The sequence below is a fragment of the Streptomyces amritsarensis genome (assembly GCF_001953875.1).
GTDB classification, from domain to species: domain Bacteria; phylum Actinomycetota; class Actinomycetes; order Streptomycetales; family Streptomycetaceae; genus Streptomyces; species Streptomyces amritsarensis.
This window is the reverse complement of record NZ_MQUR01000019.1, coordinates 1-91,748: the sequence shown is the minus strand read 5'-3', so window position 1 is coordinate 91,748 and position 91,748 is coordinate 1. Positions and strand designations below refer to the sequence as shown.

86 protein-coding genes, 8 tRNA genes, 1 other RNA gene and 1 pseudogene are annotated in these 91,748 nt (G+C 72.1%); 46 read left to right on the top strand and 50 right to left on the bottom strand.

The window, feature by feature from the left end:
- Positions 1 to 45: 45 nt before the first annotated feature.
- The 6 genes from AVW11_RS11625 to purS form a co-directional block, all read right to left on the bottom strand.
- The gene (locus AVW11_RS11625; RefSeq protein ID WP_076043940.1) at positions 46 to 855 is read right to left on the bottom strand and encodes an META domain-containing protein; all 810 of its coding nucleotides are present in this window, start codon (positions 853 to 855) and stop codon (positions 46 to 48) included.
- Between the two features lie 53 nt (positions 856 to 908).
- Entirely contained in the window at positions 909 to 1,691 is a 783-nt protein-coding gene (locus AVW11_RS11620) for a maleylpyruvate isomerase family mycothiol-dependent enzyme (protein WP_076043944.1), read from the bottom strand.
- Between the two features lie 17 nt (positions 1,692 to 1,708).
- On the bottom strand, positions 1,709 to 2,974 hold the full coding sequence (locus AVW11_RS38015) for a hypothetical protein (protein ID WP_076043939.1): 1,266 nt from the start codon (positions 2,972 to 2,974) through the stop codon (positions 1,709 to 1,711).
- A 137-nt stretch (positions 2,975 to 3,111) separates the two neighbouring features.
- Entirely contained in the window at positions 3,112 to 5,361 is a 2,250-nt protein-coding gene (purL, locus tag AVW11_RS11610) for a phosphoribosylformylglycinamidine synthase subunit PurL (protein ID WP_030839690.1), read from the bottom strand.
- Positions 5,358 to 6,038: a phosphoribosylformylglycinamidine synthase subunit PurQ gene (gene purQ, locus AVW11_RS11605; protein ID WP_030839688.1), complete on the bottom strand. Its 681-nt coding sequence runs from the start codon at positions 6,036 to 6,038 to the stop codon at positions 5,358 to 5,360. Before purQ ends, purL begins: the two co-directional genes overlap by 4 nt.
- A gap of 2 nt (positions 6,039 to 6,040) precedes the next feature.
- Positions 6,041 to 6,292: a phosphoribosylformylglycinamidine synthase subunit PurS gene (gene purS, locus AVW11_RS11600; RefSeq protein WP_008740952.1), complete on the bottom strand. Its 252-nt coding sequence runs from the start codon at positions 6,290 to 6,292 to the stop codon at positions 6,041 to 6,043.
- Positions 6,293 to 6,613: 321 nt separating this feature from the next.
- Here purS and AVW11_RS11595 point away from each other — a divergent pair, with 321 nt between their 5' ends.
- The 8 genes from AVW11_RS11595 (at position 6,614) to AVW11_RS11560 (ending at position 11,053) form a co-directional block, all read left to right on the top strand.
- Entirely contained in the window at positions 6,614 to 6,931 is a 318-nt protein-coding gene (locus tag AVW11_RS11595) for a histone-like nucleoid-structuring protein Lsr2 (protein ID WP_030839686.1), read from the top strand.
- Between the two features lie 88 nt (positions 6,932 to 7,019).
- Positions 7,020 to 7,091: transfer RNA gene (locus AVW11_RS11590), tRNA-Gly, on the top strand.
- Positions 7,092 to 7,163: 72 nt separating this feature from the next.
- Positions 7,164 to 7,236 (top strand) — tRNA-Gly (locus AVW11_RS11585).
- Positions 7,237 to 7,381: 145 nt separating this feature from the next.
- Positions 7,382 to 8,329, top strand: a complete 948-nt coding sequence (locus tag AVW11_RS11580; RefSeq protein WP_076043938.1) for an ABC transporter ATP-binding protein — start codon at positions 7,382 to 7,384, stop codon at positions 8,327 to 8,329.
- Positions 8,326 to 9,090, top strand: coding sequence for an ABC transporter permease (locus AVW11_RS11575; protein ID WP_076043937.1), 765 nt, complete (start codon positions 8,326 to 8,328; stop codon positions 9,088 to 9,090). The genes AVW11_RS11580 and AVW11_RS11575 overlap by 4 nt, the downstream gene beginning before the upstream one ends.
- 21 nt (positions 9,091 to 9,111) lie before the next feature.
- A complete protein-coding gene (locus tag AVW11_RS11570) occupies positions 9,112 to 10,350 on the top strand; it encodes a sensor histidine kinase (protein WP_076043936.1) in 1,239 nt (412 codons plus the stop codon).
- On the top strand, positions 10,347 to 10,958 hold the full coding sequence (locus tag AVW11_RS11565; protein WP_030839677.1) for a response regulator transcription factor: 612 nt from the start codon (positions 10,347 to 10,349) through the stop codon (positions 10,956 to 10,958). The genes AVW11_RS11570 and AVW11_RS11565 overlap by 4 nt, the downstream gene beginning before the upstream one ends.
- A 22-nt stretch (positions 10,959 to 10,980) precedes the next feature.
- A tRNA-Gly gene (locus tag AVW11_RS11560) sits at positions 10,981 to 11,053 on the top strand.
- 46 nt (positions 11,054 to 11,099) lie between these two features.
- On the opposite strand, the gene AVW11_RS11555 is transcribed toward AVW11_RS11560, so the two are convergent.
- The 6 genes from AVW11_RS11555 to ffs form a co-directional block, all read right to left on the bottom strand.
- Complete coding sequence (locus AVW11_RS11555) at positions 11,100 to 12,005, bottom strand: phosphoribosylaminoimidazolesuccinocarboxamide synthase (protein ID WP_030839675.1); 906 nt, start codon at positions 12,003 to 12,005, stop codon at positions 11,100 to 11,102.
- A 96-nt stretch (positions 12,006 to 12,101) separates the two neighbouring features.
- Positions 12,102 to 13,589, bottom strand: coding sequence for a N,N-dimethylformamidase beta subunit family domain-containing protein (locus tag AVW11_RS11550; protein WP_030839672.1), 1,488 nt, complete (start codon positions 13,587 to 13,589; stop codon positions 12,102 to 12,104).
- Positions 13,590 to 13,829: 240 nt separating this feature from the next.
- Positions 13,830 to 15,647 (bottom strand): M48 family metalloprotease, encoded by a 1,818-nt coding sequence (locus AVW11_RS11545; RefSeq protein WP_076043943.1) that lies wholly within the window; start codon positions 15,645 to 15,647, stop codon positions 13,830 to 13,832.
- 307 nt (positions 15,648 to 15,954) lie between these two features.
- Positions 15,955 to 17,208 (bottom strand): phosphoribosylamine--glycine ligase, encoded by a 1,254-nt coding sequence (gene purD, locus AVW11_RS11540; protein WP_076043935.1) that lies wholly within the window; start codon positions 17,206 to 17,208, stop codon positions 15,955 to 15,957.
- Positions 17,209 to 17,268: 60 nt separating this feature from the next.
- Entirely contained in the window at positions 17,269 to 19,503 is a 2,235-nt protein-coding gene (locus AVW11_RS11535) for a DNA polymerase III subunit gamma and tau (protein WP_076043934.1), read from the bottom strand.
- A 64-nt stretch (positions 19,504 to 19,567) separates the two neighbouring features.
- An RNA gene (gene ffs / locus AVW11_RS11530) (signal recognition particle sRNA small type) lies at positions 19,568 to 19,666 on the bottom strand.
- Between the two features lie 129 nt (positions 19,667 to 19,795).
- On the opposite strand from ffs, the gene AVW11_RS11525 reads away from it, so the two are divergent.
- Both AVW11_RS11525 and AVW11_RS11520 read left to right on the top strand, forming a co-directional pair.
- A tRNA-Ser gene (locus AVW11_RS11525) sits at positions 19,796 to 19,880 on the top strand.
- 199 nt (positions 19,881 to 20,079) lie between these two features.
- Entirely contained in the window at positions 20,080 to 21,039 is a 960-nt protein-coding gene (locus AVW11_RS11520; RefSeq protein WP_076043933.1) for a phosphorothioated DNA-binding restriction endonuclease, read from the top strand.
- On the opposite strand, the gene AVW11_RS11515 is transcribed toward AVW11_RS11520, so the two are convergent.
- The gene (locus AVW11_RS11515; protein ID WP_225884853.1) at positions 21,014 to 21,373 is read right to left on the bottom strand and encodes a PIN domain-containing protein; all 360 of its coding nucleotides are present in this window, start codon (positions 21,371 to 21,373) and stop codon (positions 21,014 to 21,016) included. The two genes, AVW11_RS11520 and AVW11_RS11515, sit on opposite strands and share 26 nt — an antisense overlap.
- A gap of 64 nt (positions 21,374 to 21,437) precedes the next feature.
- Positions 21,438 to 21,656: a hypothetical protein gene (locus AVW11_RS11510; protein WP_240528160.1), complete on the bottom strand. Its 219-nt coding sequence runs from the start codon at positions 21,654 to 21,656 to the stop codon at positions 21,438 to 21,440.
- Positions 21,657 to 22,171: 515 nt separating this feature from the next.
- Here AVW11_RS11510 and AVW11_RS11505 point away from each other — a divergent pair.
- Positions 22,172 to 24,616 (top strand): helicase C-terminal domain-containing protein, encoded by a 2,445-nt coding sequence (locus AVW11_RS11505; RefSeq protein WP_076043932.1) that lies wholly within the window; start codon positions 22,172 to 22,174, stop codon positions 24,614 to 24,616.
- Between the two features lie 37 nt (positions 24,617 to 24,653).
- Here AVW11_RS11505 and AVW11_RS11500 read toward each other — a convergent pair whose 3' ends face one another.
- Complete coding sequence (locus AVW11_RS11500) at positions 24,654 to 25,466, bottom strand: VOC family protein (protein WP_030839649.1); 813 nt, start codon at positions 25,464 to 25,466, stop codon at positions 24,654 to 24,656.
- Between the two features lie 103 nt (positions 25,467 to 25,569).
- Between AVW11_RS11500 and AVW11_RS11495 the strand changes: the two genes are divergently transcribed.
- Entirely contained in the window at positions 25,570 to 26,181 is a 612-nt protein-coding gene (locus AVW11_RS11495; protein WP_060180122.1) for an HhH-GPD-type base excision DNA repair protein, read from the top strand.
- Between the two features lie 119 nt (positions 26,182 to 26,300).
- Positions 26,301 to 26,774: a cupin domain-containing protein gene (locus tag AVW11_RS11490; RefSeq protein ID WP_060180123.1), complete on the top strand. Its 474-nt coding sequence runs from the start codon at positions 26,301 to 26,303 to the stop codon at positions 26,772 to 26,774.
- Here the strand turns inward: AVW11_RS11490 and opcA are convergent.
- Together opcA and AVW11_RS11480 are read right to left on the bottom strand one after the other, a co-directional pair.
- Positions 26,723 to 27,655: a glucose-6-phosphate dehydrogenase assembly protein OpcA gene (gene opcA / locus AVW11_RS11485; protein ID WP_030839643.1), complete on the bottom strand. Its 933-nt coding sequence runs from the start codon at positions 27,653 to 27,655 to the stop codon at positions 26,723 to 26,725. The two genes, AVW11_RS11490 and opcA, sit on opposite strands and share 52 nt — an antisense overlap.
- A gap of 20 nt (positions 27,656 to 27,675) precedes the next feature.
- On the bottom strand, positions 27,676 to 29,310 hold the full coding sequence (locus AVW11_RS11480) for a helicase HerA-like domain-containing protein (RefSeq protein WP_076043931.1): 1,635 nt from the start codon (positions 29,308 to 29,310) through the stop codon (positions 27,676 to 27,678).
- An 88-nt stretch (positions 29,311 to 29,398) separates the two neighbouring features.
- On the opposite strand from AVW11_RS11480, the gene AVW11_RS11475 reads away from it, so the two are divergent.
- Positions 29,399 to 29,695 (top strand): type II toxin-antitoxin system VapB family antitoxin, encoded by a 297-nt coding sequence (locus AVW11_RS11475; RefSeq protein WP_008740979.1) that lies wholly within the window; start codon positions 29,399 to 29,401, stop codon positions 29,693 to 29,695.
- A 92-nt stretch (positions 29,696 to 29,787) separates the two neighbouring features.
- Entirely contained in the window at positions 29,788 to 30,471 is a 684-nt protein-coding gene (locus AVW11_RS11470; RefSeq protein WP_076043930.1) for a LytR C-terminal domain-containing protein, read from the top strand.
- A gap of 97 nt (positions 30,472 to 30,568) precedes the next feature.
- Here AVW11_RS11470 and upp read toward each other — a convergent pair whose 3' ends face one another.
- Positions 30,569 to 31,204 (bottom strand): uracil phosphoribosyltransferase, encoded by a 636-nt coding sequence (gene upp / locus AVW11_RS11465; RefSeq protein ID WP_030647077.1) that lies wholly within the window; start codon positions 31,202 to 31,204, stop codon positions 30,569 to 30,571.
- Positions 31,205 to 31,366: 162 nt separating this feature from the next.
- Here upp and AVW11_RS11460 point away from each other — a divergent pair, with 162 nt between their 5' ends.
- The 10 genes from AVW11_RS11460 to AVW11_RS11420 all read left to right on the top strand — a co-directional run bounded on the left by AVW11_RS11460 (position 31,367) and on the right by AVW11_RS11420 (position 38,347).
- Positions 31,367 to 32,320 carry a universal stress protein gene (locus AVW11_RS11460; protein WP_063898585.1) on the top strand — a complete coding sequence of 318 codons (954 nt, stop codon included), beginning with the start codon at positions 31,367 to 31,369 and terminating at the stop codon, positions 32,318 to 32,320.
- 84 nt (positions 32,321 to 32,404) lie between these two features.
- A complete protein-coding gene (locus AVW11_RS11455) occupies positions 32,405 to 32,584 on the top strand; it encodes a hypothetical protein (RefSeq protein WP_030647083.1) in 180 nt (59 codons plus the stop codon).
- Between the two features lie 293 nt (positions 32,585 to 32,877).
- Entirely contained in the window at positions 32,878 to 33,426 is a 549-nt protein-coding gene (locus AVW11_RS11450) for a tRNA adenosine deaminase-associated protein (protein ID WP_030839634.1), read from the top strand.
- A gap of 59 nt (positions 33,427 to 33,485) precedes the next feature.
- Complete coding sequence (tadA, locus tag AVW11_RS11445) at positions 33,486 to 33,914, top strand: tRNA adenosine(34) deaminase TadA (RefSeq protein ID WP_060180151.1); 429 nt, start codon at positions 33,486 to 33,488, stop codon at positions 33,912 to 33,914.
- A gap of 222 nt (positions 33,915 to 34,136) precedes the next feature.
- Positions 34,137 to 34,221: transfer RNA gene (locus AVW11_RS11440), tRNA-Ser, on the top strand.
- Positions 34,222 to 34,352: 131 nt separating this feature from the next.
- A complete protein-coding gene (locus AVW11_RS11435; protein ID WP_030839628.1) occupies positions 34,353 to 34,682 on the top strand; it encodes a hypothetical protein in 330 nt (109 codons plus the stop codon).
- 367 nt (positions 34,683 to 35,049) lie between these two features.
- Positions 35,050 to 35,211, top strand: a complete 162-nt coding sequence (locus tag AVW11_RS37680) for a hypothetical protein (protein ID WP_167344740.1) — start codon at positions 35,050 to 35,052, stop codon at positions 35,209 to 35,211.
- Between the two features lie 197 nt (positions 35,212 to 35,408).
- On the top strand, positions 35,409 to 36,308 hold the full coding sequence (locus tag AVW11_RS11430; protein ID WP_030839623.1) for an RNA polymerase sigma factor SigF: 900 nt from the start codon (positions 35,409 to 35,411) through the stop codon (positions 36,306 to 36,308).
- A gap of 230 nt (positions 36,309 to 36,538) precedes the next feature.
- A complete protein-coding gene (locus tag AVW11_RS11425; protein WP_030027569.1) occupies positions 36,539 to 37,381 on the top strand; it encodes an RNA polymerase sigma factor SigF in 843 nt (280 codons plus the stop codon).
- Positions 37,382 to 37,564: 183 nt separating this feature from the next.
- Complete coding sequence (locus AVW11_RS11420) at positions 37,565 to 38,347, top strand: hypothetical protein (protein WP_076043928.1); 783 nt, start codon at positions 37,565 to 37,567, stop codon at positions 38,345 to 38,347.
- Between the two features lie 15 nt (positions 38,348 to 38,362).
- Here the strand turns inward: AVW11_RS11420 and AVW11_RS11415 are convergent, their stop codons facing one another.
- The gene (locus tag AVW11_RS11415; protein ID WP_030839620.1) at positions 38,363 to 38,602 is read right to left on the bottom strand and encodes a hypothetical protein; all 240 of its coding nucleotides are present in this window, start codon (positions 38,600 to 38,602) and stop codon (positions 38,363 to 38,365) included.
- Positions 38,603 to 38,705: 103 nt separating this feature from the next.
- Here AVW11_RS11415 and AVW11_RS11410 point away from each other — a divergent pair, with 103 nt between their 5' ends.
- Together AVW11_RS11410 and AVW11_RS11405 are read left to right on the top strand one after the other, a co-directional pair.
- Positions 38,706 to 39,152, top strand: a complete 447-nt coding sequence (locus tag AVW11_RS11410) for a MarR family winged helix-turn-helix transcriptional regulator (protein WP_051699449.1) — start codon at positions 38,706 to 38,708, stop codon at positions 39,150 to 39,152.
- Between the two features lie 61 nt (positions 39,153 to 39,213).
- On the top strand, positions 39,214 to 40,806 hold the full coding sequence (locus AVW11_RS11405) for an MDR family MFS transporter (protein ID WP_476755984.1): 1,593 nt from the start codon (positions 39,214 to 39,216) through the stop codon (positions 40,804 to 40,806).
- A 210-nt stretch (positions 40,807 to 41,016) separates the two neighbouring features.
- Here the strand turns inward: AVW11_RS11405 and AVW11_RS11400 are convergent, their stop codons facing one another.
- The 9 genes from AVW11_RS11400 to AVW11_RS11360 all read right to left on the bottom strand — a co-directional run bounded on the left by AVW11_RS11400 (position 41,017) and on the right by AVW11_RS11360 (position 50,454).
- Positions 41,017 to 41,676, bottom strand: a complete 660-nt coding sequence (locus AVW11_RS11400; protein ID WP_076043926.1) for a TetR/AcrR family transcriptional regulator — start codon at positions 41,674 to 41,676, stop codon at positions 41,017 to 41,019.
- 195 nt (positions 41,677 to 41,871) lie between these two features.
- Positions 41,872 to 44,085, bottom strand: coding sequence for an ArnT family glycosyltransferase (locus AVW11_RS11395; protein WP_076043925.1), 2,214 nt, complete (start codon positions 44,083 to 44,085; stop codon positions 41,872 to 41,874).
- Positions 44,082 to 45,362, bottom strand: coding sequence for a bifunctional glycosyltransferase family 2/GtrA family protein (locus AVW11_RS11390; protein ID WP_076043924.1), 1,281 nt, complete (start codon positions 45,360 to 45,362; stop codon positions 44,082 to 44,084). Before AVW11_RS11390 ends, AVW11_RS11395 begins: the two co-directional genes overlap by 4 nt.
- Before the next feature lie 25 nt (positions 45,363 to 45,387).
- Complete coding sequence (locus AVW11_RS11385) at positions 45,388 to 46,941, bottom strand: sensor histidine kinase (protein WP_076043923.1); 1,554 nt, start codon at positions 46,939 to 46,941, stop codon at positions 45,388 to 45,390.
- On the bottom strand, positions 46,941 to 47,708 hold the full coding sequence (locus tag AVW11_RS11380; protein WP_030839606.1) for a response regulator transcription factor: 768 nt from the start codon (positions 47,706 to 47,708) through the stop codon (positions 46,941 to 46,943). Before AVW11_RS11380 ends, AVW11_RS11385 begins: the two co-directional genes overlap by 1 nt.
- A 102-nt stretch (positions 47,709 to 47,810) precedes the next feature.
- The gene (locus AVW11_RS11375; protein WP_076043922.1) at positions 47,811 to 48,692 is read right to left on the bottom strand and encodes an amidohydrolase family protein; all 882 of its coding nucleotides are present in this window, start codon (positions 48,690 to 48,692) and stop codon (positions 47,811 to 47,813) included.
- Positions 48,676 to 49,014 (bottom strand): antibiotic biosynthesis monooxygenase family protein, encoded by a 339-nt coding sequence (locus tag AVW11_RS11370; protein WP_030839600.1) that lies wholly within the window; start codon positions 49,012 to 49,014, stop codon positions 48,676 to 48,678. The genes AVW11_RS11375 and AVW11_RS11370 overlap by 17 nt, the downstream gene beginning before the upstream one ends.
- Before the next feature lie 115 nt (positions 49,015 to 49,129).
- Positions 49,130 to 50,023 carry a DUF2797 domain-containing protein gene (locus tag AVW11_RS11365; RefSeq protein WP_076043921.1) on the bottom strand — a complete coding sequence of 298 codons (894 nt, stop codon included), beginning with the start codon at positions 50,021 to 50,023 and terminating at the stop codon, positions 49,130 to 49,132.
- The gene (locus AVW11_RS11360; RefSeq protein WP_030839594.1) at positions 50,020 to 50,454 is read right to left on the bottom strand and encodes an Lrp/AsnC family transcriptional regulator; all 435 of its coding nucleotides are present in this window, start codon (positions 50,452 to 50,454) and stop codon (positions 50,020 to 50,022) included. Before AVW11_RS11360 ends, AVW11_RS11365 begins: the two co-directional genes overlap by 4 nt.
- Before the next feature lie 107 nt (positions 50,455 to 50,561).
- Between AVW11_RS11360 and AVW11_RS11355 the strand changes: the two genes are divergently transcribed.
- Positions 50,562 to 51,473: an SMP-30/gluconolactonase/LRE family protein gene (locus AVW11_RS11355; protein ID WP_060180132.1), complete on the top strand. Its 912-nt coding sequence runs from the start codon at positions 50,562 to 50,564 to the stop codon at positions 51,471 to 51,473.
- Positions 51,474 to 51,495: 22 nt separating this feature from the next.
- Here the strand turns inward: AVW11_RS11355 and AVW11_RS11350 are convergent, their stop codons facing one another.
- From AVW11_RS11350 to AVW11_RS11340, 3 genes are all read right to left on the bottom strand, one after another.
- Positions 51,496 to 51,861, bottom strand: a complete 366-nt coding sequence (locus AVW11_RS11350) for a PH domain-containing protein (protein WP_030839590.1) — start codon at positions 51,859 to 51,861, stop codon at positions 51,496 to 51,498.
- Between the two features lie 203 nt (positions 51,862 to 52,064).
- Positions 52,065 to 52,137, bottom strand: a tRNA-Arg gene (locus AVW11_RS11345).
- A 247-nt stretch (positions 52,138 to 52,384) separates the two neighbouring features.
- Positions 52,385 to 52,475: transfer RNA gene (locus AVW11_RS11340), tRNA-Ser, on the bottom strand.
- A 186-nt stretch (positions 52,476 to 52,661) separates the two neighbouring features.
- Here AVW11_RS11340 and AVW11_RS11335 point away from each other — a divergent pair.
- The 3 genes from AVW11_RS11335 to AVW11_RS11325 all read left to right on the top strand — a co-directional run bounded on the left by AVW11_RS11335 (position 52,662) and on the right by AVW11_RS11325 (position 57,144).
- Positions 52,662 to 53,087: an SSI family serine proteinase inhibitor gene (locus AVW11_RS11335; RefSeq protein ID WP_030839588.1), complete on the top strand. Its 426-nt coding sequence runs from the start codon at positions 52,662 to 52,664 to the stop codon at positions 53,085 to 53,087.
- Positions 53,088 to 53,207: 120 nt separating this feature from the next.
- On the top strand, positions 53,208 to 56,555 hold the full coding sequence (locus AVW11_RS11330; protein ID WP_076043920.1) for a PAS domain-containing protein: 3,348 nt from the start codon (positions 53,208 to 53,210) through the stop codon (positions 56,553 to 56,555).
- Positions 56,556 to 56,568: 13 nt separating this feature from the next.
- Entirely contained in the window at positions 56,569 to 57,144 is a 576-nt protein-coding gene (locus tag AVW11_RS11325) for an antibiotic biosynthesis monooxygenase (protein WP_030839585.1), read from the top strand.
- Between the two features lie 21 nt (positions 57,145 to 57,165).
- Here the strand turns inward: AVW11_RS11325 and AVW11_RS11320 are convergent, their stop codons facing one another.
- The 9 genes from AVW11_RS11320 to AVW11_RS11280 form a co-directional block, all read right to left on the bottom strand.
- A complete protein-coding gene (locus AVW11_RS11320; protein ID WP_060180135.1) occupies positions 57,166 to 58,815 on the bottom strand; it encodes a long-chain fatty acid--CoA ligase in 1,650 nt (549 codons plus the stop codon).
- A gap of 152 nt (positions 58,816 to 58,967) precedes the next feature.
- Positions 58,968 to 59,501 carry a SigE family RNA polymerase sigma factor gene (locus AVW11_RS11315; protein WP_076043919.1) on the bottom strand — a complete coding sequence of 178 codons (534 nt, stop codon included), beginning with the start codon at positions 59,499 to 59,501 and terminating at the stop codon, positions 58,968 to 58,970.
- A gap of 136 nt (positions 59,502 to 59,637) precedes the next feature.
- Complete coding sequence (locus AVW11_RS11310; RefSeq protein WP_076043918.1) at positions 59,638 to 60,804, bottom strand: lipid-transfer protein; 1,167 nt, start codon at positions 60,802 to 60,804, stop codon at positions 59,638 to 59,640.
- Positions 60,801 to 61,184: a MaoC family dehydratase gene (locus AVW11_RS11305; RefSeq protein WP_030839575.1), complete on the bottom strand. Its 384-nt coding sequence runs from the start codon at positions 61,182 to 61,184 to the stop codon at positions 60,801 to 60,803. Before AVW11_RS11305 ends, AVW11_RS11310 begins: the two co-directional genes overlap by 4 nt.
- Complete coding sequence (locus AVW11_RS11300; protein ID WP_076043917.1) at positions 61,181 to 62,212, bottom strand: acyl-CoA dehydrogenase family protein; 1,032 nt, start codon at positions 62,210 to 62,212, stop codon at positions 61,181 to 61,183. Before AVW11_RS11300 ends, AVW11_RS11305 begins: the two co-directional genes overlap by 4 nt.
- Positions 62,212 to 63,159, bottom strand: coding sequence for a bifunctional MaoC family dehydratase N-terminal/OB-fold nucleic acid binding domain-containing protein (locus AVW11_RS11295; RefSeq protein WP_076043916.1), 948 nt, complete (start codon positions 63,157 to 63,159; stop codon positions 62,212 to 62,214). Before AVW11_RS11295 ends, AVW11_RS11300 begins: the two co-directional genes overlap by 1 nt.
- Positions 63,156 to 64,307 carry an acyl-CoA dehydrogenase family protein gene (locus AVW11_RS11290; protein WP_076043915.1) on the bottom strand — a complete coding sequence of 384 codons (1,152 nt, stop codon included), beginning with the start codon at positions 64,305 to 64,307 and terminating at the stop codon, positions 63,156 to 63,158. The genes AVW11_RS11295 and AVW11_RS11290 overlap by 4 nt, the downstream gene beginning before the upstream one ends.
- Before the next feature lie 174 nt (positions 64,308 to 64,481).
- Positions 64,482 to 64,793, bottom strand: a complete 312-nt coding sequence (locus AVW11_RS11285; protein ID WP_060180140.1) for a hypothetical protein — start codon at positions 64,791 to 64,793, stop codon at positions 64,482 to 64,484.
- A 604-nt stretch (positions 64,794 to 65,397) separates the two neighbouring features.
- Entirely contained in the window at positions 65,398 to 65,823 is a 426-nt protein-coding gene (locus AVW11_RS11280) for a DUF6344 domain-containing protein (RefSeq protein WP_076043914.1), read from the bottom strand.
- 473 nt (positions 65,824 to 66,296) lie between these two features.
- On the opposite strand from AVW11_RS11280, the gene AVW11_RS11275 reads away from it, so the two are divergent.
- On the top strand, positions 66,297 to 66,725 hold the full coding sequence (locus AVW11_RS11275; RefSeq protein WP_143568832.1) for an SCO4225 family membrane protein: 429 nt from the start codon (positions 66,297 to 66,299) through the stop codon (positions 66,723 to 66,725).
- 43 nt (positions 66,726 to 66,768) lie between these two features.
- Here AVW11_RS11275 and AVW11_RS11270 read toward each other — a convergent pair.
- The 6 genes from AVW11_RS11270 to AVW11_RS11245 all read right to left on the bottom strand — a co-directional run bounded on the left by AVW11_RS11270 (position 66,769) and on the right by AVW11_RS11245 (position 72,334).
- Positions 66,769 to 66,858: transfer RNA gene (locus AVW11_RS11270), tRNA-Ser, on the bottom strand.
- 50 nt (positions 66,859 to 66,908) lie between these two features.
- Positions 66,909 to 67,865, bottom strand: coding sequence for a trypsin-like serine peptidase (locus AVW11_RS11265; protein WP_030839544.1), 957 nt, complete (start codon positions 67,863 to 67,865; stop codon positions 66,909 to 66,911).
- A 207-nt stretch (positions 67,866 to 68,072) separates the two neighbouring features.
- Positions 68,073 to 69,119, bottom strand: coding sequence for a YeiH family protein (locus AVW11_RS11260; protein ID WP_076043912.1), 1,047 nt, complete (start codon positions 69,117 to 69,119; stop codon positions 68,073 to 68,075).
- Complete coding sequence (locus tag AVW11_RS11255; protein ID WP_060180143.1) at positions 69,119 to 69,667, bottom strand: cysteine dioxygenase family protein; 549 nt, start codon at positions 69,665 to 69,667, stop codon at positions 69,119 to 69,121. The genes AVW11_RS11260 and AVW11_RS11255 overlap by 1 nt, the downstream gene beginning before the upstream one ends.
- A 79-nt stretch (positions 69,668 to 69,746) precedes the next feature.
- A complete protein-coding gene (locus AVW11_RS11250; protein ID WP_076043911.1) occupies positions 69,747 to 70,652 on the bottom strand; it encodes a LysR family transcriptional regulator in 906 nt (301 codons plus the stop codon).
- 89 nt (positions 70,653 to 70,741) lie between these two features.
- Entirely contained in the window at positions 70,742 to 72,334 is a 1,593-nt protein-coding gene (locus AVW11_RS11245) for a S1C family serine protease (RefSeq protein ID WP_060180144.1), read from the bottom strand.
- 237 nt (positions 72,335 to 72,571) lie between these two features.
- Here AVW11_RS11245 and AVW11_RS11240 point away from each other — a divergent pair, with 237 nt between their 5' ends.
- The 3 genes and pseudogenes from AVW11_RS11240 to AVW11_RS11230 all read left to right on the top strand — a co-directional run bounded on the left by AVW11_RS11240 (position 72,572) and on the right by AVW11_RS11230 (position 75,239).
- Positions 72,572 to 73,360: a glycerophosphodiester phosphodiesterase gene (locus AVW11_RS11240; RefSeq protein WP_173675338.1), complete on the top strand. Its 789-nt coding sequence runs from the start codon at positions 72,572 to 72,574 to the stop codon at positions 73,358 to 73,360.
- A gap of 85 nt (positions 73,361 to 73,445) precedes the next feature.
- Positions 73,446 to 74,047, top strand: a pseudogene (locus tag AVW11_RS11235) (ATP-binding protein).
- 217 nt (positions 74,048 to 74,264) lie between these two features.
- Positions 74,265 to 75,239 carry a DUF5926 family protein gene (locus AVW11_RS11230; RefSeq protein WP_030839517.1) on the top strand — a complete coding sequence of 325 codons (975 nt, stop codon included), beginning with the start codon at positions 74,265 to 74,267 and terminating at the stop codon, positions 75,237 to 75,239.
- Positions 75,240 to 75,421: 182 nt separating this feature from the next.
- Here the strand turns inward: AVW11_RS11230 and AVW11_RS11225 are convergent, their stop codons facing one another.
- Both AVW11_RS11225 and AVW11_RS11220 read right to left on the bottom strand, forming a co-directional pair.
- Positions 75,422 to 75,994 carry a hypothetical protein gene (locus tag AVW11_RS11225; protein ID WP_076043910.1) on the bottom strand — a complete coding sequence of 191 codons (573 nt, stop codon included), beginning with the start codon at positions 75,992 to 75,994 and terminating at the stop codon, positions 75,422 to 75,424.
- Positions 75,995 to 76,103: 109 nt separating this feature from the next.
- Positions 76,104 to 76,862 carry a bifunctional DNA primase/polymerase gene (locus AVW11_RS11220; protein ID WP_076043909.1) on the bottom strand — a complete coding sequence of 253 codons (759 nt, stop codon included), beginning with the start codon at positions 76,860 to 76,862 and terminating at the stop codon, positions 76,104 to 76,106.
- Positions 76,863 to 77,259: 397 nt separating this feature from the next.
- Between AVW11_RS11220 and AVW11_RS11215 the strand changes: the two genes are divergently transcribed.
- On the top strand, positions 77,260 to 78,813 hold the full coding sequence (locus tag AVW11_RS11215; protein ID WP_076043908.1) for a PP2C family protein-serine/threonine phosphatase: 1,554 nt from the start codon (positions 77,260 to 77,262) through the stop codon (positions 78,811 to 78,813).
- Positions 78,814 to 78,931: 118 nt separating this feature from the next.
- Entirely contained in the window at positions 78,932 to 80,398 is a 1,467-nt protein-coding gene (locus tag AVW11_RS11210; RefSeq protein ID WP_076043907.1) for an aminopeptidase P family protein, read from the top strand.
- A gap of 89 nt (positions 80,399 to 80,487) precedes the next feature.
- Here AVW11_RS11210 and AVW11_RS11205 read toward each other — a convergent pair whose 3' ends face one another.
- Positions 80,488 to 80,931 (bottom strand): ATP-binding protein, encoded by a 444-nt coding sequence (locus AVW11_RS11205; protein WP_030839502.1) that lies wholly within the window; start codon positions 80,929 to 80,931, stop codon positions 80,488 to 80,490.
- Positions 80,932 to 81,069: 138 nt separating this feature from the next.
- Here AVW11_RS11205 and AVW11_RS11200 point away from each other — a divergent pair, with 138 nt between their 5' ends.
- The 9 genes from AVW11_RS11200 to AVW11_RS11160 all read left to right on the top strand — a co-directional run bounded on the left by AVW11_RS11200 (position 81,070) and on the right by AVW11_RS11160 (position 90,835).
- Complete coding sequence (locus AVW11_RS11200; RefSeq protein ID WP_076043906.1) at positions 81,070 to 81,879, top strand: hypothetical protein; 810 nt, start codon at positions 81,070 to 81,072, stop codon at positions 81,877 to 81,879.
- Between the two features lie 109 nt (positions 81,880 to 81,988).
- Complete coding sequence (locus AVW11_RS11195) at positions 81,989 to 82,729, top strand: YcnI family copper-binding membrane protein (protein WP_076043905.1); 741 nt, start codon at positions 81,989 to 81,991, stop codon at positions 82,727 to 82,729.
- Between the two features lie 121 nt (positions 82,730 to 82,850).
- Positions 82,851 to 83,507, top strand: a complete 657-nt coding sequence (locus tag AVW11_RS11190; RefSeq protein WP_030839492.1) for an SCO family protein — start codon at positions 82,851 to 82,853, stop codon at positions 83,505 to 83,507.
- The gene (locus tag AVW11_RS11185; protein ID WP_076043904.1) at positions 83,504 to 83,983 is read left to right on the top strand and encodes a copper chaperone PCu(A)C; all 480 of its coding nucleotides are present in this window, start codon (positions 83,504 to 83,506) and stop codon (positions 83,981 to 83,983) included. The genes AVW11_RS11190 and AVW11_RS11185 overlap by 4 nt, the downstream gene beginning before the upstream one ends.
- A gap of 21 nt (positions 83,984 to 84,004) precedes the next feature.
- The gene (locus AVW11_RS11180; protein WP_076043903.1) at positions 84,005 to 85,963 is read left to right on the top strand and encodes a copper resistance CopC/CopD family protein; all 1,959 of its coding nucleotides are present in this window, start codon (positions 84,005 to 84,007) and stop codon (positions 85,961 to 85,963) included.
- Entirely contained in the window at positions 85,960 to 87,246 is a 1,287-nt protein-coding gene (efeB, locus tag AVW11_RS11175; protein WP_420856373.1) for an iron uptake transporter deferrochelatase/peroxidase subunit, read from the top strand. The genes AVW11_RS11180 and efeB overlap by 4 nt, the downstream gene beginning before the upstream one ends.
- Before the next feature lie 42 nt (positions 87,247 to 87,288).
- Positions 87,289 to 88,224: a prephenate dehydratase gene (gene pheA, locus AVW11_RS11170; protein ID WP_030839482.1), complete on the top strand. Its 936-nt coding sequence runs from the start codon at positions 87,289 to 87,291 to the stop codon at positions 88,222 to 88,224.
- Between the two features lie 524 nt (positions 88,225 to 88,748).
- Positions 88,749 to 90,026 (top strand): serine--tRNA ligase, encoded by a 1,278-nt coding sequence (serS, locus tag AVW11_RS11165; protein WP_030839480.1) that lies wholly within the window; start codon positions 88,749 to 88,751, stop codon positions 90,024 to 90,026.
- A complete protein-coding gene (locus AVW11_RS11160) occupies positions 90,023 to 90,835 on the top strand; it encodes an HAD family hydrolase (protein ID WP_060177187.1) in 813 nt (270 codons plus the stop codon). Before serS ends, AVW11_RS11160 begins: the two co-directional genes overlap by 4 nt.
- A 176-nt stretch (positions 90,836 to 91,011) precedes the next feature.
- On the opposite strand, the gene AVW11_RS11155 is transcribed toward AVW11_RS11160, so the two are convergent.
- On the bottom strand, positions 91,012 to 91,662 hold the full coding sequence (locus AVW11_RS11155) for a rhomboid-like protein (protein WP_076043901.1): 651 nt from the start codon (positions 91,660 to 91,662) through the stop codon (positions 91,012 to 91,014).
- Positions 91,663 to 91,748: the final 86 nt, after the last annotated feature.

Below are 91,748 nucleotides of genomic sequence, written 5' to 3'. Positions count from 1 at the left end.
CCCGTGGTCCGGCCGCCCGCCCCGGCGGCCCGTGGTCCGGCCGCGCTATTCGACGACGGACGCCGCCTCGGCGATCAGGCCGTCGCCGTCCGCGGCGGTGAGGGTCAGCAGGCGGCCCTCGATCCGGGTGAGGAGCGGGCCGCTCGCGAACAGCGCGGTCAGCTTCGCCTCGACCTCGCCCGCCGGGCCGTCGCACGCCATCCGCGTGGTGGTGAGCGGCCCGAAGGTGAGCTTGTCGCCGTCGCGGGTGACCTGGGCGCTGAACCGGTTGCAGCCGAGGGTCCCGCTCACGGACAGGTCGGCGGCGATGGTGAACCGCGCCGTGCCGGCTGCCCCGGCGGGCAGCGAGGACACCGACCCGCCGCTGACCAGGGACTGCACGGTCCACTCGACCGCGGTGAGCGGCGCGTCCGGGACCACCGGCTCCGAGGTCATGGCGATCGTGCTCCCGTCGGCGGTCTTCAGGGTGAGCCGGTCGGGGCCCCGGTCGATGGTCAGCCGCCCGGTGAACAGCTTGGCGAAGGCCGTCTCGAACTCCATGTCCGCGCAGGCCATGGTGGTCGTGGCGCCCGGGGTCACGGTCACGGCGGAGGTGCCGGCGAAGGAGACGGCGGCGGTGAAGCCGTTGCAGCCGTAGTTGCCCTTGGCCTCCTTCTCGCCGAGGTCGAGGCGGGCCGCCGCGGGGGCGTGCAGGGTGCGGCCGCCCGTGGTCAGGGACTCGACGGCCCAGCGGCCGACGGGGTCGGGGAGGACCGCGCCCGCGCCGTGCTCCTCGGCCCGGCCGCAGCCGGCCGCGGCCAGCGCGAGGACGAGGGCCAGCCCCGCGGGGACGGTGACGTGCCGGAGGATTCGCATGCCCCTGAGACGGACGGGATCTCCGGTCGGTTCCACCACGGCGGCGCCCCCGCTCAGCTCATCAGCGGCAGCAGCGCCGACAGGTCGGCCCGTTCACCGCCGGCCCGCACGAGCGCCGCGTCCAGCGCCTCGGCCCATGCCGTACGGCCGGTCGCGAGCCGGATCCAGGTCAGCGGGTCGCTCTCCACGACGTTCGGCGGGGTGCCGCGGGTGTGCCGCGGCCCCTCGATGCACTGGACCACGGCGAACGGCGGGATCCGCACCTCGACCGAACCGCCCGGGGCCTTCAGGGCGAGGGAGTCGGCGAGCAGCCGCGTGCAGGCGGCCAGTGCCTGCCGCTCGATCGGGATGTCCAGTCCGGCGGCCCGGTTCAGGTCGTCGGTGTGGACCACCAGCTCCACGGTCCGGGTGACCAGGAAGTCGGCCAGGGTCATGTCGCCGATCCACAGCTGGAGGACGCGCCCGCCGGGGTTCGCCGCGAGCGCCTCGGCCATGGCTGCGGCCGCCCGCTCGTACAGCTCGGGCAGGGGGGCGCCGGTGAGGGCCTCCCGGGCGGCCTCGGAGATCTTCCCGGCGAGGGAGGCGGTGGCGAAGGGCCATTCGGTCGCGGTCAGCTCGGGGACCGCGGCGGGCGGCCGGGCGAGGCCGGCGGCCAGCGAGTCCGCGATCCACGCGACGTGCGCGGCGAGGTCGGCGACGGTCCAGTCCCCGAGCCCGCTGGGACGTTCCAGCTGCTCGGGGCGCAACTCCCGTACGGCTCGTCCGACATGACCGAACTGTGCGGTCACGGCCGCTCTGATCCTGGCGTCGTCGTACTTGCGGGTCCTGGGTGCCATGCCGGGAGTCTGCCCGATCAGTCGCCGCCGCCGCAGCCGCCACCGCAGCTGCTGGAGCAACTGCTGGAGCAGCTGGATCCGCAGCCGCCGGAGGAGCCGCAGGAACTGCCCGAGCCGCTGGACCGCTGCGCCGCGCGCTGCTTGCGCTTCTCCTCCTGGGCCCGCCGCCTGAGGGTGAATGAGGTGCCGGCCGGCCGCCACGACCGCAGGCGGTGCCGGCGGAAGGGCAGCAGGGGCACCGCGCGGACGGCGTCCGTGATCGTGCTGTCGCCCCGGTAGACGGCGTAGCGCAGGACCACCTCGGACCCCTCGCAGGGCACCCCGTACAGAAGCGCCTCGTAGGGCTCGGCGTGCCGGTCGATGTCGTGGTGATCCCTCCGCAGCCGGCTCTCCGCGCCCCCGAGGAGCGTTTCGGCACTGTGGCGGTAGCCGTCCTCGAAGCGGTCGCGGAACGCGATCAGCGGTGGGGCGGTCGTGGTGTCGGCGTCGGCGACCAGCCAGAAGTTCCCGAGCCACTGCTCGCGGACGCCCACGCGGATCACCGGCTGGGGCCCCTCGTGCAGCCGCCGGGCGGCGCGCCGCGCCGTGAGGCCGCGGCCGAGCAGCGGGACGCCGGGGGCGAGCAGCACCATGGCCAGGACCTGCTGGCCGATCGCGTCGTACGGCTCCCCGGCAGCCGCGCCGAGGTCGCGTACGAGCCCCCACACCAGCAGCGCGGCCCCGGCCAGGCACAGTCCCGCCCCGGCGGCGGCGAGCGCCCGTCCGCGCCGGCGGTGGCCGCTCGGCAGGTGCTCGGGGATCGCCGCACGGGCGTCCCCGACGGCGGTGCGGAACAGCTCCCGCCGGCGCCTGCGCGAGCGGATCCGCAGCGCGGACCCGGCGAACGCCCAGGCGCACAGGACCAGCATCAGCGCCCCGCCGACCCGGCCGGGGCCGTCGGCGGGATCGAGGGCGTACAGGTTGCGCACGGCGTCCGCGGCGATCACGGGCGTGGAGACGAGCGTGGCGGCCGGCAGGAACCGGTACCAGGCGGGGAGGGACACCAGGAGGACGGCCGGGGCGTATCCGGCCCAGGTGGTGCCGTGTGCCGGGGTACCGGGGTCGTTCCAGGCGACGAGGACGATCGCGAGGACCACCAGCGGCGCGAGGATCCAGCCGACGGCGATCGGGGCGAAGACGGCCGCAACGCCTGCGTCGAGCCAGCGCTGGGCGTCCTTGACGTGCCAGTGAGGGGCGCCGCCGTCGGGTATCGCGGCGTCCGGCAGGTGCTTGACGATGCTCACGCGGTCAGTATGCGGAGCCCTCGTGGGTGCGGATACGGCGCTCGTGCCACGGAATCGCAACGGCCTCTCGAGCGGTGACGGGGCCGGGCCCCGCACGGAAAATCCGTACGGGGCCCGGCCCTGTTGTCTGGCGTCGATCAGGCCAGCAGGGCCGGGATCGTCGCCTCGTGGGCCTCGCGGAGCTCGGCCAGGGGCAGGCTGAACTCGCCCTGGACCTCGATCTCGTCGCCGTCCACCACGCCGATGCGGGCGACCGGCAGGCCGCGCGCACCGCACATGTCGGTGAAGCGGAGCTCCTCGCTGCGCGGGACGGCCACGATGGCGCGGCCCGCGGACTCGGAGAAGAGGAACGTGAAGGCGTCCAGACCCTCGGGGACCACGACGCGCGCGCCGTTGCCGCCCTTGAGGCAGGACTCGGTGAGCGCCTGGATGACACCGCCGTCGGACAGGTCGTGCGCGGCGTCGATCATGCCGTCGCGCGAGGCGGAGATCAGGATCTCGGCGAGCAGCTTCTCGCGGCCCAGGTCCACCTTCGGCGGCAGGCCGCCCAGGTGGTCGTGGACGACCTGGGACCAGGCCGAGCCGCCGAACTCGGCGGCGGTGTCACCGAGCAGGTACAGCAGCTGGCCGGCCTCCGCGAACGCCATCGGGGTGCGGCGGTTGACGTCGTCGATCACGCCGAGCACGGCCACGACGGGGGTCGGGTGGATCGCGACGTCGCCGGTCTGGTTGTAGAGCGAGACGTTGCCGCCGGTCACCGGGGTGCCCAGCTCCAGGCAGCCGTCCGCGAGACCGCGGGTGGCCTCGGCGAACTGCCACATGACGCCCGGGTCCTCCGGGGAGCCGAAGTTCAGGCAGTCGGAGATCGCCAGCGGCTTGGCGCCGGTCGCGGCGACGTTGCGGTACGCCTCGGCCAGGGCCAGCTGCGCGCCCGTGTACGGGTCGAGCTTGGCGTAGCGGCCGTTGCCGTCGGTGGCCATGGCCACGCCGAGGTTGGACTCCTCGTCGATGCGGACCATGCCCGCGTCCTCGGGCTGCGACAGCACGGTGTTGCCCTGCACGAAGCGGTCGTACTGGTCGGTGACCCAGGACTTCGAGGCCTGGTTCGGGGAGGAGACCAGGGCCAGGACCTGCGCGCGCAGCTCCTCGGAGGTCTGCGGGCGGGGCAGCTTGCCAGCGTCGTCCGCCTGGAGGGCGTCCTGCCACTCGGGGCGGGCGTAGGGGCGGTTGTAGACCGGGCCCTCGTGGGCGACGGTGCCCGGGGGCACGTCCACGATCTGCTCACCGTGCCAGAAGATCTCCAGGCGCTCGCCGTCGGTCACCTCACCGATGACGGTGGCGATGACGTCCCACTTCTCGCAGATCTCCATGAAGCGGTCGACGTGCTGCGGCTCCACGATCGCGCACATGCGCTCCTGCGACTCGCTCATGAGGATTTCCTCGGGCGAGAGCGTCGCGTCGCGCAGCGGGACGGTGTCGAGCTCGACGCGCATGCCGCCGGAGCCGGCGGAGGCCAGCTCGGAGGTGGCGCAGGACAGGCCGGCGCCGCCGAGGTCCTGGATGCCCGCGACCAGCTTCTCCTTGAAGATCTCCAGGGTGCACTCGATGAGGAGCTTCTCCTGGAAGGGGTCGCCGACCTGGACGGCGGGGCGCTTGGTCGGCTTGGAGTCGTCGAACGTCTCCGAGGCCAGCACGGACACGCCGCCGATGCCGTCGCCGCCGGTGCGGGCACCGTAGAGGATGACCTTGTTGCCGGGGCCGGAGGCCTGCGCGAGGTGGATGTCCTCGTGCTTCATGACGCCGATGCAGCCGGCGTTGACCAGCGGGTTGCCCTGGTAGCAGGCGTCGAAGACGACCTCGCCGCCGATGTTGGGCAGGCCCAGGCAGTTGCCGTAGCCGCCGATGCCCGCGACGACGCCCGGCAGGACGCGCTTGGTGTCGGGGTGGTCGGCCGCGCCGAAGCGCAGCGGGTCGACGACGGCGACCGGGCGGGCGCCCATGGCGAGGATGTCGCGGACGATGCCGCCGATGCCGGTGGCCGCGCCCTGGTAGGGCTCGATGTAGCTCGGGTGGTTGTGCGACTCGACCTTGAAGGTGACCGCGTAGCCCTGGCCGACGTCGACGACGCCGGCGTTCTCGCCGATGCCGACGAGCATGGCGTCGTTCTGGGGGGCCTTCTCGCCGAACTGCTTCAGGTGGACCTTGCTGCTCTTGTACGAGCAGTGCTCGGACCACATGACCGAGTACATGGCGAGCTCGGCTCCGGTGGGGCGGCGGCCGAGGATCTCCCGGATCCGGGCGTACTCGTCCTCCTTGAGGCCGAGCTCCTTCCAGGGCTGGGAGGCGTCCGGGGTTTCGGTGGCGTTCTTGACGGTGTCGAGGCTCATGCGCTGACCAGCTTCTTCAGGACCGACGTGAAGAACGGGAGGCCGTCGGTGCCGCCGGTCCCGATCAGCGGCTCGACCGCGTGCTCGGGGTGCGGCATCAGGCCGACGACGTTGCCCTCGGCGTTGGTGATGCCGGCGATGTCGCGGAGCGACCCGTTCGGGTTCACGTCCAGGTACCGGAAGGCCACTCGGCCCTCGGCCTCCAGTTCGTCGAGCGTGCGCTCGTCGGCGACGTACCGGCCGTCCATGTTCTTGAGCGGTACGGAGATCTCCTGGCCGGCGGTGTAGTCGCCGGTCCACGAGGTCCCCGCGTTCTCCACCCGCAGCTTCTGGTCGCGGCAGATGAAGTGCAGGTGGTTGTTGCGGAGCATCGCCCCCGGCAGCAGGTGGGCCTCGGTGAGGACCTGGAAGCCGTTGCAGATGCCGAGGACCGGCATGCCGGCCCTGGCCTGCTCGGTGATGGTCTCCATCACCGGCGAGAAGCGGGAGATGGCCCCGGCGCGCAGGTAGTCCCCGTAGGAGAAGCCGCCCGCGAGGACGACCGCGTCGACCTGGTGCAGGTCCTTGTCGCGGTGCCAGAGCGAGACCGGCTCGGCCCCGGCGAGGCGGACGGCGCGCAGCGAGTCACGGTCGTCGAGCGTTCCGGGGAACGTGACGACTCCGATGCGAGTGGTCACCGTCAGGCCTCGACCTTCACGGTGAAGTCTTCGATGACGGTGTTGGCGAGGAACGTTTCGGCCATCTTGTGGATGCGGTCGAGGGCGGCCTGGTCGACCGGTCCCTCCACTTCCAGTTCGAAGCGCTTCCCCTGACGGACGTCGGCGATGCCCTCGAAGCCCAGGCGCGGCAGTGCACGCTGCACCGCCTGGCCCTGGGGGTCGAGGATCTCCGGCTTGAGCATGACGTCGACTACGACGCGTGCCACTGGCACTCCCGATGAGGTGGTTGGTGCAAGGCGGTTCCCTCAGCGTACCCGGCCAAAATTTCTACGCGGGTAGATATCCGACGGCCGTGATCACCGCGCCGTTTCGGCTTCACCAACGCTTCGCAAAATCCCCAGGAAAACCACGTACCCGGCATTGCGGCGGGACACGCGGAGGGAATTAACTGAGCTTCGCAATGCAATGGGAATCGAGGTACAAAGGAATCAACCGGGATTCCGGTCGAAAGTTGCATTGCCCCAAAACATCCGAACAGGCGACATCGCCGCACGTCATGCAGGTGGCGGCGTCGCACGAAGGGACCGATATCCGTGGCGCAGCGCGTAGTGGTGACGCTCTCCGACGACATCGACGGGGGAGAAGCGACGGAAACGGTCATGTTCGCCCTGGACGGTAAGTCGTACGAGATCGACCTCAATGCGGCCAACGCAAAGAAACTGCGGAAGGGCCTCGCGCCCTTCGTCGCCGCCGGCCGCCGCCAGTCGCGCTCCGGGAAGACCTTCAAGCACACCTCGGTCGCCCCCGATCCGGCGGTCGTCCGGGCGTGGGCCCGGTCCCACCAGCACGACGTGCCGCCGCGGGGCCGCATCCCGAAGAAGATCTACGAGGCCTACAACGCGGCCCACTGAGGGCCGATTTGCCATCCACCCCCTCCCTTCGGCTAAGGTGTGGATCACGCCGAGGGGCGAGGCCGCAGGTCAGAGCCTCCGAGGTCGTGCGGGTGTAGTTCAGTAGCAGAACATCCCTCTTCCAGAGGGAAGGCGCAGTGTGCGATTCCTGTCACCCGCTCTGCATGACTTTCCGACCACTCCGGTGGATCGGGTAGAGTGATGCACGTACTGCTCCGGCAGTGCACTGCTTGCGGACGTAGCTCAGTTGGTAGAGCACCACCTTGCCAAGGTGGATGTCGCGCGTTCGAGTCGCGTCGTCCGCTCTGTAAGCAGAAGGCCCCGATCATTGCGATCGGGGCCTTCTGCGTATTCCGTCCGCCCCCGTCGCCGGGGCCCTCTGACAAATGTCATCCGCGGCCATGACAGCGCGCACTGCCGACCCGCTCCGGCCGCAGCGACGCTTGAGCCATGACGGACACCGTGATCGAAGCCCGGGACCTGCGCCGCGGCTACACCGGAGGATTCGAGGCCGTACGCGGCATCTCCCTCTCCGTGGCGCGCGGCGAGATCTTCGCCCTGCTCGGCACCAACGGCGCAGGCAAGACCTCCACCGTCGAGCTGCTGGAGGGACTGGCCGCCCCGAGCGGCGGCCAGGTCCGCGTCTTCGGCCTCGACCCCCTCACCCGGCGGGCCGAGGTCCGGCCGCGCACCGGGGTCATGCTCCAGGAAGGCGGCTTCCCCTCGGACCTGTCCGTCACCGAGACGGTGCGGATGTGGGGCGGGGTCACCACCGGCGCCTGCCCGGCGGCCGAGGTGCTGGAGCTGGTCGGCCTGGCCGCGCGGTCCTCCGTACGCGTGAAACAGCTGTCCGGCGGCGAGCGGCGGCGCCTGGACCTGGCGCTGGCCCTGCTCGGCCGGCCCGAGGTGCTCTTCCTCGACGAGCCCACCACCGGCATGGACCCCGAAGGGCGCCGGGACACCTGGGCCCTGGTGCGCGAACTGCGCGGGCAGGGCACCACGGTGCTGCTGACCACGCACTACCTGGAAGAGGCCGAGGAACTCGCCGACCGGCTCGCGATCCTCCACGAGGGCGAGCTGGTGCTCTGCGGCACTCCGGCCGAGGTGACCGCCACCCGGCCGGCCCGCATCCGCTTCACCCTGCCCGCCGGGGTGCCCGCGGCCCGGCTCCCGCTGGGACTGCGGGCCGCCGCCTTCGGGCAGCGCGTGGAGATCCGCACCGCACGCCTCCAGCAGGACCTGGGCGAACTGCTCGGCTGGGCCCGGGAGAGCGGCGTGGAACTGAGCGGGCTCGACGCCCGGTCCGCCTCCCTGGAGGAGGCCTTCCTGGAGATCGCCCAGAACCGCCGGAGCGCCGGCGGCCGCACCGACGACGACACGATGGCGGGGACCCGATGACCACCCTCACCCCGAACGCCCGCCGGATCACCGCGCTCGGCCGCTTCGAGCTCACCCTGCTGGTGCGCAACCGGGCCGCACTCGGCGTCGCGCTCATGATGCCGCTGCTGATGGTGTTCGTCCTGCGCTCCTCCCTCAGCGGCGTCGAAGGAGCCGCGGCCGTCGGCGAGGCCACCCTGACCGGCGGGATCGGGATGGTGCTGCTCCTCGTCGTCCACATGAACCTGGTCTCCGCCTACGTCGCCCGGCGCGAGGAACTCGTCCTCAAGCGGCTGCGCACCGGTGAGGCCCGGGACCTGGAGATCCTGGCCGGGACGGCGCTGCCCGCCGCCTGCCTGGCCCTCGGCCAGATCGCCGTCCTCGCGGTCGCCGGGGCGCTCGCCCTGGACGTGCGCATGCCGCAGAACCCGCTGCTCCTCGCGGCGGCCGTCCTGGCCGGCCTCCTCCTGCTCGCCGCGCTGTCCGCGGTGACCAGCTCCTTCACCCGCACCGTGGAGACGGCCGGCCTCACCACGCTGCCGCTGTTCCTGGCGACCGTGCTCGGCTCCGGGCTGTTCGCGCCGACGGACTCGCTGCCCGACCTCGCGGCCTCGCTCTGCGAACTGCTGCCGCTGAGCGGGGTGATGACCCTCGTACGGGCCGGCTGGAGCGGCGGCGCCGAGGGCGCGGACCTGCTGGGCGCCGGGTTGAACGCGCTGGCCTGGATCGTGATCAGCGTGTTTGCTGTCCAGCGGTGGTTCCGCTGGGAACCGCGGCGCTAGGACGAGTCGGGGGACAGGGCCGTGTCGAAGCTGACCGGGTGGTGGAAGGACCGCAGCACCGCGGGGAAGGTCGAGCTGTACACCAGGGGGTCGTTCTACCTCTTCGCGTTCCTGGAGATCATCTCCTTCGGGCTGACCCCGCTGGCCGCCGCGGCCGCCGAGCGGACCTCGTTCGTGGTGCCCCTCTCGCTCTTCCTGATGATGTGCGCGCACGCGGTCCTGTGCGGGGTGCTCACCTCACGGGCGCTGCACTGGGTGGTGGGGCGCCGCGAACGCCCCACCCGGCTCGCGGTGGCCACCGCCCTGGTGACGGCGGCGTGCATCCTGGCCGTCCTCACCCTGCGCACCACCGGGGGGTCCGAGGCCACCGTGGCACCGACCATGGTGGCGGGGCTGGCCTGGTTCACCTCCGGATCGCTCGTCCTGTGCCTGAAGTCGGTCCGGCGGACGTGGTACGTCGCGGCGGCGGCCGCCGTCGCCACCGGGCTGGCCGCCCTGGGCCTCGGGATGCCGGCGGGGAAGGCGCTCGGGTACGCCGTCGGCGTGCTGCTGGGAGGCCTGTTCTTCGGCGCCACCTGCGGGTTCTCGGGCTGGCTGCTGAGGACCGTCTACGAGCTGGACCGCTCCCGCGAGGTCCAGGCACGGCTGGCGGTGGCCGAGGAACGGCTGCGCTTCGGCCGCGACCTGCACGACGTGATGGGCCGCAACCTGGCCGTGATCGCCCTCAAGAGCGAGCTGGCCGTCCAGCTGGCCCGGCGCGAACGCCCCGAGGCGGTCGAGCAGATGATCGAGGTCCAGCGGATCGCCCGGGAGTCCCAGCGGGAGGTGCGGGACGTGGTGCGCGGCTACCGGGAGGCGGACCTCGCGGTCGAGCTGGAAGGCGCGCGCGGGGTGCTCAGCGCCGCCGGAATGGACTGCCGGGTCGACTTCCGGCCGGACCGGGAGCTGCCCTCCGAGGTCCAGTCGGCGCTCGGCTGGGTGGTCCGCGAGGCCACGACGAACGTGCTGCGGCACGGGGACGCCCAGCGCTGCCGGATCCGGCTGACGGCTCCGGAGAGCGGCCCCGTGACGCTGGTGGTGGAGAACGACGGCGCGCCGGCGGCCCCTGCCGGGCCGCCCGGCTCGGGACTGGCCGGGCTGCGGGAACGGCTCGCCGTGCTGGAAGGGACGCTGGAGGCGGGGCTGGTCGGCGACGGCCGGTTCCGGCTCCGCGCGCAGATACCGGGCGGACGGCTCGAGGGACTGGAGGTGCGGGCGTGAGCCCCGTACGCGTACTGCTCGCCGACGACGAGCACTTGATCCGCGGGGCGCTGGCCGCGCTCCTGGCACTGGAGGACGACCTGCTGGTCGTCGCCGAGGCGGCGTCCGGCCCCGAGGCCCTGGCGATGGCGCGGGCGCACCGGCCGGACGTGGCGGTGCTGGACCTGCAGATGCCGGGGGCGGACGGTGTGAGTGTCGCCACATCCCTGCGGGCCGAACTCCCCGGCTGCCGGACGATGATCGTGACCAGTCACGGCCGCCCCGGCCACCTCAAGCGCGCCCTGGCCGCGGGGGTGCGGGCCTTCGCCCCGAAGACGGTCTCGGCGCAGCGGCTGGCCGAGCTGATCCGGACCGTGCACGCCGGAGGCCGTTACGTGGACCCGGAGTTGGCGGCCGACGCGATCAGCGCCGGGGACTCCCCGCTGACCGTCCGGGAGGCCGAAGTGCTGGAGCTGGCGGGGGACGGGGCGCCGATCGCGGAGATCGCGGAGCGGGCCTCGCTCTCCCAGGGAACCGTCCGCAACTACCTATCCTCGGCGGCCACGAAGCTCGGCGCCGAGAACCGGCACACGGCAGTGCGTCTCGCACGGGAGCGAGGTTGGGTATAGTAGGTCTCGCCTTACGGCGCTTGCGGACATAGCTCAGTTGGTAGAGCACCACCTTGCCAAGGTGGATGTCGCGCGTTCGAGTCGCGTTGTCCGCTCTGCAAGGAAGAAGCCCCGGTCCTCGGACCGGGGCTTCTTCGTTTCCTAGGACCAGTCCAGGCCGGTCAGGCGCTCGTACGCCTCGATGTACTTCGCGCGGGTCTGCGCGACGACCTGCGTCGGCAGCGCCGGCGGCGGCAGTTCGCCCTTCGGGTCCCAGCCGGAGGCCGCGGAGGCCAGCCAGTCACGGACGTACTGCTTGTCGAAGGACGGCTGCGAACGGCCCGGCTGCCACTGGTCGGCCGGCCAGAAGCGGGAGGAGTCCGGGGTCAGCACCTCGTCCGCGGCGACCAGGGTGCGGTCCTTCGGGTCGAAGCCGAACTCGAACTTGGTGTCGGCCAGGATGATCCCTCGCTCGCGGGCGATGTCCCGGGCGCGGCTGTACACGGCGAGGGTGGTCTGGCGCAGCAGCGCGGCCGTCTCGACGCCGGTGGTGCGCGCGACCTCCTCGTAGGAGACGTTCTCGTCGTGCTCGCCGACCTCGGCCTTGGCGGCCGGGGTGAAGATCGGGCCGGGCAGCTCGGAGCCGTCCACGAGGCCTTCGGGCAGGCCCAGTCCGCAGACCGTGCGGGTCTGCTTGTACTCGGCGAGGCCCGAGCCGGTGAGGTAGCCGCGGGCCACGCACTCCACCGGGACCATGTCGAGGTTCTTGCAGATCAGCGTGCGGCCGGCCCAGTCGGCGGGGGCGCCGGCGGGCAGGTCGGTGGAGATGACGTGGTTCGGGACGAGGTCCGCGAGCTGGTCGAACCACCACAGGGAGAGCTGGGTCAGGACGCGGCCCTTGTCCGGGATCTCGGTGGGCAGCACCCAGTCGAAGGCGGACAGGCGGTCGCTGGCGACCATGACGAGGCGGCCGTCCTCGTCCTGGTAGAGGTCGCGCACCTTGCCGGTGTGGAGGTGGACGAGGCCCGGAACCTGAACCGGCTCGGGCTTTTCGACGAATCCGGACACGGGGTCTCCCTGTGGTTCTGTATGAAGCGCACCCCGATTCTCGCGCACCGGGCCGCCCTTCCGGGGACAGGGGTGGGTCGGCCGGGCGCGGCCGTGTCAGTCGTCCTTGCAGATCCGGTCGAGGAGATTGGCCGTCGCCCGCTGCACGCGCTCGTCGACGTGGCCGGGCCGGTCGAGGGCCGGGGACCAGGCGAACGTCCCGGAGGCGAAGACCAGCGCCCCGCTGGGCGCCCGGTAGAGCGAGGTCTCCTGGTGGCGGCGCTGCCCCTCGCTGTCGAGGTACGGGGAGTGCGCGAGCAGGATCCGGTCCCGGTGCTCGGGGAGCTGGGTGCGCGGGAAGTACCGGTCGGCCTCGCCCGCTACCAGGCCGGGCAGTTCGTCGTTCTCGCCGGCGCCGGTGGAGTCCCACAGCCAGTGCGTGGCGTTGCGGACGATCATCGGCGCGGGTTCGGGGACCCGGCCCGCGTACTGGATGCCGAGCAGCTGCTGCTCGGGGCGGTCGACCTCGCGCCAGAGGCTGGGGCGGCCCGGTCCGCGGCGTTTTCGGCAGGTGAGCAGCCGGTCGGCGACCCCGGAGGGCGAGGGCCCGAGCTCGACCTGCCAGTACATGGTGTTGGCGGAGAGGAAGACGAGTGAGGTCCCGTGGTTGCGGGCCCGCTCGACGGTGCGGCGCATGGGGGCCGACCAGTACTCGTCGTGGCCGGGGAAGACCAGGCCGCGGTACCGGGTCGGGTCGACGCGGCCGGCGTGCAGGTCGCGGGTGTCGGCATAGGCGATGTCGTAGCCGTAGCGCTCGGCCCAGCGGATGAAGTCGTAGGCGTGGCCGACGTGCAGGGGCAGGCCGGCGCCCGCGTAGGGCCGGTCGAAGGAGACGGTGACGGCCGCGTCCTGCTCGCCGAGGAGCCGGCCCGCCTCGTCCCATGCGTGGTAGAGGCTGGCGCCCGTCCGGCCGTCCTCCGGGTAGAGGTTGTAGGCCTGCCAGGTGATGTCGGGGAGCAGGAGCAGCAGGTCGGCGGGGTGGTCGTCGCGGACCGTGAAGGGGATGTGGGAGCGGTAGCCGTCGGCTGTGGTCAGGACGGCGACATACGCGCCGACGCTCCAGTAGGACGGGACCTGCAGGCGCCAGGAGAGCCACCAGTGGTGGCAGGAGACCGTGCGGTCGGCGGCGAGGGGGGCGGGCTGGACGATGCCCGAGAGGCGGGGGCTGGTGGTGATCTTCGAGGCGCCGTCGCCGCCGTAGTGGCCGATCCGGTAGACGTCGACGGAGAACTGCTGGGGCGGGTCGACGGTGATGTGGAAGTCGATGGCCTCGCCCGGGGCGACGGCGCCGGTCGAGGCGAAGCCCTTGATCTGGCGGTGCACGTCGTCGGCCGTGCGGGGGCCGCCGTTGCCGCGGGCCCGGGGGATCTGGCCGGTGCCGGCGGCCGCGGCGGCCGGGTCCACGTACCAGGGGACGACCTGGCCGGTGTCGTCGAAGTAGAGCTCGCTGCCCCGGAACCAGGGCAGGGGGCCCTGTCCGAAGGGGTCGTTCACCGCGTGCGCGAGCGCACCCGACTCCCAACGCCGGATCTGGTCCGTACCCATGACCGCTCCCCTCCCTCGCTCCCCCGGCCGGCGTGCATCGACTCGGTGCGCGGCGCCCCTTGCGCCGGTTCGGCGCTTCTCCCGGACATCCGCTTCGGGAGCATCCAGCCGCGACCGGTCCCAGCACATCACATAACGCACGCAGTCCGTCACCGTTCGTCGCGAATTGACGCGACCGGAACAATGGAGTCCGCTTGTGTGTGCGATCCGTCGCCCCTCCGGGGGCGGGGCGGAGATGGCTCAGACGAGGCGGACCGGCTTCTCCGTGCGGACGCCGAGGGCCGACAGCCAGTCCCGCAGCGGCTCCGGGTCGCCGTCCTCCACCAGGCAGAGCACGCGGGGGGCCAGATCCGCCCGGCGGTCGCCGCCGACCAGCAGGACCGGTCCGTCGAGCCAGTCCATCCCGGGTGTGGCCCCGGCCGAGTCCACGGCCGCGCAGCACACCATCGCCGTCACGTGGTCGGCCAGCAGGTCCCGGCCGCTGCGCGGCGGCTGGAGCGGGAACAGCGGTACGGCGTCGGCGCCGCGCGCCTTCCCGGCGCCGCCGGCCGTGCCCGCGGCCCGCTCCTCGCGGGCCAGATCGGCGCTGAGCCGACCGGCCAGGGCCTCGCCGAGCGCTCCCTCTCCCGCGGCGCCCGTGAGACAGCCCAGCACCCGCTCCAGCGTGGGCCCGGCGAAGCCGTCCCCGGCGGGGTGGGCCGCGTCGGGGGCTGCGATCGTCGCGGACCCCGCCGCACCGGAGGGGCCGGACGGGCCGGGTGAGGCCGAGGCGCCGGCAGCGGGGGCCACCGAGGCGGCGGGGGTGGCGGTACCGGCGCCGGCTCCGGCCGGGCTCGCGGAGCCGGCGGCGGACGCGGGGGCTCCGGCCGTCCCGGTCGCGCCGGTCGGGCCGCTCGGGCCGGCGGGCAGCCCCGCCGGACCGGCGAGCGCGTCCAGGGCCGCGTGCAGTCGGGCCGCCTCCGCACGCCACTTGCGGTCCACGACCTCTTCCGGATACGCCGCCCACTCCACCGGCGACCAGTCCGGACCGGCCTCGGCCGGGCCTCCGTGGAAGAGCCGCGCGGCCAGCAGCGAGGTCGCCTCGTCGATCACGCCGGGCTGCTCCAGCAGGTCACAGGCGGGCCGCTCACCGAGCCGCGAGGTGAAGCCCTCGGCCAGCCGGTCCCGACGCGACAGCTCGGTCAGGGCGGAGACCACCCCCGCGTCCAGGTGCGCGGGCCAGCGGCCCATCCGCCAGGCGGGCAGGGCCACCCGGGTCAGCAGCCGGTCCCAGCCCGCGTAGGCGAGGCCGACCTGCTCCTGGGCCACGATGCGCAGCCCGTAGTCCACACCCTGTGCACGGTCCGACGCGGCGGCGGCCACCCCGCGCTCCATCTCGGCGGCGTCCGTCCGGCACAGCCTCAGCAGCAGCCGGGCCGGCGCCGCGATCCAGCCGAGGCCGCGGCGGCTGCCCACGTCCACGGCCGCGTCCAGGCCCCGTACGAAGCCTCGCGCGTCGGCTATGTCCGGGTGGGCGGAAGGGCCCGTACCGGCGACGACCGGCGCGAGCACCGCCCGCAGCTCCGCGACCCGCATCCACCACAGGAACGGCGAGCCGATGACCAGCACCGGGGCCGCACCGGGCGCGGACTGGGGGCCGCCGGCTATGCCGCGGCGGCGGTGGGCCGCATGGGTGCGGTCCTCCAGCCAGCTGTCGCAGTCGGGCGTGAGGGCTATCGCGGAGGGCGGCGGAACGTCCATCCGGTCGGCCAGGTCCCGCACCAGCCGGTAGAGATCGGGGGCGGCCGCCTCGGACAGCGGCACCGTCGGCGTCACCGCCGGGCTCGCCCGCAGCACCACCGCGGCGAAGATCCCGGCGAGGAGCAGCACCAGCGCCGCGACCGCGCAGACCACGAGCGTCACGGTGCCCCAGGGCTCCCCGGCCAGCCGGCCCGTCGCCCGGGCGGCCACCAGCACCACCGCGAGGGCGGCGGGCAGCAGCGCGACGGCCAGAGCCCGGCTGCGCACGCGCAGCACGGCCAGTGCGCGGGACCGCGCGGACGGAACGCCCGCTTCCATGATCGAACCGATTCCGGACACGGCCGGTCTCACCCCCTCTGCCCTGCGGCTGCGTTGCTCACTCCCCCACTGTGACACCCGCCACTGACATCGCAAGGTCGGTGGGCCAAGTGCCGGAATGCTTGCGCCGCACCCTAGTTGGGGCACGCCCGGTCGTCAGGCAGACGAGGCGACGATCACCCGATGGAATGGCTTTGGGTAAAGGTGGATGCGTTCGAACGAGGCCGGATGCAGTCGCACGCGAACACACCCGCGGGCCCGGGCGCGGGATCTGCGCACCGGGCCCGCGGGTTCGCGGAGCCGCTGGTCAGCCGAGCCCGGCCGCCTTGGCGGCGATGTCCGTACGGTGCTGCGAGCCGTCCAGCCGGATGCGCGCGACCGCCGTATACGCCTTCTCGCGCGCCTGCGCCAGATCGGAACCGGTCGCCGTCACCGACAGCACGCGACCACCCGCGCTGACGACGGCGTCGCCCTCGCGCCGGGTCCCGGCGTGCAGCACGTAGGCGTCGGGCGCGTCCTCGGCGGCCACCTCGGCCAGGCCCTCGATCGGGTCCCCGGTGCGGGGGGTGTCGGGGTAGTTGTGGGAGGCGATGACGACCGTGACGGCGGCGTCGTCGCGCCACACGAGCGGCGGCTCGTCGGCGAGGGTGCCGTTGGCGGCGTTCAGCAGCACGCTCGCGAGCGGGGTGAGCAGCCGGGCGAGGACCACCTGGGTCTCGGGGTCGCCGAACCGGGCGTTGAACTCGATGACCCGGGTCCCGCGGCCGGTGATCGCGAGGCCGGCGTAGAGCAGCCCCGAGAAGGGGGTGCCGCGGCGGCGCAGCTCGTCGACGGTCGGCTGGAGCACGAGCTCCATGACCTCGTCGACCAGCTTGGGGTCGGCCCAGGGCAGCGGGGAGTACGCGCCCATGCCGCCCGTGTTGGGGCCCTGGTCGCCGTCCAGCGCGCGCTTGAAGTCCTGCGCGGGCTGCAGCGGGACCACGGTGACGCCGTCGGTGATGGCGAAGAGGGAGACCTCGGGGCCGTCGAGGTACTCCTCGATGACCACGCGGTCGCAGGCGAGCGCGTGCGCGCGGGCGGCCTCGATGTCCTCGGTGACCACGACGCCCTTGCCGGCCGCCAGACCGTCGTCCTTGACGACGTAGGGGGCGCCGAAGGCGTCGAGGGCCGCGTCCACCTCCTCCGGGGTGGTGCAGACGTAGCTGCGCGCGGTCGGGACCCCGGCCGCCGCCATCACGTCCTTGGCGAAGGCCTTGGAGCCTTCGAGCTGAGCCGCCTCGGCGGACGGGCCGAAGACGGGGATGCCGGCCGCGCGCACGGCGTCGCCGACCCCGGCGACCAGCGGGGCCTCCGGGCCGACGACGACCAGGTCGGCGCCGAGCTCGGTCGCGAGAGCGGCGACGGCCGCGCCGTCGAGGGCGTCGACCGGGCGGAGCTCGGCCACCTCGGCGATGCCGGCGTTGCCGGGAGCGCAGTACAGCGCGGAGACGTCGGGGTCGAGGGACAGAGAGCGGCACAGGGCGTGTTCGCGGGCGCCGCCGCCGATGACGAGGACCTTCACGCTGCTCAGCCTAGCCCGGACGGCGGCGCCGCCTTCGTGCGGCCACCCAACTGGGACGGCCTACTCGTTTGTGTATTCCTCCACAACGGTGGCTCCGAGCTCGCGCACGATCAGGTCGTGTCCGGTCAGCGCGCTCTCGACGAGGTCGGGGTCGTCGTCCTCCGCGAAGTCGTCCTCGGGCGCGACCGGCGGGGGCGCCTGCTGTACGGGGGGCTGCGGCGCGGAGGCCGACTGCTGCGGCTGCTGGGGTTGCCGGGAGGGCTGCTGCTGCGGCGCGGCCGGGGCCTGCGGGGCGGGGGCGTGCTGCTGCTGCGGGGGCGGCGGGCTGTAGGCCGGGGCGGGCCCGGAGGGCGCGCCGTACGAGGTGCCGTAGGCCGCGCCGGGGGCCGACGCCGGGGCCGGGGAGCCGCCGCCCACGACGGCCTCGATCTTCCAGTTGACCTGGAACTGCTCGGCCAGGACCGCCTTGAGCACGTCCTCGCTGCCGCTGCTGGCGAAGTTGTCGCGGGCTCCGGCGTTGGGGAAGCCCAGCTGGAGGGTGGTTCCGTCGAAGCCGGTGACCTGGGCGTTCTGGCTGAGCAGGATCCAGGTGAAGCGACGGCGGTTCTTGACGGCCTCCAGGACGCCCGGCCACATCGCCTGGACCTGTCCGGCGCCGGCGGCCATGCCCGGGGAGGGGGCGGGTGCGGCGGCGGCCGCGGCAGCCGGGGCGGCAGGAGCCGGAGCGGGGGTGGCCGGAACGTGCGCGGGTGCGGGCGCGCCCTGGCCGGGAGCGGCCGCGCTGGGCCAGGCGCCGGGTGCGGGGGCCCCCGCGGCGGCGGGCCGGGCGGCCGGGGCACCGCTGCCGGGCTGCGCGGCCCCGGGCCACGCACCCGGCACGGGCGCGGGCTGGACGGGAGCGGCGGCGGGCGGGGCCTGCACGGGCGCGGCTTCCGGCTGCACGGGAGCGGTGACCGGCGCGGGGGCCTGCACGGGAGCGGTGACCGGGGCGACCGGAGCCGGAGCGGGAGCGGGCGTACGGGCTGCGGCGGCCCGCGCGGCGGCGGGACCCCCGCCCGGACCGGCGGGGGCCATGGCGTGCGCCTCGGGCCCGGGCACGTAGCCCATGGCGGGCGGCCCGGCGGCGAAAGCTGCGGCCCCGGTGCGCTCCAGGCGGTCCAGCCGGGCCTGGAAGGACCGCTCGTCGTCGAAGGCGGCGGGGAGCAGCACGCGGGCGCAGATCAGCTCCAGCTGGAGCCGCGGCGAGGTCGCGCCCCGCATCTCGGTGAGGCCGGCGTTGACCAGGTCGGCGGCGCGCGAGAGCTCGGCGGCGCCGAACACGGACGCCTGGGCCTGCATCCGCTCCACGACATCGGCGGGGGCGTCGATCAACCCCTTCTCCCCGGCGTCGGGCACGGCGGCGAGGATGACCAGGTCGCGCAGCCGTTCCAGCAGGTCGGCGACGAACCGGCGGGGGTCGTTCCCGCCCTCGACGACCCGGTCGACGACCTCGAAGGCGGCTGCGCCGTCCCCGGACGCGAAGGCGTCGACGACGGAGTCGAGGAGCGAGCCCTCGGTGTAGCCGAGGAGCGAGGTGGCCATGGCATACGTCACACCCTCCTCGCCGGCGCCGGCGAGGAGCTGGTCCATGACGGACATCGAGTCACGCACGGAGCCGGCGCCGGCGCGCACGACGAGCGGCAGCACGCCGTCCTCCACCCGGGCGCCCTCGCTGCCGCAGACCTCGCCGAGGTAGTCCCGCAGGGTGCCCGGCGGGACCAGGCGGAAGGGGTAGTGGTGCGTCCGGGACCGGATGGTCCCGATGACCTTCTCCGGTTCGGTGGTGGCGAAGATGAACTTGAGGTGCTCCGGCGGCTCCTCGACCACCTTCAGCAGGGCGTTGAAGCCCGCCGAGGTGACCATGTGGGCCTCGTCGATGATGTAGATCTTGTAGCGGCTGGACGCGGGGCCGAAGAAGGCCTTCTCGCGCAGGTCGCGGGCGTCGTCCACACCACCGTGCGAGGCGGCGTCGATCTCGATGACGTCGATGGAGCCCGGCCCGTTCCTGGCGAGGTCGCGGCAGGACTGGCACTCCCCGCACGGCGTCGGAGTGGGACCCTGCTCACAGTTCAGGCACCGGGCGAGGATGCGCGCGCTGGTGGTCTTTCCACACCCGCGCGGCCCGCTGAACAGGTACGCGTGATTGACCCGGTTGTTCCGCAGGGCCTGCATCAGGGGTGCAGTGACATGCTCCTGACCGATGACCTCGGCGAACGACTCGGGGCGGTAGCGGCGGTACAGCGCAAGGGACGACACGTCTACGAGGTTATCCGGGCCCACCGACAACAGCGGCCCTCCGGCGCCACGAAGGGCCCCGGGAACGCAAAGCGCCCCCCACGCACCCGCCAGAGCCCACTTACCCTTGCTGCCTTCCGGCCCTGGGGGAGTTGGGTGAGATAGCGCCACGTGAGGGGCTGGGCCCCACCCTAGCGGATCCGCACCCCCGGAATCGACCCCGCCCCCGCCTCCACCCCCGAGCCGGCCCGCGGGATCCCCTGCGAACGATCACGTTCGCGAGCACCCCTCCGCGTCTTGTATTGTTTGCGGCGGAGGATTCGCCTAGAGGCCTAGGGCGCACGCTTGGAAAGCGTGTTGGGGGCAACCCCTCACGAGTTCGAATCTCGTATCCTCCGCAGCCGCCTGAACAGGCGAAACGAAGAGCCGGACCGCTGATCGCGGTCCGGCTCTTCTGCATGCCCTGGTCTCAGTTCCGGTTTCATTTACTTCGGGCAATTACCTACAAATCTCTGTGGCGTCCTCGGCAGGCCGTCAGGCACATGCCCGTGACGGGGCCAGGCTGACGTTCCGTGGGGCCAACTACGATCGCCGGTCATGGACTGGCTGGAGCGGACCGCGACGTTGAGGCAGTGGACCAAGGGCGGGGCGCGCGCCCCCCACAAGCCGCTGCTCTTCCTGTACGCCCTCAGCCGGTTCCAGCAGGATGCCGACGGCGAGCTGGTCTACAGCGCGGTGGAGGAGGACCTGAAGCGGCTGCTGGCCGAGTACGGTCCGCCGAACAGGACGACGCCCGCCTACCCGTTCCACCACCTGGTCAGCGACGGGGTGTGGGAAGTGCGCACCGACCGCGGACCCGGCAGTCCCGGAAGCGCGGTTCGGGAGCTGCGGGCGGCCGGCGCTGCGGGGCGGTTGGCACCGGAGCTACGGGCAGCCCTGCGGCGGGAGCCGTCGCTGCTGGGCCGGATGGCGCGGGTACTGCTCGACCAGCATTTCCCGCCCTCTCTGCACGGCGAGCTGTGCGAAGCGACCGGACTGGAGCTGGAGCCAGCAGAGACGGGCTGGTCGTCGCCAGCGCGGCGGCGGAGGGACCGGCGGATGCGGGAGCTGGTACTTACGGCTTACGAGTACCAGTGCGCCTTCTGCGGCTACGACGGACGGCTCGGGGCGGTGCCGGTCGGACTGGAGGCCGCACACGTGCGCTGGTGGGCATTCGGCGGACCGGACGACGTCGACAACGGTCTATGTCTGTGCTCGCTGCACCACAAGCTCTTCGACAAAGGCGTCCTCGGCGTCGGCGACGGCGACCGCATCCTCGTATCGCAGCACTTCGTCGGCCGCAGCCCCACGGCCCAAGAGCAGGTCATAGCCCTCGCGGGCCGCCCGCTCATCGGCCCACAACCGGGCGTCCGTCCCGTGGCGACGCACCACCGCTCCTGGCACACCAGCCAGGTCTTCCACGGCAACCCGCGTCCCGGCGCGCCTCTACCTCGAACTCGATCTCGCGGGGGCTCGCACAACCGCCCGCAGGTCAGCCCTCGTACTCCCACGGGTTGAGCAGGAGCGCACCCGTCCGCGCCAGGTGCTTGACGTTCCGGCTCACCAGGGTCCACCCGTTCGCAAGGGCGGTGGCGGCGATCAGCGCATCCGGCGGATCGACGCCGGTTCCGGCGCTCTTCAGCTTCCGATGAAGAGCGAGGTACGCGAGGGCCTCCTGTTCTCCGACGGCCGCGATCCGGTCGCTGTAGTCCATGCGAATGCCGTCGAGCGCCCGCGCGAAAGCGGCACGCCGTACCAGGTCCGGTGTCGCAGCGATGCCGGCCTCGATCTCGGCGATCGTGATGACACTCAGGTAGAGGCCGGTGGTCGGGACGGAACGGGCCCAGGCCACAACAGCCGAGCCGGCTTCGGCCGGGTGGTGATCTCGGAGACCACGTTGGTGTCGAGCAGATGGATCACTCGCCGTCCGCCGCATCGTCGTAGGAACGGTGCCCGAACTCCAGGCCCTCGAACGGCGCCGACTCAAGCCGATCAAGAAACCCGTCGCTGCCGAGAGCGGCCCAGCGGTGAAGCATCTCCGGAAGGGCGTCGATGTCCGTGTCGGCGAGTTCGGCGTCGAAGTGCCCGAGCTGCTGCTCGGGCAAGGACTCCCGGATCTCCCGAATCGTCCGCAACGGATGTGGATCTTCAGACCGACGGGGCGGGAGCGGAAGGTTCGGGGCAGTACTCATGATCGGCTCCTCCACGAAGCGGTCCGCGGGCCCATACCTGGGACAAGCCTAGGGTGGTGGGCCGTCGAGCAGGCCGGATCCGGGCGAACCCCAACCAGCCTGGTCTCAGTTCGTCTCATTCACCTCCATCCGGACCCGTCCAGGCGTAGCCACCCCAAAGGCTCCGTCGCAGATCAGGACGCCTACGGCCCCCGCCGTACCCCCGTACGAACATGTGGAAAGCGTGTTGGGGGCAACCCCTCACGAGTTCGAATCTCGTATCCTCCGCAGCCGTCCACCAGTCGCGACGCATTTCGGGATGCGGGCTGCCCCCGCTCTCGCCGCGCCGCGGATGCCGGCGCCCACCAACGGGGGAGTCCTGTCCCGTACGGCAGCTGCGGATCATAGGGGTACGACATCCTTTCAACCGCGCGGCGAGTCCCCCGCTGCCATGGTCCTGATCTCGCGAGGTGCCCGGCATGAAGACCCCATCGACGCTGGCGACTTGGCTGGGCGGCCTCGACGGCTGTCGTCTGGCACGGGTGCTCGAGACGCGGAGGGACGCGGCGTCCACTCCGCAGCCGCGTTCGGTGGGGGAACTGGCCGACCGGCTTCAGCGCCCGGGATCGGTGGCCCTTGCCCTGACGCGGCTCGCGCTACCGCATCTCCAGGTCGCCGAAGCGCTCGCCTCGCTGCGTGCGCCCGCGGCGCGCGATGACCTGGCCGAACTGCTGGCAGCGGCCGACGACGCCACCATCCGCGATCTGGAGGCCGTACTGGAGGCTCTGGCCGATCATGCTCTGGTCTGGCCGGACGGCGCGGGGAAGCTCCGTATGGCCGGAGCGCTGCGGCAGGCCTGGGACGCGCCCCTGGGGCTGGATGCCCCGCTGGAGGAGCTACTCACGGGCACGACCTCCGACGAGCTGCGCGCAATGCTGGCGGCACTGGGCGTCAAACCGCCGGGCAGCAAGGCGCAGCGGCTGGCCGCGCTGGTGGAATACCACAGCGACCCGGAGCGGATCCTTTCCGTGATCGACAAGGCCCCTGCGGTGACCCGGAAGCTGCTCGAAGGCCGAAGCGGGGCTGGGCCCGGCAGCCCCGGCAGTCCGGGGCGGTTCATCATGTTCGGGAGTCCGGGCCCCGAGCTCGAACCGGGCGCGCGATGGGCACTGGATCGGGGACTCCTCGTCCAGGACCGCCGCCGCTACGGCCCGGCCCGTATGCCCGCCGAGGTGGCGCTCGCGCTGCGCGGGCCCGACTGGCACGCGCCGTTCCATCCCGTCCCGCCTTCCGTGGGCTTGGCTCCCGTCTCCCCGAAGGAGGTCGACCACGAGGCGTCGGCCGCCGCCTCGGCGTTCGCCGCCGGCGCCGCCTCGGTCCTGTCGGCCTGCTCGACGACCGCGCCGGCCCGGCTGAAGTCCGGCGGGATCGGTGCGCGTGAACTGGCACGGATCGGCAAGGCCGCCCAGGCCGACGACGCCGTCGTACGCCTCACCCTGGAGGCCGCGTACGCCGCCGGCCTGCTGGCCCGGGACGGCGATCGTGTGGCACCCACCGAGGCGTACGACGCCTGGGCGGAACAGGAACCCCCGGAGCAGTTCGCCGCACTGCTCCAGGCATGGCGGAACCTGCCGCTCACCCCCACCCGGGCGCGCGACGAGGACAACAAGGCGCTCCCCGCCCTCGCCGGAGCACCGCCCTGCAACGGCTGTGTGCAGGCCCGCCACGGGCTGCTGGACGCGGCGGAGCGGCTCCCGGCAGGGCAGGGTGTGCGGGGCGCGTCGGATCTGGGGCCGCTGATCGCCTGGTACCGCCCTCTCGCCGACTCGTCGCCGGACGGACCGCCGTTCGCCACCGTGATCCGCGAGGCCGAACTCCTGGGCGTGCTCGCACGCGGTGCTCTTTCCGCCATCGGTATCCACCTGTGGACCGGCGACGCGGAGGGGCTGGACACCGAGTGCCGGCGGCTGCTGCCCTCGGCCACCTCGACGGCCCGGATCGGCGCCGACCTCACCGCCGTCGTCACCGGCACCCCGTCCACGCAGCTGGCCTCGCTCCTGGACTCCGTCGCCGACCGGGAGACCAGCGGCACGGCATCGGTCTGGCGGTTCAGCGCCGGCAGCGTCCGCCGGGCGCTGGACGCCGGCCTGGTTCCCGAGGACATCACGGCAGACCTGGCCGCCGTCGCCACCGGGCCGCTGCCCCAGCCGCTGTCGTACCTGATCACCGACACCGCACGCGGTCACGGGCGCGTGCGCATCGCCCCTGCCGCCTGCGTCCTCCACGGCCAGGAGCCCGCGCTCCTGGCCGAACTCGCCGCCCACCGCAGGCTGGCCGAGCTCGGACTCCGGCAGCTGGCACCGACGGTGCTGATCAGCCGCAGCCCGCTCGACAGGACCCTCGCCGCGCTCCGGGCCGAGGGATACGCCCCCGTCGCCGAGACGACCGAGGGCACTGTACGGATCGAAAGGGCCCTGCCTCGGCGGGCGACCGCTGCCGTTCCGGCTCCGCGCGGCTCCCGAGCGAGGGGTGGCGGCCGGACCGCTGCCACGAGCACGGCGAGGGAAACCCCCTCCCTCGACCCGAGTACGTTGGCGACCCGGCTGCTGGCCGCTCCGGTCACGGCTCCCGAACCAGCACCGTTCGATGGTGGAGCGCCCTTCGCCACGGACACCGAGGAGATCGTCGCAGGGTGGGCGAAGCGCCTGCCGTACAGCGACATCCGCCAGCTCGCCCACGCCATCGACGCAGGTCAGGCCATCACCGTCGAGTACGTCGCCACCTCGGGCAGCCGGACCGTTCGCACCCTCAGCAGCCTGGACCTGGATCCGCCCTATCTCGAAGCGTGGTGCCACCTTCGGGACGCCGAGCGCGTTTTCACGCTTTCCCGCATCCACAGCGTCATGAGCGCCGCCCTCGAATGACGCCGTCGGCGCGGCGCGGCAGGGCCCGTGGCCGGGGTCAGCCGAAGCTCGGCATCTCGCCGACCGTCGTCGACATGTCGATCACCGCGAAGGCCGCGCCCTGCGGGTCGGAGACCGCCGCGAACCGGCCGAACGGGCTGTCCATCGGGCCGAAGTGCAGCTTCCCGCCGTGCTTCTGGGTCTTCGACACCGCCTCGTCGCAGTCCGGGACCCCGAAGTAGACCTGGATGTACGACGGCACCTCCGGCGGGAAGTCGTCGTCCATCTTCATCCGGCCGAGCACCGGCCGCCCCGGGTCGCCGGCGCTGAAGACCTTGAAGTCCATGCCGGCCATCTCGGGGTCGTCCCCCGGGTCCATCCGCTCGGTGCTGTACGGGAAGACCTTCGGCAGGAAGGCGTCGGGCTTGGCCGGCTCCCGGGTGAAGACCTCCGCCCAGGCGTAGGAGCCCGCCTCGCCCATCTTCTCGAAGCCCTTGTGCTCGCCCGGCTGCCAGACGCCGAAGACGGCACCGCTCGGCTCCTTCGCGATGAGCATCGTGCCGAACGGTCCGACCTGCATCGGGCCCATCAGGACCTCGCCACCGTGCTCGGTCACCTTCCCTGCCGTGGCCGCCGCGTCGGGGGAGGCGAAGTACAGACACCACTGCGAGGGTGCGTCGACCCCGGGCATCGGCGGTACGACGGCCGCGACGGCCCTGCCGTCCGAGTAGGCCTGCGTGTAGTTGCCGTACTCGGTGCTGGACTCGCCGAAGGTCCAGCCCAGCACGTCGCCGTAGAAGGTCTTGGCGCCCTCCACGTCCCTGAACATCGCGTCCACCCAGCACGGCGCGCCTTCGGGGAACTCAAGCATGATCGATCGACTCCTCGGATCGTTCCTCGCTGTCGTCGTACTCACGCTAGGCGCGCGGTGTGCCGACCGCGCGGGGAGCGCGCCCGCGCGGGACGCTGGAGCCATGGACAAGGACATCACCATCCGGCTGGCACAGCAGCCCGACGCCGACGCGCTGCTCGGCCGGAGCCCGCTCGCCGCGCTCGTCGGCATGCTGCTGGACCAGCAGGTGCCGATGGAGTGGGCGTTCTCGGGGCCCTGGACGATCGCCCGGCGGATGGACTCCGACGACCTCGACGCGCACGCCATCGCCGCGTACGACCCGGAGGCCTTCGCCGCCCTGCTCTCGCAGAAGCCCGCCGTGCACCGGTACCCGGGGTCCATGGCGACGCGGATCCAGCAGCTGTGCGCGTACCTGGTGGAGCACTACGACGGGAACGCCGAGGCCGTCTGGGCCGACGCCGCGACGGGGCAGGAACTGCTGGGGCGCCTCAAGGCGCTGCCCGGTTTCGGGGAGCAGAAGGCCCAGATCTTCCTCGCCCTGCTGGGCAAGCGGTTCGGGGTGCGGCCGACGGGCTGGCGGGAGGCCGCGGGCGGCTACGGCCAGGCGAACGTCTACCGTTCGGCGGCCGACATCACCGGGCCGGAATCCCTGGCCAAGGTGCGGGCGCACAAGCAGGAGATGAAGGCCGCCGCGAAGGCCGCCAAGGCTGCGAAGGCCGCGGGCGGCTCCTGACCCGTTTCGACCCTTGCCGCTCCGTCCCGGTCAGGTGGCGGAACAGGCTTGGAACGACGGCCCGTACGCGGTCCTGATAGCCCCCTGCCGCCGGTCGATCATGACCGTAGATTGAGCCCATGACACAGATCGCGACCCGCGCCGCCACCGCCGAGACCGTCCAGGACGCCCCCGGCAGCCTCATCACCCTGCTGACCGACACCGCCGAGCTCACCTGCAACACCGCCACCTTCGAGGAGGGCGCGGCGGGCGCCCCGGTGCATTTCCACACCAAGGCCACCGAGTTCTTCCACGTCACCGCGGGACGCCTCGACGTCCTCGTCGGCGACGAGATCCAGACCCTGGACGCCGGCGACTTCCTCGCCGTCCCGCCGGGCGTGAAGCACGCCTTCGCCCCGGCCGCCGGCCACACGGCGAGCGTCTTCGTCGGCTTCACCCCCGGCATGGGCCGCTTCGACTACTACCGGCTCCTCGGCCGGGTCCACGCGGGCGAGGCCTCCGTGCAGGACATCAAGGACAGCTCGGCGACCTACGACAACCACTACGCCGAGAGCCCCGCCTGGAGCGGCCGGCGCCGCAGCGCGGAGCCGTAGACCACGTCCGCGTCGAGGCGGCGCAGTTCCTCCGCGATCAGTTCGGCGCCGCTGCGGATCTTCAGAGCCACCCTGCGGTCGGGGCTCCCCGGCAGGGTCAGGGTGGCCAGCGCGCCCGCGGGCCGGTCCACGCGGACGTCCCCGCCCGGGGTGCGCAGCACCACGCCCGTGATGACCGGGCCGCCGGTCGCGACCCGCTCCACCGGGACCCCGAGGCGGTCCTCCAGCCAGCGCGCCAGCAGCTCGGCGCTCGCGTTGTCGGGCTCGCTCTCGACCGCCGCACCGGTCACCGCCAGCGGCTTCTGGTCGAGGGCCGCGGCCAGCAGGGCCCGCCACGGCGTGAGCCGGGTCCAGGCCAGGTCGGTGTCGCCGGGCTGGTAGCCGGCGGCCCGCTCGTCGAGGACGCCCACCGGGTCGACAGCGGCGGCCGCGTCCGTGATCCGTCGCTGCGCGAGCGCGCCCAGCGGATCGCGCGCCAGGTCGGCGGGGGCGTCCGCCGGCCACCACGCCACCACCGGCGCGTCCGGCACCAGCAGCGGCAGGACCACCGATCCGGCCTGCTCGGTCAGCGCCCCGTGCAGGCGCAGCAGCACCAGCTCCCCCGCTCCGGCGTCCGACCCGACCCGCAGCTCGGCGTCCACCCGGCTCGCGCGGAGCTTGTGCGGGCCGCGCGAGACCCGCTTGATGACCACGATGATGCGGCACGGGTGCTCGCGTGAGGCCTCGGAAGCCGCGCGTACGGCGTCGTAGGCGTTCTCCTCGTCGGTGACGACGACGAGCGTCAGGACCAGCCCCATGGTGGGGCTGCCTATCGCCCGGCGTGCTGCGAGCAGGGCCCGGTTGACCTTGCTGGACGTGGTGTCGGTGAGTTCGGTCCGCATGCCCCGAGTCTGTCACCGCGTCATCTGCGCCTGCGCGCCGTCCCGAAGACGGAGCGCGAGATCTCCCGGCCCAGCTGCGTGCCGATCGACCGGGCCAGCGAACGGAACAGCCCGCTGCCCACCACCTGCTCGGCCAGCGAGGGCTCCGCCTTCTGGGCGCCGCGCCCGGCCGCCCGCGCGGCCTGCTTCCGCGCCGCCTCGGCCTGCTCCTGGGCCGCCTCGGCCTGCTCCTCGGCCTCGGCCGCCGCCGCGGCGGCCTCCGCCTGCGCCTCCGCGGCGGCCTGCTCGGCGCTGATCTTCTCGTACGCCGACTCGCGGTCGACCGGCTCCGCGTAGCGCGACCAGAGCGGCGAGGCCTGCACGGCCCGCTCCAGGTCCGCGGCCGCGATCGGCCCCATCAGCGACTGCGGGGCGCGCAGCCTGGTCGCCGCGACCGGTGTGGGGGCGCCGTTCTCGCCGAGCACGGTGACCACGGCCTCGCCGGTCCCCAGGCCCGTGAGCAGCTTCTCCAGGTCGTAGGGGGAGTGCGGGAAGGTCCTCACGGTCGCCCTGAGCGCCTTGGCGTCGTCGGGGGTGTAGGCGCGCAGGGCGTGCTGCACGCGGTTGCCGAGCTGGGCGAGCACGTCGCCCGGCACGTCCTTGGGGGTCTGCGTCACGAAGAAGACGCCGACGCCCTTGGAGCGGATCAGCCGGACGGTCTGGGTGACCGACTGCAGGAAGGCCTTCGAAGCCCCGCTGAAGAGCAGGTGGGCCTCGTCGAAGAAGAAGACGAGCTTGGGCCTCTCCAGGTCGCCGACCTCCGGCAGGTCGTTGTAGAGGTCGGCCAGCAGCCACATCAGGAAGGTGGAGAAGAGCTGCGGCTTGTCCTGGACCGCGGGGAGTTCCAGTACGGAGACCACTCCGCGGCCGTCGGCGGCCGTGCGCAGGAACTCGCTCGTGTCGAACTCGGGCTCGCCGAAGAACTCCGCGGCCCCCTGCGCCTCGAAGGCGGTCAGCGCCCGCAGGATCACCCCTGCCGTCGCCGTGGAGAGTCCGCCGATGCCCTTGAGCTCGGCCCTCCCCCGGTCGGAGACGAGGAAGGCGACGACCGCGCGCAGGTCCTTGAGGTCGATCAGCTCCAGGCCCTTGGTGTCGGCGTAGTGGAAGATCAGGCCGAGGGACTGCTCCTGGGTCTGGTTGAGCTGGAGCACCTTCGACATCAGCACCGGGCCGAAGGCGGTGACGGTCGAACGGACCGGGATGCCGGGCCCGATGCCGCCCAGCGCGTAGAACTCGCCCGGGAATCCGGTGGGCTCCCAGCTCTGGGCCACGTCCCCGGCCCGCTCGGCGATCCGCGCCCCGGGCGTACCGGGCGCGGTGATCCCGCAGACGTCGCCCTTGATGTCCGCGAGGAAGACGGGGACCCCGTTCGCCGACAGCTGCTCGGCGATGAGCTGGAGCGTCTTGGTCTTGCCGGTGCCGGTGGCGCCGGCGACCAGCCCGTGCCGGTTGAGCATGGACAGGGGGATGCGGATCTGACGGTCGGGCAGGCATGCGCCGTCCCAGAGGAGGGCCCCCAGATCGAGTGCGGGTCCGGTGAATTCGTACCCCGCGGCGATCTGCCCGGCCGGGCCGGTCGGGTCCGCAGTGGCGGCGGCGTCGGTGCTCTCGCTCATGGATCACTCCCCAATTGGCAGTGTTCGCCACTTTTGCACCGCCGCTACGAGGCTGCGCCCGCAGGCACGGGCCCGGTAGGCTTTCCGTGTGATCTTCAAGCGCATCGGAAGCGGGCGGCCGTACCCCGACCACGGCAGGGAAACCACCCGGCAGTGGGCGGACGTCGCGCCGCGCCCGGTCCGGCTCGACCAGCTCGTGACGACCAAGGGCCAGCTGGACCTCGAAACGCTGCTCGCCGAGGACTCGACCTTCTACGGCGACCTCTTCGCCCATGTCGTGAAGTGGCAGGGCGACCTCTATCTGGAGGACGGCCTGCACCGCGCCGTGCGCGCGGCCCTGCAGCAGCGCCAGGTGCTGCACGCCCGCGTCCTCGAGATGGACTGACGCTTCGCGTAGATTGCGCCTTTCGGGTCACCATTGACCTATCAGCAGATCATTTAGTAGGCATCGCCACCGGGTCGCACTACGCTGCGCCCATGAGCATGCTCACTCCCCCCGGCATGGGCGGTAAGTACCGCGTCACGGGGACCGCCTACCCCCGCATGAGCCGTAAGCGGAGCCGACGTCGGATCGTCCTCGCCGTGCTCGGCTCGGTCCTCGCGCTTGCCCTGGTCGGCTACGGGGCACTGCAGCTCATCGGCGTGTTCCGGGGCGATGGCCCCAAGCGGAACACAGCTGCCGGTGCCAAGGACTGCCCGACGAAGTCACCCGGGTCCGCCGCCAAGGGCGGTGCTCCCGCGGCCCCCGCCGCCGCCACGGCGTCCGCCCCCGCCAAACCGGCGGTCGTGCTCCCCCAGCCCGGCACGATCACGGTCAACGTCTACAACGCGACCCCGCGCGCGGGCCTGGCCAAGGCCGTCGGCGACGAACTCGCCAAACGCGGGTTCCTCATCGGCACCGTCGGCAACGCCCCGGCCGACTTCGACAAGAAGGTCCCCGGCACCGGGATACTGCTGGGCTCCCCGACGACCGACAAGGCCGTCTTCGCCGTACTGGGCACCCAGCTCCCCGGGACCACCCAGCAGACCGACACCCGTGAGACCGCGGACGTCGACCTGATCCTGGGCGACGCCTTCAAGGAGCTCAGCACGAAGGAGGACGCGGACAAGGCGCTGGCCCTCCTGGCCAACCCCGCGCCCGCGCCCGCCAAGAACTGCTGAGCCCGCGAAGGAGCCGACGCTGCGGCGGCTCCGGCGGCCCCGGGGAACCGGAGGCGGCCGGACCGCTGGACGGGCCGGCCGCCGGGCCGCCCCGGGACTACTCCGCCGAGCCGTACATGCGGTCGCCGGCGTCGCCCAGGCCCGGCACGATGTAGCCGTGCTCGTTGAGCCGCTCGTCCACCGCGGCCGTCACGACCGTCACCGGCGTGCCCGCCAGGTCGCGCTCCATGACCTCGACGCCCTCGGGCGCGGCCAGCAGCACCACGGCCGTGACGTCGTCGGCGCCGCGCTTGATCAGTTCCTGGATCGCCGCGACCAGCGTGCCGCCGGTGGCGAGCATCGGGTCCACGACGTAGACCTGGCGTCCGGAGAGGTCCTCCGGCATGCGGGTCGCGTACGTGGAGGCCTCGAGCGTCTCCTCGTTGCGGACCATGCCCATGAAGCCCACCTCGGCGGTCGGCAGCAGCCGCACCATGCCGTCGAGCATGCCGAGGCCGGCCCGCAGGATCGGGACGATCAGCGGCCGCGGCGCGGAGAGCTTCACGCCCGTGGTCGGGGCGACCGGCGTCTCGATGTCGGCCTGCTCGGTGCGCACGTCACGGGTGGCCTCGTACGCGAGCAGGGTCACCAGCTCGTCGGCCAGCCGCCGGAAAGTGGCGGAATCGGTGCGCTTGTCGCGCAGGGTGGTGAGTTTGTGCGCCACCAAGGGGTGATCGACGACCTGCAAACGCACAACATCCTCCAAAACTCAGCCTGCGACCAGCAAAAACGGCCGCACGACGCGACCTGCACCCAAAAGGCTACGCGCTGAAACAGCCCGTTCGCGTCCCCGGCGGCGGCCACGCCCCCACGACCTGCGGATGCGACCCGCCCGGACGCCCAGCACGCTGGACTGGTGAGCAACGCACCGGTGATCGCAGCCGTCGACGGGTCCGAGCACAGCCTCAAAGCCCTCCAATGGGCGCGGGGCGCCGCCCTGCGGCACGGTACCGGTCTCCTCGTCGCCCATGTACTGCCCGATCACGCCCAGCTCTACGCGGGCCGCCGGGCGTCGCTGCACGACGCCTCCGAGCCGAAGGAGTACCCCGACCCCGTCCACGACTGGGTACGGAGCATGATCGGCGAAGGGCCGGCCCTGCCCGACGGGGTCCGGTACGAGTCGCTGGAGGGCTCCGTCCCCGAAGCACTGCGGGTGATCGGGTCGGGAGCCCTGATGCTCGTGATGGGCTCACGGGGCCGCGGCGGCTTCGCCAGCCTGCTGCTCGGATCGAGCAGCAGGGCGGTGGCCTCGACCGCGCCGTGCCCCGTGGTGGTGGTCCCGCACGCCGAGCGCCACGCCGAGCGCGCCCCGGGGACGACCGCCCCGCAGCAGTCCGCCGGACGCGTCGTCCTCGGGCTGCACGCCGCCGAGACGCCCGACGACGTACTGTCCTTCGCCTTCGCGGAGGCGGCCGTGCGGGGGACCACCGTCCAGGTGGTCTCCGCGTACGCCGTCCCGCCCGCGCCGGCCCTGGTGATCGACCGGCCCTTCGAGGTGATCCCGCCGGAGGGCCTCGCCGACGAGGGGGACGGCGTACCGGCCGAGCGGGAGATGCTCCGCTCCCAGACACGGCGGCTGGAGCCGCTGCGCGCACGCTACCCGGACGTCCCCGTCGAGCAGGCCGCCGTCCCCGGCGACCCGGCGGGCCGGCTGGTCGACGCCTCCCGGTCCGCGGCCCTGGTGGTGGTCGGCCGCCACCACCCCAGGCGCACCGCCATGTCCCTGCAGATCGGCTCGGTGGCCCATGCCGTACTGCACCACGCGCACGGCCCGGTGGCGATCGTCCCGACCCTGGAGGACGACGTCTGACCTGCAGGGGGGTGGCATCAAACGCCCTGTCCGGGGGAAGGTGGGTGCAGGGGGAAACGACCGACCAGCCCAGGGTGGTGGCCGATGCCCGACACGCAGCCGAGCGACGACACTCCGGAGACCGCGGCCCAGCGCCGAGCACGCCGCGCGCAGTTCCTGCGTGACCTGATGGAGGCCCGCGCCCTGCGCGATCGCGTACAGCCCCGCCGCGCCCGCGCGGCCCGTATGCGCCAGCAGATGCGGATGCGCACATTCCGCTGGTGACCCGGAGGCGATCCGGTCGTGATCCGGGGTGTCGCCCGCGCGACACGAGCGACCCGCCGGGCAACCGGCGCGGCCTCCGCCACCCCGTGACGGCCCGGCGCCACGGCCCCGCACCGGCCCCGCCGGGACACGGCGCGGCACGACGCAAGCGCGGAAGACCTCTCGCAACGCCGCTGTTTCTGCCACGATGCCGATTGGGCGGGGCAGGGCGGCGAGCAGCACGGCCGTTCCGCTCCAACCTCCGGCCGGGGGGACCTCCAACCGGCACGCCTAAGACCAGTGGGAGAGTCACGGTGTATTTCGCCGCACTGCTCGCGCGCACCGAAGACGGGTGGGAAGCGAGCGACATGGAACTCGACGACGTCGAGTCCCTCAGTGATCTGATCGATCTCGCCCGTTCCGCCGCTGTCGACGACGACACGGTGGTCGCCCTCATCGAGCAGGAGGACGCCTGGTTCGGCGTCGTCCGCGTGGACGGCGAGGAGGACCCGCGGTATTTCGTGTCGAACGCCGCCGCGGCCGCCCGCAGCTCCTACGGCTCGATGCTGACCAAAGAGCTGCTGGGCAGCGATGAGGAGGACGACGAACTCGACGAGCTGGACCTGGACGGCACCGAGGACGGCGAGGAGGAATCCATCGCCGCGTTCACGGACGAGGACGCCGACGAGGACGGGGAGCGCGGGGCCGGCTCCGAGCCGGTACCGGCCGGTCCGCTCGGCGACCCCCGGCTGCTGGACGACCTCGGCGTGACCAACAAGCAACTGATGACCCTGGACGGGGACGCGCTCTCGGAGATCGCCGACTCCCTCGGCGCCACCGAGGTCCTGGAGGCCGTCCGCTAGTGCTCACCACGAACACCACCGATCCCGTCGATCCCGTACGGGACCCGTGGCGGGCCTCCATGCGCCTGGCGCTCCAGGAGGCCGCCCGGGCGGTGCCGGCCGGCGATGTGCCGGTCGGCGCCGTCGTACTGGGCCCGGACGGCGAAATCCTCGCCACCGGGTACAACGAGCGCGAGGCGAGCGGCGACCCCACGGCGCACGCCGAGGTCCTGGCGCTGCGCAGGGCCGCCGCCGCACTCGGGGAATGGCGGCTTCCGGGGTGCACCCTCGTGGTCACCCTGGAGCCGTGCGTGATGTGCGCGGGCGCGCTCGTGCAGTCACGGGTCGCCCGCGTCGTCTACGGCGCGGACGACGAGAAGGCCGGCGCCGCCGGCTCGCTGTGGGACCTCGTACGGGACCGCAGGCTCAACCACCGGCCGGAGGTGGTGCGCGGGGTGCTCGCCGACGAGTGCGCGCGGCAGCTGACGGACTTCTTCCGCGACCTGTGAACCGTGCCGGACCGGACCCGGCAGCGCCCCGAACGCCCGCCGCACCGACTCCGGCAGGCCCCCGAACGCCCGCCGCACCGGCCCCGGCAGGACCTCCCGGCCCTCCCGGACCCTTGCCGCACCGGCTCCGAGCGGCCTGCGAGCAGTCTGCGCGCCCCCGCCGGGACACCCCCGGGCATACCGATTTCAGCGGATGGGGTTCCTTAGGCTAGGATCCATCTCGGTAGTGTGTCCGAGTGGCCGAAGGAGCTCGCCTCGAAAGCGAGTATGGGGCAACCCATCGGGGGTTCAAATCCCTCCACTACCGCTTCGATCGAGAGCCCCGCCCCGCAAGGGTCGGGGCTCTCGGCGTATCCCGGGGGTATCCCGGGGTGTGTTCCGAGGTGTTCCCGGTCGTCGGCGGGGACGTTCCCGATCGGCTCTCCGGAGGACAGCGGCGTGACCGCCCGCCCCCTCGGCCGTTGTCACGGCATGACCAAGACCCAGCGCATCCTCGCCGCCTTCGCCCTCGCGGGGGCCGCCGCGGGCCTCGCCGCACCCGCCGCCTCAGCGGACACGGCCCCGATCTCCCCGCTGACCCTCCCGGACGTGCCGATCCCGTCGCCCGGGACGCCCGCGGGGGCCCAGCCCGCCTCCGTCCAGGAGGTCGTGGGGAAGGTCGGCGACGGCGCGAACGGGCTCAACGCGCTGGCGGACCTGCCCAACCAGCTGGCGCCCGTCATCGCCCCCGTACAGCCCCTCACGGACCTGGCCGGCGCCATCCAGTAGGCGCGGCCGCGCGGACGGGAACGCTGCGAAGGCCCCGACCTGGATCGGGACCTTCGACGCGTGGGACGGGGGAAGCGGCATCGGGGGGACAAGCCGCTTCCCCCGACGAGGACGGGCCCGCCGGCCCGGGCCGCAGTCAGGGGGAAGCTCGCGGCCCGGACCCCGCAGTGAGGCCCTGTCCCTCACCCACCGGTTTCCTGCCAGAACCGGTGGGCTCCCCTCCATCGTGCGCCCCCTACGACCGCCGGCGCCCCGGCAAAAGGCCTGGAGCAGCGGGCCCTTGGTCCTTAAAGGACAGGTGAGTGCCCTATCCCGACCGGTTAGACTCACCCGACTTGCAAGGACCGGTTGGGGAGGCCGCCCGCACGTGGACACCAAGAAGCTCATCACGGGTGCCCTCACCGTATTCGCCCTCTTCGTGATCATCACCCAGCCGAAGCGAGCCGCCGAAATCGTGGAAATAGGCTTCCAGGGGATATCGGATGCCGCCTCCGGCATCGGCGAGTTCATAACCGAACTGGTGCGCTGACCCATACGCCGAAGCGGTTCCCGGACTTCCGGCCCCCCACTCGACGGGTGGGGGGCTTTTGCGTACCCACCGCCGGGCATAATGCCCGGATATGCCCAACTTGCCCTCAACACGGCGATATACGGTGCTTGCACACAGTGCACATCTCTTGTGATGCTATGACCGCTTTTGACGGATGAGTTGACTGAAGGGGTGGCGTGACCGTGCCGGCCAGTACTGCGCCTCAAGTGCCGCCCCAGCAGGACCCCCAGGTGCCACCCCAGCAGGAACCCCGGAACGGGACCCGCCAGGGGCAGCCGCCCGAGGAGCCCCCGGCGGCCCCGAGACCCCCGAGCCGGGGCGCGGACACCCGCGCCCTCACCCAGGTCCTGTTCGGCCAGCTGAAGGGCCTCCAGCCGGGCACGAGCGAGCACACCCGGGTGCGCGGGGCCCTGATCGAGGCGAACCTCCCGCTGGTCCGGTACGCGGCCGCCCGCTTCCGCAGCCGCAACGAGCCGATGGAGGACGTCGTCCAGGTCGGGACGATCGGACTGATCAACGCCATCGACCGGTTCGACCCGGACCGCGGGGTACAGTTCCCGACCTTCGCGATGCCGACGGTCGTGGGCGAGATCAAGCGGTACTTCCGCGACAACGTGCGCACCGTCCACGTGCCGCGCCGCCTCCACGAGCTGTGGGTGCAGGTCAACGCCGCGACCGAGGACCTCACCACCCTCCACGGCCGCACCCCGACCACCGCCGAGATCGCCGAGCGCCTGCGCATCTCCGAGGACGAGGTGCTGTCCTGCATCGAGGCCGGCCGCAGCTACCACGCGACCTCGCTGGAGGCCGCCCAGGAGGGCGACGGCATGCCCGGCCTGCTGGACCGCCTCGGCTACGAGGACCCGGAGCTGGCCGGGGTCGAGCACCGCGACCTCGTCCGCCACCTCCTCGTACAACTGCCCGAGCGCGAGCAGCGGATCCTGCTCCTGCGGTACTACAACAACCTGACGCAGTCACAGATCAGTGCGGAGCTCGGCGTCTCCCAGATGCATGTCTCGCGCCTCCTCGCCCGGAGCTTCGCCCGTCTGAGATCCGCAAACAGGATCGAGGCGTAACCGGAACGGGTGTAGATCATTCACGCGTTTCCCGACAGAACGGGCTGATCACGTTCTGCCCCTTTCTGTCGTCGGAGATATATGTCGACATGGCGCTACAGCGTGTTGCCGACATGTGACATTCTGCGTGAACCGCGTTTGCCGCGGCCCCGCCTCCGGTATTCAGGTGGAAGCTGCGTTCCTCTGACGGGCGCGCCGTACGCGACCGTCCGCGACCTCAAGGGGGTGGCATGTCCGTAGACCAGGGCAGCTCCAAGGTGCTCACGCTCGTAAAGCCCGTGACGCCGCCGGCAGTGTCCGAACGCTCGGAAGCCATCGACACCCGCACCCTCTCCCGCTCGCTCTTCCAGCGACTTGCCACCCTGGACGCGGACAGCCCGGAACGGGCCTACGTACGCGACACCCTGATCGAGCTGAACCTGCCCCTCGTGCGGTACGCCGCCGCCCGCTTCCGCAGCCGCAACGAGCCGATGGAGGACATCGTCCAGGTCGGCACCATCGGGCTGATCAAGGCGATCGACCGCTTCGACTGCGAACGCGGCGTGGAGTTCCCGACGTTCGCCATGCCGACCGTCGTGGGCGAGATCAAACGATTCTTTAGGGACACCTCCTGGTCCGTGCGCGTCCCGCGCCGGCTCCAGGAGCTGCGCCTGGCGCTGACCAAGGCCAGCGACGAGCTCGCCCAGAAGCTGGACCGCTCGCCGACCGTGCCGGAACTCGCCGCCGTGCTCGGCGTCTCCGAGGAGGACGTCGTCGACGGCCTCGCCGTCGGGAACGCCTACACGGCCTCCTCGCTCGACTCGCCCTCCCCGGAGGACGAGGGCGGCGAGGGCTCGCTCGCGGACCGCCTCGGCTACGAGGACACCGCGCTGGAGGGCGTCGAGTACCGCGAGTCCCTGAAGCCGCTGCTCGCCAAACTCCCGCCCCGGGAGCGGCAGATCATCATGCTGCGCTTCTTCGCGAACATGACGCAGTCGCAGATCGGCGAGGAGGTCGGCATCTCCCAGATGCACGTCTCCCGGCTGCTGACGCGCACGCTCGCGCAGCTGCGCGTGGGCCTCATCGGGGACTGACGCGCACACACCCGGCAACCCGCAACCCACAGGCCGGTCGGCCGGTTTCACCGGCTGACCGGCCGTGGCCGGACGGTCGGACGGCTTCGCGGATCGCTCAGCGGGACGGGCCCCAGGGACGACCTCGGGGACGATCCGGGCCGACCGCTTCCTATTTGACGAAGCGTCAGGAACACTGGCGCGATGCGAAAGGGACCGCGGGCGGCCACCGCCCTGCTCGCCCTGTGCTGCACGGCCGCCGCCGGCCTCGCCGGCTGCGGCGGTCCGGCGCGCGAGGGCTTCTCCGCCGTGGGCGCCGCGGCCCCGGGCCCCGAACGGGGCCCGGGGGAGAACGTCGCCCCGCGGGGCGAGGTGGAATTCCAGCAGCTCGGCGACCCGTCCGCGACGGGCGGATCCGCCGAGTCCTCCGGTACGCCGAACGCTCCCGCGGGATCGGGAACCGCGGGCGGCCCCGCACCGGCCGGAGCCGCGAGCACCACCCCCGGCGGCTCCGCGAGCGCCCCCGGCAGCCCCGCCGGCCCGGGCCGTGCCCCCACGCCACCCGGCGCTCCCGGCACGCCGACGAACCCGCCGGGCCCCGGCGGTCCCACGGGCCCGACGAGCCCCACCGGACCTCCGGGAAAGCCCGGCACGACACCCCCGGCGCCACCCCCGGCCACCCCGGCGCAGCTGACGCTGTCCGCCCCGGCCCGGTCCGCCGCGGCCGACCGCTGGTGCGAGCGGGTCACGGTGACCTTCACCAACACCGGCACCACCGCGGCCCGTTCGGGCACGGTCAGCTTCGCGACCCACATCATCGGCGCCCTCGGCATCGACTGGGCCACGATCACCACGACCCAGCCGCTGCCCGCGCCCATCGCGGGCGGAGCCTCCAGGACGCAGACCTACACGGTGTGCGTGGAAGCCTGGCGGGTACCGCTGGGCATGCACGTGGACACCCGGAAGGTCGCCGCGACCTGGAACTGACCCGCCCCGGCGGTGTCAGCGCAGGACGACCCAGGCGGCCGCACCGATCACGAGCACGAGCGCGAGGACCAGCCCCGCCTTCACAGCCGGGCCGGACGACTTGGACGCCTCCTGCTCGGCGCGGCGCTGCTGGCGCGAGCCCGGGCCGGCCTGCCGGGCCGGTGCGGCCTCCTCGACGAAGGCCCGGAACATCTGGGTGCTGCCCGCCGGGTCGTAGTTGCCCTCGGGGACCTGTGAGTTGTGGTTCTCAGCCATGGAGCAGGACCCTAGCCGGTTTTCCGATTCCTTTACCGCCCCACCCCCCGGATTCATTTGCCTGTAGCAACCACCTGCTTCTATGGTTGCCTCAAGCAACAAGATGGGGAGCCGCCCGGTGCCGACACAGACAACGCCGACCACTCCGCACGAGGAGCTGGCCCGCCGGCTGACCGGCATCGGTGCCGTCAAGCGCGAACTCGCCCGCAACCTGCCCCCGGACTGCCCGCCCGGCGCCGCCGCCGTGCTCACCGTGCTCGACCGGCACGGGGAGATGCGGCTGAGCCGGCTGGCCGACCTCATGGCCGTCGACATCTCGGTCACCAGCCGGCACGTCACCCACATCACCGCCCGCGGTTGGATCGAGCGCGAACCGGACCCGGGCGACGGACGCTGCCGCATCCTGCGGCTCACCCCGGCCGGACGGGCCCTGCTCGCCGAGATCGGCGCCCGGTACACGGCCGCGCTGGAGAGAGCCCTCCACGACTGGTCCGCCCAGGACATCGAGGTACTGAACACCCTGCTGGCCCGACTCCGATCGAGCTTCTAGAGGAAGGAAAGACATGGCCCCGTCGGAGACGACCACCGACCCCGTGTCCACGTCCGTGGACATGACCCATCCCCAGATCATGAAGGCGCTGTCCGGGCTCATGCTCGGCATGTTCGTGGCGATCCTGTCCTCCACGATCGTCTCCAACGCCCTGCCCCAGATCATCAGCGACCTCGGCGGCACCCAGTCCTCGTACACCTGGGTGGTCACCGCCGCGCTGCTGTCCATGACGGCGGCCACCCCGCTGTGGGGCAAGCTGTCCGACCTCTTCAGCAAGAAGCTGCTGGTCCAGATATCCCTGGTGATCTACGTCCTCGGCTCCGTGGTCGCGGGCATGTCCCAGAACACCGGCACGCTCATCGCCTGCCGCGTGGTCCAGGGCATCGGCGTCGGCGGCCTCTCGGCCCTCGCCCAGATCGTGATGGCCGCCATGATCTCCCCCCGCGAGCGCGGCCGGTACAGCGGCTACCTCGGCGCGGTCTTCGCCGTGGCCACCGTCGGCGGCCCGCTGCTGGGCGGCGTGATCACCGACACCGACTGGCTGGGCTGGCGCTGGTGCTTCTACGTCGGCGCGCCCTTCGCGATCATCGCGCTGATCGTCCTCCAGAAGACGCTGCGGCTGCCGGTCGTACGGCGCGACGTCAAGGTCGACTGGCTGGGCGCCTTCCTGATCAGCGCCGCCGTCTCGCTGCTGCTGATCTGGGTCACCCAGGCCGGCGACTCCTACGAGTGGATCTCCTGGCAGACCTGGGCGATGACGGGCGGCTCGGTGGTCCTGGGACTGCTCTTCGTCCTCGTCGAGTCCCGCGCGAGCGATCCGATCATCCCGCTGCGGCTGTTCCGCAACAAGACCATCACCCTCGCCTCCACCGCGTCGCTGTTCGTCGGCATCGCGATGTTCTCGGGCACCGTGTTTTTCAGCCAGTTCTTCCAGTTGGCCCGTGGCGAGTCCCCCACGATGTCCGGAATCCTCACGATTCCGATGATCGCCGGCCTCTTCGTCTCCTCCACCGTTTCCGGTCAGGTGATCACCAAGACCGGTAGGTGGAAGGCCTGGCTCGTCTCCGGCGGTGTGCTGCTGACGGCCGGAATGGGCCTGCTCGGCACCCTGCGCCACGACACCCCGTACTGGCACATCGCGGTCTACATGGCGGTGACGGGCCTCGGTCTCGGCATGATGATGCAGAACCTGGTCCTCGCCACCCAGAACCAGGTGGCCCCCGAGGACCTGGGCGCGGCCAGCTCGGTCGTCACCTTCTTCCGCTCCCTCGGCGGCGCCATGGGCGTCTCCGCGCTCGGCGCGGTCATGGCCCACCGGGTCACGCACTACGTCCAGGACGGGCTCACCGCCCTCGGCCCGAAAGCGGCGGCCATGGGCCACAGCGGCACCGCCGGCGGCGGGATCCCCGACCTCGACAAGCTGCCCGCGCCCATCCGCGAGGTCATCGAGTCCGCGTACGGGCACGGCGTCGGCGACGTCTTCCTCTACGCCGCCCCGTTCGCGCTCCTCGGACTGGTCCTGGTGGTGTTCATCAAGGAGGTCGCCCTGAAGTCGAAGCCCTCGGTGCACACCCCCGCGGCGGCATCGGACGCTGCCCCGCCCGCCGGGACCGCCAAGATCGGCGACATCGCGGACGCCGCCGTCAAGGCCTGAGATCCCCGCACCCCTGAGCGCCGCCCGGTCGTCCGGGCGGCGCTCAGACCGTGTGCGGGCCGCGGGACGGCGCTCAGGCCGCGCGCTCAGGCTTCGTGCTCAGGCCGCCCGCTCACGCCCCGCGCGCAGGCCGCGCTCGGGCGGTGCTCGCACCGTGGTTGGACGGTGTTCGCACCGCGCTTGGACGGTGTTCGCACCGCGCTCGGCTGGTCAGGCAGCGGCGGCCTTGGCCTCGATGCCCGCGATCAGGACGTCGAGCGCCAGGCAGAAGTCGTCCTCGGGAGTCCGCCGGACCGCGCCCCCGCAGCCGTTCAGGAACTGCCGGACGGCCAGGTGCGCGCCGGTCCGGGCGGCGCCCACCAGGCCGGTGTCGTCCATCAGCCGCTGGAGGGCGGCGTCGAAGGCCCGCGCGTGCGGGCCGATGTTGGGGTAGGCCGCGCTGAGCGGAGCCACCCAAGGGTGGTCCGCCAGCATCCGCCGGTAGCCCCGGGCCAGTTCCCGCAGCCCGCCCGGCCAGCCCGCCCTGTCGGCCCCGGGCTGGGCGGCGCGGGTGGGCGGGGCGGGCGGGGCGGGCGGGGCGGGCTGCGGGGCCGACTCGCCCAAGGCCCGGTCCAGGGCCAGTTCGAGCAGATCGTGCTTGGTGTCCACGTACCAGTACAGGGACATCGCGGTGACGCCGAGTCCGGCGGCCAGCCGCCGCATCGAGAACCGGGCGAGCCCGTCGGCGTCGAGCAGCCGGACGGTGGCGGTGGTGATCCGGTCCCGGTCGAGCCCGGAAGGTGCCTCGGTGCGACGTCTGCCGGGCGGGGCGGGCCTGGCCACCAGCCACACGCTGGTCCGGGTCTCGCCCGGATCGGCCGCGGTCACCATGCAGGCGCCTCCTCGCGACGGCTGGACCAGCCCGGAATGCCCGGTCCGCCCCTTGATGCTAGGGGGTGGGCCGGGCGTTGCGAGCCGATCGGTCGGAGACCCTCTGGGGTGTCCGACCGATCGGGTCCGGTGCTGCGAGACCGGGGCGCGGCGCGAGGTCGGAACGTTACGCGGGGCCAGGCTGTGACGCGGGGGTCAGGCCGTCGGGGTCGTCAGGTCGTAGAAGGTGGCTCCGCCGACCGCGGACTCCTTGAACGTGGCCTTGACCCAGTTCTCGATCTCCGTGCTGGTGCCACCGCCCGGGCCTCCGGGCCCACCGCCGCCGCGGCGTCCGCCGTCCTCGCCGCCACCCGCGGTGGTGCCGGCCTGCCCGATGAACCAGTGGATCTTCCCGTCCCTCACGTACTCCTTGAACTGCGCCAGGGTCGGCGAGGGGTCGCTGCCGTTGAAGCCGCCGATCGGCATGACGGGCACGCCGGAAGCGAGCTGGTAACTCGCGGCGTTCTGGGAGCCGATGGCCGCCGCCGCCCAGGTGTAGGCGTCGGCGTCGGCCGTAAGGGCCGCCTTGGCCTCGGCTCCGACCCGGGCGCCGTTGAGCAGGCCGCCGGCGCCGCCCGGGCCCCCCGCCATGCCGCCGGGAAAGCCCCCCGGCCCCTCGGCCCCTCGGCCGTCCACGCCAGGCATGCCGGCCTGGCCCCGTCCCTGGCCCTGTCCCTGGCCCTGGCCCGGCGGCAGGACGCCCGGCGGCAGGGCGCCACCGAACTGCTGCCCGCCGCCCGGCCGCGTACCGGCGCTGTCTCGGCCGCCCGGGCCGCCGCCCGGGCCGCCGCCCGGGGCGCCGTTCTGGCCGCCCGGCCGCATCTCGCCGAAGCCGCCCGGGCCGCCGGCCATCCCACCGGGGCCGCCCCGGCCTCCCGCCACCGCCGGACCGGCGGTCACGATGGAGCCGGTGTGGCCGGTGCTCACGGTGGTCATGCAGTACGCGAACGGCCCGGCCAGGGCCGCCGCCACTCCGAGCCCCGCGGTGGCCCGCAGCATGCGCCGGCCGGCCCGCCCCGCGAACGGCAGCGCGACCGCGGCGAGCAGCCCGCCCACCAGCACCGCCCAGCGCAGCCACGGCAGGTAGCCGGTGGCACGGCCGAGCAGGACGTACGACCAGATCCCCGTCAGGGCAAGCGTGCCGGAGAGGGTGACGGCGGCCGGCGTGCTGCCGCGTTCCTCCCACAGCACGGCGGTGCCCATGCCGACCAGCGCGGCCACGAAAGGCGCCAGCGCCACGGTGTAGTACTCATGGAAGATGCCCTGCATGTAGCTGAAGACCACCGCGGTGATCAGCAGCGAGCCGCCCCAGGCCAGGAAGGCGGCGCGCGCCATGCCGTCCACCGAGTCGGTGGCACGGCGGGCCCGCCAGGTGATCACCAGGCCGGCCACGAGCAGCACCAGGGCCGCCGGCAGCAGCCAGGAGATCTGCCCGCCGATGTTGCCCGCGAAGAGCCGGTCGATCCCGCTCTCTCCCCACCGTCCGCCGCCGGCGCCGCCGGGGCCACCCGCTCCGCCGCCGACGCTCCCGGTCTCATTGCCGTTGATCCTGCCGAGGCCGTTGTAGCCGAGGGTCAGCTCCAGGAAGGAGTTGTTCTGCGAGCCGCCGATGTACGGGCGGGAGGAGGCGGGCCACAGTTCGACGACGGCGACCCACCAGCCGCCCGCCACCACCATGGCGCCGCCTGCGAGCAGCAGCTGGCCGAGCCTGCGGCGCAGCCCGGTGGGCGCGCAGACGGCGTACAGCACGGCGAGCGGCGGAAGGATGACGAAGGCCTGCAAGGTCTTGGTCAGGAAGGCGAAGCCGACCGCGACCCCGGCCCAGACCAGCCAGCGGGTGTGCGCTCCTTCGAGGGCCCGCAGCAGGCAGTACACGGTGACGGTGAGCAGCAGGGTCAGCAGCGCGTCGGGGTTGTTGAAGCGGAACATCAGCGCTGCGACGGGTGTCAGCGCGAAGGCGGCGCCGCTCAGCAGCGCGGCTCCCGGCCCGAACTGGCGGCGTACGGCGGCGTACAGCACGCCGGTGGTCGCCACCCCCATCAGGGCCTGCGGGACGAGGATCTGCCAGGAGCCCAGTCCGAACAGCCGGACCGAGAGCATCATCGGCCACAGGGCGGCCGGGGGCTTGTCGACGGTGATGGAGTTGCCCGCGTCGGAGGAGCCGAAGAAGAAGGCCTTCCAGCTCTCGCTGCCGGCCTGTACCGCGGCCGAGTAGAAGGAGTTCGCGTAGCCGGAGGCGTCCAAGTTCCACAGGAGCAGGGCGGCGGTGGCGATCAGCAGCCCGGCGAGGGCGGGCCGTTCCCAGCGGGGCCTGGCGGTATCGGAGCCGGCCACGGCGGCCGGGAAGAGCGGGAGTGCAGCCGTGGTCATCGGCCCTCCTTGGATGTGGATGTGCGGGCATGGGTGCCGCGTCGCTCGGGGAAGACCCAGGCGCGCAGGAGCAGGAAGCGCAGCACGGTGGCTGCGAGGTTCGCGGTGATCAGGACGGCCAGCTCGGTCGCGTGCGCGGGATGCGGGGTGGCCGCCGCGAGGGCGGCGAGGGACCCGCTGGTGAGGGCCAGCCCGATACCGAAGACCACCAGTCCCTGGGCCTGGTGGCGTACGGCGCGCTCCCTGCCGCGGACGCCGAAGGTGAGCCGGCGGTTGGCCGCCGTGTTGGCCACGGCGGAGAGCAGCAGGGCTGTGCCGTTGGCGAGTTGGGGGCCGGACCCGCTCCGGAGGGCGGAGTACAGCGCCAGGTAGAGCAGGGTGGAGAGGACCCCGACGGTGCAGAATCCGATGAGCTGGCGGGCCAGTCCGCCGTCCACCCCGGGAACCGCGGTGCGGTCGCGCGGATCGTCGCCGAAGGGGCGGGCGAGCCGGTCGAGCGGGAGCGCTCCGACGGCCAGCGCCCGGCCCACGCGCCAGACACCCTTGAGGTCCTCGGTGGCGGTCCTGACGATGTGCACGGTGGAGTCGGGGTCGTCGACCCAGTCCACGGGCACTTCGTGGATCCGCAGCCCGGCCCGTTCGGCGAGCACGAGCAGTTCGGTGTCGAAGAACCAGCCCGTGTCCTCCACCAGCGGCAGCAGTCGCTCGGCGACCTCGCGCCGGATGGCCTTGAAGCCGCACTGGGCGTCGCTGAACCGGGCGGCGAGGGAGGACCGCAGCAGGAGGTTGTAGGCGCGGGAGACGAACTCCCGCTTGGCTCCCCGTACGACCCGCGAGGAGCGGGCCAGGCGGGTGCCGATGGCGAGGTCGGAGTGGCCGGAGATCAGGGGGGCGACCAGCGGCAGCAGCGCGTTCAGGTCGGTGGAGAGGTCCACGTCCATGTAGGCGAGGACGGGGGCGTCGGACCCGGACCAGACCGTTCGCAGGGCCCTGCCCCGGCCCTTCTCCTCCAGGCGGGTGCTGCGGACGCCGTCCAGAGCCGCGGCGAGCCCGGCTGCGACCTCGGGGGTGCGGTCGGTGCTCGCGTTGTCGGCGACCGTGATCCGGAAGGGGTAGGGGAAGGTCCGGGTGAGGTGCTCGTGCAGGCGGCGCACGCACGGCCCGAGGTCCTTCTCCTCGTTGAAGACCGGGATCACCACGTCGAGGACGGGCTCGCCGGGCACGGGCGCGAGGGGCGCCCGTGCCGGAAGGGCTCCGGGAGAGGTGTCGGTTGGCATGCTCCGACACTCGCGGAGCCGCCTGTCACCTCAGTGTGGTGAGCCTGTGGCCCGTCTGTGAGTCCGGCACCGGTGCTCCGGCGGCCCCCACGAGGGGCAGGACGACCTCGAAGCAGGTCCGCCCCGGCGCACTCTGCACGCCGACGCTCCCGCCGTGGGCCGTCACCACGGCCTGGACGATGGCCAGCCCGAGGCCGGTGGAACCGGCGGCCCGGGAGCGGGAGGCGTCCCCGCGTGCGAAGCGCTCGAAGACGCGGGGGAGAAGGTCGGGTGGGATGCCGGGCCCGTCGTCCTCGATGCGCAGCCGGACGGCGGATGTTTCACGTGAAACATGGGCGGTGACGGTCGTGCCGGGCGGTGTGTGGGTACGGGCGTTGGCGAGCAGGTTCACCAGGACCTGCTGGATGCGGGCCGCGTCGGCGCGTACGGGCGCGGGCTCCTCGGGCAGGTTCAGGCGCCAGTGGTGGTCGGGACCGGCGGCCCGGGCGTCGCTGACGGCGTCGATGACGAGAGGGGCGAGATCGGTTTCGCTGTCGGCGGTGGACAGCGGGCGGCCCGCGTCGAGCCGGGCCAGCAGGAGCAGGTCCTCGACCAGGCCGGTCATCCGGGTGGCCTCGGACTCGATCCGGCCCAGGGCGTGCCGGGTGTCGGGGCCGGGCTCCTCACGGCCGCGGCGCGTGAGTTCGGCGTAGCCGCGGATGGAGGCAAGTGGCGTACGCAGCTCGTGGCTGGCGTCGGCGACGAACTGCCGTACCCGCATCTCGCTCTGCTGGCGCGCGGTGAGGGCGGAGGAGACGTGGCCGAGCATGCGGTTGAGGGCGGCACCGACCTGGCCCACCTCGGTGCGGGGGTCGGCCTCGGCGTCCGGGACCCGTTCGTGGAGCGCCGGCTCGCCCTTGTGGAGGGGGAGTTCGGAGACCCGGGTGGCGGTGGCGGCGACCCGGCGCAGCGGGCGCAGGGCTACCCCGACCAGGGCCTGCCCGGCGAGCGAGGCGGCGATCAGCCCGGCCAGGGTGACGCAGACCTCGACCCCCACCAGGGTGCGGACGGTGGAGTCGACCTCGCCGAGCGGGAAGGCCAGCACGACGGTCCGGTCCGGTGAGGCGAGCACCCGGTAGGTGCCCAGGCCCGGCAGCTCCGCGCCCACGGCGCGGCCGGACGAGCCCTGCGCGGCCTCCTCGGCGGCCCGGGCGAGGGCCGTGCTCTGGGCTTCGGTGAGGGACGGCGGCACCTGGTCGGGCGACCATGCCTCGCCGCGGGTGTTGCGGGCGCTGCCCACGACCGCGCCGTTGTGGTCCAGCCGGATCCCCACGGCGTCCAGCGGGCTGCCGGGGGCCATGACGAAGCCCGCACCGCTCTCCCGGGCCGCCTTCCCGCCGGGTGCCCGGGCGGCCATCCTCATGGACGTGTCCAGCTGCTCGTCGAGCTGGGTGACCAGGTACGAGCGCAGCGCGAGGGTGGTGACGGTGCCGATGGCCGCTCCCACGACGGCGATCAGGGCCACCGCCGAGACGACGAGCCGGGTCCGCAGCGACCAGGGCCGGCGCCCGCCCGGTCGCCGGCTCCTGCGCCGTGCCACTACTCGGCCGGCTTGATCAGATAGCCGGCGCCGCGCCGGGTGTGGATCATCGACGGCAGCCCGAGGCCGCTCTCCAACTTGCGCCGCAGGTAGGAGATGTAGAGCTCGACCACGTTGGCCTGGCCGCCGAAGTCGTAGGACCAGACCCGGTCCAGGATCTGCGCCTTGCTCAGCACGCGCCGCGGGTTGCGCATCAGGTAGCGCAGCAGCTCGAACTCGGTGGCGGTCAGGTGGACGTCCCGGCCGCCGCGCACCACCTCGTGGCTGTCCTCGTCGAGGCGCAGATCACCGACGGTCAGGACCGAGCCGCCGCGCGCCGCCTGTGCCGCGCCCGAACGCCGCACCAGGCCGCGCAGCCGGGCCACGACCTCCTCCAGGCTGAAGGGCTTGGTGACGTAGTCGTCGCCGCCCGCGGTGAGGCCGGCGATCCGGTCCTCCACGGAGTCCTTGGCGGTCAGGAACAGGACGGGGACCTGGGGGATCTCCCGGCGCAGCTGCCCGAGGACGGTGAGACCGTCCATGTCGGGAAGCATGACGTCGAGAACGACCACGTCCGGGCGGAAGCCGCGCGCGGCCCGCAACGCCCCCGCGCCGTCGCCGGCGCTGCGGACCTCGCAGCCTTCATAGCGCAGCGCCATGGACAGCAGCTCGGAGAGCGAGGCCTCGTCGTCGACGACGAGTACCCGGCAGGGCCCGCCGTCGGGCCGCACCAGGGCCGTGTGGTTGCCGGTGGACGTGGACGCTTGGGAGGTGGTCGTCGCAGTCATACGGACACGCTCCCCGGCCCCTCTGAGAGCGTTCTTGCCCCAACCTGTGAATTTCCTGAGAAAGGACCCCGGCCCGTCGGCCCCCCGGGGGAAGGCAGGGTGTCAGCCGTCGAGGCGGAACAGCCGGGCGCCGTTGTCGTGGCAGACCGCCCGCAGCCAGTCGTCGCCCAGGCCCAGCCGCTCGAGGGCGGCGAGCTGGTGCTCGTACGGGTAGGGGATGTTCGGGAAGTCGGTGCCCAGCAGGATCCGGTCGCCGAGGTCCGCGAGCCGGCCGAGGTCCGCGGGCGGAAAGGGGCTGAACCGCTCGGAGAAGTCGGTGAAGGCCATGGTCGTGTCGAGGCGCACCGCCGGGTGGCGGTCGGCGAGGTCGAGGAAGTCCGCGTACTCGGGCATGCCCATGTGGGCGATGACCAGCGGCAGCCGCGGATGGCGGGCCAGCAGACGGGCGACCGGGTCGGGTCCCGTGTGCTTGCCGGGGACGGGGCCGGAGCCGCAGTGGATCACGGTGGGGATGCCGGCCTCGGCCAACAGCCCCCAGACGGCATCGAGCACGTCGTCGTTCGGGTCGTACCCGCCGACCTGGAGGTGTGCCTTGAAGATCCGGGCACCCGACTCCACGGCTTGGCGGACGTACGCGTCAACGCCCTCCTCCGGGAAGAAGGTCGCGGTGTGCAGGCAGTCGGGGGTGCGGGCCGCGAAGTCGGCGGACCAGGCGTTGAGCCAGGCGGCCATCTCCGGTTTGTGCGGATAGAGCATGGAGGTGAAGGCCCGGACGCCGAACTCCCTCAGGAGCGCGACGCGCTGCTCCTCCTCGTGGCGGTAGGTGATGGGCCACTCGACGCCGGTCAGCGGGCCGACCGCGTCGAAGTAGTCCCACACCTTGTCCAGGACCCGCTCAGGCATGAAGTGGGTGTGGACGTCGACCAGTCCGGGCAGCCCAAGCCGCTCCCGGAAGGCGCGGACCGCATCAGGCGTTGCGGACAAAGCCGTGGCTCCGCTCGACGGTCGCAACGTGCAGGGTGTAGCTCTCGTACCACTCGGCGCGGCCCTTCCTCATGGCCGCCTGGTGCTCCAGGTTCTCGCGCCACGCCGTGAGGGACTCGTGGTCCCGGAAGTAGGCGACGGTGATGCCCAGGCCTTCGGGATTGCGCGCGGACTCGTAGCCGAGGTAGCCGGGGATCGCCTGGACGATCTCCTCCATCCGGTCGTTGAGTTCATCGAGGCCGGTGTCGTCCGCGGTGCGGACGCTGCTGAAAACGGCCATGACATAGGGCGGTTCGAAGGCCGCCACCGGCTGAGTGGTCATGCCCACCACCCTCGGCGGAGCGACCCCGGCGTGTCCACCCGGATCGGCCCCGGACGGGCAAAGGGATCCAAGACTTGACCATGGCGCCGGTCTCGTGGATCCCCGTCCGAGGATGTCAGAACAGTCCGTCCTGCTCCATGGGAGCAGCGGCCGCCGCCGGGATCTGCGCGACCGGCACGGAGGTCACCGCTCCCTCGCCCGGGGTGGCGAGTTCCCAGCCGGCCAGCAGCCGGGTGTCGACCACGAGCCCGTCCTCGAAGTGCAGGTCGGGCCCGGCGGCGCCGACCAGCCGCCCCACGACGGCCCGGTCGGCCGCCATCTCCGCGACCACCCGGTCCGGGGCCGGGAGCCCCTGCCAGAGGTCCATGCCGAACACCTTCGCGTGGTCGGTGACTTCGCACCCCATCCGCTCCAGGGACTCCGGCCACCCGGCCAGCGCCGCCGCCCGGCCGTGCAGTTCGGCGACCTCCCGCGCCCGCTCCGGAGCGCCGGGCAGATGGGCCCGTACGGCGCGCTTGCGCGTGTACGCGATCCGGTCGGGCACCCCGAGCGCCGCCCGCAGCAGCTCCTCGGTGCGCCGGGTGGCCATCAGCGGTCCGCGTCCCAGCCAGGTCCACGACACCGCCCCCTGCTCCAGCAGCCGGGCCGGGCCGCGCTCCTCTGCGGTGATCCCGACCTTGACCATGCCCGGCCCGAACCAGGCCAGATAGACCCGGTAGGTCCGCGGATCGGCGGCGTTGGTATCGGCCGCCACGGAGAACGACCGGTCGAGGCGGGCGCATTCGGGGCACTGCGCACTGCCTCCGCGGCCGGGGATGGCGGCGGAGGCCGGGCAGGGGGTCCGCTTCCCGGCCCTCCACACGCCCAGGCAGTGCCGCTCCCCGCGTGCGACGAAGGCCAGCCGCTGCCCGTACGCCGGCGCACTCACGCGCTCGCCGCGCCCCTGGCCGTACCACCCGATGACCGGGGCGGAGCCCTTCCACCGGATCCCGGTGCACCACCAGGTCACAGCGGGAGCGGCCGCTCGAAGAAGGTCTCCAGGACGACGGTCGCGTGCGTCCCGCTGACGCCGTCGATGGCGTAGAGGCGGCGCAGGACGTCCTGCAGCTGCTCGGTCGAGGCCGTGCGCACCTTCACCAGTACCGACGCGCTGCCCGCGATGATGTGCGCCTCCTGGATCTCCGGGATGGCGGCGAAGTCGTCTCCGGATTCGCCCATCCACGCGTTGGAGTCGACCATCACGTAGGCGAGGACTCCGCTGCCGACCGCGGCGGGGTCGACGTCGATGGTGGTCCTCCGGATCACCCCGCGCTCGCGCAGTTTGCGTACGCGCTCGTGGGTGGCCCCGGCCGAGAGCCCGACGGCTGTGCCGAGAGCCGCGTAGGACTGGCCGGCGTCCTGCTGCAGGCGCAGGACGAGCGTCCGGTCGATGTCGTCCACGCAATCTCCCTCTCTTGGGCCTGACAAGCCTTGCGAAGACGGTACCTGATCCTGCAATGCCACCCTCAGACCGAACAAAATTCGGCAACCTGCACTCAGGGGGAACCATGTCTGGCATAGCCGACCTCACCTTGTATGAAATCCTGGACGAACGCTTCAAGACCGGCCGCTGCGCCAACGGCGACGCCCGGCTGGAGCGGCTCCACGACGACTGCCGCTGGGCGGAAGGCCCGCTGTATCTGCCGGCCTGGCGGCAGCTGCTGTGGAGCGACATCCCCAACGACCGGATGCTGCGCTGGGACGAGGCGACCGGCGCGGTCTCCGTCTTCCGCTCGCCCGCCGGGCACTCCAACGGCAACACCCTCGACCGCGAGGGCCGCCTGATCTCCTGCGAACAGGGCAACCGGCGCGTGACCCGCACCGAACCCGACGGCAGCATCACCGTCATCGCCGACCGCTTCGACGGCAAGCGGCTCAACAGCCCGAACGACGCTGTGGTCCACTCGGACGGGTCCGTCTGGTTCTCCGACCCGGACTTCGGCATCACCAACGACTACGAGGGCCACCGCGCACCCAGCGAGATCGGAGCCTGCAACCTCTACCGGGCCGATCCCTCCACCGGCGAGGTACGGATGGTCGCCGACGGCTTCCTCGGCCCCAACGGCCTCGTCTTCTCCCCCGACGAGAGCGAGCTGTACGCGGCGGACACCAGGGCCGGCCACATCCGCACCTTCAAGGTCACCGAGACCGGCTCCCTCACCGGCGACCGCGTCTTCACGACCTGCCCCGGCATCGACAACCTCCGCTTCGACGACGAGGGCCGGCTGTGGGCGGCAGCGATGGAGGACGGCGTCCACTGCTACGCCGCGGACGGCACCCTCATCGGCCGCCTGCGCGTCCCCGAGCCCGTCTCCAACATCGCCTTCGGCGGCCCCAAGAACAACCGCCTCTTCATCACCGCCACCACCTCCCTCTACTCGCTGGTGATGTCGGTGACCGGCCTCCCCCGGGTCCTCTGAGACCGGCCGGGCGGACGTCCGGCTAGCGGGCGACGAACTGCGTCAGGATCGCCTGCACCTCGTAGATGTCCACACCCTTGGTGAAGGTCTTCTCGATCGGCGTCGAGCTGCCGGATATCCAGATCTTCAGCTCGGCGTCCAGATCGAAGTGGCCGGCGGTCTCCACGGAGAAGTGCGTGATGCTCCGGTAGGGGACGGAGTGGTACTCCACCTTCTTGCCCGTGAGCCCCTGCTTGTCGACGAGCACCAGTCGCCGGTCGGTGAACAGGATCGTGTCCCGGATCAACAGGAAGGCGGCGTGCACCTGCTCCCCCTGACCGAGCAGCCGTGCATAGTCCCGCTGCGCCGACACGGGGTCGACGGTGTGCGCATTCCCGAACAGTCCCATGGTTGCCCCCGTTTTCCAGCTTCGGACGATCTTCAAGAACCGTACCGACGCCGCCGGGTAGCCGGCGTCCCCCGCCAGAGCCATCCCATCCCCGACATCTCCCGGGGGACCCCCTCCCCATCAAGGAGGAGGACATCCCACCGGGGACAACCGGGACATACGACAGAGGCCCCGGACTTCCGTCCGGGGCCTCTGCCCTGCTGTGCACTCGGCAGGATTCGAACCTGCAACCTTCTGATCCGTAGTCAGATGCTCTATCCGTTAAGCTACGAGTGCTTGGGCTTCCCGGGGTTTTCCGCCCCGTTGGCCTTGCGAGAACAACAATACATGGACCTCGCCGGGACGCGAAATCCATTAGCCAAACCCAGTCTGAACTGCGGAAACGCTCCGGATGAAGATCGTCCACATGAGTCGGCGTACGGGGCGGGCAAGGCTCGGAGCACAGCGGAACACCCCAGCAGGCGTACGGCTCCCGGAACGCATCGAAGCCCCGGTCCTGACGGACCGGGGCTTCGATGAACTGCGGAGGCGGAGGGATTTGAACCCTCGATGGGTGGTAAGACCCAAACCGCATTAGCAGTGCGGCGCCATAGACCGGACTAGGCGACGCCTCCAGCACACCCCCGCGTACGAAGGTGCGTGCAGATGATGACACAGGCGCGGGGCCGCTCACCAATCCGCTCCCACGGTACTAGGCGGGACGGGCCGAGGGCAAAGCCTTAAAGGCCCCGCCGCACGCAACATCGGCGCGCCCGCGTCGTTGGTCAGGCGTATGACGTACGGACGACCTGGAGTGCCCCATGCTGCGTCTCGCCGCCTTCGCCGTCACCTCGGCCCTGGCCACCGCGGCCGCCGGGCCGCTGCCCCCACTGCCCCTGGGACAGCTGCTGGCCGCGCCCGACCGGCTGACCATGACCATGGCCGACACCGGAAACCGTCAGCTGGACCGCGAGTACACGCTCGAATGCGGACCCGTCGGCGGCGACCACCCGGAGGCCGAGGGCGCCTGCGCGCGGCTGGACGAGCTCGCCGAAGAGGGGCGCAACCCCTTCGCCCCCGTCCCCCCGGACCAGATCTGCACCAAGCAGTACGGCGGCCCGGCCACCGCCCGTGTCACCGGAACCTGGAACGGACGCAAGGTGAACGCCACCTTCCGCCGGACGGACGGATGCGAAATCAAGCGCTGGGACGAGTTGGAACCTCTGCTTCCGAGTGGGCGTTCCTGACCTGGGAGGATGACCGGAAAGGGTGTTGCCGGACGCACATCGGCCACCCCGCCGCGGGCCTGTGGCCTTAGACTCCTCCCGTGACTTGCCGGTAGTCGTTGGTCAGGGAGGAAGCTCGTCGTGAGCAGCAGGCCATCCCGAGGCGCTGCTCGCCTCGCAGCAATACTCGACGCCCTTCCGGACGCGCTGTTGCTCGTCAACGCCAACGGCACGGTCGTCAACGCCAATTCGATCGCGCTCGAGGTCATGGAGAGCCCCGGCACCGGACTGGTCGGCCGGGGCGTCCTCGACCTCCTGCCCGAGTTCGACTCCAAGCTGATCCCCGGCTCCATGCGCCGCCCCGGCGAGGACGAGGGCGGCCGCACCAAGCCCAAGCGGATGGTCGCCCGCCGTACCGACGGCTCCGAGTTCCCCGTCGAGGTCACCAGCGCCCACCTCGACGGCCGCGACGCCTACCGCGAGCCGCAACCCGCCTACACCGGTGACGAGCTGCTGATGCTCGTGGTCCGGGACCTCTCCCAGACCGTGGACACCGAGGCCGAGCTGGCCCGCTCCCAGCGGCAGACCGAGATGATCCTGCGCGCCGCCGCCGAAGGCGTCGTGGGCACCGACACCGACGGCCGCGTCGTGCTCGTCAACCCGGCGGCCGCCCAGATCCTCGGCTACCGCGCCACCGACCTCGGCAACCGCGAACTGCACGGCCTGGTCCAGCACTCCCGCGCCGACGGCTCGCCCTTCCCCTTCGAGGAATCCCCGCTCGCCGACACCCTGCGCAGCGGCCGCAAGCACCGCGTGCGCGGGCAGGTGCTCTGGAACAAGGCCGGGCAGCCGGTCGCCGTCGACCTGACCACCTCTCCCGTACGGGACGGGGAGCAGCTCGTGGGCGCCGTCATGACCTTCACGGACCGCCGGCCCTACGACGCCCTGGCCGCGCGGCACGCGCAGCTCATCGCCGTCCTCGGGGACTCCCTGCGCGGACCGCTGGACGAGCTGCGCGGCGAGCTGGCGACGCTGGCCGCCGACGACGCCGGACAGCTGTGGCCCGAGGCCAACCAGCTCCTGCACCACCTGGCCGCCGGGTACTCGCGGATGACCACCCTGGTGGACAACGTGCTCGGCTTCCAGCGCCTGGACTCCGGCCGCGACAAGCTGTCCAAGAAGAAGGTCCTGATCAACGGCGTGGTCACGGCCGGCGTCGACGGCGCGGTCGAGTTGATCGGGCCGGGTCGTGCGCAGTTCGCCGTCCACGCGCCGACCATCGAGGCCGAGGTGGACGGCGAGCGGATCTCGACCGCCCTCGCGCACCTCGTCGCGGACGTCGCCGGCGTGGACGCCACCGGCAAGACCCGCCAGGGCAGCGGGTACAGCGACTCGACGATCGTGGTGGCCGCCGCCCAGCGCGGCGACGTCGTACGGATCGAGGTGCGCGGCCCCTACGAGGGCGGCAACCCGGTCCACGAGCCGATCGTCCGCGGCATCGTGGCCGCCCACGGCGGTGTGCTGCAGACCGTGGAGGTGCCGGGCGCCCCCGGCGGGGCCTACGTGCTGGAACTCCCGCTCGGCGCAGGTGCCGGGACGGTGACCCTGCCCGAGCCGCCGGAGGCGCCCCCGGCGGGCACCGGACCGGACGGCGCGGCAACGGCCGCCGGCGCCGCCCCCGGCAAGGTCTCCGGCGGCCGACGGGGCCGGCGCGGCGTGGACGCCTTCCTGGAGGACGAGACCCCGGGCCCCGAAGCCGCGCAGGCCGGCCAGGGCGGGAGCGCGCTGGCGCTGCCCTCGGGTCGGCGGCGGGCGGGCGAGGCCACGCCGCAGGCGGGTCCTGAGCTGGCGCAGTCCCCGGTGAACCCCGCGGGCCTCGGCACCGGGCGCAGGCGCGGCCGGGCCGGTGACGGCAGCGGTGACAGCGGCGCCCTCGAGGGCCAGGGCGGCCCCGGCCGGCCCGTCCAGCCGCAGGGCACCGCCATGCCCGCGCTCCCGCCCGTGCCCGCGGTACCCCCGGTGCCGGTGACCGAGCACCCCGCCGGCCGGCGGCGGGCACTGGGTCCGGCCGGTCCGGCGCAGCCCGGCGGTCCCGTCCCCGCGACGGGGCTCGGCCCGACACCCGCTCCGGCACGGCCCATCGCTCCGGAGGGCGGCTTCGCGCTGCCCGCCGGCCCGACCCCGGCTGCCCCCCCGGCGCCGGTACCCGCGGAAGCCGGCCCCGCCGCCGCTGTCTCCGAGGGCGAGGCCGGATCCGACGCCGCGGCACCGGCCGGCCGCCGTGGCCGCCGGGCGCTGGGCGCCCCCGGAGCCCCGCCCGAGGCGCCAACCTCACCGTCCGACGCTCCCGCCGAGAGCCCGACCGGGCGGCGGCGTGCGCTGGCCGGCGCCCCCGCGTGGCCGGTTCCGTCGGCCGGTGTCGCTGCCGCTGCCGGGGACGACGGGGCCTCCGGCCAGGTCGCGGTCCCCGGAGCGCGCCGTCCTCAGGACACCCCGCCGCAGGGGCAGGCCGCACAGCCGATCAGCGTGCGCGCCTTGGGCACCCTCGGCCAGGGCATCTCCGTCGATCCCTCCGGGGCGGCCCCCGCCGCCGGTTCCGGCTCCGGCCGGCGTCGCCGGCTCGCCGAGCCCAGCCCGCAGGGCCGGGCCTTCGCCATAGGCGCCCCCGAGGCGGGTGCCGACGAGGGCCCCGAGCCCCTGGACGGCCCGGGCGGTGCGGTCGAGGTGGTCAACCGGCCCGTACCGCAGCCCGTGGACGACGAACTCCCGCCGGAGCCGCTGGACAACCCGCGCCGGCTCCTGGTGTGGCCGGCGCCCGACGTGCAGACGCAACAGGCGCTCAGCGACCGCGGCTACCGCCCGGTGGTCGTGCACTCCCGTGAGGAGGTGGACGCGCAGATCGCCGCCTTCCCGGCCGCGCTGTTCGTCGACCCGCTGACCGGACCGATCACCCGGACCGCCCTGCAGTCGCTGCGGCAGGCCGCCGTGGCCGCGGAGGTGCCCGTACTGGTCACGGCCGGGCTGGGCCACGCCACGCGCGAGGCGGCGTACGGCGCGGATCCGGCCGTACTGCTCAAGGCGCTGGCTCCGCGCGACAGCGAGCAGCACCCCTCCCGGGTGCTGCTGATCGAGGAGCACGACGAGATCGCGACCGCGCTGACCGCGGCCCTGGAGCGGCGCGGCATGCAGGTCGCCCGGGCGGGCGCGGACACCGACGCCGTGGAGCTGGCGACGCGTATGCGGCCCAACCTGGTGGTCATGGACCTGATGCAGGTGCGCCGTCGGCGGGCCGGGATCGTGGACTGGCTGCGGGCCAACGGGCAGCTGAACCGCACCCCGCTGGTCGTCTACACGGCGACCGGCATCGATCCGGCCGAACTGCCGCGTCTGGCCTCGGGCGAGAGCGTGCTCTTCCTCGCCGAACGGGCCACCACGGCGGACGTCCAGGGCCGCATCGTGGACCTGCTGGCCAAGATCGGCACCAACTAGCGATCCTGGCCCGATGGCCATCACCGACACGACCGAGCACACCGTCCCCGCCGACAACGGGGAGGTGAACCTGCTCATCGCCCGGCAGGTCGAGCCCGGGCACGAGGAGACGTTCGAGGCCTGGGCCCACGGGATCCTGGAGACGGCCGCCGGTTTTCCGGACCACCTGGGCTACGGGCTCTTCCGCCCGGCGACCGAGGGCGGGCCGTGGTTCTTGGTCCACCGCTTCCGCAACCAGGCCGCCTTCCAGCGCTGGCAGGACTCCCCGGAGCGGGCCCAGTGGTTCTCCAACTGCCTGGGCCACCACCACACGGAGATAGCCCGGCGGGAACTGCACGGCATGGAGACGTGGTTCGCCAAGCCGGGTACGACCCGGCCCGCGCCGCCGCGGTGGAAGATGGCGATCAGCTCGGGGCTGGCCATCTTCCCGATCTCGCTCGCGGGCAACGCGCTGCTCGGGCCGTACCTGGTGGATCTGCACACCGTGCTGCGCACGGCCGCCTTCGCGGTCGTCTTCAGCACGCTGATGACCTACGTGGCCATGCCCGCAGTCAGCAGGCTGCTGCGGCCATGGCTCACGCGTGGTTAGACCCCAGCGGGGCCGCCCGGGTCAGGCGATCTTGGTGACCTCCAGTGCGCCCTCCGCGTACTGCTGGCGGATCACCTTCTTGTCGAACTTGCCGACGCTGGTCTTCGGTACGGCGTCGATGATCGTCCAGCGCTCCGGCAGCTGCCACTTGGCGATCGACTTCGAGAGGAACTCGCGCAGCCCCGCGTAGTCCACGGTCGCGCCGTCCTTGAGGACGACGGTGGCCAGCGGCCGCTCGCCCCACTTCTCGTCGGGTACGGCGACCACCGCGGCCTCGGCGACCTCGGGGTGCGCCATGAGCGCGTTCTCCAGCTCGACACTGGAGATCCACTCGCCGCCGGACTTGATGACGTCCTTGGCCCGGTCGGTCAGGGTGAGGTAGCCGTCGGGGCTGATCACGCCGACGTCCCCGGTCTTGAGCCACCCGTCGGCGCTGAACTTGTCCTCGGGCTGGAAGGGTTCGCCGGACGCGCCGCCGTAGTAGGCGTTCGCGATCCAGTTGCCGCGCACCTCGAGCTCGCCGGCGGACTTCCCGTCCCAGGGCAGCAGGTCGCCGGCGGGGCCGACGAGTCGGGCCTCGACACCTGCGGGGAAGCGGCCCTGCGTGATCCGGTAGGGCCATTCCTCCTCGGCGCTCAGACCGGCCGGCGGGTGCGCCATCGTGCCCAGCGGGGAGGTCTCGGTCATGCCCCAGGCATGGCAGACGCGGACCCCGAGCTTGTCGTAGGCCTCCATCAGCGAGGGCGGACAGGCGGCGCCGCCGATGGTGACCTGCTTCATCGAGCTCAGGTCACGCGGGTTGGCGGTGACCTCGGCCAGCAGCCCCTGCCAGATGGTGGGGACGGCCGCGGCGTGCGAGGGCTTCTCCCGCTCGATCATCTCGGCGAGCGGGGCCGGCTGCAGGAAGCGGTCCGGCATCAGCATGTTGATGCCGGTCATGAAGGTGGCGTGCGGCAGGCCCCAGGCGTTCACGTGGAACTGCGGAACGACCACGAGGGTGGTGTCCTTGTCGGTCAGCCCCATCGACTCGGCCATGTTGACCTGCATGGAGTGCAGGTAGAGCGAGCGGTGGGAGTAGACGACGCCCTTCGGGTCCCCGGTCGTGCCGGAGGTGTAGCACATGGCGGCTGCCTGGCGCTCGTCCAGCTCGGGCCAGTCGTAGCTGTCGGAGCGGCCCTCGAGGAGCTCCTCGTACTCGTGCACGCGCACGTTCAGGCCGTCGAGCGCGGAGCGGTCGCCGATGCCGGACACGACGACGTGCTCGATGGTCGGCAGGTGCGGCAGCAGCGGCGCGAGCAGCGGCAGCAGCGTGCCGTTGGCCAGGACCACCCGGTCGGCGGCGTGGTTGACGATGAAGACCAGCTGCTCCGGAGGAAGTCGCAGGTTGAGCGTGTGGAGGACCGCGCCCATGGAGGGGATCGCGAAGTACGCCTCGACGTGCTCGGCGTTGTTCCACATGAGGGTGGCGACCCGCTCGTCCTGCTGCACTCCGAGCTCGTCGCGCAGGGCGCCGGCGAGGCGGGTGGCTCGGAGGCCGATCTCGGCGAAACTGCGCCGGTGCGGCTCGGCCTCCCCGGTCCAGGTCGTGACCTGGGACTTCCCGTGGATCGTCATCCCGTGGCGGAGTATGCGGGTGACGAGGAGCGGTACGTCCTGCATGGTGCTGAGCAAAGCGTCCTCCCGGTGAGCGCTGCGGCGCTGCGGCGGCTACGGATGCAGCCGATTCTGCGCACGTACCGGTCGGTCTGTCACTACCCGAGGGTAGAACCCGCTTCGTGTTTCACGTGAAACAATCTCTGGTTTCACGTGAAACACCGCCCGCCTCAGCGGACGAGGGTGAGCTCCGGGTCCTCACGGAGCTTGCCCAGTGCGCGGGAGACGGCGCTCTTGACCGTGCCGACCGAGACTCCCAGCAGCTCGGCGGTCTGCACCTCGCTCAAGTCCTCGTAGTAGCGCAGGACGACCATGGCCCGCTGGCGGTCGGGCAGTCGGGTGACCGCACGCCACATCGCGTCGCGCAGCGCCTGAGCCTCGGCGGGGTCGGAGGAGGGGGGTCCCTCGGTCTCCGGGAGTTCATCGCATACGAACTCGTCGACCTTGCGCTTGCGCCACTGGGAGGTCCGCGTATTGACGAGGGTCCGCCGGACGTAGCCGTCCAGGGCGCGGTGGTCCTCGATGCGGTCCCAGGCCACGTAGGTCTTCGCGAGGGCTGTCTGGAGCAGGTCCTCCGCGTCGCACGGATTGGCGGTGAGGGAGCGCGCGGTGCGCATCAGGACCGTGCCGCGGGTACGGACGTACGCCGAGAACGACGGGTACGGCGTCGGGGTCGAGGCGAGCGTGCACACAGGCGGGGTCATGTCTCCACGCTAGGAGCGCCCGCCATCGCTGGAATCGCCCGCAGGTGCCGATGGGGGATCCATCTCAGGTTGTAGGAGTAGGGCTGCCCCCACCCCCTGAAGGTGGAGGGGGCGGGGACCGGCAGGGACCGGGGTCTCAGCCGTCGGCGCCGAGGATCAGCCCGGACGTCGGCACGCCGGTGCCAGCCGTGACGAGTGCGTGCGAGGCCCCCGCCACCTGGTTGACAGAAGTGCCGCGCAGCTGGCGGACGGCTTCGGCGATGCCGTTCATGCCGTGCAGGTACGCCTCCCCGAGCTGGCCGCCGTGGGTGTTGAGCGGGAGGGCGTCCGCGGCAACGAAGTCGGCGGCCTCGCCCGGCTTGCAGAAGCCGAACTCTTCCAGCTGCATCAGTACGAAGGGCGTGAAGTGGTCGTAGAGAATGCCGACGTCGATGTCGGAGGGCCGCAGCCCGCTGGTGCGCCACAGCTGGCGCGCGACCACGTCCATCTCCGGCAGAGCGGTCAGGTCGTCGCGGTAGAAGGAGGTCATGCCCTCCTGGCGGCGTCCGGCGCCCTGCGCCGCCGCGGTGATCACTGCCGGCGGGTGCCGCAGGGCGCGGGCCCGGTCGGCGGTGGTGACGACGAGGGCCTGGCCGCCGTCGGTCTCCTGGCAGCAGTCGAGCAGCCTCAGCGGCTCGACGATCCAGCGCGAGGCGGCGTGGTCGGCGAGGGTGATCGGCTTCCCGTGGAAGTAGGCGGCCGGGTTGTTCGCGGCGTGCCGGCGGTCGGTGACCGCGACGTGCCCGAAGGCTTCGGGGGTGAGGTTGTAGGTGTGCAGGTAGCGCTGGGCGGCGATGGCCACCCAGGAGGCGGGGGTCAGCAGTCCCCAGGGCAGCGACCAGCCCAGTGCCGCGCCCTCCGCCGAGGGCTCGCGCTGCTGGACTCCGGAACCGAACCGGCGTCCGGAGCGCTCGTTGAACGCGCGGTAGCAGACGACGACCTCCGCGACGCCGGTGGCGACGGCGAGGGCGGCCTGCTGGACGGTGGCGCAGGCCGCGCCCCCGCCGTAGTGGATCCGGGAGAAGAAGGACAGCTCTCCGATGCCCGCCGCCTGCGCGACGGTGATCTCGGGGCTGGTGTCCATCGAGAAGGTGACCATGCCGTCGACGTCGGCGGGGGTGAGCCCGGCGTCGTCGAGGGCCGTGTGGACGGCTTCGACGGCGAGCTTGAGTTCGCTGCGACCGGAGTTCTTGGAGAACTCGGTGGCACCGATGCCGACGATGGCGGCACGGCCGCCGAGCTGGTCGCGGGTGCGGACGCTCATGCCGACACCTCCGCGGTGACCGTCCCGGTCACGTGGTGGCCGATGCCGTTGGCTCCGACGACCCGGATCTCGACGGTGGTGCCGAGCACTGCCGTGACGGTGCCCGTGAGGGTCATCGTGTCCCCCGGGTAGTTGGGGGCGCCGAGGCGGATGGCGACCTTGCGCAGCACGGATCGCGGCCCGAGGTGGTCGGTGACGTAGCGGCCGACCAGACCGTTGGTGGTCAGGATGTTCATGAAGATGTCCGGGGAGCCCTTCTCCCGCGCCAGCGCCGCGTCGTGGTGCACGTCCTGGTAGTCGCGGGAGGCGATCGCGCCCGCGACGATAAGGGTTCGGGTGACCGCGATCTCCAGCGGCGGCAGCGTGTCGCCGACGTTCATGCCTGTTCTCCCTCGGCTATCGCAGCGCCCAGCTCGGCCAGCAGCTCGCTGCCGCAGCCCAGGTAGGCGTCCAGCTGCCGCCCCCACAGGAAGTGGCGGTGGACGGGGTGGTCCAGGTCGGCGCCCATGCCGCCGTGCAGGTGCTGGCCCGCGTGCACGACGCGTTTGCCCGCCTCGGAAGCCCACCAGGCGGCCGTCAGCGCGTGCTCGTGCGCCCCGAGCCCCTGGTCGATGCGCCAGGCCGCTTCGTACGTGGTGACCCGGATCGCCTCGGTGTCCATGTACGCGTCGGCCGCGCGCAGCATGACGCCCTGGTTGGTGGAGAGCGGCCGGCCGAACTGCTCACGGGTGGAGGTGTACTCCACCGCGCGGGCGAGCGAGCCCGCGCAGACGCCCGCCTGGAGCCCGGCGAAGGCGGTGCGCGCGGCGGCGAGGGTGTGCTCGTAGGCACCGACGGAGCCGATGCGTTCGGCGCCGGCACCGCTCAGGACCAGTCGGCCCGCCGACCAGGGTGCGGTGGTCTCGACGGGGGTCGTCCGCACGCCGGGCGCGTCGGTCCGTACGAGCCACAGGGCCCGCTCGGTGTCGGGGACCAGCACGTGCGTGGCGTCGCGCAGCCAGGGGACGGCGGGGGCGGTCCCGGTGAGCCGGCCGCCCTCGACGGTGATCCGGCCGCGGGCCGGGAAGGCCCCGGTGGCCACCGCGTCCCCGCTGCCGAGCACGGGCAGCAGGCGGGCGCGCTGCTCCGCGCTGCCGTGGGTGGCCACGGGGAGGATGCCGTACACGCAGGTGGCGGCGAGGGGGACCTGGGCGGTGGTGCGGCCCTGTTCCTCCAGCAGCAGGACCAGTCCGAGGAGGCCGATCTCCTCGACCGCGGCCGTCAGTCCGGCAGTGGTGAGGGCCTTCCACAGTTCGGCGTCGCTGCCGGTGCCGGCGGTGGCGAGGCGTTCATGAGTGGCGAGGTCGGAGAAGATCCGGGCGGCGAGCCCGGCTGCGGCGGCCTGTTCCTCGGTGGGGTGGAAGTCCATCAGCCCTCGTTCCCGCGGAAGACGGGGAGTTCCAGGTCGTCGTCGACGCGCAGGAACTCCAGGTGGACGGGGAGGCCGATGCGCACCTTGTCATACGGGACACCGGTGATGTTGCTGATCATGCGGACCCCCTCGGCGAGCTCGACGAGCGCGACCGCGTAGGGCGGATCGAAAGCCGGGAACGGCGGGTGGTGCATGACGACGTAGCTGAACACGGTGCCTGCGCCGGAGGCCTCGACCGTGTCCCAGGACGGGCTCGCGCAGGTGTTGCAGCCGGGGAGCCACGGGAAGCGGAGCGTGGCGCAGGAGGTGCAGCGCTGGATCAGCAGCCTGTGCTCCCGGACCCCGTCCCAGAAGCCCTGGTTGTCGCGGTTGACGACCGGGCGGGGGCGCTGCGCGGCGGCCTTCGTCCGGGGCGCCGCCTGCTTCGCCGGCCGGTCGGCGGGCGCGTACTTCAGGATCCGGAAGCGGTGGGTGCCGACGGGCTCCCCGTCCGTCCGGACGTCCATGCGGGTCGTCACGAAGTGGCCGGTGCCCAACTTGGTCGTCTTGCGCGGCGACACGGACTCGATGACGGCGTCGAAGGTGACCGTGTCGCCGGGGCGCAGCGGGCGGAGGTACTCCTGCTCGCAGTCGGTGGCGACGACGGAGGTGAAACCGGCGCCGTCGAGGAGCGCGAAGAGCTCGTCGTAGGCGGAGGAGCGGTCGGAGTGGCCGGAGAGCCCGCCCATGGTCCAGGCCTGGAGCATGGTGGGTGGAGCGATGGCGTCCGGCCCGGTGTAGGCGGGGTTGGCGTCGCCCATCGCCTCGCACCAGTGGCGGATCATCGGCTCGTTGACCGCGTCCTTGCCTCGGCCTGCGGTGGCGGCCGGGGCTCCCTCGAAGGCCGCCAGCAGCGCGTGGAACCGGGCCGCCTCCTCGGCTGTGCCGGTTGGGTCCGCCGTCATCGTTTCCTCCCCTTCATGCCGAGCCGCATCACGGCGACGATCTCCCGCTGGACCTCGCTCACCCCGCCGCCGAAGGTGTTGATCTGCGCGGCCCGGTTCATCCGCTCGAGTTCGCCGCCCGCAAAGGCCGCGGGCCCCCGTACGAGTGCCTCCTCGCCCACCACCTCCTGGCACATCCGGTACACCTCGACGGCCGACTCGGTGCCGAGGAACTTCACGCCGCTGGCGTCGCCGGGGGCGAGGCTGCCGCTGCCCACGTCCTGGACGAGGCGCCAGTTGAGGAGGCGTACGGCGGCCAGCCGGGCGTGGGCCTCGGCGAGCCGGGACCGTACCCAGGGAAGGTCGGCGGGCCGCTCGCCGGTGGCCGGGTCGGGGGTGCGGGCGTGCCGGAGGGCGAGCTCGTAGAAGTCCTCGGCCTGCATGCCGATGGCGGCGAGGGCCACGCGCTCGTGGTTGAGCTGGTTGGTGATCAGCCCCCAGCCGCCGTGTTCGGGGCCGACGAGGTTGCCCGCCGGCACGCGGACGGAGTCGTAGTACGTGGCCGTGGTCGTGAGCCCGCCGACGGTGTCGATCGGGGTCCACGAGAAGCCGGGGTCGCCGGTGGGCACGAGGATGATCGAGATGCCCTTGTGCTTAGGGGCCCCGGGATCGGTACGGCAGGCGAGCCAGATCCAGTCCGCGTTCTGGGCGTTGGAGGTGAAGATCTTCTGCCCGTCGATCAGCCAGTCGGCGCCGTCGCGGACCGCCCGGGTGCGCAGTGAGGCGAGGTCGGTGCCGGACTCGGGCTCGGAGTAGCCGATGGCGAAGACGATCTCGCCCGCGAGGATCCGGGGGAGGAAGTAGTCCTTCTGCTCCTCGGTCCCGTACTTCATCAGGGTCGGGCCGACGGTGTTCAGCGTGACCATGGAGACGGGGGCGCCGGCCCGGTAGGCCTCGTCGAAGAAGACGAACTGCTCGTCCGCGCCGCGGCCCTGCCCCCCGTACTCGACCGGCCAGCCGAGGCCGAGAAGTCCGTCGGCGCCGATGCGGCGCAGCAGTCGGCGCTGGTCGGCCGGGTCCTCGGGGACCCCGTCGGGCAGCAGTTCCTTGAAGTACGTGCGCAGTTCGGCACGGAGCCGCAACTGGCCTTCGGTCGGGGCGAGGTGCACGGCGCAGGCCTCCCGGCATCCACATCATCGAGGTACCTGACTGTCCGTCAGATTTACCTGTGGTGTCAAGGTCGGGAAGGGAGCGGGACATGCGCGAGGGCGCCTGCGCTACCGGACCCCAGCCGGTCCGGTCGCACAGGCGCCCTCAAGATTCAAAGCGGCAGGTACCCGGCGCTACCACCAGGGGTGGAAGTTGACCGCCACGTTCGAGTTGCCCTGGTTGAGCGCGGTGAAGGCCGAGCCGTTGACCTGCGCGGTGTTGTTCTGGTTGGAGGCACCGGAGCCGGTGGCCACCTGCTGCGAGGTGGACGAGTTGCCGTTGTTGTCGCCACCCACGCCGCTGCCGATGATGCCGGCGACGCTCGCGTTCGATCCGTCGTTCGCGAAGGAGCCGTTGTCGGCCGATGCCACCCCGCCGAAGAGCGCGACGGCGAGGGGAAGGGCGGCGGCAGCGGCGATGACGCGGGCGGTACGGATGCTTGCCATGTCTTCATTCCTCCAGAAAACCGAAGTGGGACTCACCCCAAGGCAGTTGGCCGACCGCCTCGGTCGTTTGTGCTGACGACGTCGCGAGACCAGAGTTGCCCACCGAATCCCCGGCGAACCACCCCGGACTCCCCGATTCCCCCGCAAGCATGACCAACACTGGATAAACCCCATTCGCGCCCCCGGAGCCCCAGAGCAGCGCTCCGGAACCGGCTGCACCCCACGTCACACGCGAAATGAAGCGTTCCCTCAGGCCATCGCTCCCGGACATGCCGAAAAGGGCCGCGCCGTCCGGGAACCCCACCGTCTCCCGGGCTTGCGGCCCTGCATTGCCAAGCTCCACGCCCCCTGCACGCCCCCCGGCGCACGCCGGGGTGTTCCATCCGTGCCCCGCTGCCGGGGCACTGCACGGCGCGATCCGCGGTCACATCCGACCGGGCTCCAGCGCCTGCCTGCGTACCTGCTTCGTCCCGCGTACCTGCGAGTACCTGCGGTCCTGCCGCATCCTGCGTACCTGCGAGTGCCTGCGCATCCGCTTCATCCTGCGTTCCGGTGCCTGCCTACGCACCTGCCACTGCCTTCGGCCCTGTCTGCTTGTACCGGGCTACGCGGCAAGCGCCAGCGCCTCGCGGGTGGTGCGGGCGGTACGTCCGGCGCGGGGGGCGCGGGGGGCGGGCACCGCGGAAGGTGTCAGGGCGCGAGCGGCGGCTCCCGGGGCGGCGGCACCCATGGCCGCGGCGGTGGTGGAGCGTCGGACACCGGGGGTCTTGCCGTGGGCCTCGGCCCGGATGCGCTGCTTCAGGGTCGGCGGCAGCGAACCGCCCCGGATCATCTCCCGCCAGCTCCGCGGAGCCGTGACGGCCGGCCGGCGCACGGAGGAGGCCGCGACAGTGGCCGCAGCCGCACCCCCGGTGGTGGGGGCAGCGGCGGCCGGAGCCACCTTGCCGCCGAAGCCGAGGGAGGAGAGGACGGCCACGAGGGCGGCCAGGACCGAGGTCCAGATCGACGTGAGGATGTTGGGGTGAGCCATGACTGAGTGCCTCGATTCGCGATGTACCGACGGGCGGATCTGAATACATTCGTCATGATGTGGGGGCAACCGCACTGCGCTCATCACACGCGCCGATCTTCCGACAAACACCACCCGGAAGGATCAATCAGACTTTCAGCCTGCCTCGTGGCCCCTGGTGAACGGGGCTCCCGGAGCCGCCGGGGACCGGGTCGGACCTGGCCCACCGTGCCGGCACACCGGCACCCGACCCGCCAGCCGGGAATCGCACCGCCCGCCTTACCCCAACGGGGAGCGCCCCCGGAGCAGGGCTGGTTCATCGGCGGTGAGTGAGTGCACGCTCTGCCAGGTACGCGCGGCCGAGCAGGATGAGTAGGTGTACTCAGGTGGCGGTCCTCGGCAGCTTCGAGACTGGACGCAGGTCGAACGAAGCGGAACGGGCACGGCGAACGGGGAACGACATGGTGCGGCGCTGGTCGAAGGCTGAGATGTGGGTGCCCAGCGCGTACCTGGCACTGGTGGTCGCGATGCTCGTGTACATCGAGATCGGCAGCCGGATGGGGGACATCGGGTTCTTCGGAGTCTGGCCGATCCTGGCCACGGCGCCGGTCAGCCTCCTGCTGCTGTCGTCCTTCCGGCCTGCGGCGGCGGACGCCCTGAACTCGGCCCCGATGCCGCCCGGGGAGCCCTACTACGGCTCGGAGCCGCCCGCCGAACCGCCCATGGAGTTCATTTCGGAGTCTGCTCCGCGCCCCTCGGACTGGGTACCGGACACGTCCGTGGCCGCCGACCCCGGCATCTGGTCCGGATTCGGCTTCCACGCCGCGATCCTGGCCGGCGCCCTGGTCAACGCCGCGGCGATCTGGACCCTGCTCCGCTACACGGCGCGCAGGCGCGCCGCCGGGAAGGCACGGGTCGGGTGAGCAGAGAGGGCGGGCACCCGATTCGGGTACCCGCCCTCTGACCTGGCGGTGGGTGTGGGATTTGAACCCACGGTGACATCGCTGCCACGACGGTTTTCAAGACCGTTCCCTTAGGCCGCTCGGGCAACCCACCTGGCCGGTACAGAGTACCGGCCAGGTGGGGGTGGCGGGGCGACTGTCGGGTCAGGAGGCCTGTGCCTTGTCGTAGGCCGCCTTGGCTTCATTGCCGAGGTACGGGCCGTACATGCGGTTGGGCAGGAAGGTGTAGCCGAAGCTGTTCACCGAAACCTGGGTGCCGAGGCCGGTGGCCTCGTTGAAGTCCTGGAACCAGGGGCCGCCGCTGGAGCCGCCGGTCATGTTGCAGCCCAGGCTGTGGTCCTTGGTCAGCAGGAAGTCCTTGCCGCTGTTGCCGCTGCAGTAGACCAGCTTCGTTCCGTCGTACGGGGCCGCCGCGGGGAAGCCGAAGGAATACATCCTCTTGTTGTAGCCGCCGTTGAAGAGGACTCCCTGCGCGCCGACGGCCTGGCTGAGGGTCTGGCCGTTCAGCGGGGCGACGACGGCGAGGCCGACGTCCATGTTCATGTCCTCGCTCGCCGCCCACTGGTCGGTGGCGAAGGTCTTGGTGGCCGACCACTGCCCGTAGGGCGCCGACCCGTTGTTGTAGGCGGGTACGAAGACCCAGTTCGTGTGCCAGGCGCCCTGGTACTTCACGCAGTGGCCCGCCGTCATGACCGTACTGCCGTTGGCGCTGGTGATCGAGTTTCCGGAACAGGAGGCGGTGCGGCCGCCCATCGTGAAGAAGACCCGGCCCGAGGTCTTCACGACCGCCCCGCCGCCGGTCCAGGCCCCGCCTGCCTGCGGGAACGCCGTCGGCGACGCAGCAGACGCGGCGGCCGTCGGGGCGATGGCGGTGGGAGTGGCGGAGGCGGCCACCGCGGTACGAGCCGCGCCGGGTACCGCCGTCACGTCGAGCGGAGTGGCCGCCCGCATCCGCTCGGCGGTCCAGAAGCCCTGGGTGTGCTGCGGCCGGAAGGACGTCGGGGCGTCCGCAGCGATCGAGGGGGTGGCCGCCGTCAGGACGCCCGCGACCAGGGCGCCCGCCGAGAGCAGGACGGACAAGGCCGTGCGATGACGATTCACGCATGACTCCTTCTGCCGTGCCCGGACCGGTCGGAGCCGGGCAGGGTGGGGGTGAAGAGCGGTCGGTGCGGATCGGCTGTGCGTGGTGCGCCGTACGTGGTGCGGCTGTCGGGGCAGAGTGGCACGGGCCCGCCTCAATGTCAGCGGGCAGTCAGAACGTTCGGTCGGTTCCGGCCAGGAAATGGCCAACTCCCGGCCGTTGCAGCGTCATACGGTGAGCATCACGCCCGCGTACGAGACCCCGGCGACGACCACCCACGCCGACAGTCCCAGCGCCGCCGCGCGCCCTCCGGTCCGGGCCAGCGTCGGCAGATGGACGGCGCTCCCCAGCCCGAACAGGGCCGCCGCCAGCAGTCCCTCCTGCGCGGTGTGTGCCCACTCCAGCGCTACGTCGGGCAGCAGACCGGTGGCGCGCAGCGCGGCCGCGGCCAGGAAGCCGGCGACGAACAGCGGTACCGGGGCCGGGCGCCGGCCCGAGGCGGTGCGCACCCCCTGCCGCCGGGCCCGTACGGCGAAGGCGACGGCCGCCACCAGCGGAGCGAGCAGGGCCACCCGCATCAGTTTGACCAGCACCGCCTCTCCCAGGGCATCCGGGCCGGCAGTCTGCGCGGTCGCCACCACTTGGCCGACGTCGTGGACACCGGCGCCGACCCACCGCCCGAAGGCAGGGTCGGAGAGCGCCAACGGGTCCTGGAGGAGCGGGAGTACGGCGATCGCGAGCGTCCCGCACAGGGTGACGAGTGCGACCGAGGCCGCCACGTCCTCCTCGTCGCTGCCCGACACCTGGCTCACCGCGCCGATCGCCGAAGCCCCGCAGATCGAATACCCCGTGGCGATCAGCAGCGGCTGGTCGCCCGGAAGCCCCAGCCGACGGCCCAGCCAGAGGGTGCCGAAGAACGTGGCTGCGACGACGCCGACGACCATGGCCACCGTGGCCCAGCCCAGACGGAGCACCTGGTCGAGCCCCAGGCCGAGGCCCAGCAGGACGATGCCGATCCGCATGAGCCGCCGGCCGGCCAGCGAGAGGCCCGCGCGCCCGGCCCCCCGGACGAAGGTCCGCGGTCCGGGCAGGTGCGCCACCGCAATGCCCAGCACCACCGAGGCGGTCAGCATCGGTACAGCGGGTATGAGGCGGTGGACGCACCAGGCGACCAGGGCTCCGCCCACCGCCAGCGCCAACCCCGGCCAGGGAGCGGATGTTTCACGTGAAACATGCCGAACCGCTGTGCTCTGCGGGCGATGGAGGAGTGCCATCAGTCGACGGGGAGCTTGTAGACGCGACGGATGCTGGTCCCCAGCCGGGACACGTCGGCGCCGTACACGTGCACCGATATGGCCTTTGTGGAGCAGGAGTTGCGCACTTTGTGGATGTCTCCGGGCGGGGCGAATCCGCACACGTCGCCCTGGGTGTTGACCACGTCCTCCGTCGCCACCAGACGGGCGGGACCTGCACCGGGTGCGAGGCGGAAGCGGCGCTCGCTCTCCTCGCCCTGGTGCACACCGGCCACGCACCACGACACGTGGTCATGGATGCAGGTCTCCTGCCCGGGCAGCCACACCAGCGCCACCACGGAGAAGCTTCCGTCGGACTCGGCGTGCAGGATGTGCTGCCGGTAGCGCTCGGGGTCGCCCTCCTGCTGCGTCGGCGTCAGCAGGTCGGGCGCCCCCAGGTGCGGGGCGAGCCTTTCGCCCACGAGGTAGGCGGTGAGGTCGGGAGCCAGTCCCCGCTCCACGACCGTGCGGATCTCACTGACGAGGGCGGCCATCCTCGTGGTGGTACGGGCCGGTGTGGTGGTGGTCATACGGGCAGCGTGCGGGCGCCGTTCCCACGCGTCCAACGACAGTTGTGACGTGAAATCCCAAGCAGCGCTTATGGGTTGGTCAGCAGCCGACCCGGTTGGCCGCCACCCGCTTCAGCGCGTTCAGCACCACGGACGTCGCCGGAATCCGAAGATGGTCCCGGTAGACGTACGCGGCGATGTGCCGCCGGGCAGCAGGCTGGAGCGCACGTCCGCAGACCCGGCTCAGTGAGAGCGAGGGCAGGACGAGCGCGGGCATCATCGCCACGCCCAGGCCTTGGGCCACCAGGCTCTGCACCACCAGATTGTCGTCGGTGGCGAAGCGGATGTCGGGCACGAAACCGAGCTCGGCGCACTCGTGCAGCAGGTTCGCCCGGCAGCGCGGGCAGCCCGCGATCCACCGTTCCTCGGCGAGGTCGGCCAGGTGCACGGCGCGGCGCCGGGCCAGCGGGTGCCCGGTCGGGAGGAGTACCGTCAGCTGGTCCTCCAGCAGCCTGACCTCGGTGACCTCCTCCGGCACCTCCTCGTGCAGGCCGGGATAGGTGAAGGCCAGGGTGATGTCGCACTCGCCGCGCTCCAGCCGCCGCAGCGACTCAGGGGGCTCTCCCTCCAGCAGTTCCACCTGTATGCCCGGGTGGTCCTTGGCCAGGCCGCTCAGGGCTTCCGGGACGAGGGTGACGTTGGCGCTGGGGAAGCCGCACAGTCTGACCCGGCCGGTGCGCAGGCGGGCGTACGCCCTCAGCTGGGCCTCGGCGGCGGAGAGGTTGCCGAGGATGGTCTCGGCGTGCCGGGAGAGCGACTCCCCGGCCTCGGTGAGCTGCATCTTGCGGCCCACGCGTGTGAACAGCGGGGTGCCGACGGCGCGTTCGAGCGCCTTCATCTGCTGGGTGATGGCGGGCTGGGTGTAGCCCAGCACGCGCGCGGCCGCCGAGTACGAGCCGGAGGCGACCACCGCGTGGAACGTCCGTATGTGCCGAGAATCGAACACGAGCGAAGCATAAGCGGACGTTGGAGGGGCCGTGGGCGGAATCCCGCCCACGGCCCCTCGTCACCGCGCCACTGCCGTGGCCGGTGGTGCTACTTGTCGCCGATCCTGGAGCCGAGCGTGATGTCGACGGTGGTCGGCTTGCCGTCGCGCAGATAAGTCAGCTTCACCGTGTCGCCGGGCTTGTAGGTCCAGATCATGCTGATCAGGGTCGGGCCGCTGTCGACCGGCTTGCCGCCGAAGTCCGTGATGATGTCGCCCGGCTTGAGCCCCGCCTTGCCGGCCGGACCGTTGGGGTCGACGAGCTCGTTGGCGGCCGCGCCCTGCTCGGAGATCTTCGCGCCCTCGGTCTTGGCCTGGAGGTCCACCGATACCGAGATCACCGGGTAGACCGGCTTGCCCGTCTTGATCAGCGACTCGGCCACGTTCTTGGCCTGGTTGATCGGGATGGCGAAGCCGAGGCCGATCGAGCCGGCCTGGCCGCCGCCGAAGCCGCCGTTGCCGGCCGACTGGATCGCGGAGTTGATGCCGATGACCGCGCCGCGGCCGTCGAGCAGCGGACCGCCGGAGTTTCCCGGGTTGATCGAGGCGTCCGTCTGGAGTGCGCTCATGTAGGAGTTCTTGCTGCCGGTGCCGTCGCCGGAGGCGACCGGGCGGTTCTTGGCGCTGACGATGCCGGTGGTCACCGTGTTGGACAGGCCGAAGGGGGCGCCGATCGCGATCGTGGCGTCGCCGACCGCGACCTTGTCGGAGTCGCCCAGCGCCAGCGGCTTGAGGCCCGCCGGCGGGTTCTTCAGCTTGAGCACGGCGACGTCGTAGCCCTGGGCGCGGCCGACCACCTCGGCGTCGTACCGCTTGCCGTCGGAGAAGGTCGCGAAGAGCTTGCCGCCGTTCGCCGCGGAGGCCACCACGTGATTGTTGGTGAGGATGTGGCCCTGCTGGTCGTAGACGAACCCGGTGCCGGTGCCGCCCTCGCCGTCTCCGGCCGAGGCCTCGATGGTGACCACGCTGGGCAGTGCGCCCGCGGCGAGCCCGGCGATGGAGCCGGCCTCGCGCTTGAGGTCCTTCGGGGTGTTGGTCGCGCTGATGGTGGTCGAGCCGCTGCCGTTGTTGCTGCGCTCGGCGGCCCAGTAGCCGACGCTGCCGCCGATGCCGCCCGCGAGGAGGGCCGCCACGAGCACGGCCGCGATCATGCCGCCCCTGCCCTTCGCCTTGGGCGCGGGGAAGCCGTCGGCGGCCGGGGGAGCGCCCCAGACGGGGCCGCCCGCACCGCCGGCGCCGTACGCCGGCACGGTGGGCGGCGGGGGCGGCCAGCCCTCGGCAGCGTGCGGGGCCGGCGCGGAGGGCTGGCCGTATCCGGGAGCCGGCGCGGGGGGCTGGCCGTATCCGGGGGCCTGCCCCGCGGACGCGGGCGGGATCTGCTGGGTCGGCTCGGTGCCCGGCGCGGGCGTCGGCGGAAGCTGCTGGGTCACCTGCTCACCGGCGGCGGGCGCCGGAGCAGGGGCGGGTGCCGCGGGCGGGGCCTGCGGGACGGCCGGAGCAGCCGGAGCGGCGTCCTGGGGGGCGTGGTCCGGCCGCGGTCCGGCTGCGGAGGCCGCCGGCGCCGTCTCGGAGCCCTGAGCAGGGGTCACGGACGGGGCCGCGGGGGGTGTGGGGGCCGCGGTGCCCTCGTTCTCGGTGCTCACAGCTCTCTCTCCTCGTCACACACAGCTGCAGAAATCCGGCGATATCGATCCGGCTGAACGTTCGACGTGCCGTACAAGTTCCAGGGCAAAGCCTTTCCCATGCCCCGTCAGAGCACTGTAAGCCGGACCTGTGCATCTCCCCCCATTCTTTATGTCCGGCATTTCGGATGCACTCGCAGGGCCGGACCCCGCCCCCCGGAGGGCTGACGGTGGCACCATGACCCGGTGACCCACGCAATGCCGCGCACCATCCAGGTCGTCGCCCACCGCGGCGCTTCGGAGGATGCCCCCGAGCACACCCTGGCCGCCTACCGCAAGGCCATCGAGGACGGCGCAGACGCCCTCGAATGCGATGTCCGGCTCACCGCCGACGGCCATCTGGTCCTGGTCCACGACCGCCGGGTGAACCGCACCTCGAACGGCCGCGGCGCCGTCTCCGCCCTGGAGCTGGCCGACCTCGCCGCCCTCGACTTCGGCTCCTGGAAGGACCGCGAGGAGTCCCCCGACTGGGACGCCGACCCCGAGCGCACCTCGGTCCTCACCCTGGAGCGCCTCCTGGAGCTGGTCGCGGACACGGGGAGGCCCGTACAGCTCGCGATCGAGACGAAGCACCCGACGCGCTGGGCCGGACAGGTGGAGGAGCGCCTCCTCTTCCTCCTCAAGCGCTTCGGCCTCGACGCCCCGCCGGCCGGGGGCCCGCACCCGGTCCGGGTCATGAGCTTCTCCGCGCGCTCCCTGCACCGGGTCCGGGCCGCCGCGCCGACGGTACCCACCGTGTACCTGATGCAGTTCATCTCGCCCCGGATGCGCGACGGGCGACTGCCGGCCGGAGTGACGATCGCCGGCCCCGGCATGCGGATCGTCCGCAATCATCCCGGCTTCATCCGCAAGCTCCAGGACGCAGGCCATGGCGTTCACGTATGGACCGTGAACGAGCCAGATGACGTTCAGCTCTGCGCTGATATGGGTGTGGAAGCGATCATCACGAACAGACCCCGTCAAGTTCTGTCCCAACTGGGGCGCTGACGTCCCGGTTTGCGCACCGGCCACCACCACCCCCTCCGTCACAGGGTGTGCCCCGGCGCATCCGCTCCGCATTCGATCGGCGCGAATGCGTCAGAGCGGCCTGCTCCGGCGGTTTCCGGTCCAGGCCAAGGGGGCATCCAGACCATGCGTGGGGCTAAGGAGGTTCCGGGGGTGGCGTTGGTGGTGGCACAAGAAGTGCCCACGTCGTCGTGCATGGACGTACGCCATGGTCCTGCGGGCGTGGGTGAGGCCAGGCACCGGATGCGCGAACAACTGCGTATCAGCGGGGTGGCCGAATCGGTCGTGGACGATGCCGTACTGATCCTTTCCGAACTGCTCAGCAACGCCTGCCGACACGGCAGGCCCCTGGGCGCGCGGGAAGTCGGGGACGGGGAGATACGCGCCGCATGGCGCATCGACAGAGCGGGGCGGCTGACGGTAGAGGTCACGGACGGGGGTGGGCCCACCCGGCCTGTTCCTTCCACGCCCTCGGTCACCGCACGCGGCGGCCGGGGGCTGAACATCATCAGCACCCTTGCCCAGGACTGGGGTGTCCGGGACGGAGCGGCGGGTGAGGTCACCGTCTGGGTGGTCGTCGCCTGTGGGCCCCGGCACGAGGATTTCGCTACGCGCGTTGCGCCCCCGGCGATCGACTTCAGCACGGCATTCGACGATCTCGATGTCTGACCCCGCGGACCCGGAAGCCAGGACCTCTTGGAACCGGGACCCCTGACCGCACAACAGCTCACCATCAGCACAGCAGTACCGGTCATCCGTACAGGCGGCCGTCCGGGAGCGCACGCCGACCGTGCTCCCGGCCGCACCCCACCGGTTCCGGCGGTACGAACGGCTAGGCTCGCGCCCAGACACGACGCCGTACCGCCGCAACCGGGAGACACGCACGATGGCCAAGAAGCGCCCCGCAGCCAAGTCCGCAAAGCCGCAGCTCAACAACGGTGAGATCCCCGTTGTGGGCGCTCGCGAGCCCTGCCCCTGCGGATCCGGGCGCCGCTACAAGGCCTGCCACGGCGCAGCCGCCGCGCACGCCGTCACCGAGCACGTCCAGCGGCCCTTCGAGGGGCTGCCGGGCGAGTGCGACTGGGTCGCGCTGCGCGAGCTCGTTCCCGCGGCCACCATCCCGCTGTCGCTGAAGGGCGGCCTGCCCGAGGGCGTCCCCTCCGTCACGCTGGTGACCGTACTGCCCATGGCCTGGCCGGCGCTGCGCCGCGAGGACGGGTCCGTGCTCCTCGGTCTGCAGAACGAGACGACCACCGGCGACCTGAGCCGCGACATGGCCGACACCCTGCAGCGCGCACTCGTCGCGGAGCCGGGAACTCCGGTCGCTGCCCGCCGGGTCCCCGCCGAGGGTCCCCGACTTCAGGATCTCCTGGACACCGACGGCGGTTTCGAGCCGGTTGTGCACAGCGGCTTCGAATTCTGGATTCCGGAATCCGAGGGCGGCCAGAACGCGTCCCCGGAGATCGCCGCCTCGCTGGAGCGCGCCAACGCGGCCGCCATCCCCACCGTCAAGCTGACCGGCGTCGACGCCGCCTACTGGTGCGAGACCCCGGACAAGAACCACCTGCGCTGGGTCATGCCGCACCCCGAGGAGAAGCTGCTCGACGCCCTCGCGCGGCTGCACGCGGCCGGCACGTCCTCGCTCGGCGAGGGGACGAAGCTCGTCGGCTCCTTCCGCGCCCACGGTCTGATGGTCCCGGTCTGGGACCTGCCGACCGGGGTGACGGCCGACGACGTCGAGAAGCCGGCGGCGGAGTTCGCGGAGCGGCTGGCCAAGGCGCTGGCCACGGATGCTCCGCTGACCACGGAGGAGCGCCGGGCGCGCGGCGGCCTCACCAACCGCCAGGTGACCCTCAGCTGACGTCGCGCGTGCGCGCGGAGCCGGTGACCGGAGTCACAACTCCCGCTAATCGTCTGCAAATCTGTGTCTGAATATCAGAGATCGAATTTGCGAACAGGCGATCTCTTGTTACCGTTCTTGTAGCCCGGTCGCTGGTGCATCCCCCGTCGCCAGCGACCGGGCCCTTCCATTTACGGCGGTACTCAACCGTCACCATGCGCCGGTGAGTTGCTCCCGGACCGCAGGAGCAGCTGCCCTTCATCATCCGGAACTGCAAACTCCGCAACGGCCGAGTAACTCTCCGGACCCCCGCCCGAGTCCTCTTTCGGCGTCTCGCACAGACCGGGTTCATCACCGGCGCCGACCGGACAGCGGATCTGCACCGTGCGCCCGGCAGGCCCCATCACCGTCAGCACGGCATCCAGCGCGCGACCACTCGTGTTCCTGTAGTAACTCCTGCCCCATGTCTGGCCTTCGGCCACCAGGACGCACGTCTGCGCCTCGACGCCTTGCGGAGAGGTCAGTTCGGGACCGCAGCGGGAATCCGTGCGCGGCTGCTCCGCGGGCCGTGGCTGTTCGGTCGCGGCCGGCTCCGCCGGGCGCCCGGCCGGCGCAGGGGAGGAACGAGCGGGGCCCGAAAGGCCGAGGGTCTTGAACAGGCCGCCGCCCTTTCCGTCGTCCTGACCGGCAAAATCAGGCCCGGCGATCGCGCCGGCGAGCGGGAGCGACAAGATGATCAGCACACCGGCGCCGATACCGATCAGGCGGAGATTCATTCGCCGAAGATAGCGACGCGGGAAAGGGGCGCGGAGATGCCCGCGCCCAATTCCCTTGGAAACTCGACCCGCTGGCACCCGTACGAGTGATCCTGCGGGACCTCACAGGTCAGTACGCGAGCCGGCTGCCGCCGCCGGGCGCGCTGCTGCTCGCCTCGACCAGTGCGTCCACCACCGCCTCGACGTCGGGCAGCCAGAACTCCACCCCCGCGGCCTGCGACGGCCGCGCGCCAGGGGACTGAGGACCGGCCGGACACTGCGGCAGCGCACGCGGTTCGCGCGCCCAGCGCACCCGGCCGCCACTGGACGCGGTGGACGGCGGGAGGAGCAGGTAGCCGCCCTCGCCGTGGAACCGCAGTGAGGACGGCACGTGGTCCTTCGCGTACAGGAGTTCCCCGAGCCGCTCCAGCGAGTACGGCGCCACGAGCAGCGCCCACCGGGTGGGCGTGGCGACGACCGGCCCGAGCCTGAGGCCCTGCGCCTCCAGCCGTACGAGGGCCGACGCGGCCGCGCCGGCCGGGAGGCTCACGGCGCACGGGGCGGTTCCGCCGGTCGCCATCAGGACGGGTGCGGTGGGCCGGTTGGTCCACCACCAGGTCACCATGCGGGGGTCGGTGGAGGCGGCGAGCAGACCAGGGTCGAAGGGATGGGCACCGGGGACGACGCAGTCGGGGTCGGGGCAGGCGCAGCGCGTACCGTCCGTACCGGACCGGCCGACGCCGGGCAGGACGGGCCACCGCCATGCGGTGGCGCAGGTGAGCGCCGCCTCGAGGGCAGCGGAAGTTCCGCCGCCCCGACCCCGGTCGGGGCGTAGGGATTGAAAGCGATCGCGGAGCCGCTGGAGACGCCTTCCGAGGATCTCGCGCATGAGCGCTCGTTCCTTTCCGTTGAACGTCGAGGGCCACATCACACCATGTAACCGGTGACTCACCACACGTACAGGTTTCGCGTCACTGTCCGCCAGGGGCAGGTCCACACGGCTCGTGCAGTCTTCTTACGGGTCCATCAAACGTCCGGCGGGGATGGAGCGCGACCCGCGCCGACTGCCCAGACCGGCTGCCGCCGCTTAGGACGACAGACCGCGACCGAGCGGTTCCCGGTACGCCAACTGGCCCCGGCCACCACCGAGTACGTACCCGACCCCCCTGCGCAGCTCGTCCAGTCGACCTCAAAAACCGACTGCTTCCAGCTTTTTCCGGCCAAGTTCTAGCCTTGGCCCGACAGTGAGTTGCCGCCTCGTGGACACCAGGATTCCCACCTGGGCAATGCTGGACATGCATCCATGTGTGCGTGTAGATGTGGATTCCTTGATGGCGGCGCAGCACGGTCTGGGGGTTTGCGATGCTATTCGGCGAATCGCACCAGGTGGAAAGGCGGACGCCATGAGCGCCCCGCATCTGCCGAAAGTGGCTGGAATCGATCCAGCAGTCACCGCGTCACCGCACACTGCGGCGCCCGCACCCGCCCGCCCCACCCCCGCACCGGCCCCTCCGACCGCACCGGGCAGCCTCATCCAGGACCGGCTGGCGGGCATGGTCTCGGACCTCACCACCCTGCACGAGCTCACCGAGCGCCTGGCCCGCGCCGGCGACCTCGACACCTCCCTCCACGAGTTCCTGCGCGCCGGAGCCGCACTCGTCGGCGCGCGCCGCGGCCTGGTCGTCCTGGAGCCCTCCGACGGACTCGGCCCCACCGCCACCATCGGCCTCGGACTCGGCCACGCCGAACTGGGCCACATCGAGACCGTGCCGCGCAGCGCGACCCGCTACGGGCGGATCCTCGACGGGCTGCCCGACGCCCAGGGCGGCTCCGAAGTCCTCCCCGAACCGGACGCACCCCCCGGCACCGGCGGATTCGCCTCCCCCGCGGACCCCCGCCACCGCGAGGTCGCCGCCCGGCTCGGCTACGCCGCCAGCTACGCGCTCCCGCTGACCGCCGAGGCCACCGGCCGGCTCGGCGCCGCCGTATGGCTCTACGACGAACAGGCCGAGCCGAACGACCGCCAGCGCGACCTGGCCGGCCTGTACGTGCGCCACGCCGCCGAGCACCTGGCCCGGATGCTGGAGGTGGAACGATCCCGCACCCGCCTGGCCACCGTCGCGGAGGAGCTGCTGCCCAGCCGGCTCCCCCGGATTCCGGGGGTGCAGCTCGCGGCCCGCCACCACACGGGACCGCTCGGCGGGGGCGACTGGTACGACGCGCTGCCGCTGCCCGAGGGCGCCCTCGGGCTGGCCGTGGGCTCCGTCACCGGCTCCGGCCCGAGCGCCGTCGCCGCCATGGGACGCCTGCGCGCCTCGCTGCGCGCCTACGCCGTGATGGAGGGCGAGGACCCCGTAGCCGTCCTGTCCGACCTGGAACTGCTGCTGCGGCTGACCGAGCCCGCCCGCTCGGCCACCGCGCTCTTCGCGTACTGCGAGCCCGCCGGAGGCCCGCAGACCGACGGCCGGGGCAGCAAGATCATCCTGGCGGGCGCCGGGCACGCCCCGCCGCTCGTCATCGGCGAGCACCGCACCGAGTACGTGGAGACCTCGCTCTCCGCTCCGCTGGGCATGCTGTCCTGCTGGGAGGCACCCAGCATGGAGATCGAACCCGCACCCGGAGAAACGGTGCTTCTCTACACCGACGGGCTGCTGCGTCACACCGGCGACCCGATGGACCGGGCCTACGCGCGGCTTCACGCGGCGGCCGCAGGGGTGCCCCGCGCCGCCCGGGAGGACCCGGCGGCCCTGTGCGACCACATCCTGCGGACCGTGCTGCCCGACGGGCGGCCGGCCGACGCCCCCGAGGACATCGTGCTGCTCGCAGCCCGCTTCGAGTGATCCGCCGCGGGTTCCGGACCGTGACAACCCGCACGATCCGGACCACGCCTTCCCCGTACACGCATACGATGGATGAGGTCCACACCCAGGTCCGTACCGTCGTAGCTGAGGAGAAGACGTGGCTGACGAGCTCACCCCGGAGACCCCGGAAGAAGAGCAGCCCAAGAAGACGCACAAGCAGCGCAAGAACGGTCTGTACCCGGGCGTCAGCGACGAACTCGCCGAGAACATGCGCACCGGCTGGGCCGACACCGAGCTGCACGGACTGGAGCCGATCGCGCAGGCCGCGCACACCGCGGCCCGGCGCGCGGCGCTGTCCGAGCGCTTCCCGGGTGAGCGCCTGGTCATCCCCGCGGGCCGCCTGAAGACCCGCTCGAACGACACCGAGTACCCCTTCCGCGCCTCGACCGAGTACGCCTACCTCACCGGCGACCAGACCGAGAACGGCGTCCTGGTCCTGGAGCCGAACGGCGCGACCGGGCACACCGCGACCATCTACCTGCTGCCGCGCTCCGACCGTGAGAACGGCGAGTTCTGGCTGTCCGGCCAGGGCGAGCTGTGGGTCGGCCGCCGCCACTCCCTCACCGAGGCCGAGCAGCTGCTGGGCATCCCCGCCCAGGACGTGCGCGAGCTCGCCGCGGCCCTCACCGAGGCCGAGGGCCCGGTCCGCGCCGTGCGCGGCCACGACGCGGTGATCGAGTCCGCCCTCACCGACAAGGTGACCAAGGAGCGCGACGAGGAGCTGCGCGTCTACCTCTCCGAGGCCCGCGCCGTGAAGGACGAGTTCGAGATCGGCGAGCTGCAGAAGGCCGTCGACTCCACCGTCCGCGGTTTCGAGGACGTCGTGAAGGTCCTCGACAAGGCCGAGGCCACGTCCGAGCGCTACATCGAGGGCACCTTCTTCCTGCGCGCCCGCGTCGAGGGCAACGACGTCGGCTACGGGTCGATCTGCGCCGCCGGCGCGCACGCCTGCACCCTGCACTGGGTGCGCAACGACGGCGCCGTCCGCTCCGGTGACCTGCTGCTGCTCGACGCCGGTGTGGAGACCCACTCCCTCTACACCGCCGACGTCACGCGCACGCTGCCGATCAACGGCACGTACACGGACATCCAGCGCAAGATCTACGACGCGGTCTACGAGTCCCAGGAAGCCGGCATCGCCGCGGTGAAGCCGGGCGCGAAGTTCCGCGACTTCCACGACGCCTCCCAGCACGTGCTGGCCGAGAAGCTCGTCGAATGGGGCCTGCTCGAGGGCCCGGTCGAGCGTGTCCTGGAGCTCGGCCTCCAGCGCCGCTGGACCCTGCACGGCACCGGCCACATGCTCGGCATGGACGTCCACGACTGCGCCGCCGCGCGCACCGAGGCGTACGTGGACGGGACGCTGGAGCCCGGCATGTGCCTCACCGTCGAGCCGGGTCTCTACTTCCAGGCCGACGACCTGACCGTGCCCGAGGAGTACCGCGGCATCGGCGTCCGGATCGAGGACGACATCCTCGTCACCGAGGACGGCAACCGGAACCTGTCGGCCGGGCTGCCCCGCACCTCGACCGAGGTCGAAGCCTGGATGGCGCGCCTGAAGGGCTGACGCGGCCGGACCGAGGTCGACAGGACCGACGTCCGCACCGAAGCGTGTCGGTGGGCGGGATCCCGGACGGGGTCCCGCCCACCGGCGTACTACGACGCCTTCAGCAGGGCGTCGTCACGCCACTTCAGCATCTTGTCGAAGCTCACCACGGCGCCGCGGCCCGGCCGGTTGCGGAAGCGGACGTGGTCGGAGAGCTCGGCGATCAGGTGCAGGCCCCGACCGTGCTCGGCCAGGGCGGGTCTGCGGCGGGCCACCGTGGCGGGCGGGAACCCCGGCCCGGAGTCGGTCACCTCGATGCGGCAGCGGTCCCCGTCCAGATACGCCGTGACGTGGTACGCCTCGGTCTCGTCCGGAACACCCCCGCCCCCGCCGTGCTCCACCGCGTTCGCACAGGCTTCGCTCAGCGCCACCGAGAGGTCGAAGGAGATGTCCGGGTCCACCCCCGCGGTCTCCATCGTCCCCAACAGCAGTCGCCTGGCGAGCGACACGCTCGCGGCCTCGCGCCTCAAGTGGAGAGACCACCAGATGCTCATACGGTTACCTATTGCCGCCCGCGAGGGGCCGTAAGCCCCCTTGGGCCGTCCGGGAACTCATTGCACACGTCCGGCGGATGCGGATCTTCCGGACCTGCCGTATGGGCGACATCAGTGCAGTGCGATGATGTCCCGGCCATGTCCGACCCCCACACGACGCATGCCGGAGCCGGCCTCCGGCTGATCCGGGCCGCGGTGTTCACCGCGGTCTGTGTCGTGCTGTCCGCGATCGGGCACGCCCTGGCATCCTGCGCCACCGTGCCCTGGTGGTCCCTGTGCGCTGTCTTCCTCGCCGTCTTCGCGATCGCTGCGCCGCTCGCCGGGCGCCGCCGGACACTGCCCGGCCTCGCCGCCGGGCTCACCGCCGGGCAGCTCGCGCTGCACGCGCTGTTCGGCATCGGCCAGCACAGCACCGCGGCCGCCCGGACACCCGGCAGCGCCTCCGACAGCTCGCTCGCGGAACTCGCCGCGCGGCTGGTGTGCGGGGGCAACTCCGTACCCATGAGCCCCGCCGACGCCCGCCGCATCCTGGAGGCCGCCGGCCTGGACCCGACCGCCTTGGCCGAGCAGGCCGCGGCGCAGGGCCACGGCGGGCACGTCGCCCGGGCCGTCACCGCCGCGCCCGAGACCGGTCTGTTCAGCCCGGCGATGCTGCTCGGGCACCTGCTGGCCGCGCTCGTCGCCGGCTGGCTGCTCGGCCGCGGCGACGCCGCGCTCTTCCGGCTCGTCGAGCTGTCCCGGCTCACCGCCGAGGCCGCCCCGATGCGCCCGCTGCGTGCCGCACTCGCCTTCGTACGCGCCCTCGGCGCGGGACTCGGCGCGTCCGCCCGCACCCCGCGGACCGGCCGCCGGACCGGAACCGACCCCGTGGCCTCCACGGGCCGGGAAGCACTCCAGCACACGGTGATCCGCCGCGGCCCGCCTGCGGCGTTCGTCCTCGCAGCCTGACGCGGCACCCTTTACCCGGACACACAGCGGGAACACCGGTGCCGCGTACTCCGCGCGCGCCCGTGCGCGGAGCCACCGCCACCACTGCTCTCCGTGGAGTGTTTCCGCCATGAAGACCTCTCGCGTCTCCTTCGCCGCCGCCCTCGCCGCCGGCTCCGTCCTCGTCCTCTCCGGCACCGCCTTCGCACACGTCGGCGTGCAGCCGATCGGCGAAGCCTCCAAGGGCGGTTACGCGACGCTCAACTTCAAGGTCCCCAACGAGCGTGACAACGCCTCGACCACGCAGCTCGAGGTCAACTTCCCGGTCGACCAGCCGCTCACGTCCGTCATGCCCCAGGACATCCCCGGCTGGACCGTGAACGTCGAGAAGACGAAGCTCGACAAGCCCCTGACCGTGCACGGCAGGCAGGTCGGCGAAGTGGTCACCAAGGTGACCTGGTCCGGCGGCAAGATCGGCCCGGGCATGTTCCAGCAGTTCCCGGTCTCCGTCGGCAAGCTCCCCGAGAACGCCGACCAGATGGTCTTCAAGGCGATCCAGACCTACGACAACAACGAGGTCGTGCGCTGGATCGAGGAGCCCAAGGAAGGCGCCCCGGAACCGCAGACCCCGGCCCCCGTGCTCAAGCTGACCGCCGCGAAGGGCGACGACCACCACGCCGGCGCCAAGACCGACGGGGCGAAGAACACCGACCAGGACGCCGGCAAGGCAGCCGGCCACGGCCACGGCCATGACCAGGCCTCCGCCGACCACGGCTCCGACACCACCGCGCGCGTCCTCGGCATCGCCGGCATCGTCGTCGGGCTCGGCGGTGTCGCCTTCGGCGTCGCCGCACGCCGCCGCTCCGTCTGACGGGCCGCTCCGTCCGACGGCTGCTCCCTCTCACGGGCCGCTCCGTCCGACGGGCCGCGCCCCGGGCGCGGTCGCGCCCGGCATCCTCTCACCCCATCCCCGATCCCAGGGACATCCCTCCATGCGCACCACACGTGTGACGGCCGCCGCGCTCCTCGCCGCGGCCCTACTCGCCCTCACCGCCTGCGGCGGTGAAACCGCCAAGAACGACAGCGGAGTCACCCAGATCTCCGGCGGCCAGGACGCCAAGAAGGCGGCCACCGTCCTGGACCGCCCCTTCAACAAGCCGGAACTCGTCCTGACGGACACCACCGGCAAGCCGTGGAACCTCCGCGAGCAGACCAAGGGCAAGCCGACCCTCATCTACTTCGGTTACACCAACTGCCCGGACGTGTGTCCGCTGACGATGAGCAACGTCGCCGTCGCCAAGAAGAGCCTCCCGAAGGAGGACCAGGACAACCTCCGGGTCGTCTTCGTCACCACCGACCCCGAACGGGACACCCCCGAATCGCTCGGTGCGTGGCTCAAGGCGCAGGACCCGTCCTTCATCGGACTCACCGGGGACTTCGCGACCATCCAGGCCGCCGCACGGACCCTCGGCATCGGCATCGATCCCGCCCAGAAGGAGGCCGACGGCAGCGTCGTCTCCATGCACGGCGCGCAGGTCATCGCGTTCTCGCCCAAGACCGACGAGGGCTACGTCCTCTACGGCGAGGGCACGACCGTCGACGACTACACCAAGGATCTGCCGAAGCTCGCCAAGGGGGAGAACCCGTGAACACCCGCACCATCCGCACCCTCGCCGCCGCCTTCTCCCTGACGGCAGCACTTGCCATATCCGGCTGTTCCGGCGAAGCCGAACCGCCGCTCGTCGTCAAGGGCGCCTTCATGCCCCAGCCCGTGAGCGACAAGATGGCCGGTGCCTTCATGGTCATCGGCAACCCCACCGAAGAGCCCGACAAGCTCATCGGCGCCACCTCCCCGCTCTCCGACGATCTCCAGATCCACGAGACCAAGGACCAGAAGATGCAGCAGGTCCAGTCGATGGACGTGCCGGCGGACGGCGAGCTCCGGCTGGAGCGTGGCGGCAACCACATCATGTTCATGGGGCTCAAGAGCACTCCCAAGGTCGGCGACAAGGTCGCCGTCGAGCTCCGCTTCGAGAAGGCCGGCTCCGTCAAGGTCGAGCTGGACGTGAAGGAACGCACGTACAACGCGCAGGCTCCGACTTCCACGGCCGGCCACGGCCACTGACGGACCGAGGACTGACACGCCATGACGGCCACCGCCCCCGCCCCCTCCACGGCCCGCGCCCGTGCCACGGCATTCCTGCCACGGCTCGCGCTGGTCCTCGCAGCTCTGCTGGCGACCCTGTTCACCGCGGCCGCACCGGCCACGGCGCACGCCGCCCTCACCGCGAGCGACCCCACGGACGGGGCGGTGGTCGCCACGGCACCCGCCCAGGTCACGCTCTCCTTCTCGAAGCAGGTCGCCATGGGCGACGATTCGATCCGCGTCCTCGACCCGCAGGGGCGACGGGTGGACACCGGTGAACTGCGCGACATGTGCAGCGGGAACACCATCCGCTACGGCACCGCCCTCCACTCCGGCCTGCCCAACGGCACCTACACCGTCGCCTGGCAGGCCGTCTCGGCAGACAGCCACCCCATCTCCGGCGCGTTCACCTTCTCCATCGGCGCGCCCTCGGCCACCGAGGTCTCCCTCCCCACCACGACGGCGGGCGGCGGGCCCGTCGGGATCGCCTACGGCATCGCCCGCTACGCCGCCTACGCCGGCTTCACCGTCCTGGTCGGCGGCGCGGCGTTCGTCCTGCTGTGCTGGCGCCGGGGTGCCGCCGAGCGGCCGCTCCAGAAGCTCGTCGTGCGGGCCTGGGTCACCCTGACCGCCGCCACCCTGGCGATGCTGGTGCTGCGGACTCCGTACACGGGGTCCGGCCGGTTCGCCGACGCCTTCGACCTGGAGGGTCTCCGGGCGGTCCTGGAGACGAAGACGGGCGCGTCGCTGGTCTCCCGGCTGCTCCTGCTGGGCGCGGCCGCCCTCTTCGTCGCGGTCCTCTTCGGCGTGTACGCGCGCCGCCTGGAGGACGGCCGGAGCGAAGAGGAGAAGGCCGGGGACACCAACGACCTCACGTTCGGCCTCGCCGTCGGCGGCGCCGTGGTCTCCGGCGGCATCGCGGCCACCTGGGCCCTGTCCGAGCACGCGTCGACCGGTATCCAGCCCGGTCTGGCCATGCCCGCCGACATCCTCCACATGCTGGCCGTGGCCACCTGGCTCGGCGGTCTCTGTGCGCTGCTCGTCGCTCTGCACAAGGTGCCGGGGATCGAGCGCTCGGCGGTCCGGCGGTTCTCCCGAGTCGCCTTCGTCAGCGTGGTGGTCCTGGCCGTCACCGGGGTGTACCAGGCCTGGCGACAGACCGGCACCTGGTCCGCGCTCACCGGCACCGAATACGGGCGGCTGCTGCTCCTCAAGGTCGCCCTGGTGGCGGTTCTGCTCGCCGTGGCCTACACCTCGCGGAAGTGGACCGCCCGGCTCGCCGAGTCACCCGCCGTGCTCGAAGCGGCCGACGTGAAGGTGGGTACGCCGGTATCCGCAGCCGACGATGTTTCACGTGAAACAGAGCCCGCGGCCGTACCCGTGGACCGGGAGCGCGCGGCGCAGCTCGCCCGGCAGCGGGCCGCTCTGGACAGCGCGCGCGAGAAGCGGATGCGTGACGCGGACCCGGACCGCGCGGGCCTGCGCCGCTCCGTCCTGGCCGAGGCGGCGATCGCCGTGGTCCTGCTCGCGGTGACCACGGTCCTCACGAGCACCGAGCCCGGGCGCACCGTCGAGCAGGAGGCGGCCCGCGGCTCCACCGCCACCGCGGTCCCCGACCGTGCCGTGAAGATCACCCTGCCGTTCGACACCGGCGGTCCGAACGGCAAGGGCTCCGTCCGGCTTGAGCTCGACCCGGGCAGGGTCGGTGCCAACACCCTGCACCTCTGGGCGGACACCGGCGACGGGCAGCCCTTCGACCTCCCCGAGGCGAAGGTCGCCTTCACCCTGCCGGCCAAGGACATCGGCCCCCTGCCGGTCGTCCCCGACCGGTCCGCCCCCGGGCACTGGACCGCATCCGGTGTCCAACTGCCGCTCGCCGGCGAATGGCGCATCGACGTGACCGTCCGTACGTCCGACATCGACCAGACCACCGTCCAGAAGACCGTGAAGATCGGCTGACCAGCGTGACCGAGAGCAACCCCGACATCGAGATCTCCCGGCGACGGCTGCTGGGCACCGTCGGCGCCGCAGGCGCCGCGGGCCTGGCCCTCGGCGGCGCGAGCGGCGCCCTGGCGCACTCCGCGCTCGCCGGCCCCGGAAGCGGATCCGCCACCGGAGCGGCAGGGAGCCTCTCCTCCCTCGGAGCCACTCAGGTGGCGTTCCACGGGGACCACCAGGCCGGCATCACCACCCCCCTGCAGGCCAAGGGACACGTCGTCGCCTTCGACCTGGCACCCGGAGCGGGCCGCCCCGAGGCTGCGGCGCTGCTGCGGCGCTGGTCCGACACCGCACGGCGGCTCATGGCGGGCGAAACCGCCCCGACCGGCGACACCGGTATCGCCCTCGACGCGGGGCCGTCCTCTCTCACGATCACCTTCGGCTTCGGGCACTCCTTCTTCGAGCGCACGGGCCTGGGGGCCCGCCGCCCCACAGCGCTCGACCCGCTGCCCGACTTCTCCTCCGACCGGCTCGACGCGCGGCGCAGCAACGGCGACCTGTGGGTCCAGATCGGCGCGAACGACGGACTCGTGGCTTTCCATGCCCTGCGCGCCCTCCAGAAGGACGCCGGAGAGGCCGCGCGTATCCGCTGGCAGATGAACGGCTTCAACAGGTCCCCCGGCGCGACCGGCACCCCGATGACCGCCCGCAACCTCATGGGGCAGGTCGACGGCACCGGCAACCCGAAGCCCTCCGAGCCCGACTTCGACAAACGGATCTTCGTTCCCGCGGCGGGCCCCGGGCCCGCAGAGCACGCCTGGATGGGCGGGGGCTCGTACGCCGTCGTGCGGCGCATCCGCATGCTCCTCGACGACTGGGACAAGCAGTCCCTCGCGCAGCAGGAGCAGGTCATCGGCCGGACCAAGGCCACCGGGGCCCCATTGACGGGCGGCGGCGAGACCACCGAGATGGAACTCGACAAGATCGGCCCCGACGGCAAGCCCGTCATCCCGTCCAACGCCCACGCCCGGATCTCGGCCCCCGAGCAGAACGGCGGGGCCGCCATGCTGCGGCGTCCCTTCTCCTTCCACGACGGGATCGGCCCGGACGGTGCTCCCGACGCCGGGCTCCTGTTCATCTGCTGGCAGGCCGACCCGCTGCGCGGGTTCGTACCCGTACAGCGCAAGCTCGACCGCGGGGACGCGCTGTCGGCGTTCATCCGCCACGAGTCCAGCGGCCTGTACGCGGTTCCGCCCGGGCCGCGCAGCGGCGAGTACGTCGGCCAGCGGCTGCTCGAAGGGTGAACAGCGCCGCGGTGGCCGGCACCCCGGCATTAGGCTGATCGCATGTCAGCCACCCGCTTCACGTATCTCGGTCCCGAGGGCACCTTCACCGAGGCCGCCCTGCGCACCCTGCCGGAAGCCGCGACCCGGGAGCTCGTCCCGATGGTGTCGGTCCCGGCCGCCCTGGACGCCGTGCGCAACGGCGAGGCGGCCGCTGCCCTCGTGCCGATCGAGAACTCGGTGGAGGGCGGGGTCACGGCCACCCTCGACGAGCTGGCCTCGGGCGAGCCGCTGATGATCTACCGCGAGGTCCTGCTGCCCATCGCGTTCGCCCTGCTGGTACGGCCGGGGACCGCCCTGTCGGACGTGAAGACCGTCACCGGGCACCCGGTCGCCCAGCCCCAGGTACGCAACTGGCTGCGGGCCAACCTGCCCGACGCGGTGTGGGAGTCGGCGGCCTCGAACGCCGACGGCGCCCGGCTGGTCCAGGAGGGTCGCTTCGACGCCGCCTTCGCGGGCGAGTTCGCCGCCGCCACCTACGGCCTCGTGCCGCTGGTCACCGAGATCCACGACGCGGAGAACGCCGAGACCCGGTTCGTGCTGGTAGGACGCCCCGCACGGCCGGCGGCGCCGACGGGCGCCGACAAGACATCCGTCGTGCTGTGGCTCGGCGACGACCACCCCGGTGCGCTGCTGGAACTCCTCCAGGAATTCGCCGTCCGCGGGGTGAACCTGATGCTGATCCAGTCCCGTCCGACCGGACAGGGCATCGGCAACTACTGCTTCGCCGTCGACGCCGAGGGCCACATCTCGGACCGGCGGGTCAGCGAGGCGCTCATGGGCCTCAAGCGGACCTGTCCCCAGGTCCGCTTCCTCGGCTCCTACCCGCGGGCCGGCGTTGCGCAGAGTGACGTCCGCTCCCCCCGGCCCGGAACGTCCGATGGCGACTTCACGGCTGCCTCCGACTGGCTGGCGCGCTGTCTCGACGGCCGGGCGTAGCGGCGTCCCCTGTCCACAGAGTTATCCACAGGCCGAGATGGGGACCTGGGGACAAGTCGACAGAGCGACGCGACAAGGTCGACATATCGGTCGGGTGGTCCAGGTTTCACGCTGGGAAGCGGGAGGTGAACGCTGTCACCTCCGTATCGCCGATCAACTCTTTGGAGCGAGTCTTTCCCACCCGAATGAGTGTGTGAGGGTGGTTTGAACCCTGATTCACCTCGGCCATCCAGCGATCAGGAATGATCTATTCCTGTGTCCACAGATACAGCACACAGCCTGTGGATAAGCTGCGGACGGTCACAATTCCTGTGGACAAGAACCACCTCCGGCCCTGCTCAGGGGCGGCTCGCGATCCGGCATTGTGCCCCTTTTCGGGGAATCGGCCCGCCTTTATTGACAGCCCCAGAAGGGTCGGTTCCGGTCAGCGATCAAGACTTATCCATTCGTCGCAATTGGGGCATAGCGACACGCAGCGTGATATCGGTGTGATCCCAGGAAGCCCAGCCCGGTAGCCTGGAGGGGTGATTGACCTCCGGCTGCTCCGTGAAGACCCTGACCGTGTCCGCGCCTCGCAGCGCGCTCGTGGAGAGGACGTCGAACTCGTCGACGCCCTGCTCTCCGCGGACGAGCGCCGCAGGTCCTCCGGCATGCGCTTCGACGAACTGCGCAATGAGCAGAAGTCGCTCGGCAAGCTCATCCCGAAGGCCTCCCCGGAGGAGCGGACGGAGCTGCTGAAGAAGGCCGAACAGCTCAAGCAGGACGTCAAGGCCGCCGAGGCCGAGCAGAACGAGGCCGACGAAGCCGCCAAGCGCCTTCTGCTCCAGCTCGGCAACATCGTCCATGAGGACGTACCCGTGGGCGGAGAAGAGGACTTCACCGTCCTGGAGACGCACGGCACCATCCGCGACTTCGCCGCCGAGGGCTTCGAGCCCAAGGACCACCTGGAGCTCGGCGAGCTGCTGGGCGCCATCGATGTCGAGCGCGGCGCCAAGGTCTCGGGCTCGCGCTTCTACTACCTGACCGGTGTGGGCGCCCTGCTGGAGCTGGCGCTCGTCAACGCGGCGATCGCCCAGGCCACCGAGGCCGGCTTCATCCCGATGCTGACCCCGGCGCTGGTCCGCCCGCGCGCCATGGAGGGCACCGGCTTCCTCGGCCAGGCCGCGGAGAACGTCTACCACCTGGAGAAGGACGACTACTACCTGGTCGGCACCTCCGAGGTCCCGCTCGCCGCGTACCACATGGACGAGATCATCGAGGGCGACAAGCTGCCGCTCCGATACGCCGGCTTCTCCCCGTGCTTCCGCCGTGAGGCCGGTACGTACGGCAAGGACACCCGCGGCATCTTCCGCGTCCACCAGTTCGACAAGGTCGAGATGTTCTCGTACGTCGCGCCGGAGGACGCCGAGGCCGAGCACCAGCGGCTCCTGGAGTGGGAGAAGCAGTGGCTGACCAGCCTGGAGCTGCCGTTCCAGGTGATCGACGTCGCCACGGGTGACCTGGGTGCGTCCGCATCGCGCAAGTTCGACTGCGAGGCGTGGATCCCGACCCAGGGCAAGTACCGTGAGCTGACCTCCGCCTCGAACTGCGACAGCTTCCAGGCCCGCCGCCTGTCGATCCGCTACCGCGACGGCAAGAAGACCCAGCCGCTGTCCACGCTGAACGGCACCCTGTGCGCGGTTCCGCGCACGATCGTGGCGATCCTCGAGAACCACCAGCTGGCCGACGGCTCCGTCCGGGTGCCCGAGGCGCTGCGTCCTTACCTCGGCGGCCGCGAGGTCCTGGAGCCGATCACCAAGTGAGCCCGGCCACGTTCCCCTACAAGCTCGTCGCAACCGACCTCGACGGCACGCTGCTGCGTGGCGACGACACCGTCTCGGAACGCACTCGTGAAGCGCTCGTCGCGGCCACCGCAGCGGGCGCGGCCCACATCATCGTCACCGGCCGTGCCGTGCCCTGGACCCGGCACGTCCTGGACGATCTCGGCTACAAGGGGATCGCCGTCTGCGGACAGGGCGCCCAGGTCTACGACGCGGGCGCGCACCGGCTGCTGACCTCGGTGACGCTGGACCGGCAGCTCGCCGGGCTGGCGCTGTCGAAGCTGGAGGCCGAGGTCGGTCCGCTGGCCCTGGCCGCCAGTCGGGACGGGGTGGACGGCGAAGTCCTGTTCGGGCCCGGCTACCAGGTGCAGGAAGGCCTTCCGGCCCTCTACCTGGAGGACACCGCCGCGGTGTGGACGGCTCCGCTCAACAAGCTCTACATCCAGCACCCGGAGCTCGATGACGACCAGCTCGTCAAGGTGGCCCGGGAGACCGTGGGCAACCTGGTCGACGTCGTCATGGCGGGGCCGGGGATAGTCGAGATCCTGCCGCTGGGCCTGACGAAGGCCACCGGCCTGTCCCTGGCAGCGCGCCGACTCGGGGTCAAGGCGGCGGAGACGATCGCCTTCGGCGACATGCCGAACGACATCCCGATGTTCGGCTGGGCCGCTCGCGGGGTGGCCATGGCCAACGCCCATGTCGAACTCAAGGCGGTGGCCGACGAGGTGACCACCTCCAACGAGGAGGACGGGATCGCGGTGGTGCTGGAGCGTCTGCTGGCCGCCGCATAACGCGCCGGACGTACGAGAGGTCCGGGGCAGCCCGCGCCAGAAGGCGCGCTCGAAGTGGCTGCCCCGGACCTTTTGTTGCTCCCCGCCCGACTCACTCTGCCCCGCCCCGAAGCCCCTTACCAGCGAATTTCCGCCCAGAGCACTGCGTCGCAAAGCGGAGGCCGACTAGTCACGTTTCACGTGAAACGTGTAGATGTTTCACGTGAAACAACGTGGCGCGTGAGCGGCCAGGACAGCAGTCCGACGGCGAGCGCGATGGCGTGGCCGAGGTCGGTGAAAGTGCCGCCGGTGACGACGGGGATCCCGAAGAAGGCGATCACTCCGGCCAGGTAGAACCATCTCCAGGGGTTGGGGAGCCGGTAGGTGAGGACCCCGATGGAGGCCGCAAGCCCGTAGCTGACGCCTATGTCGACGACGTGGGTCATGCTGCGCGGGGCCCGCTGGTCCTGGATGGCCGTCAGGAGGACCTTCTGGCTGATCAGGGTGGCGACGACATGGGCGGTGGCCACGATCACGAGCCAGCGAAGGGTTCCGAGCCAGCGTTCGACGGGTGCGTGGAACACCTCGAACAGCACCACGTAGAGGGCGAGAGAGGCCGGGTTCGCGATCCAGAACGCACTACTGATGAGGGCGCGGACGGGGTGCTGGACGAGCTGGTGGATGTTGCTGCTGTTGCGGTGGAGCAGCACGCGGTCCAGCTGGTCCGGTGCTATTGCGACGATGATGCTGGTCACGGCGATGATCAGCAGCCAGATGTGCGTTCCGGGTGAGGACCGTATCCAGGAGCGCAGGGGCCGGGACGGCTCCGGGTCGGTGCGCTCGCTCATGCACCGATGATGACCCGCAAAGCTGTGCCCCGCCCGGCCGGTGGGCCGGGCGGGGCACAGGCGCGCGAGCGCTGCGGCCGGTCCTA

Bases quoted from the DNA above. Each gene is read 5' to 3' on its own strand.
- AVW11_RS11370 (WP_030839600.1), bottom strand. From the start codon at position 49,014: ATGACCACTCAGCCGGTGGCGGCCTTCGAACCGCCCTATGTCATGGCC.
- AVW11_RS11505 (WP_076043932.1), top strand. From the start codon at position 22,172: ATGAAGACCCCATCGACGCTGGCGACTTGGCTGGGCGGCCTCGACGGC.
- AVW11_RS11295 (WP_076043916.1), bottom strand. From the start codon at position 63,159: ATGACGGCGGACCCAACCGGCACAGCCGAGGAGGCGGCCCGGTTCCAC.
- AVW11_RS11405 (WP_476755984.1), top strand. From the start codon at position 39,214: ATGACCCATCCCCAGATCATGAAGGCGCTGTCCGGGCTCATGCTCGGC.
- AVW11_RS11200 (WP_076043906.1), top strand. From the start codon at position 81,070: ATGTCCGACCCCCACACGACGCATGCCGGAGCCGGCCTCCGGCTGATC.
- AVW11_RS11415 (WP_030839620.1), bottom strand. From the start codon at position 38,602: ATGGCTGAGAACCACAACTCACAGGTCCCCGAGGGCAACTACGACCCG.
- AVW11_RS11380 (WP_030839606.1), bottom strand. From the start codon at position 47,708: ATGACTGCGACGACCACCTCCCAAGCGTCCACGTCCACCGGCAACCAC.
- AVW11_RS11195 (WP_076043905.1), top strand. From the start codon at position 81,989: ATGAAGACCTCTCGCGTCTCCTTCGCCGCCGCCCTCGCCGCCGGCTCC.
- AVW11_RS11325 (WP_030839585.1), top strand. From the start codon at position 56,569: ATGGCCATCACCGACACGACCGAGCACACCGTCCCCGCCGACAACGGG.
- AVW11_RS11215 (WP_076043908.1), top strand. From the start codon at position 77,260: ATGCTGGACATGCATCCATGTGTGCGTGTAGATGTGGATTCCTTGATG.
- purL (WP_030839690.1), bottom strand. From the start codon at position 5,361: ATGAGCCTCGACACCGTCAAGAACGCCACCGAAACCCCGGACGCCTCC.
- pheA (WP_030839482.1), top strand. From the start codon at position 87,289: ATGTCAGCCACCCGCTTCACGTATCTCGGTCCCGAGGGCACCTTCACC.
- AVW11_RS11205 (WP_030839502.1), bottom strand. From the start codon at position 80,931: ATGAGCATCTGGTGGTCTCTCCACTTGAGGCGCGAGGCCGCGAGCGTG.
- AVW11_RS11425 (WP_030027569.1), top strand. From the start codon at position 36,539: ATGTCCGTAGACCAGGGCAGCTCCAAGGTGCTCACGCTCGTAAAGCCC.
- AVW11_RS11410 (WP_051699449.1), top strand. From the start codon at position 38,706: ATGGGGAGCCGCCCGGTGCCGACACAGACAACGCCGACCACTCCGCAC.
- AVW11_RS11335 (WP_030839588.1), top strand. From the start codon at position 52,662: ATGCTGCGTCTCGCCGCCTTCGCCGTCACCTCGGCCCTGGCCACCGCG.
- AVW11_RS11495 (WP_060180122.1), top strand. From the start codon at position 25,570: ATGGACAAGGACATCACCATCCGGCTGGCACAGCAGCCCGACGCCGAC.
- AVW11_RS11395 (WP_076043925.1), bottom strand. From the start codon at position 44,085: ATGACCACGGCTGCACTCCCGCTCTTCCCGGCCGCCGTGGCCGGCTCC.
- AVW11_RS11420 (WP_076043928.1), top strand. From the start codon at position 37,565: ATGCGAAAGGGACCGCGGGCGGCCACCGCCCTGCTCGCCCTGTGCTGC.
- AVW11_RS11520 (WP_076043933.1), top strand. From the start codon at position 20,080: ATGGACTGGCTGGAGCGGACCGCGACGTTGAGGCAGTGGACCAAGGGC.
- AVW11_RS11575 (WP_076043937.1), top strand. From the start codon at position 8,326: ATGACCACCCTCACCCCGAACGCCCGCCGGATCACCGCGCTCGGCCGC.
- AVW11_RS11545 (WP_076043943.1), bottom strand. From the start codon at position 15,647: ATGGAAGCGGGCGTTCCGTCCGCGCGGTCCCGCGCACTGGCCGTGCTG.
- AVW11_RS11155 (WP_076043901.1), bottom strand. From the start codon at position 91,662: ATGAGCGAGCGCACCGACCCGGAGCCGTCCCGGCCCCTGCGCTCCTGG.
- AVW11_RS11350 (WP_030839590.1), bottom strand. From the start codon at position 51,861: ATGGGACTGTTCGGGAATGCGCACACCGTCGACCCCGTGTCGGCGCAG.
- AVW11_RS11310 (WP_076043918.1), bottom strand. From the start codon at position 60,804: ATGAGCGTCCGCACCCGCGACCAGCTCGGCGGCCGTGCCGCCATCGTC.
- AVW11_RS11455 (WP_030647083.1), top strand. From the start codon at position 32,405: ATGCCCGACACGCAGCCGAGCGACGACACTCCGGAGACCGCGGCCCAG.
- AVW11_RS11470 (WP_076043930.1), top strand. From the start codon at position 29,788: ATGAGCATGCTCACTCCCCCCGGCATGGGCGGTAAGTACCGCGTCACG.
- AVW11_RS11225 (WP_076043910.1), bottom strand. From the start codon at position 75,994: ATGAATCTCCGCCTGATCGGTATCGGCGCCGGTGTGCTGATCATCTTG.
- AVW11_RS11285 (WP_060180140.1), bottom strand. From the start codon at position 64,793: ATGGCAAGCATCCGTACCGCCCGCGTCATCGCCGCTGCCGCCGCCCTT.
- AVW11_RS11280 (WP_076043914.1), bottom strand. From the start codon at position 65,823: ATGGCTCACCCCAACATCCTCACGTCGATCTGGACCTCGGTCCTGGCC.
- AVW11_RS11255 (WP_060180143.1), bottom strand. From the start codon at position 69,667: ATGACCACCACCACACCGGCCCGTACCACCACGAGGATGGCCGCCCTC.
- AVW11_RS11625 (WP_076043940.1), bottom strand. From the start codon at position 855: ATGCGAATCCTCCGGCACGTCACCGTCCCCGCGGGGCTGGCCCTCGTC.
- opcA (WP_030839643.1), bottom strand. From the start codon at position 27,655: ATGCGGACCGAACTCACCGACACCACGTCCAGCAAGGTCAACCGGGCC.
- AVW11_RS11490 (WP_060180123.1), top strand. From the start codon at position 26,301: ATGACACAGATCGCGACCCGCGCCGCCACCGCCGAGACCGTCCAGGAC.
- AVW11_RS11550 (WP_030839672.1), bottom strand. From the start codon at position 13,589: ATGGGTACGGACCAGATCCGGCGTTGGGAGTCGGGTGCGCTCGCGCAC.
- AVW11_RS11190 (WP_030839492.1), top strand. From the start codon at position 82,851: ATGCGCACCACACGTGTGACGGCCGCCGCGCTCCTCGCCGCGGCCCTA.
- AVW11_RS11315 (WP_076043919.1), bottom strand. From the start codon at position 59,501: ATGACCCCGCCTGTGTGCACGCTCGCCTCGACCCCGACGCCGTACCCG.
- AVW11_RS11480 (WP_076043931.1), bottom strand. From the start codon at position 29,310: ATGAGCGAGAGCACCGACGCCGCCGCCACTGCGGACCCGACCGGCCCG.
- AVW11_RS11220 (WP_076043909.1), bottom strand. From the start codon at position 76,862: ATGCGCGAGATCCTCGGAAGGCGTCTCCAGCGGCTCCGCGATCGCTTT.
- AVW11_RS11400 (WP_076043926.1), bottom strand. From the start codon at position 41,676: ATGGTGACCGCGGCCGATCCGGGCGAGACCCGGACCAGCGTGTGGCTG.
- AVW11_RS11180 (WP_076043903.1), top strand. From the start codon at position 84,005: ATGACGGCCACCGCCCCCGCCCCCTCCACGGCCCGCGCCCGTGCCACG.
- AVW11_RS11240 (WP_173675338.1), top strand. From the start codon at position 72,572: ATGCCGCGCACCATCCAGGTCGTCGCCCACCGCGGCGCTTCGGAGGAT.
- AVW11_RS11390 (WP_076043924.1), bottom strand. From the start codon at position 45,362: ATGCCAACCGACACCTCTCCCGGAGCCCTTCCGGCACGGGCGCCCCTC.
- AVW11_RS11500 (WP_030839649.1), bottom strand. From the start codon at position 25,466: ATGCTTGAGTTCCCCGAAGGCGCGCCGTGCTGGGTGGACGCGATGTTC.
- AVW11_RS11230 (WP_030839517.1), top strand. From the start codon at position 74,265: ATGGCCAAGAAGCGCCCCGCAGCCAAGTCCGCAAAGCCGCAGCTCAAC.
- tadA (WP_060180151.1), top strand. From the start codon at position 33,486: ATGCGCCTGGCGCTCCAGGAGGCCGCCCGGGCGGTGCCGGCCGGCGAT.
- AVW11_RS11355 (WP_060180132.1), top strand. From the start codon at position 50,562: ATGTCTGGCATAGCCGACCTCACCTTGTATGAAATCCTGGACGAACGC.
- AVW11_RS11580 (WP_076043938.1), top strand. From the start codon at position 7,382: ATGACGGACACCGTGATCGAAGCCCGGGACCTGCGCCGCGGCTACACC.
- AVW11_RS11305 (WP_030839575.1), bottom strand. From the start codon at position 61,184: ATGAACGTCGGCGACACGCTGCCGCCGCTGGAGATCGCGGTCACCCGA.
- AVW11_RS11300 (WP_076043917.1), bottom strand. From the start codon at position 62,212: ATGGACTTCCACCCCACCGAGGAACAGGCCGCCGCAGCCGGGCTCGCC.
- AVW11_RS11260 (WP_076043912.1), bottom strand. From the start codon at position 69,119: ATGGCACTCCTCCATCGCCCGCAGAGCACAGCGGTTCGGCATGTTTCA.
- AVW11_RS11620 (WP_076043944.1), bottom strand. From the start codon at position 1,691: ATGGCACCCAGGACCCGCAAGTACGACGACGCCAGGATCAGAGCGGCC.